The following is a 112,347-nucleotide window of genomic DNA, read 5'->3' on the forward strand; positions in this document are numbered from 1 at the left end:
GGCGACGTGTCCGGTGCCGTGGAGGCGCTGGAGGAGTCGCTCATGAAGATCGAGGTCGACGACTCGGTGAGCCTGCGCATCCTGCACCGCGGCGTCGGCGCCATCACCGAGTCGGACATCGACTTGGCGACCATCGACAACGCGATCGTGATCGGCTTCAACGTCCGCCCGGACGTCAAGGCCCGCGAGCGTGCCGCCCGCGAGGGTGTCGACGTGCGCTTCTACTCGGTGATCTACAACGCGATCGAGGACATCGAGAACTCGCTCAAGGGCATGCTCAAGCCCGAGTTCGAAGAGGTCCAGTCGGGTGTGGCCGAGATCCGCGAGGTGTTCCGCTCCTCGAAGTTCGGCAACATCGCCGGTGTCATCGTCCGGTCCGGAACGATCACGCGCAACGCCAAGGCGCGCGTCATCCGCGACGGCGTGGTGGTGGGGGACAACCTCGCCATCGAGTCGCTGCGCCGGTTCAAGGACGACGTCACCGAGGTGCGGACGGACTTCGAGGCCGGTATCGGCCTCGGCAAGTACAACGACATCCAGATCGGCGACGAGATCGAGACGACCGAGTTGCGGGAGAAGCCCCGCGGCTGATCGATGCGTGGGAGGCCCGGCGGTTCATCCGCCGGGCCTTCCGGCTTCGCAATCACGGCGGAACGAAGGAGAACAACATGGCCGATCCGGCACGCGCGAGGAAGCTCGCCGACAGAATCAAGGTCATCATCGCGAAGCGGCTCGACCGCGGCCTGCGTGATCCGCGCCTCGGGTTCGTGACGATCACGGACGTGCAGGTGACGGGCGACCTGCAGCACGCGACCGTGTTCTACACGGTGTACGGCACCGACGAGGAGCGCGAGGGCTCGGCGGCGGCGCTCAAGGCCGCCACCGGCATGCTCCGCAGCGAGGTGGGCAAGAACATCACCGCCCGGCTCACCCCGACGCTCGAGTTCCAGCTCGACGCGATCCCGGAGAACGCCGCGCACATCGAGGATCTGCTCCGTGAGGCGCAGAAGCGCGACACCGAGGTGGCCGGCCTGGCCGCCGGCGCCGCGTACGCCGGCGACGAGGACCCGTACGTCAAGCCGCGCGAGCTCGACGAAGAGGAGTGACCTCCCGCGAGGTTCACGTCGTTGCCCTCATTCCGGCGTTTTAGCGGCAACGACGTGAACCTCGCGCGGGGCTAGGGGAGGGCGTATCCGCCCTGCGCTTCGACGGCGAGACCGTCGGCGAGCAAGCCCGCCAACGCACGATCCCGCTGGGCCGCGTCGGGCCACACGGTCTCGAGCTCGTCAGCCGTGACCGGGATGTGCGACGCGCGCAGTTCGGCCATGATGCGGCCGCGCACCTGTCGGTCGCTGCCCTCGTACCTCTTCTGCACCGCTTTGCGCGGTCCGTCGTACGACGGGGAGCCCGCCGCCCGCCAGGCGCACGTCGCGGCGAGAGGACAGACGTCGCAGCGCGGCGTGCGGGCGACGCACACGATCGCCCCGAGCTCCATCATGCCCGCATTGAAGGCGGCCGCCGCCCGTCGATCGGTGGGGAGCAGGGCCTCCATCGCCGCGAGGTCCCGTCGCGCGCTCGGCGGGCCGGGCTCCGCCTGGCCGTCGACGGCGCGGGCGATCACCCGCCGGATGTTGGTGTCGACGACCGGATGCCGCTCTCCATACGCGAAGACCGCCACCGCCCGTGCGGTGTAGTCGCCGATGCCGGGGAGCGCCAGCAGCTCCGTCACATCGTCGGGCACCACGCCGCCGTGCCGTTCCGTGATCGCGACGGCGGCCGCGTGCAACCAGAGGGCGCGGCGCGGGTAGCCGAGCGACTGCCAGGCGCGGACCGCCTCTCCGGGAGGGACGGCGGCGAGGTCGGCCGGGGTCGGCCACCGCTCCAGCCACTCCTCCAGGCGCGGGATCACGCGGCTCACCGGTGTCTGCTGCAGCATGAACTCGCTCACCAACGTCCCCCACGCGGTGAAGCCGTCGCGGCGCCACGGGAGGTCGCGGCGGTTGTCGTGGTACCAGTCGACGACGGTCTCGGCGAGGGTCTCACGCATCCTTCGAGGCTACCGTGCAGCGGCGCGGCCTATGCTCGTGGCATGAGACTGCCCCCGACGCCGCGCGTGCTCCTCCTCCGGGAGGTGGCGGATGCGATCCGCGCCGCGATGCCGCTCGGCCGGGTGATCGTCGCGGTCGACGGCGGTGGCGGCACGGGGGCGTTCGCCGACGACCTGGCGGAGGTGTTCCATGAGGCGGGCGTGGAGGCGTTCCGGGCCTCCATCGCCGATTTCCATTTTCCGCGGGAGCGGCGGCTGCGCTTCGGGCCGGAGACGCCGGAGGACTACTACCGCTCGTCGTTCGACTACGTGACGCTGCGGCGGGTGCTGCTCGATCCGTTCCGGTTCGCCGGAAGCGCGGGCTTCCAGACCGCTGCATTCGACGAGGCGCGCGACGCCCCGATCGAGAGTCGCTGGGAGACCGCGGGACCGGACGCCGTGCTGATCGTCGACGGCGAGTTCCTGCTGCGGCCGGAGTTGCGGGGCGACTGGAGCGCGTCCGTGCTCCTGGTGAACGCGCCGGAGTGGGAACTCTACGAGCGGGACGCGCGCCCCCGGGAGGTCGCGGACATCCTGGTCGACGACGCCGATCCGGCGTACCCGGTGCGCGTCGGTCGCTGACCGGAGGGTGTGACGCGGCTCAGCCGCGCAGAAGCGGGTCGAGACGCTCGACGACGGCCTGCGGCGAGAAGAACCCGCCGGTCCGCTCCACCTCGTGCACCAGTGCCGTGAGCTCGGCGTTGACCGGCGCGGTGCGGCCGATCGCCGCCGCCTCCGCCACGACCGCGCCGTTGAGGTAGTCGATCTCGCTGCGCTGGCCGCGCCGGATGCTCTGCAACGTCGACCCCGGGTTGGGCGTCCTGCCCATCCTGCGTCGCATCAGGAGCGGTACGACCTGGGCGGCCCAGCGGGGTGCGCGGGCGACGAACCGCAGGATGCGGTCGTCGAGCCCCTGGATGCTGCCGTAGCGGACGCCGCGGTCGAGTCCGACGCGGGTCGCCTCCTGCAGGCTGGCGGTGACGACGGCCCGGAGCCCACGGTCGCCGAGGGTCTCCTGGACGCTGAGGCCGGTGATCGCCGCCATCGCGTTCACCTGGTTGACCATGAGCTTGGTCCACTGGCAACCGGTGAAGTTGTCCACGGCGAACGCGGGCATCGCGGCGTCGAGGATGCGCGCCGCCGCCACGGCGAACGCGGGGGGAGGGCCGTCGCCGGCTCCGAGGTAGGTGTTGGCGGTCGTCGTCACGGTGACCCGGCCCGGAGCGAGGTAGCTCGACGCGTACAGGGCGAGTGCGCCGACGCAGTCGGAGTCGGGCAGCAGCTCGACCGCCTGGCGCAGCCCGGCGAGGCCGTTCTGCACGACGACGACGGTGATCCCGCGCAGCAGGTGCGCGTTCTCCTCGATCGCGGCACGGGCATCCTGCGCCTTGGTGCAGAGGAAGACCAGCTCGGGGGTGGACTGCAGGGTCTCCGCGGCCTCCACCCGGGCGGTGTGGCTGCCCCAACCGCCGTCGAGGTGGAGGCCGTCCGCGCGGATGGCGGCCAGGTGGTCGCCGCGGGCGGTCACCTCCACGAGATGCCCGACGCGATCCAGCAGCGCCGCGACGGCGCCGCCGATCGCTCCTGCTCCGATGACCCCGATACGCACGCCGTCCAGCCTACGTCGAGAGCGACGGACCGGACGGCGGGCAGGCGATCAGGCGATCGGGCGATCAGGCGACGGGGATGGCCGTGGGCGGGTCCGCGACCGGGGAGCCGGGCGCGGGCGCGCTCGCCGCCGCGTGCTCGCTCTCTGCGGCGGCCGCCAGCCGGGCGGCGAGCCGCCGGCCGGGCAGCGCCAGCGCGATCACGGCGGCCAGGGCCAGCGCACCGGCTCCGACCCAGACGGCGGGGATGGCCGCATCCACGTAGCCGGTGGGCGTCAGGGTGCCGCCGGCCCCGGTGAAGACCGCCGTCAGCACGGCCACGCCGAGGGCGACGCCGATCTCCCGGAGAGTGGAGTTGGTGCCCGACGCCTTCGCGTGGTCGGCCGCGCGCATGTTGGCCAGGACGGCGGTGGAGCTGGGCGCGAACACGAGGCCCATGCCGATGCCGGCGAGCAGGAAGGGCGGCCAGATCTCCGCGTAGGCGACGGTGGCGGAGAGGGTCAGCGCGATCCACGCCATCGAGATGGTCAGCAGCACGAGCCCGATCACGATGGGCAGGCGGGTGCCGGTCCGCGACGAGACGAGGCCGGTCAGCGGGGCGACCACCATCGGGGCGAGCGTCCAGGGCATCGTCATCACGCCGGCCTCGAGCGGAGTGTGACCCTGCACCACCTGGAGGAACTGGATGAGGATGAACACCGCGCCGAAGATCCCGAAGCTGAAGGTCATGCCGACGAGGTTCGCCGCCGTGAAGCTGCGGTCCCGGAACAGGCGCAGCGGCAGGAGCGGAGCGGAGGTCCGCGACTCCCAGAGCACGAAGGCGACGAGCAGCACGCCGCCGCCGATCAGGGAGATCAGCACCTCGGCGCTGTCCCAGCCCGCGTCGTTGCCGCGCACGATGCCGTAGACCAGGCCGAAGACGCCGGGGGCGGCCAGCACGAGCCCGACGATGTCGGAGCGCACGCGGGCGCCGAAGCTGTTCGGGAGGGCGAGGAGCACGAGGGGGACGGCGATGACGCCCAGGGGGACGTTCAGCCAGAAGATCGCCTGCCAGTTCCAGCCTTCGACCACGGCGCCGCCGATGAGCGGGCCGAGGGCGACGCCGAGTCCGGAGATGCCGCCCCAGATGCCGATGGCGGCCGGGCGCAGGCGGGCGCTCACGCTGCCGGCGAGCAGAGTGAGGGAGAGCGGGAGGAGGGCCGCGGCACCGGCTCCCTGCACGGCGCGTGCGGCGATGAGCATCCACGGTTCGGTGGCGAGGGCCGCCGCGGCGCTGGAGAGGGTGAAGACGACGATGCCGCCGAGGAAGACGCTGCGCCGGCCGAACCGGTCGCCGAGGCCGACGGCCATGAGCATGAGGGTGGCGAAGCTGAGCGTGTACGCGTTGACGACCCACTGGAGCTCTTCGATGGAGGCGCTGAGATCGCGGGCGATGACGGGGAGGGCGCTGGTGACGACGAGGTTGTCGAGGGTCGCCATGAACATCGGCAGCGAGGCCGCCACGATGGCGAGCCACACCGGGATGCGCCGGCCGGCGAGGGTGCGGGCCGGGGCGAGGTCTGTTGCGGTCATGGGGCGGGTGTCCTGTTCTCGGATCGTGGGTCGGGATCGAGGTAGTAATCGAATGATTACTCCGGACTTTAGTAATCGACTGATAACCTGTCAAGCGTGACGGACAAGATCAGTGAGCGGATCCCCTCCGCCGAGCGTCGGGAGCAGATCCTCGGTGCCGCCGGCCGCGTGTTCGGCGAACGCGGCTACTTCGGCGCGACCACCGACCAGATCGCCAAGGCGGCCGGCATCAGCCAGCCGTACGTGGTGCGCATGTTCGGTGGCAAGGAGAACCTCTTCGTCGAGGTGCTCATGCGCGCGTCCGACATCCTGCTCGTCGCCTTCACCGAGACCATCGGGGAGTGGACGGCCCAGGGGCGCCCGGGCGGGGTCTCCGGCGACCCGTGCAAGGAGATCAGCCGTCGGCTGGGGCTCGCCTACGTCAACCTGATCGAGGACCGCGGCATCCTGCTCTCGCTGATGCAGGGGTTCGGGATGGGGCACGACCCGGTCATCGGCGCCAAGGCCCGCGAGGGCTTCCTGGCGATCTACCGCGTGCTCCGCGAGGACGCCGGTTTCGAGGCGGACGACGCCCGCTCGTTCCTGGCCGAGGGGATGCTGCTGAACACCCTTCTCGGACTCCGCCTGCCCGATGAGTACGGCGGCGACCCGTGCGCCACGGAGCTGCTCGAGAGCACCTTCCGCACCAAGCTCCAGCTCGTGCTCGACACCACCGGGGCCGACGCGTGACCGGCAGCGGTCTCCTGCTGGTCGACAAGCCCGGCGGGATGACGAGCCACGACGTCGTCTCGCGGGTGCGCCGGCTCGCCGGGACGCGCAAGGTCGGGCACGCCGGCACGCTCGACCCGATGGCCACCGGGCTGCTCATCGTCGGGGTGAACTCGTCCACGCGATTGCTGACGTACATCGTGGGCGCCGACAAGGAGTACCTCGCGACCATCCGGCTCGGCTCCACCACCATGACCGACGACGCCGAGGGGGAGGAGACCGCGCGCGCCGCGGAGGAGGCGCTCGCCGCGGTCGACGCCGACGCCATCCATTCCGGGATCGCCCGGCTCACCGGAGAGATCCAGCAGGTGCCGAGCTCGGTCAGCGCCATCAAGGTGGACGGCAAGCGCGCCTACGCCCGGGTGCGGGCGGGGGAGGAGGTCGTCCTCCCGGCGCGCGCGGTGACCGTGAGCGCGTTCGAGCTGCTCGCCGAGCGCCGCACCGCCGACGCGATCGACCTCGACGTCCGCGTCGTCTGCTCGTCGGGCACCTACATCCGCTCACTGGCCCGCGATCTCGGTGCCGGCCTCGGCGTCGGCGGGCACCTGACGGCGCTGCGTCGCACACGCATCGGCGACTACGACGTGCGCGACGCCCACGACCTCGATACGCTCGATCCGGCGGCGGCACTGCTGCCCGCGGTGGACGCGGCGGCGGCGCTGTTCGAGCGCCTCGACCTCACCGAGCAGCAGGCGATCGACCTGACGCACGGCCGTCGCATCCACATCGCCGACCGGGAAGGACCGGGCGGCGTCCCGGTCGCGGCCGTCGCCCCGACCGGTCAGCTGGTGGGGCTCGTCGAGTTCCGCGGAAAGGAAGCACGGACGCTCGTGAATTTCCCGACGGACGAGATCGCCACGGCATGATCGAGTGGTTCACCACGGCCCAGGTGATCGTCGCCTGCGCCGCCGGGCTCCTCTGCCTCGTGCTCGGCTTCGCCGGCCGCGTGCCGAACGACCTGACGATGGGGGCGGTCGCCCTGGTCGAGCTGCTGCTCATCGCCCAGCTGGTCGTCGCCGTCGTGGCGCCCGCGGTCGGGAACGCGCCGAGCGGCAGCCTGCCCGAGTTCTACATCTACCTGATCTCGGCGATCATCCTGCCGGCCGCAGGCGGCTTCTGGGCCCTCATCGAACGCAACCGCTGGAGCACCGTCATCCTGGGCGGCGTGTGCCTGGCCATCGCCGTCATGGTCTACCGGATGGGCCAGATCTGGTTCGTCCAGGGCGCCTGAGCGCGCTCGGGCCGCGAGCCGCCCGCCGGCGCGAATAGAATCGTCATCGATGTCTCCCCTCACCTCGTCCGCGAGCGAGCGCGTGCAGCGCCCGCCGTCCCGGCGCATCTCCGGCATCGGCCGGGTGCTCGTCTTCGTCTACGGCGTCCTCGCGCTGGCCGCCACCGGCCGCAGCGTCTTCCAGATCATCGACCGGTTCGAGGAGGCGCCCGTCGCCTTCACCCTCTCGGCCGTCGCCGCCGTCGTCTACATCGTCGCCACGATCGCCCTGGTCGCGCCCGGTCGCGTCTGGTACCGGGTCGCGTGGATCACGATCTCCTTCGAGCTCGTCGGCGTGCTGGTGATCGGATCGCTGAGCCTGTTCGCCCCCGCGACCCTCGGCCTGCACGACGTCGACCCGTTCGGCCGGGACGCGACCGTCTGGTCGGTCTACGGGATGGGCTATCTCTTCATCCCGCTCGTCCTCCCGGTCCTCGGCCTGATCTGGCTGCGCCGGCACCGCCCGCGGACGGACGCGTCGTGAAGGTCTTCCGCGCCGTCGAGGAGGTGCCGGACGGCTTCGGCCCGAGCGCCGTCACGATCGGCAAGTTCGACGGCGTCCACTCCGGCCATCGCGCCGTCATCGCCCGGCTGCGCGAGGTCGCGGCCGACCGCGGGCTGACCGCGGCCGTCATCACGTTCGACCGCAACCCGCTCGAGCTGATCGCGCCGGAGAAGTGCCCGGCGTCGTTGGTCAGCAACGGTCAGAAGCTCGACCTGCTCGCCGGGACGGGCATCGATGCGACGCTGATGGTCGCGTTCGACCGCGCTCTCGCCGACCTGGAGCCCGAGGAGTTCGTGCACCGCATCCTGGTGGACCGCCTGCACACCGCCGCGGTGCTCGTCGGCAGCGACTTCCGTTTCGGCCACCGCGGAGCGGGCGACGTCCCGCTGCTGCGGGAGCTGGGGGAGAAGTACGGCTTCGCCGTCGAGCTGATCGACGACGTGCGGCCGGAGCACGGCAGACGCGTGTCGTCGACGTGGATCCGCGAACTGCTCGCCGAGGGCGATGTGGCGCACGCCGCGGAACTGCTCGGGCACGTGCCGACCCTGCGCGGCGTGGTCGTGCACGGCGCCGCCCGCGGCCGCGAGCTCGGCTACCCGACAGCGAACCTGTCCCCGGAGTCGGAAGGGCTGATCCCGGCCGACGGCGTGTACGCCGGCTGGTTGACGGACGGCGGCGAGACCTACCCTGCCGCCATCTCCGTCGGCAACAACCCGACCTTCGAGGGCGTGCCGCACAAGCAGGTCGAGGCCTACGTCCTCGACCGGGAGCTCGACCTCTACGGGCACTGCGTCGAGGTGTCGTTCGTGCAGCGGATCCGCGGGATGGTCGCCTACCACGGGGTCGAGCCCCTGATCGCCCAGATCGCGGCCGACGTGGAGCAGGCGCGCGGCATCCTCTCGGCCGAATCCGCGTGAGCGACTCCGCGACCGGCGGCGTGCGACCGCTCTGGCAGGGGCGCGCCATCGCCCTCCTCGGCATCCTGCTCGTCGCGACGAACCTGCGCACGGCCGTCGCCGCCCTCTCGCCCATCTATGCCGAGATCCGCGGGGAGTTCCCGATCTCGAGCCTCGGCGTCGGACTGCTCGGGATGCTCCCGCCGATCTGCTTCGCGGTCTTCGGGCTCGTCGCCCCCTCCTTCACCCGGCGGCTGAGCCTCGAAGCCGTCATGCTGTGTGCGCTCGGCGTCATGCTCGCCGGGCACCTGCTGCGGGCGTCGGCGCCCTCGTTCGCGCTGCTGGCAGTCGGCTCCGCGCTCACGTTCGCCGGCATGGGGGTCGGCAACGTGCTTCTGCCGCCCCTGGTCAAGCGCTACTTCCCCGACCGGATCGGGCTGGTGACCTCGCTCTACGCCACGGTCATGTCGGTGAGCACGCTGCTGCCGCCGCTCATCGCCGTGCCGGTCGCCGACGCCGCCGGCTGGCACGTCTCGGTGGGGATGTGGGCGGCCGTCAGCCTGCTGGCCGTGCTCCCGTGGCTGCGCATCCTCGTGTCGCACCGGCCCGCGCATCCCGCGCACGACGTGGAGGTGGAGGGCGCTCCGCCGGCGATGGTCGGCCGGGTGTGGCACTCGCCGCTGGCCTGGGCGATGGCCGTCGTCTTCGCCGTCTCCAGCCTCAACGCGTACGCGATGTTCGCCTGGCTGCCGCAGATCCTGCACGACGTCGCCGGGACGCCGCCCGCCGAGGCGGGGGCGCTGCTCTCGGTGTATGCCGGCATGGGCATCCCCGCCGGGCTGCTCGTGCCGCTGCTGGCCTCCCGGCTGCGGAGCGTCGCCGGCCTGATCTACGCGGCCGTGGGGTTCTTCATCGCGGGCTACCTCGGGCTGATCCTCGCCCCGGGCGGCGCCACCTGGCTCTGGGTGACGTTCGCCGGGCTGGGGCCGCTGCTCTTCCCCCTGGTGCTGGTCCTCATCAACATGCGCACCCGGACGCACGCCGGCTCCGTCGCCCTGAGCGGGTTCACGCAGGGTCTGGGCTACACGCTGGGCGCCCTGGGGCCGCTCGCGGTCGGAGTGCTGCACCAGACGACGGGCGGTTGGACCGTGCCGCTGATCGTGCTCACCGCGACGGCGCTCGCCGCCGCGGCGGCCGGGGCCGTCGTCGCGCGCCCGCGCGCCCTCGAAGACCGCCGCTGAGCGTCGCCCAGACGGCGAAACCTCCACCGTCTGGACGGTCCTCGTGCGACATCGAGCCGCTTCGACGCGCCGCCTGTGGAGTGTGCGCTCAGGCGGGGAGGAGGTGGGCGCGGTGGATGAGGGCGGCCGCTCCGATGAGCGGGCCCTCCGACGACAGGGCCGAGGGGACGATGCGCACCTTGCGCACGAACGGGAAGTAGTGCTTCTCGATGACCTCGCGCATGTGGCTGAAGAGGTCGGGGGTGGAGTGCGAGAACCCGCCGCCGATCGCGACCAGCTCCAAGTCGAGCAGCGCGGTCGCGGAGGCGATGGCGTGACCGACGGCTCGGCCGGTGCGGGCGATCGCCCGTCGGGCCACCTCGTCGCCGGCGGCGTAGGCCGCGGCCAGCTCCTCGCCGGTGCTGCCGGTGAACCCGTGCTGCTGCGCCCAGGCGACGGTGTGCGGGCCGGAGGCCATGGCCTCCAGCGCATAGGGATTGCCGAAGGTGTCCTCGCCGCGGATGTCGCCGACCTCCACGTGGCCGATGTGCCCGGCGTTGCCCGTCGGCCCGGTGATGACCCGTCCGCCGACGATGAGTCCGCCGCCGATGCCGGTCGAGATGACCATGCCCATCACGTTGTCGACACCCTGCGCCGCGCCGACCCAGTGCTCCGCCATCGTGATGGCGACGCCGTCCATCTCGAGGGTGACCGGGACGTCGAGTCCGGTCGCGCGCACCTGGGAGCCGATGAAGTCGCGCATCGGGTAGTCGCGCCAGTGCGGCACGTTCAGCGGGGAGACCAGCCCGCGCACGCGCTCGATGGGGCCGGCGCAGCCGATCCCGGCTCCGACGACCTCCGCGTCGCCCGGCACCGCGGCCAGCGCGTCGCGCACGACGCCCCCGACCGAGGCCTCCAGGTCGGCGACCGTCGCGGTGCGTCCGGTGGGGCGGCGGAAGCGGGAGCCGGGCTGCAGGCGGCCGTCGGAATCGACGAGCGCGGCTTCGACCTTGGTGCCGCCGAAATCGACGGCGAGAGCGAGCGGTGTTGACACGACCCTTACCCTAGACGATCCCCATTCTGCTCATTTGAGCAACTCGTGCGCAAAGGTTGCGGACGTCCTAGGCTGGGGGCGTGGCCCTGAACGATACCGACGAGATCCTCGCCGTGAAGGCGGCAGAGCTGTACTACGAAGCGGGGAAGACGCAGGACGAGATCGGTCTCGCCCTGAACGTGAGCCGCTGGAAGGTCGGCCGGCTGCTGGTGGCGGCGCGCGAGCACGGCTTCGTGCGCATCGAGATCGTGCACCCCAGCGCCCGGCGGTTCTCCCTGGAGCGCGAACTGTGCGGCTTCTACGGCCTGGAGGACGCCGTGGTCGTCCCCGCGGCCGAGAGCGAATCCGAGACACAGGCACGTGTCGCGCAGGCGGCCGCCGACTACCTCACCACCTTCCGGCCGGTCCCGCGCACCCTCGGGGTCAGCTGGGGGCGCACCCTGCACGCCGTCGCGGCGCGACTGCGGCCGGGCTGGGCGGTGGGCGTCAACCCGGTGCAGATCAACGGCAGCGTCTCGAGCACGCGCCAGGCGACGGCGGCCGCCGACACCGCCGTGGTCATCGCCCGCAAGGCGCAGGGCACCGCCACGCTGCTGCCGAGCCCCGCCATCTTCGAGCACGCCGCCACCCGGCGTGCGATCGAGTCGGACCGTTCGGTCCAATCCGTGCTCGACCTCGCGCGCAGCGCGAACGCGTACCTGTTCAGCGCCGGCGTGGTCGACACCAGCTCCGTGCATGTCGACTCCGGCTATCTGTCGCCGGAGGACGTGACGGGTCTGGCCGAGAAGGGTGCGGTCGGCGACGTGGTCGGCCGGTTCATCACCGACACCGGCGAGGTCGCCGATCCCGAGCTGGACGGCCGCACCCTCGGCCTCTCGCTCGAGGAGCTGCGCAGTGCCCGCACCAGCATCGCCGTCATCGCAGGCGAGGCCAAGCACCAGGTGGCGCACGCCGTCGTCGCGAGCGGGCTCTGCACCACGCTCATCACGGACGAAGCCACCGCCAACGACCTCCTCGGCCGCAGTCAGCCGGGCTCGTGACCAGAACCAGAACCAGTACCAGTGAGGAATGACGTGACCATCGAAACCACCGTCCCGCCCGTGCGCACGCTCGCACCGGCGGCGCGTGCCGTCGAGGTGCTCGGCGGCGATCTGACCGAGGCGTCCCTGCGGCGCTACCTGAACGGCATCCCCGGGGTCGACGCGGTCGGGCTGGAGCAGCGCGCCGCCGGTCTGGGCACGCGCTCCATCAAGACGACGAGCAAGCGCTGGGCGCTCGACACGATCATCCGGCTGATCGACCTCACCACCCTCGAAGGGGCCGACACCCCGGGCAAGGTGCGGTCGCTGGTCGCGAAGGCGCTGACGCCCGACGCGGGCGATCCCGCCACCCCGCGTCCCGCTGCGGTCTGCGTCTACGGCGACATGGTGCCGTACGCGGTGGAGGCGCTCGGCGCCTCCCACGCGGAGGCGCCAGAGGGCGTCGCCGTGGCGGCCGTGGCCACCGCCTTCCCGAGCGGACGCGCCTCCCTCGCCGTCAAGCTCGCCGACACGGCCGACGCGGTCGCGGCCGGTGCGGACGAGATCGACATGGTCATCGACCGCGGCGCCTTCCTCTCCGGCCGCTACGGGCTCGTCTTCGACGAGATCGTCGCCGTGAAGGAGGCCTGCCGGCGCCCCGACGGCAGCTCCGCGCACCTCAAGGTCATCCTCGAGACCGGCGAGCTGAACACGTACGACAACATCCGTCGCGCCTCGTGGCTGAGCATCCTCGCCGGCGGCGACTTCATCAAGACCTCCACCGGCAAGGTGTCGCCCGCCGCCACCCTGCCGACCACGCTGCTGATGCTGGAGGTCGTCCGCGACTGGCACCGGCTCACCGGCGAAGAGATCGGCGTGAAGCCGGCCGGCGGCATCCGCTCCTCGAAGGACGCGATCAAGTACCTGGTGACGGTGGCCGAGACGGTCGGCGAGCACTGGCTCCAGCCGCACCTGTTCCGCTTCGGCGCCTCCAGCCTGCTGAACGACGTGCTGCTGCAGCGCCAGAAGCTCGAGACCGGGCACTACTCCGGCGCCGACTACGTGACGATCGACTGAGACGAAAGCAGATCAGAATGAGTTTCCTCGAATACGCTCCGGCCCCGGAGTCGCGGTCGATCCTCAGCCTCCGCGACGAGTACGGCCTCTTCATCGACGGTGAGTTCGTCGCCGGTCACGGCACGCCGTTCCAGACCATCTCCCCGGCGACGGAGGAGCGCATCGCGACCATCGCGACCGCCGACTCCTCGGATGTCGACGCGGCCGTCGCCTCCGCGCGCCGCGCCTACGAGAAGGTCTGGTCGCGGATGAGCGGCACCGACCGCGGCAAGTACCTGTTCCGCATCGCGCGCCTCGTGCAGGAGCGTGCCCGCGAGCTGGCCGTCGCCGAGAGCCTCGACAACGGCAAGCCGATCAAGGAGAGCCGGGATGTCGACGTCCCGCTCGTCGCCGCATGGTTCTTCTACTACGCGGGCTGGGCGGACAAGCTGGAGCACGCCGGGCTCGGCCCCGCGCCCCGCGCCCTCGGTGTGGCCGCGCAGGTCATCCCGTGGAACTTCCCGCTGCTGATGCTCGCCTGGAAGATCGCGCCCGCGCTGGCCGCCGGCAACACCGTCGTGCTGAAGCCCGCGGAGACCACGCCGCTGACCGCGCTGCTGTTCGCGGAGATCGTGCAGCAGGCGGGCCTGCCCGCCGGTGTCGTGAACATCGTCACCGGCGCGGGGGAGACCGGTCGCGACCTCGTCGCCCACCCCGACGTGAACAAGGTGGCCTTCACCGGCTCCACCGCCGTCGGACGCGAGATCGCCCGCTCCGTCGCCGGCACCGACAAGAAGCTCACCCTCGAACTCGGCGGCAAGGCGGCCAACATCGTCTTCGACGACGCGCCCATCGACCAGGCCATCGAGGGGATCGTCAACGGCATCTTCTTCAACCAGGGGCACGTGTGCTGCGCGGGCAGCCGCCTCCTGGTGCAGGAGAGCATCCACGACGAGGTGGTGGACCGCCTGAAGAACCGTTTGTCGACGCTGCGCCTCGGCGACCCGCTCGACAAGAACACCGACATCGGCGCGATCAACAGTGCCGAGCAGCTGCAGCGCATCCGCGAGCTGTCGGACATCGGGGAGGCCGAGGGCGCCGACCGCTGGACGGCCGACTGCGCCATCCCGGAGAACGGGTTCTGGTTCGCCCCGACGATCTTCGACAACGTGTCGACGAGCCACCGCATCGCCCGCGAGGAGGTGTTCGGCCCCGTGCTCTCGGTGCTGACCTTCCGCACCCCCGCGGAGGCGATCGCCAAGGCGAACAACACGCCCTACGGCCTCTCGGCCGGGATCTGGAGCGACAAGGGCAGCCGCATCCTCGCGGTCGCCGACAAGCTGCGCGCCGGTGTGATCTGGGCGAACACCTTCAACCGGTTCGACCCGGCCAGCCCGTTCGGTGGCTACAAGGAGTCCGGCTACGGGCGCGAGGGAGGCCGTCACGGTCTCGGCGCGTACCTCGTGCCGGGCCGCGCGCTGCCTGCCGCCGCCACCTCCTCCGCCCGTCCCACGACCCGCAAGGGAGCCACGAAATGAGCCGCCTGGCCGTGCCGAAGACCTACAAGCTCTACATCGGCGGGAAGTTCCCGCGCAGCGAGTCGGGCCGCACCTACGAGGTGCTGTCGGCGAAGGGGGCCTTCCTGGCCAACGCCGCGAAGGGGTCCCGCAAGGACGCCCGCGACGCCGTGGTGGCGGCGCGCGCCGCGGTCTCCGGCTGGGCCGGCGCCACCGCCTACAACCGCGGGCAGGTGCTCTACCGCATCGCCGAGCTGCTGGAGGGGCGACGGGCGCAGTTCGTCGACGAGATCCAGAGCGCCGAAGGCGTCTCGGCCGCCGCGGCGGGGGCGCAGGTCGACGAGGCGATCGACCGCTGGGTCTGGTACGCGGGCTGGGCGGACAAGTTCGCGCAGGTGGCGGGCAACGCCAATCCCGTCGCCGGGCCGTACTTCAACATCTCGGTGCCGGAGCCGACCGGCGTCGTCGCCGTGATCGCGCCGCAGGACTCGAGCCTGCTCGGTTTCGTCAGCGCCGTCGCCCCTGCACTGGTCGCGGGCAACACGGTCGTCGTGGTCGCCAGCGAGCGCTTCCCGCTCTCCGCGATCAGCCTGAGCGAGGTGCTCGCGACGAGCGACGTCCCCGGCGGTGTGGTCAACATCCTCACCGGTTCGCCGGCCGAGATCGCCCCCTGGCTCGCCTCGCACGCCGACGTCAACGCTCTCGACCTGGTCGGCGCGGGCGCGCTGGAGTGGGTGGACCTGCAGATCGCGGCGGCGGACACGCTCAAGCGCGTCCTCCCGCCGGAGAACGGCGTGGACGCCGCGGCCCCGTCGCTCGACCGCATCGCGTTCTTCACCGAGACGAAGACGGTCTGGCACACCAAGTCCCTCCTCTGACCTGAGCATCGGCCCCGACCCCCTCGCCTCTCCGCCCGTTCTGGGGGAGGATGGAGGGAGTCGGGGAGGATGGTACGGATGCCGCAGGAGTGGGACACGGGACGAGGCGCTCTCGCCCTGATCGGAGACAGTCTGACCCAGGGCGGTGACTGGGCCGCGCTGCTGCCCGGCGAGACCGTCTGGAACTTCGGGGTCGCCGGTGACACGACCGACGACGTGCTCGCGCGTCTGGGCGACGTCACCGACTCGGCTCCCGCGACCGTCGCGCTCCTGATCGGCACCAACGACCTCGCTTGGCGCCGCTCGGCCGAGCATGTCGTGCGCAATGTGGAGACCGCCCTCGTCACCCTGCGCAAGGAGCTCCCGGAGGCGCGGATCCTGGCGCAGTCGGTGCTGCCGCGCGGCGCCGAGTTCGCCGATCAGATCAAGGACATCAACCGCCACCTCTGGCAGTTCGCGCCGACGATCCACGCGGGCTGGCTCGACCTCTGGCCGGCCTTCGCGCTGGAGGACGGGGAGCTGAACCCGGCGTACACCGAGGACAGGCTCCACCTGAACGCGGAGGGCTACCGGGTGTGGGCCGGCGAGCTCGTTCCCGCCCTCGAACTGGTCCGCGAGCTTCCGCCCTCGACCCGGGCGATCGAGCTTCCCGATCTGGGCGGCGCGGCCTGAGTCGCAGGCCGCCGGCCCCACCCGGCTGCGGTCAGCTGGAGCGCAGCATCCGCTCGTAGAAGTCGATGCCGCGCAGCCAGGTGCGCACGTGGATGCGCTCGTCGCGGGCGTGGAGCGTCCCGCGCTCCTCCGTGCTCATCTCGAACGGGGTGAACCGGTAGACCGTGTCGCCGATGGCGGTGAAGTGCCGGCTGTCGCTCGCACCCAGCATGATGTACGGCGTCACGATCGCCCGCGGGTGCACCTCGGCGAGGGCGCTCGCGACGCGCTCCCACTCCGGTCCGTCGCTCGGCGACACGGGAGAGGGCTCGCTCGCGTCCACGGCCTCGATGCGCACCTGCGGGTCGTGGATGGCGCGGCGGAGGTGCTGGAGCGTGTCGGCGACGGTCGAGCCGACCGCGATCCGCACGTTCACGATCGCCTCCGCGGTCTCCGGGAGGGCGTTGGCGGCCAGGCTGCCGCGCAGCTGTGTCACCGCCGTCGTCGTCCGCACGATCGCACGGGTCTCGTCGCTCAACCGGCCGAAGACGGCCCGCAGCAGCGGTTGCAGGCGGCGGGCCCGGGTGAACACCGCGCGCAGAGGGCCGGACGCGTGGGCGCCCAAGGTCTCCACCATCCGCAGGTTCGTCTCGGTGAGCCGGGCGGGGAAGGGCTTGGCGTTCAGCCGGGTGATGGCGCGGGCGAGCCGGACCGTCGCCGTCATCGCCGGGGGGGTGGAGGCGTGGCCGCCGTGCTGCTCGACCGTGAGCCGCACCGAGGTGATGCCCTTCTCGCTCACGCCGACGACGGCGATCGGGCGGGCGACGCCCGGGAAGATGCGCTCGACGATCGCGCCGCCCTCGTCGAGCACCAGGGCCGGGCGGACGCCGCGCTCGCGCAGGGCGGCCACGATCGTCTGCGCGCCGGTGCCGACGGTCTCCTCGTCGTGGCCGAAGCTCAGGTAGACGTCCTCCCGGGGCGCGAAATCGGCGTCGAGCAGGCGTTCGGCGGCCTCGAGGATCGCCACGACCGCCCCTTTGTCGTCGAGCGTCCCGCGGTTCCAGAGCACCCGTCCGTCTCCGGTGCCGGTGATCTCGGCAGCGAACGGCGGGTGCTGCCAGCCCTCGTCGGTGGCGGGGACGACGTCGTAGTGGCCCATCAGGATCGTCGGCCGGCCGGTCGGGTGGGTGCCCGGCCAGCGGTAGAGCAGGGAGTGGCCGTGACGCTCGAGCTCGAGGGCGGCGTGGACGCGCGGGTAGAGGCTCGGGAGGGCGGCGATGAAGGCGTCGAACGCCGCCCAGTCGGTCAGCTCGACGTCGTTGCGCGACATCGTCGGGATGCGGAGCAGGGTGCGGAACCGGTCCAGGGCGGCGTCTTCGCGTGCCGCGACCGGTGCCTCGTCGATCGCGCTCATTCCCCGGCCGCCGTCCGGAAGGCGGCGAACGCGTCGTCGCCGAACAGGACGAAGCGCACGGTCTCCACCGACCCGACGCCGGAGGAGAGCACGGCGCGCACGGTGCTGATCGCGATGCGCGCGGCGTCGTCCATCGGCCAGCCGTAGACACCGGCGGACACTGCGGGGAACGCGACGGTCGTGGCGCCGAGCTCGCGTGCGACGCGGAGCGACGACCGGTAGGCGTTCTGCAGCAGCGGCGTGCGATCCTCGTCGTCCGTCCACACCGGTCCGACCGTGTGGATGACCCAGCGGGCGGGCAGGTGGCCCGCGGTGGTGGCGACCGCCTGCCCCGTGGGGAGGCCGTCGGGGAGGGTGGTCGCCCGCAGTTCGCGGCAGGCCTCGAGGATGGCGGGACCTCCGCGGCGGTGGATGGCGCCGTCGACGCCGCCCCCGCCCAGCAGCGTGCTGTTGGCCGCGTTGACGATCGCGTCCACGGCCTGGTCGGTGATGTCGCCGCGGACGATCTCGATCGGGTCCGTCATCTCATCCCCGGTTGTTCGAGAGCTCGTAGACCTTCAGCAGTTCCAGGATCGCGTCGTCGCGCTGGCTGCCTCCCTCTTCGAACATCTCCGAGACGTGGGTCTTGAGGTGGTTCTCGACCAGGAGCTTGTTGAGCGAGCCGAGCGACTTCTGGATGGCGAGCGACTGGGTGATGATGTCGACGCAGTAGTCCTCGTTCTCGATCATCTTCTCCAGGCCGCGCAATTGGCCTTCCAGGATGCGCGTGCGGTGGAGGGCACGCTTCTTGATGTCCGCGATCACCTGTCCAGGATACCCCGCATCCCATATACCCCTATGGGGTATGTGTTATCGTGGAGCCATGGAAACGACCTACGACATCCTCGGCATGACCTGCGCCCACTGCGCGCGGGCCGTCAGCGACGAACTCACCGCCCTCGACGGGGTCGAGACGGTGCACGTGGACGTCTCCGCCGGCACCGCCACGGTGGCGCACGCGCGAGCACTCGACGGCGACGCCGTCCGCGCCGCGGTGGAGGAGGCCGGCTACAGCCTCGGCCGTCCCGACCGGCTCCCTCTGCTGTGACGACCGCGACGTCGGAAGACGGACTCACGCGCGTCGATCTCGCGATCGAGGGGATGACCTGCGCCAGCTGCGTGGCGCGGGTCGAGAAGCGGCTCGGCCGCGTGGACGGGGTGACCGCCACGGTGAACCTCGCCACCGAGCGGGCGAGCGCCCTCGTTCCGGCCGGTGTCGACCCGGCGGTGCTGATCGCCGAGGTCGAGAAGGCCGGCTACGGTGCGCGGGTGCTCCGCGACGATGCGCGGGGGACGCCGGACGGTGCCGCGCCCGGCCGGGGGACCGGTGCGGCGGAGGGACGCGACGCGCGTCGACTCGTCCCGCGCGTGATCGTCAGCGCCGCCCTCAGCGTGCCGATCGTCCTGATCGCGATGGTCGAGCCGCTCCACTTCCCCGGCTGGGAGTGGGTGTCCCTCGTGCTCGCGGCGCCGGTGGTGCTCTGGGGCGGCTGGCCGTTCCACCGCTCCGCGGCCGTGAACCTGCGTCACGGCGCCACCACGATGGACACCCTCGTCTCGCTGGGCACGCTGGCCGCGTTCGCGTGGTCGCTCGCCGTGCTGCTGCGGGGGGCCGGTGGTCACGTCTATTTCGAGGTCGCTGCCGTCGTGACGACGTTCCTGCTGCTCGGACGCTTCGCGGAGGCCCGTTCCCGGCGGCGGGCCGGTCAGGCACTGCGCGACCTGGCGCAGGCCGCGGCGCGCGAGGTCTCGCTGCTCGACGCCTCGGGTGCCGAGCGCCGCCTCCCCGTCGCCCTGCTCTCGGCCGGCGACCGCTTCGTTGTGCGCCCGGGGGAGCGGATCGCCGCCGACGGACGTGTGATCGAGGGGTCCGCCGCCGTGGATGCGTCGGCCATGACCGGGGAGTCCGTGCCGATCGAGGTCGCCCCCGGCGACGAGGTCTCGGCGGGCACCATCGCCGCGGGCGGGATGCTCGTGGTGCTGGCCGACCGGGTCGGGGCCGACACGCGCGTCGCACGGATGGCCGCGCTCGTGGAGCAGGCGCAGCTCGGAAAGACGCGGGCCCAGCGGTCGGCCGACCGGGTCTCGGCCGTCTTCGTGCCGATCGTCATCGGTCTCGCGGTGGCGACGTTCGTCACCTGGTGGCTCGTCACGGGCGATGCGGCGGCTGCCGTGTCTCCGGCGGTCGCGGTGCTGATCGTGGCCTGCCCCTGCGCCCTCGGCCTGGCGACGCCGACCGCCCTCCTCGTGGGGACGGGCCGTGCCGCCCAGCGCGGCATCCTCATCTCGGGCCCGGAGGCGCTCGAGCGCGCCGGACGCATCGACACGGTGGTCTTCGACAAGACCGGCACGTTGACGGCCGGCCGGATGACCGTGGCCCGGTGCGTGGTCGTGCCCGGCGTGACGGAGGAGGAGGCGCTGCGGCTGGCCGCGGCCGCGGAGCGCGGGTCCGAGCATCCTCTGGGCCGCGCGATCGCAGAGGCGGCGCCGTCCGACGCGGTCGTGGCGGGCTTCCGCGCCGTCGCCGGTTTCGGCGTCGCCGCCGTCGTGGACGGCAGGGACGTCGTGGTCGCCCGGGCGGACGACGGCCTCCCGGAGCTCCTGGCCGGCGCCGTCGACGGGATCCGCGGAGAGGGGGCGACCGCCGTCGTGGTGTCCGCCGACGGCGAGCCGATCGCCGTCCTCGCCGTGAGCGACCCCCTGCGTCCGGATGCCGCCGACGCCGTGCGACGCGTTCGCGCTCTCGGCGCCGAACCGGTCGTGCTGAGCGGCGACCACGAGGCCACGGTGCGGGCGACCGTCGCCGGCCTCGGCGACGTACGAGCCGTCGGCGGAGTGACCCCGGAGGGCAAGGCCGCCGAGATCGTGCGGCTGCAGGCCTCCGGGCGCACCGTGGCGATGGTCGGCGACGGGGTGAACGACGCGGCCGCGCTGGCGACGGCGGATCTCGGCATCGCGATGGGGACGGGATCCGATGTCGCGATCGAGGCCGGCGACCTCACCCTGCTGCGTCCCGAGCCCGGTCTCGTGGCCGACGCCCTGCGGCTGTCGCGGCGGATGCTCGCGGTGATCCGGGGGAACCTCTTCTGGGCCTTCGCGTACAACGTGGCGGCGCTCCCCATCGCGGCCCTCGGGCTGCTCGACCCGATGATCGCCGGGGCGGCGATGGCGTTCTCGAGCGTGTTCGTCGTCCTCAACAGCCTGCGGCTGAGGAGATTCTGATCGCCGTGCGCGATGGGGATCATTAGCAGGGGGCGAACCGCGGAATCGGGATGTCGGGCGGCGCGTCGGGCCGGTCTCCCCTCAATGGGGGGTAGGGGAGGACATACTGGGTGGTCTATCCTCAACGCAGGGGTTGAGAATTATTCGTTTTGCAGGAAAGGCCCGACTTTGCTGAAGAACCTCAGCCCGCTGCTGTCCGGTGCGCTCTTGAGCGCTCTGGATTCGATGAACGACGGCGAGACGCTTACCCTCGTCGGCAGCGGCTACCCAGAAAATGCCATCAACACGCCCATCGTCCACCTCGAGGACGACACCACCACCGAGGACGCCGCCCAAGCGATCCTCAGTGTGTTCCCGCTCGACACCACCCACCCGTCACCGATCGCCTTCCTCGACCTGGCAGGCGAGCCGTACGACGTCCCCGACGTCGCCTTCGCCGTGAACGGCATCGCCTCCGATGCCGAACTCCGCCGCGTGCCGATGGAGCGTCTCGGTCTCGAGGACTTCCTCGAGCAAGCCGCCCGCTCCGCCGTCGTCGTGCGCGTCGGCTCCGACGCCCCGCCGTGCGCCTTCCTGTTCCGCAGGGGAGCGCTCTGACGGGCACGCCTGCCCTCAGCGGCGCCCGCACTCCGAGGAGGTCTCGTCTCGGACGCGGGTGCCGCTAGGGTGGTGGGGATGTCCACCTCCCGCACTCCGCAGCCGCCCGCCGTCAGCCGGGCGGCTCTGGCCCCCGGCATCATCGCGGCGATCGTGCTCCTGGCCGGTCTCGCCCTGATCGGCGGCGGCTGGTACCTCTACGTGCAATATGCGGTCGCCATCCTGGCGCTGATCATGTGCGTCTTCGCCGGTCAGGCCAAGCAGTGGTGGTGGCTGGTCGGACTCGTGCCGATCGCCGTGGTCTGGAACCCGGTGTGGCCGCTCACGATCGACGACACCCTGCTGCGCTCGCTGCACGTCATCGCGTCCGTGTTCCTGGTGTGCGCGGCGATCCTGATCAAGATCCCGGCCGACACTCGTCGCTGAACGGTCGCGAATCCGGTAAAATGGAGCTGCGCGGCGATCCGTCTGCCGCGCTGCCGGCGTGAACGACGCCCGGGCGGGGCCACTCGGTCCTTCGACCGGAGGTCGCGTCGGCCCTCACGCCAACGGCACCGTGTCTCGGAAATCGCGCGGCGCACCTTCATGGAGGACCATGTCTCGTTCCGGTCAGCGCACCAGCCCGTCGCGCCCTCAGCAGCGCCGGAGCCGGCACGCCAACAATGACGGGCTGATCCCGGTCCTCGCTCGCAAGGTGCGCGAGGTCGAGGCCAAGGCCGTCGACGGCAAGAAGCTCGGGCCGACGAACCGCACCAAGTTCCAGGTGATCGCGTTCCTCATGCGCGAGGAGCGGGCCCGGGCCAAGTCCGACCCCGAACTCAGCGACGCGGCGCGCGCGGAGCAGCTAAAGCGGCTCGACGGGATCGCGACCATCCTGGCCAAGACCGCCGCCCGGGACACCTCGCTGATCTCCCTGCTGGAGAGCGAGGCGCCGCCGACCGCGACCGCCCAGAAGATGCGCCGCGACTGGCTGCTGGAGTCGGGCACCGAGCTCAGCCCGGACGATCTCATCATCACCGTGGAGCGTCCCGTCGCCAAGATCGACAGCGTCATCCCGCCGGAGCTGGCCGAGAAGCAGGTCGTGCCGCAGTCGGTCAAGGCCCGTCAGCTGTCCAACCCCTTCCTCGCCCCCGACCTCTCCCGGCTCACGCCCGCGCAGCCGACGCCGCGCCGGCGGCTCGACTCCTGGGAGCTGCTCGGCCCCCTGTTCAAGTCGTTCGAGTACGGCTCGGGCGGCCAGGCGGCGAGCATGGAGCTCCCGCCGGCCCCGGCGATCGACCGCTACTCGCCTCCCGGCCTGGAGCTGATGCACCACCAGGCCCGCTTCGTGGAGAGCGTCCGCCAGGGGCACCGGACCTTCCTCCTCGCCGACGAGCCCGGTCTCGGCAAGACGGCGCAGTCGCTGCTGGCCGCGTCCGTCGCGGGCGCCTATCCGCTGCTCGCCGTCGTCCCCAACGTCGTGAAGATGAACTGGGCGCGCGAGGTCGAGCGCTGGACCCCGCAGCGCCGCGCCACGGTCATCCACGGCGACGGCGAAGGTCTGGACGCCTTCGCCGACGTCGTCATCGTGAACTACGAGGTCCTCGACCGGCACCTCTCCTGGCTGAGCACGCTCGGCTTCAAGGGCATGGTCGTCGACGAGGCGCACTTCATCAAGAACCTGCACTCGCAGCGCTCGCGGCTCGTCCTCGGGCTGGCGGAGGCGATCCGCTCCAACACACCCGACCCGCTGCTGCTCGCCCTCACCGGAACGCCCCTGATCAATGACATCGACGACTTCCGGGCGATCTGGCAGCTGCTCGGCTGGATCGACGGCAACAAGCCGACCGCCGAGCTGATGGAGAGCCTGGAGGCGACCGGCCTCACCCCGGCGGAGTTCGGCTTCTACGCCGCCGCGCGGGAGGCCGTCATCGACCTCGGCATCGTGCGCCGCCGCAAACTCGACGTCGCAGCCGACCTGCCCAGCCGCCGTGTCGTCGACCTGCCGGTCGAGCTCGACGGCGACCTCGGCCGCTCCATCCGCCAGGCGGAGAAGGAGCTCGCCGACCGCCTGGTCGCCCGCTTCCAGCGGGCCGCCGCGGCCGGTCGGCCGGACACGTTCGACGGCGACGACGAGGCGCACCGCGCCCACCTCATCCGGCTGGTCGCCCAGTCGGAGCTCGAGGAGTCGAAGTCGGCCAAGACCGGTGACAACGTCTTCACGATGGTCCGCAAGATCGGCCAGGCCAAGGCTGGCCTCGCCGCCGACTACACCGCGCAGCTCGCCCGCTCGGTCGGCAAGGTCGTCTTCTTCGCCAAGCACATCGACGTGATGGACCAGGCGGAGGAGGCGTTCGCGGCCCGCGAGCTGAAGACCATCTCCATCCGCGGCGACCAGAGTGCGCTCGCCCGGCAGAAGGAGATCGACGCCTTCAACAACGACCCGGACGTCTCGGTCGCGGTCTGCTCGCTCACCGCGGCAGGTGTGGGCCTCAACCTCCAGGCGGCGTCGAACGTCGTGCTGGCCGAGCTGTCCTGGACCGCGGCGGAGCAGACCCAGGCCATCGACCGCGTGCACCGCATCGGTCAGGAGGAGCCGGTCACCGCGTGGCGCATCATCGCCGCGCAGACCATCGACTCCAAGATCGCCGAGCTCATCGACGCCAAGCAGGGTCTCGCCGCGCGCGCGCTCGACGGCAGTGACGTCGAGGTCGGCTCGTCCGACTCGGTCCAGCTGGACGCGCTCATCCACCTCCTCACGGAGGCGCTGGGCTGACCCGCGCGACATTCGTGCCGAATGTCGCGAAACGCGTGCGCTTTCGCGACATTCGGCACGAATGCGCGAGCGGTTCAGGCGATCTCGGCGTCGTCCGGGTCGATGGTGACCGGCCGGTCGTCGTCCGGCAGGATGCGGTCGTCCGCGTCGTCATCCTCGATCGGCGCGTCGTCGGCGTCGTGCAGCACGGGTTCGGGCTCGTAGTCGCCCTCCTGTGACTCCCGGAACTCGTCCAGGTCGTCGTCGCGCCGGTCGCTCATGACACCGAGGGTACCGCCGTCGCCGTCCCCGGTCGAGGGGTTCTCAGCCCACGAGGGAGAACACGAAGAAGGCTCCCCGTTCGTCGTGGACGATGCGCGCCGCCCCCTGGAAGGCGGCGAAGTCGTCGGTTCCCGTCCCGGGGACGATGTAGCCGAACGCCGAGGGGTCGTCGGGATGCTGCAGGGCGCCGTGGTGGACCGTGAACGACCCTCTCCTCCCGTCCGCCAGCGTGCCGACCACCCGCTCGGCGGCGAGGTACCCGCGCCCGCCCTCCTCCGTTCCCGAGGAGACGAAGTGGGCGACGGACTCGCCGATCAGCCCCTCGGTGTAGCGCTTGCGCATGATGACGGCGCCCACCCAGTCGCCGTCGAGACCGGCCAAGGGTTCCGGGTCCCACCCGGTGACCTCGAATCGGGCGGTGATCGTCTCGGTGGTGTCCATGGTCCGAGACTAGGCACTCCGCGCTCCCGCGCTCTTGTGATTTCGCGACACGGCCGATGTGGACTAAACAAGGGCTATGGAGCACCAGAGCCAGATCGAGATCGAGCGCAAGTACGACGTCGTCGCCGATACCCTGCCGCCCGACCTCGTCGGTGTGGGGGCGATCGCCGTCGGTGCCGATCCCGAGACGGCCGAGCTGGTGGCGACCTACTACGACACCGCCGAGCTCCTGCTCGCCCGCAACCGGATGGCCGTCCGCGCGCGACGCGGGGGAGCGGACGAAGGCTGGCACGTCAAGCTCGCCCCGGGCGAGGAGGGCCGCGTGGAGCTGCACTGGCCGCTCGGGGACGGCGAACGCGAGCCGCAGTCGCTCCGCGACGCGGTCGGCGAGGCTCTCGGGGCTCCGCTGGGCGCCGAGCCGCTGGTCCCCATCGCCCGCATCGTGAACACCCGGGTGACGACGGTGCTGCGGGACGCCGCCGGCTTCGAGCTCGCCGAGCTCTGCGACGATCACGTCCGCGGCGAGAACCTGCGCACGGGCGGACGCGACGAGTGGCGGGAGTGGGAGGTCGAGCTGCTCAGCGGCGCTCCGGACAAGCGCTCCGGCCGAACCGCCCTGCTCGACGGCATCGAGGAACGGCTGATCGAGGCGGGGGCTCGGCCGTCGGCGAGCGGCTCCAAGCTGCAGCACGTGCTCGGACTCTGATCCCGGCTGCGGCCGCTGGGAGCGGCCGGAGGTGGACGGAGCGGTCCACCTGCATGCCATACCCCACCGACGGCGCGACGTCCAGTGCGCTTTTGTGCTGCGGCGGGAGGTCGGGCATGATTCCTAGGGGCGTTACAGAAACGGCGAGAGACGGAGCACCATGAAGATCGGCATCCTCACCAGCGGCGGCGACTGCCCCGGACTGAATGCGGTCATCCGCGGTGCGGTCCTGAAGGGCGACCGCGTGCACGGCTCCGAGTTCGCCGGCTTCCGCTACGGCTGGCGCGGCGTCGTGGACGGCGACATCATGCCGCTGGACCGGCACAGCGTGCGCGGGCTCTCCCGTCAGGGCGGGACCATCCTCGGCTCCAGCCGCACCAATCCGTTCGAGGGCGAGCACGGCGGCCCGGAGAACATCCAGCGGATGATGGACGAGAACGGCATCGACGCGATCATCGCGATCGGCGGCGAGGGCACCCTCACCGCCGCCCGCCGTCTCACCGACGCCGGGCTGAAGATCGTCGGCGTCCCGAAGACCATCGACAACGACCTCGCCGCCACGGACTACTCGTTCGGCTTCGACACCGCCGTCGAGATCGCGACCGAGGCGATCGACCGCCTGCGCACCACCGCCGAGTCGCACCAGCGCTGCATGGTGGTGGAGGTCATGGGCCGGCACGTCGGCTGGATCGCCCTGCACTCGGGCATGGCCGGCGGCGCGCACGCCATCCTCATCCCCGAGCGGCCGCAGTCGATCGAGCAGGTCGTGGAGTGGGTCGAGTCGGTGCGCGACCGCGGTCGTGCCCCGGTGCTGGTCGTCTCCGAGGGCTTCCACCTGGACACGATGGAGGAGGCCCACTCGCACAAGGGCCTGGACGCCTTCAACCGGCCGCGTCTCGGCGGCATCGGCGAGATGCTCGCCCCGATGATCGAGGAGCGCACCGGAATCGAATCGCGTGCGACGGTGCTGGGCCACATGCAGCGCGGCGGCGTCCCGAGCGCCTACGACCGCGTGCTCGCCACGCGGCTCGGCATGGCTGCGGTCGACGCGGTCTACGAGGGCCGCTGGGGCTCCATGGTGTCGCTGCGCGGAACCGACGTCGTCAACGTGTCGATCGCCGACGCGACCGGCGGCCTCAAGACGGTGCCGGACGCACGTTACGAAGAGGCCGCCCTGCTCTTCGGCTGAGCGCGCCGGCCGCGCCGGGCCGACCGGCGCGGCCCTGATCCGCGTTCCCGCTCCCGCGGCTCTATGGACGCGCAGGCGGCGGGGCTAGGCTCCCTCCTACGAGAGTGAAGGGATGCCGTATGCCCAGATTCGTCCAGTTCGAGGAGTTCGGCTCGCGCGACTTCCTGCAGATGGTGGACCGCGAACGGCCCTGGCCGGGGCCCGGTCAGCTGCTCGTGCGGGTGATGGCGGCAGGGTTGAACCCGATGGACTACAAGGCCTACCGGGACGAGCGGTCGGCCGGACGGATGGGCGTGACGCTCCCGAGCGGCATCGGTCAGGACCTCGCGGGCTACGTCGAGGAGGTCGGCGAGGGCGTGACCCGCTTCGCGGCCGGCGACGCGGTGCTGGGCACCGCGCCGTTCGCGGCGATCGCCGATTTCGCCGTGGTCGCGGAGGACGGCCAGGTGGTCGCCAAACCCGAACCGCTGACCTTCGAGGTCGCCGGCGCGCTGGGCGTCGTCGGGCGCACCGCGATGGCGAGCACCGCCTCCCTCGGCCTCGGCGAGCACGACACCGTGCTGGTCAGCGCCGCTGCGGGTGGTGTCGGCGTGCTGGCGGCCCAGCTCGCGGTGCGGGCGGGAGCGACGGTGGTCGGGACGGCGGGGGAGGAGAACCACGACTTCCTCGAGACGCTGGGCGTCATCCCGGTGGCCTACGGCGACGGCCTGGTGGAGCGGGTGCGGGACCTGCTCGACGGCGAACCGGTCACGGCGGCCCTCGACAACCACGGTGGCGGGACGATCGAGGCGGCGCTGGAGCTGGGCGTCCCGGTCGAGCGCATCAACTCGATCGCCGCGTTCGGGCCGGAGGCGCACGGCGCCCGCAACGTCGGCGGCCACGCGGCGGGCAACGACGAGCTGGCCGAGCTCGCCGGCCTGCTGGCGGAGAACGAGCTGATCCTGCCCATCGACTCCATCTATCCGATCGAGCGCACCGCGGAGGCGTACGGCCGGCTGGAGGCCGGGCACCTGCGCGGCAAGATCGTCGTCGTGACGGATTAGGGCCGGCGATGATCGACGACGACACGGCCCGGCTGCTGCGCCAGGCGGGGCTGCGCTGGCAGCCCCAGTCCGGCGACACGTTCGCCATCGACCGCCCGGGGATGACCGGTGAGCGGTTCACAGTCAGCGAGATGACGATCGAGCCGCACCACTTCGAGACCGGGACGATCCTCGGCTTCAACGGGACGACCGAGTGGGCGCTGGACTCGCTGGCGGTGGAGGACGCCCTCTGGATCCCGCGCGAGGACCAGTTGCGTGAACTGCTTGGCCGGTCGTTCCGGCACCTCGCCCGCACGCTGGACGGCTACCGGGTGACCATCGTGCTCCGCGGTGCCGACCGGCTGTTCGAGCACGACGAACCCGCGACGGCGTACGCGCAGGCGCTGCTCGCGTTGATCGGCGCCTCGGCGGACTGAGGAAGGCCGGGGGTCAGCCGTCCGCGCGGCGGGCGGCGCGCTCGGCGTCGCGAGCCTTGACGCGCGCGTTCTCGGCTCGCACGGCGGCGTGCGTCTCGCGCTCGGCGACGAGCCACGACGGCGGGTCGGCCAGCAGTGCCTTGATCTCGGCCGTGGTGAGGGCCTCGTCGACACCGCCGCGGGCGAGCCCGGAGTTCGAGACGCCGAGCTTGCGCGCGACCTCGTCGCGCGGGTGCGGACCGTCCGCGCGCAGCGTCCGCAGCCACTCCGGCGGCTCGGCGGTGAGCGCATCGAACTCGGTGCGGCTGATCTCGCGATCGCGGAACTCGGCCGGCGCGGCGGGCAGGTAGATGCCGAGCTTCTTGGCGGCGGTGGCCGCCTTCATGGTCTGGGGTCGCTTCTCGGCACTCATGGGTTCCAGGGTACCGTTCGGTACGCTCGGGGGATGACCTCCCGATTCGCCCTGACCTTCCCGCGGGGCGTCGCCGTCGGCAAATGGACGCGCGAGTTCGAGCGCCGGCACCCGGCCGTCGACCTCGTCGTCGCCCCGAGTGCCGACCCGTCGGCGGTGCTGACGGCGGGAGACGCCGACATGGCGTTCGTCCGGGACGCCGAGCCGGGCGACGCGCGGCACCTCATCCCGCTCTACGCGGAGGACGTCGTGCTGGTGATGCATCACGAGCACCTGCTGACGCTGGAGAAGAAGCTGCACCGGGCCGATCTGGTGGATGAGCCCCGGGTCGAGGGGGAGCCGTCGGAGACCGCGATGCGCCGGATCGCCGAGGGGGAGGGAATCGCCCTCTGGCCGGCATCGGTCGCCAAGTCCCTGCGCCGCAAGGACGTCGTCGCGGTGCGGCTGGAGGACGGCGACCAGAGCAGCATCGCGCTGACCTGGCCGCGCGACGGGCAGCATCCCCTCGTCGACGAGTTCATCGGGATCGTGCGCGGACGCACCGCCCACAGTTCCCGCAACCCCGAGGTCGCGGCGGAGCAGGCGGCGGCGGGGGCGGCGTCGAAGCGGACCGGTGCCAAGCAGGCCGGTGCCAAGCAGGCCGGTGGCAAGCAGACCGGTGCCAAGCAGACCGGTGCCACGCAGCGGGGCCGCGGTGGCGCCCCGGCGTCGCGTTCCGGCCGGGGCCGCAAGCGCCGCTGATCGCCGTCGCGCGCGCATCGTCGGGCAGAATGGCGGCATGGCAGCCAGTGTCGGCCGCGAGGCCCAGTCCGAGATCTACCGCGCCGGTGTGAGCGGGATCCGGCCCCGCATCCCCGTGGGCGGCGCCGCGCTGGAGCGGGCGGCGCAGCGCCGGATGTCCCGGGCGGCGTTCGCCTACGTCGCCGGCTCGGCAGGAGCCGAACGCACGGCGCGAGCGAACCTCGAGGCGTTCCGGGCGCGGCGGATCGTGCCGCGCGTGCTGCGCGACGTGGCCGAACGCGATCTCGGCATCGAGCTCTTCGGGGTGCGCCGCCCCACCCCGCTCCTGCTGGCCCCGATCGGGGTGCTGGAGCTCGCGCGGCGCGGGGGCGACGCGCTCGCGGCCCGGGCGGCGGCCTCCCTCGGTGTCCCCGCGCTGCTCTCCACCCAGGCCTCGGCGCCGATGGAGGAGGTCGCTGCCGCGATGGACGCGGTGCACCCCGGGGCGGCACGCTGGTTCCAGCTCTATTGGAGCTCGTCGCGCGAGCTCGTCGTGAGCCTCGTCGACCGCGCCGAGCGCAGCGGGTGCGAGGCCATCGTGGTCACCCTGGACACGCACCTGCTCGGCTGGCGACCGCGGGACCTCGACCTCGGCTTCCTGCCGTTCAGCCGCGGCCTCGGGATCGCGCAGTACACCAGCGACCCGGTCTTCCGGCGCCTGGTCGCCGAGCGGGTCGCGTCCGGCGGCGAGCGGGCGCGCACCCGCGTGACGCCGGCCGCAGTCGCCTCCTTCGCGAGCATCCTCCACCACCATCCCGGCGGCCTCCGCCGCAACCTGGGCTCGCCAGAGCCGCTGGCCGCCGTGGAGACGTTCCTGGACGTGTTCGCCGACCCGTCCCTGACCTGGGACGACCTCGCCTTCCTGCGCGAGCACACCCGGCTCCCGATCGTCCTGAAGGGCGTGCTGCACCCGGACGACGTACGCCGCGCGGTCGACGCCGGGGTGGATGCGGTGCAGGTGTCGAACCACGGCGGGCGGCAGCTCGACGGGGAGGTCGCCGCTCTCGACGCTCTCGCCGGCGTGGTGGCCGCCGTCGACGGGCGCCTGCCGATCCTGTTCGACAGCGGGGTGCGCGGAGGCGCCGATGCGGTGATCGCACTGGCCCTCGGGGCGCGCGCCGTCGCCGTCGGCCGTCCGTACGTCTACGCGCTGGCGCTGGCGGGGGAGGAGGGCGTCCGCGAGCTGCTGCGCAACGTCATCGCCGAGCTCGACATCACGCTCGGCCTGGCCGGTGTGCGCCGGGTCGACGACCTGGACCCGTCGATCCTCACCGGCTGACCTCCCGTCGACGGATCCTCAGCGTCAGGGGGCGGCCGGCGCCTCGCCGGCCTTGCGGGCCGCCTGAGCCAGCACCTGCGGCCCGGTCACGAGGGCGCGCTTCCACGGTGCGACGCCGTCGATCTCGACCTGGAGCGAGAAGCTGAGGATCGTCCGGATGAGCACGATGATGCCCAGCACGATCGCGTCGGTCAGGGTCGGGCTGGAGGTCACCGTCTTGACCAGGTCGGCCGCGACCAGGATCTCGAGCCCGAGCAGGATGACGCCGCCGAACGTCTCGCGCAGGGTGCGGAAAGCGACCGTGCCGCTCCGGCTGCGACGCCAGGCGAGGAGGGAGATCACCAGCGCCACCACGAAGCCGAGCGCCATCGCCACCACGCCGACGAACTCGAAGGCGACGCCGATGGCTTCGAAGAACGCGTGTCCGTCCATGCCGTCATGGTGGCACAGCGGCCGGGCCGATCAGGAGACGTGCACGGCCGGTCGGCGTTTCACGTCCTTCTCGGCCTCGCGCAGCACCTCACGCGTCACCGGGGCGACCTCGCCCACGCCGGTGATCAGGAAGCGGAACATGTTCGAGATCGGGTTGCCCTCGGTCCACTCGAAGTAGATGGTCGGCACGACGCCCGAGATGTCGCGGATCTCCAGCAGCACCGCGGCGATCGTGTTCGGGACGTTGCCGCTCTTCACCTGCAGCACCCGGTAGCCGTGCTTCACCACCCCGTGGACGACCAGGTCCTCCTCGAAGTCGGAGGAGTCGGAGGGCAGCACCTCGATGAAGATGGTCCGGGCGCGCTGCGGGATGTGGCTGAACTTGCGTTCGTCCTTGTTCTTCTCCGCGTACTCCTTCGTCGTGTCGACGTCGGGCTCGTGGGAGATGATCCGGATCTCCCCCTCCTCGGCGTCCTCCAGAACGAAGTCGAGAGCGGTGACGTCGAGCGTCACCGAGGTGGCCCGCAGCTCGAACGAGCGGCCCACGCGGGACACGATGGACACGACCAGGATGCCCAGGATGAACAGCAGCGCGATCCGCAGACCGTCGGGCCGTTCGATGACGTTGACGATGGTGGTGTAGACGAAGATCGCCGTGATGATGCCGAAGAGCACGAACCGGCGCGGCTGCTTCTTGCGCCGCGCGGAGAGCGCCACGGCGAGCGATGCGGAGGTGATCAGCACGAGGACGCCGGTCGCGTAGGCGCCGCCCTGGGCGTCGACGTTGGCCTGGAAGACCAGGGTGATCAGGAAGGCGATCGCCGTGAAGACGAGGACGAGCGGCCGCACGGCCCGTGCCCACTGGGGCGCCATCCCGTAGCGCGGCAGGTAGCGCGGCACGAGGTTGAGCAGCCCGGCCATCGCCGAGGCCCCGGCGAACCAGAGGATGAGGATCGTGCTGAGGTCGTAGACCGTCCCGAACACGTTGCCCAGGTACTCGTGGGCGAGGTAGGCGAGGGCGCGCCCGTTCGCCGAGCCGCCGGGCTGGAACTCCTTCTGCGGGATGAGCAGCGTCGTCGTGAAGCTGGAGGTGATGAGGAAGACGCTCATGATGAGCGCGGCCGTGGTCAGCAGGCGATGGGCACCGCGGATGCGGCCGACCGGGTAGGCGGGGTCGTCGTCGGGGCGGCCCTTGATCTGCGGCATGACCGCGACTCCGGTCTCGAACCCGGAGAGGCCCAGCGCGAGCTTGGGGAAGACGAGCAGCGCGACGCCCACGACCAGGAACGGGTTGCCGTTCTGGCGGAACAGCATGCCCCACCAGTCGTCGATCGCGGTGGGGTGCTGGAACACCTCGACGATGGAGGTCGCGACAACGATCACATTGAGCGCCAGGTAGATCGCCACCAGCACGACCGCGATGCCGATGGCCTCCCGGAAACCGCGGAGGAAGACCGCGCCGAGCAGCACGAGGAGCACCAGGGTGATGATCACGTTCTGCCCGTGGAACCAGTCGGGGGCGAATGGGTTCTCGATGGCGTGGGCGGTCGCGTCCGCCGCCGACAGCGTGATGGTGATCATGAAGTCGGTCGCGGCGAAGCCGAGCAGCACCAGGACGAACAGCTTCCCGGCCCACCAGGGCAGCAGGCGCTCCAGCATCGCGATCGATCCGGAGCCGCGGAAGCTCTCGCGGGCCACCCGGCGGTAGACGGGGAGCGCGCCGAGCAGCGTCAGCGCGACGAGCACGAGGGTGGCGAAGGGCGAGATCAGCCCCGCGGCGAGGGCCGCGATGGCCGGCTGGTAGCCGAGCGTGGAGAAGTAGTCCACGCCGGTGAGGCACATGACCTGCCACCACGAGTGGGTGCGCTCGGGGTTGCGCCCGTGCGGGCCCTGCTGCGTGCCGCGCTCGTCGACCAGCCCCGAGAGCAGCCAGTGCCGGAACCGGCCGGTCTTCGTGCGCGCGACCCCGGCGGCCTGCGCCTGACCGGGGACAGGGACGGGCGCCGGTGCGCCGTCCGCCGGTGTGCTCGACATCGTCGCTCCTCGTGCTGGGCCTACGCCCTCACACTAGTTCGCTCACCAGGCCGACGCGCGGTAGTCCTTGAGGAACACACCGTAGACATCCTCGCCGGCCTCGCCGCGCACGATCGGGTCGTACACGCGGGCGGCGCCGTCGACCAGGTCGAGCGGGGCGTGGAAGCCCTCCTCCGCGAGCCGCACCTTCGTGTAATGCGGGCGCTCGTCGGTGATCCAGCCGGTGTCGACGCTGGTCATCAGGATGGTGTCCGTCTCGAACAGCTCGCCGGCGCTCGTGCGGGTGAGCATATTGAGAGCGGCCTTCGCCATGTTGGTGTGCGGGTGGCCGGGGCCCTTGTAGCGGCGGCCGAACACCCCCTCCATCGCGGAGACGTTGACGATGTAGGCCCGGCCCGCCTCGACGGCGGCCATGGACGGGCGCAAGCGGTCGATGAGGATGAACGGCGCGGTGGTGTTGCAGAGCTGCACCTCCAGCAGCTCCAGCGGGTCCACGTCGCCGATGGCCTGGGTCCAGCTGTTGACGGTCTTCACGTCGGGTACGAGGCCGCCCGCGTCGATGGCGGTGCCGTCGGCGTGCTTGGCCAGCGACGACGAGCCGGGCGCCATGGCGAGCGCCGCGAGGTCGTCCGCCGTGAGCGCGCCCGGCCCGGCCAGCTGGGCCACCGTTCCAGCGATGGTGGCGCTCGACAGCAGCGGGTGTGCCGCCACCGACGCCTCCAGCGCCTGCGGGTGCGGGTCCGCCGTGTGGCCGAAGGTCTCCATCTCGGGCAGCGGCCCGTCGGGCAGCGGCTGCGACTCGGCCTCGGCCAGCAGCGAGTAGGAGCCGGGGGAGCGGCGCACGGTCTGGGCGGCGTTGTTGATGAGGATGTCGAGGGGGCCCTGCGCGGCGACCGAGTCCGCCAGCGCGATCACCTGCGACGGGTCGCGCAGGTCGATCCCGACGACGCGGAGGCGGTGCAGCCACTCGGCGGAGTCGGGCAGCTGCGAGAAGCGCCGCACGGCGTCGCGCGGGAACCGCGTGGTGATGGTCAGGTGCGCGCCGTCGCGCAGCAGCCGCAGGGCGATGTGCATGCCGATCTTGGCGCGGCCGCCCGTGAGCAGGGCGCGCTTGCCGCGCAGGTCCGTGCGGGCGTTGCGCTTGGCGTGGCTGAACGCGGCGCAGGACGGGCAGAGCTGGTGGTAGAACCAGTCCACCTCCGTGTAGTCCTGCTTGCAGATGTAGCAGGCGCGCGCCTTGAGCAGGGTGCCGGCCGTGGTGGAGGCCGTCGTGCCCGAGGTCAGCTCGCGCCCGCGGGTCTCGTCGTCGATCCGGTCGGGCGCACCGGTCGCCGTGGCGGCGACGACCGCACGGTCCGCCTCGGCGACGGCGTCGCGCAGCTCGCGCCGCCTGGCCTGCTTGACCGCCTTGAACATGTGCCCGGTCGCCTGGCGCACGGCGATGAAGTCGGGGTGCTCGCGGTCGAACTCGTGGAGGCTGCCGAGAACGCGCAGCGTGATCTCCAGCTCGGCCGGGTCGACGCCGGCGGCAGGGGAGTCGGAGGGAGGGGTCGTGGATGGCACCGCAGAATTCTACGGCAGCCCCGCTGCACAGTCCCTGGCCGGGTGGGAGCCGGAATGCTAGGGTGACGAAAAGGGGGTGCACCATGAGCGTGCCGATGCAGGAGAGCGTTCTGATGCGACAGCTGGAGCAGGCGCGACGACGCCGCTCACGGGTGGCGCTGCTGGTCGTGGGGGCGATCGTGGCCGGTGTCGGAGCGTGGCTGGCCGGGCCGTACGGAGTCGTCCTCGTCGTGGCGGGGCAACCGCTCGGATGGGCGCTCGCCGCGCTCGGTCTCGTGCTGCTGGCCGCGTGCGTCGTGGCGATCGTGGCCGCCGCCCGGTCCCGGGCCGTGCCCGCAAGCCTCCCGGGCAAGGCCAACCCCACGTTCGACGAGCCGCTACCGTCGAAGAACCCGAACGGCGGCTACTCCATGTCGGGCTCGTATCTGGGGTCCCACTAGCGGCATCCGGGGCTCCGGGAGACGCCTCCGGCATGGGAGGCTTGAGGCATCATGACGTCTCCTGCACCCGCCCGGCTCCGTGTCGACGACATCCCCGGCCACACCGGTCCGGGCACCGCGAGCGAGGACGCCGTCTACGAGACGTTCGTCGCCTGGGCGGAGGCGGGAGGGATCTCCCTCTACCCGGCCCAGGACGAGTCGGTGATCGAGATCGTCGCCGGCGCCAACCTCATCCTGAGCACGCCGACGGGCACCGGCAAGTCCCTCGTGGCCGTGGGGGCGCACTTCGCCGCGCTGGCGCGCGGGGAACGCAGCTACTACACCGCGCCGATCAAGGCCCTCGTCTCCGAGAAGTTCTTCGCACTGGTCGACATCTTCGGCGCCGAGAACGTCGGCATGATGACCGGCGACTCCGCCGTCAACGCCGACGCGCCGATCATCTGCTGCACTGCCGAGATCCTCGCCAACCTCGCATTGCGCCACGGCGAGGACACCCCGGTCGGCCAGGTCGTGATGGACGAGTTCCACTTCTACGCCGACCCGGATCGCGGCTGGGCCTGGCAGGTGCCGCTGCTGACCCTCCCGCACGCCCAGTTCGTGCTCATGTCGGCCACCCTCGGCGATGTGACGGCGCTCGCCGCGGACCTCACGCGCCGCACCGGCCGCGAGACCGCGACGGTCACCGGCGTCGAGCGCCCGGTGCCGCTGCACTACTTCTATGAGCTGTCACCCATCCACGAGACGATCGACGATCTGCTGCACACCGGGCAGGCGCCGATCTACGTGGTGCACTTCTCGCAGCTCGCCGCCCTCGAGCGCGCGCAGTCGCTCTCCAGCGCGAAGATCGCCGACCGGGAGCAGCGCGACCGCATCGCCGAGCTGATCGGCGACTTCCGCTTCACCACCGCGTTCGGCAAGACGCTCTCTCGTCTGCTGCGCCAGGGGATCGGCGTGCACCACGCAGGGATGCTGCCCAAGTACCGACGCCTGGTCGAGCAGCTCGCCCAGCGCGGACTGCTCCGCGTGATCTGCGGGACGGACACCCTCGGCGTCGGCATCAACGTCCCCATCCGCACGGTGCTGCTCACCGCGCTCACCAAGTTCGACGGCAACCGGATGCGCCAGCTGAACGCGCGCGAGTTCCATCAGATCGCCGGTCGTGCCGGGCGGGCGGGATACGACACCGCCGGGACGGTCGTGGCGCAGGCTCCCGAGCACGAGAGCGAGAACCTCAAGGCGATCGAGAAGGCGGGCGACGACCCGAAGAAGCGACGCAAGATCGTCCGAAAGAAGGCGCCGGAGGGCTTCGTCTCCTGGGGTGAGCCGTCGTTCCGCAAACTGATCGAGGCGGAGCCGGAGACCCTCACCTCGTCCATGCAGATCACCAGCGCCATGCTGATCAACGTGATCGGGCGCGGGGGAGACGTCTACGGGCACGTGCGCGCACTCGTCTTCGACAACCACGAGCCGTGGCGGCGGCAGCTCGCCCTCGCGCGCCGTGCCATCGAGCTGTACCGGTCCCTGCTCACGGCCGGTGTCATCGAGAACGTGGCCGGGGAGATCCGGCTCACCGTGGACCTCCAGCCCAACTTCGCGCTCAACCAGCCGCTGTCACCGTTCGCGCTCGCCGCGTTCGAGCTCTTCGACGCCGAGTCGCCGCAGTTCGCGCTCGACATCGTCTCCGTCGTCGAGTCGACCCTCGACGACCCCCGCCCGGTGATCTCCGCCCAGCAGTTCCAGGCCCGCGGCGAAGCCGTCGCGGCCATGAAGGCGGACGGCGTCGAGTACGACGAACGCATGGCCGCCCTCGAGGAGGTCACGCACCCGAAACCGCACGACGAGCTGCTGCACGAGGCGTTCGCGACCTACGCGTCGAGTCAGCCCTGGGTGGCGGACTTCGAGCTGCGCCCGAAGGCGGTCGTGCGCGACCTCTACGAGCGGGCGATGACCTTCGGCGAGTTCATCGCCTTCTACAAGCTCGCCCGCTCCGAAGGCGTCGTGCTGCGCTACCTGTCCGACGCCTACCGCGCGCTCGGGCAGACGGTCCCGCTCGACCTGCGCACCGAGGATCTCCGCGACATCATCGAGTGGCTCGGCGAGCTCGTCCGGCAGGTCGACTCCAGCCTCCTCGACGAGTGGGAGGAGCTGGTCCACCCCGACGCCGAGCGTCACGCCGCCGAGTCGACCGAGCTCGCCCCTCCCGCGCCGCGCAACGTCACCACCAACCGCCGCGCCTTCTTCGTGCTGGTGCGCAACGAGCTGTTCCGCCGGGTGCAGCTGGCGGCGCTCGACCGCGTCCCCGAGCTGGGGGTGCTGGAGGCGGAAGCGGCGGCGCTCGCCGAGTCCGCCGTTCCGTCGTTCGGCGAGCAGCAGTGGGATGCGGCCCTGGAGGACTACTACGCCGAGCACGACGAGATCCTCACGGATGCCGCCGCGCGCTCGGCGTCGATGATCGTCGTGGACGAATCCCCGGCCGCGGCGGAGGGCGTCTGGCGGGTGCGGCAGATCCTGTCCGACCCGGCAGGCGACCACGATTGGGCCATCAACGCCGACATCCTGCTGGAGGCGTCGGCGCGTGCCGGGGTGGCGGTCGTCCGGGTGACGGGCGTGGCGCGCCTGTAGCGATTTTGACGGCGACCCGCCGCCGTGTGAGTATCTACACGGTCGCTTGAGTGCGCGCCAGGTCACTTGCATGAACTCCCGATGAATGGTTGTGTCGGGACGGACTGTGCTCCCCACGCGAGAAAGAAACCGGTGGACCTCACCCTCATCATCGTGCTGGTCATCGCGCTGGCCCTGTTCTTCGACTTCACGAACGGTTTCCACGACACCGCGAACGCGATGGCGACGCCCATCGCGACCGGTGCCATGAAGCCGAAGGTGGCCGTGGCATTGGCCGCCATCCTCAACCTGATCGGCGCGTTCCTGTCCACCGAGGTGGCGAAGACCGTGTCGGGCGGCATCATCCGGGAGGGCTCGGGCGGGGTCCAGATCACGCCGGAGCTGATCTTCGCCGGCCTGGTCGGCGCGATCGTCTGGAACATGGTCACCTGGCTGTTCGGCCTGCCCTCCTCCTCGAGCCACGCCCTCTTCGGCGGCCTGATCGGCGCCGCCATCGTCGGGGCCGGGATCGGGGCGGTCGACTTCGTCGTCGTGCTCGACAAGGTCATCCTCCCCGCCCTCATCGCCCCGGTCACCGCCGGGGTCGTGGCCTACTCGGCCACCAAGCTGGCGTACTGGATCACGCGCCGCTACGACGGCCGGCCCGACGGTCGTGGCGGGTTCCGGTACGGCCAGATCTTCTCGTCCTCCCTCGTCGCCTTGGCGCACGGCACCAACGACGCCCAGAAGACGATGGGCGTCATCACGCTGACGCTCATCGCCGCCGGCCTGCAGACGGCGGGGTCCGGCCCCGAGCTGTGGGTCGTCATCTCCTGCGCGCTGGCCATCGCGATCGGTACCTACTCGGGCGGCTGGCGCATCATCCGCACGCTCGGCCGCGGCCTCACCGAGGTCAAGCCCGCCCAGGGGTTCGCCGCCGAGACCAGCACGGCGGCGACCATCCTCGCCTCGAGCCACCTCGGTTTCGCCCTCTCGACCACGCAGGTCGCCTCCGGCTCCGTGATCGGCTCGGGCCTCGGCCGCCGCGGATCGTCGGTGCGCTGGGGGACCGCCGGGCGCATCGCCATCGGCTGGCTGCTCACCCTGCCGTCGGCGGCCGTCGTCGGCGCCGTCGCGGCTCTGATCGCGGGGCTCGGTCCGGTGGGCATCCTCATCGACACCGTGCTCGGCGTCGGCGTCGTCGCCCTCATCTTCTGGCTGTCGCGTCGCAACCAGGTGCACAGCGCCAACGCGGTCGAGCCCGCCCCGGTGCAGGGGCAGAGCGAGGTCGCCGCCTCCGGCCGCGCCGTCAAGATCAAGAAAGTCAAGCCGCTCAAGAAGGAGCGCGCGCGCAAGGAGTCCGCATGAACGGCATCGACTGGGTCGCCTTCCTCATCGTCTTCGCGGCGGCCATCATCGGGGCGTGCGTCGTCGTGAGCCTGTACGCTCTCGGCACGCGCCTGCTCGCCGTCGCCGGCCGCGCGCTGGTCGTCGAGCCGGTGGAGTTCACCGACGCGATCACGGTGATCACTCCCGAGGAGGCCGCGAAGGCCCAGCGCAAGGCCGCCAAGGCGCGGAAGAAGAACCCGCTCACCGACGGCCAGAAGCGGCTCGCCCTCACCGGTGCCTACGCCTGCTTCGTGCTCACCGGCTGCGCCGTCCTCTACGGCCTCTACCTGATCATCCCCTTCTTCCACGCCTGACCCGCCCCCGTGCCCGTGCGCGCCACTGCGCGCCCGCGCGCTTCGCGAGGGGTGAGTCGTTGCGGGTATTTCGGGCTTTTACCCGCAACTACTCACCTTTCGCGGGATCCCGCGGGGCCGGGGGTCAGTCGGTGCCGCGGAGGCGGGCGACGGTGCGCATGAGGTGGTAGACGACGATCGCGGCGATGGTGCCGAGGGCGATGCCGTTGAAGGTGAGCTGGCCGAGGTTGAGCGTGAAGTCGGCGATGCCGACGATCAGCGCCGTGGCGGCCGTGAACTGGTTGACGGGTTTTGAGAAGTCCACCTTGTTGTCGAGCCAGATCTTCACGCCGATGATGCCGATCAGGCCGTACAGGGCGGTGGTGACACCGCCCAGCACGCCGGCCGGGATGGTGTTGATGACCGCACCGACCTTGGGGGAGAGGCCGAGCAGCACCGCGACGATGCCGGCCACCCAGTACGCGGCGGTCGAGTAGACCTTGGTCGCCGCCATGACGCCGATGTTCTCGCCGTAGGTGGTCGTACCGGAGCCGCCGAAGAAGCCGGCGATCGTGGTGGCGAGGCCGTCCGCGAAGAGGGCGCGACCGGTGAGCTTGTTGACGGCGGGGTCGGTCAGCTGGGCGACGCCCCGGATGTGGCCCACGTTCTCGGCGACGAGCACGAGGACGACGGGCAGGAAGGCCGGGAGGATGCCGAAGGTCGCCGCGGGATCCTCGAACGGGTTGGTCGGAAGCGCGAAGGCGGGCAGACCGACCCAGGGGGCCTTCGCGACGGCGGCGAAGTCGACCTCGCCCATGATCACGGCGAACACGTAGCCAACGGCCACGCCGACGAAGATCGAGAGACGGCCCAGCAGTCCCGTGAAGAGGACGGTGCACAGCAGGACGGCGAGCAGGGTGACGAGCGCGGTCCACGGCGCCTGCACGAAGTTGTTCTTCGCCGCGGGCGCCAGGTTGAACCCGATCAGGGCGACGATGGCGCCGGCCACGACGGGCGGCATGAGCGCGTCGATCCAGCCCGTCCCGGTGAGGATCACGATCCCGCCGACGAGGGCGAGCAGGAGGCCCACGGCCACGATCCCGAACAGTGCGCCGCCCATCCCGTTGCTCGCGGTGGCGGCCGTGATCGGCGCGATGAACGCGAACGAGGAGCCGAGGTAGCTCGGGAGGCGGTTGCCCGTGATGAGCAGGAACAGGATGGTTCCGACACCGGAGAACAGCAGCGTGGTGCTCGGCGGGAAGTGCGTGAGCACCGGCACGAGGAACGTCGCGCCGAACATCGCAACGACGTGCTGGGCGCCGAGCCCGATGGTGCGCGGCCAGGTGAGGCGCTCTCCGGGGAGCACGATCTCGTGGGCTCCGACGTTCTTCCCGTCCCCGTGCAGCGTCCAGGGCAGCGCCATGTGTGTCCTCCGATAGGTGGCTTGGAATTAGGCTGGTACACGGCGCGTCGCGCCCATCGGCCGTCCGACCCGGTGAACACCCGGTGAACCGCCCTACGAGATACTACGGGAGACCATCATTTCCGCTCCGACCTCCACGTCCGAGCCGACCGCCACGGGGCGGTTGGACCGATTCTTCGAGATCACCAAGCGCGGCACGACCTGGGCCACGGAGGTCCGCGGCGGTGTGCTGACGTTCGTCACGATGGCGTACATCGTGATCCTGAACCCGCTCATCCTCGGCGGGACCCCGGACGTGGCCGGGCACTCGCTGCAGGGCGCTCAGGTGGCGGCGGTTACCGCGCTGAGCGCCGGCGTGATGACGGTGCTGTTCGGCCTCGTGGCGCGCCTGCCGTTCGCGTTCGCCGCGGGGCTGGGCATCAACTCGTTCCTCGCGGTCAACGTGGTGCAGGTGCTGACCTGGCAGGAGGCCATGGGCCTCGTGGTCATCAACGGTCTGATCATCGTCCTGCTGTCCGCGACCGGTCTGCGCAAGCTGATCTTCAACGCGGTCCCCGCGCAGCTCAAGACGGCGATCACCGTCGGCATCGGTCTCTTCATCGCCTTCATCGGTTTCGTCGACAGCGGCTTCGTGCGCAGCACGAACATGTCGTCGCCGCCCGTCCAGCTCGGCGAGGCCGGATCGATCGCCACCGTCCCGACCCTGATCTTCCTGCTCGCCCTCGTCATCATGGGCGTGCTGATGGCCCGCAAGGTCAAGGGCGCCCTGCTCATCGGCATCGTCGCGGCCACCGTCGTCGCGATCATCGTGGAGGCCATCTGGCCCGTCGGCCCGTCGCTGGGCGGAAAGAACGCCGGCGGCTGGAACCTCACCGTCCCGCAGCTGCCCGGTTCGCTCGTCTCGTTGCCGAACCTCGGCCTCGTCGGCCAGGTTGACGTCTTCGGCTCCTTCGGCCGGATCGGCGCTCTGGCGGCGATCATGCTCGTCTTCACGCTCGTCTTCACCAACTTCTTCGACGCGATGGGCTCGATGACCGGTCTGGCGCGCAGCGCCGGCCTGGCCAAGGAGGACGGCACGTTCCCGCGCCTGCAGCCTGCGCTCATCGTGGAGGGCGTCGGCGCGGTCGTGGGAGGTGCGACCTCCTCGTCGTCGAACACCGTGTTCGTCGAGTCGGCGTCGGGGATCGGGGAGGGCGCGCGCACCGGGTTCGCCTCCGTGATCACCGGTGTGCTGTTCCTGCTCGCGATGTTCTTCACCCCGCTCACCCAGGTGGTGCCACTCGAAGTCGCGGCGGCCGCGCTCGTCATCGTCGGTGCGCTCATGGTGGTGCAGATCCGGCACATCGACTTCGGCGAGTTCTCCAGCGTCCTGCCGGTGTTCCTGACCATCATCGTGATGCCGCTGACCTACTCGATCGCCAACGGCATCGGGGTCGGCTTCATCAGCTGGGTGCTCGTCCGGTCGCTGTCCGGCAAGGCACGCGAGATCAGCCCGCTGCTCTGGGTGGTCGCCGCCGGCTTCCTGATCTACTTCGCGCGCGGCCCGATCGAGGCGTTCCTGCCGCACTGATCGTCGCGGACGGCGGATCCGTCTCGGGGGAACCCCCGAGACGGATCCGGGGGTTTCCCCGATACCGCCGCGGCCGGCGTCCCGGTTGACTGGACCCATGACCAGCACGAGCAGCCCCACCGCCTCCGCCGCACCGACCGTGTCCGCCGCACCGACCGCCCCCACGGTCTCCCGCACTCTCAGCGTGACCAGCTTCGTCCTGGGCCTCGCTTCGATCGTGTTCGGCTGGACCTTCGTCGCCCCGATCGCAGGGATCGTCGTGGGCATCCTCGCTCTCGGGCGCGAGCCGTTCGGCAAGACGTTCGCCGTCTGGGGCATCGTGCTCAACGCGCTGATGCTCTTCGGTGTGCTGATCGGACTGGTGCTGGCTCTCGCCGGAATCGGCCTGGGCCTGACCTTCCTGCCCTTCGCCTTCCTCTGATCGGACGCCCGCGGTGATCCGGGAGGTCGCGGCCTCCTGAGAGAATGGACGGATGGAACAGCCCCACCTCCTCGGCCCGCGCAGCTACGTCGTGCGAGGCCGGAAGACCGAAGCGCAGCAGCGTGCGATCGATGAGCTCTGGCCGATCTACGGTGTGGAGTTCGACGGCTCGCCGCTGGACCTCGACACCCTCTTCGACCGCCGCACCGCCCGCACCGTCGAGATCGGCTTCGGGAACGGGGAGAACCTCCTGATCCTGGCCGAACGGCATCCGGAGCGGGATTTCCTCGGCGTGGAGGTGCACGGCGCCGGCGTCGGGCGCGTGCTCGCCGCCATCCACGACCGCGGGCTCACCAACCTCCGGATCGTGCGCCACGACGCCGTCCAGGTGTTCCACACGGGCCTGGCCGCCGACAGCGTCGCGGAGGTGCTGATCTTCTTCCCCGACCCGTGGCCGAAGGCGCGGCACCAGCGACGCCGCATCGTCCAGCCGGCCTTCGTCTCGCTCATCCTGCGCGCGCTGGAGCCGGACGGCGTGCTGCGCCTCGCGACCGACTGGGAGCCGTACGCCGAGCACATGCTCGAGGTGCTCGACGCCGAGCCGGGTCTCGTGAACGTCGCGGGCGCCGGGCGGTTCGTCCCGCGGCCGGAGGACCGGCCGGTCACGAAGTTCGAGCGGCGCGGGGAGAAGCTGGGACACGCGATCTTCGACCTGGAGTACCGCCCCCGTCCGTAGGATGGGCGCATGACCACTGGGCTCACCGCCATCGGGCAGACCGCCATCGGGCAGACCGCCGACGCTCTGCGCGCCACCTTCGACGCCGGGGCGACCAAGCCCCTCGCCTGGAGGGTCGCGCAGCTGCGCGCGCTCCGGCGGTTGCTCACGGAACGCGCACCGGAGCTGGAGGACGCCCTGCTCGCGGACCTCGCGAAGAACCCGACGGAGTCGCAGATCGCCGAGATCGGCTTCGTCGTGGGCGAGATCGACCACATGCTGCGCAACCTGCGCCGCTGGCTGCGGCCCCGGCGGGTAGGCGTCCCTGGCGCGCTGCTGCCGGCGACGGCGTCGACCATGCTGGAGCCGGTCGGCGTCGTGCTGGTGATCGCCCCGTGGAACTACCCGGTGCAGCTGCTGCTCGCCCCGCTGGTGGGCGCGCTGGCCGCCGGCAACGCGGTCGTGCTGAAGCCGTCCGAGCTCGCACCGGCGACCTCCGCCGCGATGGCCCGGCTCGTGCCGCAGTACCTGGACACCCGCGCGGTCGCAGTGGTGGAGGGCGCGGTGGAGGAGACCACCGAGCTGCTCGCGCTGCGCTGGGATCACATCTTCTTCACCGGCAACGGCCGGGTCGGGCGCATCGTCGCCACGGCGGCCGCACAGCACCTCACGCCGGTGACCCTCGAGCTCGGCGGCAAGTCACCGGTCTACGTCGATGACTCCGTCGACATCGCCGCCGCTGCACGCCGGATCGCGTGGGGCAAGTTCATGAACGCGGGGCAGACCTGCGTGGCGCCCGACTACGTGCTGGCGACCGCGTCCGTCGCCGCAGGGCTGGCCGGCGCCCTCCGCGACGCCATCCGCGAGTTGTACGGCGACGACCCGGCGCAGAGCCCGGACTACGGCCGCATCGTCGACGACCGGCAGTTCGCCCGCCTCACCGGTCTGCTCGACGGCGCGGGGACGACGGCCGTCGGCGGTGCGCAGGATGCCGCGACTCGGTACCTGGCGCCGACCGTGCTCACCGACGTCCCGCGCGACGCCGCGGTGATGGGCGAGGAGATCTTCGGGCCGATCCTCCCGATCGTCCCGGTCGCGGATCTGGACGACGCCCTGCGCTTCATCCGCGCCGGCGACAAGCCGCTCGCGCTCTACGCGTTCACCGAGAGCTCCGCAGTGCGACGCCGCATCCTCACCGAGACCAGCTCGGGCGCCGTGGGCTTCGGGGTGCCGGCCGCCCACCTCGCCGTGGGCGGTCTGCCCTTCGGCGGGGTCGGGGAGAGCGGAGTCGGGGCGTACCACGGCGAGCGGTCGCTGCGCACCTTCAGCCACGAGAAGGCCGTGCTGCGCAAGTCCCTCGCCCCCGACACCATGAAGCTGATCTATCCGCCGTACACGGAGGGCAAGGACCGGTTCGCCCGCGGACTGCTGCGCAGACTGGGCTGAACGGGCGCTCCGTCAGGACGCTCGGCGGTGTCTCGGATTCGAGACGGTTCGTCCACCACGCGTGCAGGGGCGGGCGGTAGGTTGGAGCTGTCGGCGGCCACGAACGGCCGACACCCCCGCGCCGGGACGCCCCGGCGAGCCAACCGCACAACGAGAGGCGACGGTGCCAACCGTGAATCCCACAGCCATGATGGACGACCCCCAGACGCAGCCGGTCCCCGTGATCCCTTCCCCCGTCATCGACGCGTCGGAGAACGTCTCCGACGTCCCCGATCCGAGTGCGGTCGGCGGTCCGACGCGCACCGAGACCGATTCGCTCGGGAGTCGTGAGATCCCGGCCGACGCGTACTGGGGAGTGCACACCTCCCGCGCGCTGGAGAACTTCGCGATCGCCAAGCGGCCGATCTCCGTCTACCCCGACCTGATCGTGGCGCTCGCCGGCGTGAAGCAGGCGGCCGCGCGCGCCAACCTCGAGATCGGCGTGCTGGAGCCGCACAAGGCCGACCTGATCGACCGCGCCTGCCAGCTCATCATCGACGGCCGCTTCCACGACCAGTTCGTCGTGGGTGTGATGCAGGGCGGGGCCGGGACCTCGACCAACATGAACGCGAACGAGGTCATCGCAAATGTGGCCCTCGAGCTGGACGGCCGGCCCAAGGGCGACTACGCGGCCATCAGCCCGATCGACGACGTCAACCGCAGCCAGAGCACCAACGACACCTACCCGACGGCGATCAAGATCGGCCTGACGTTCGCGCTCGGCCACCTGCTGGACGAGCTCGCCCTGCTGCGCGACGCGTTCGCCGAGAAGGGCAAGGAGTTCCGCCACATCCTCAAGGTCGGCCGCACCCAGCTGCAGGACGCCGTGCCGATGACCCTCGGACAGGAGTTCCACGGCTTCGCCACCACCCTGACCGAGGATCACGCACGGCTCACCGAGACCAAGTGGCTGCTCGCCGAGATCAACCTCGGCGCCACCGCGATCGGCACGGGCATCACCGCCGACCCGGGGTATGCCGCCGCAGCCGTCGCCCACCTCAACGCGATCACCGGCCTCAACCTCGAGTCCGCGCCCGACCTCATCGAGTCGACCAGCGACGCCGGCGCCTTCATGTCGTTCTCCGGCTCGCTCAAGCGCAGCGCCATCAAGCTCTCGAAGATCTGCAACGACCTCCGCCTGCTCTCCTCCGGACCGCAGGCCGGCCTCGGCGAGATCAACCTGCCGCCCCGCCAGGCGGGCTCCAGCATCATGCCGGGCAAGGTCAACCCCGTGATCCCCGAAGTGGTCAACCAGGTCGCCTTCTCGGTCGCCGGCGCGGACGTGACCGTCACGATGGCGGCGGAGGGCGGCCAGCTGCAGCTGAACGCCTTCGAACCGGTCATCGCCCACTCCCTCCTGCAGAGCATCACCTGGATGACGCAGGCGTTCCACACCCTCCGGGTCAACTGCGTCGACGGCATCACCGCCAACGAGGAGCGGCTCGGTGCGATGGTCGGCTCGTCGGTCGGCGTGATCACCGCGCTGACGCCGCACATCGGCTACGCGGCGGCGGCGGCGCTCGCCAAGTCCGCCCTGCTGACCGGGCACAACGTCGCGGACCTCGTGGTGGACGCGAAGCTGATGAGCCGCGAGGAGGTCACCCGCCTGCTGTCGCCGGCCCGGCTGAGCGGCCTGGAGACGATCACCACGGCCATCCCGGTCATCGTGCCCGACACGCAGGAGGGCTGAGCGACCGACGGCGCCGTCGGGGCGCGCGCGGCGGCCCGGCTCAGGCTCCGTCGCGCGCGTCCGCCTCGCGGAACAGCGCCAGCATGTCGCGTGCGAGCTGGTGCGGTGCGGTCTCGCACGGGCTGTGCCCAGTGCGGTAGACGGCCAGACGGGCCCCCAGAGCGTCGGCGTTCTGCTCGTGCAGATGCGTCGGCCAGAGGTCGTGATCGCCCGTCGCCACGAGGACGGGGATGCCGCTCGTCGCGATGCGGGCGCGGACATCCGGCACCTGCTTCATCAGGCCGACGATGTCGTCGACGCTCGCGCGCCGGGTGAGATCGAAGCGGGATCGGACGAAAGCGAGCCGGCTGGGCGGCACCTTGTTCTTGTTGGTGACGATTCCCCAGATCATCAGGCCGGCACCCTGGCGCCCGGTGAGCACCCAGCTGAGCGGGCCGATGATGCGCACGCCGCGGAAGGCCTGGCCCGGCTCCGGGGGCGTGGTCAGCAGGGTGAGGGAGCGGAACAGCTCCGGCCGCTCGACGAGGGCGAGCTCGGCGACGATGCCCGCGAACGAGTAGCCGAGCACGTGCGCGGGGCCGCCGTCCCGCAGGAAGGCGACGAAGTCGGTCACGAGCAGGTCGTAGGTGTAGTGGCCGCCCGGAGGCGGTCCGGCGTCCGCCGACTCGTACTGCCCGGCGAGGTCGTAGCTCTGCACGTAGTACCCGGCCGCGGCCAGGATGGGCGCGAGCAGGAAGAAGTCCTCCTTCGAGCCGGTCGCACCGGGCACCAGCACGACGCGCGGGGACGCGGGGTCGCCGACGGAGACGACGGCCAGCTCACCGCTGGGCGCGGCGAATCGCGAGAAGACGGAACCGACCGGTGCGACCGACCAGTCGATGTCGGGCAGCGCAGCATCCAGCCGCGCCGCCTCGCCGCCGTCTCCGGCAACGCCGGGCCGCCGCTCTCCGATGGACATGCCCTCACGCTAGCCGACGCCGTGCCGGATTGCAGGCGATGCACGAAGGCGAGGCGTCAGGTGACCCGGCAGTAGGTCGTCAGGTAGCCGATCCCCCCGATGGAGACGGTGACGGTGGACTTGTCGCGGAGGAAGACCGGGGGAGTGCGCGAGTAGCCGGCCCCGCCGGGGCTGCCCGTCGAGATGAGGGTGCCGGGCTGGATGGTCGCCGAGTGGGAGAGGAACTCGATGATCTGGGCGACCGAGCGCACCATGTCGGCCGTCGAGGCGTCCTGCAGGATGGTGCCGTCGACATTGGTGGTCAGCCAGAGGTCCTGCGGATCCGCGATCTCGTCGGCGGTGACGACGACGGGCCCGTTGGGGGTGAAGCCGTCGAAGGACTTGCAGCGGGACCACTGCGCCTCGGAGAACTGCAGGTCGCGGGCGGTGATGTCGTTGACGACGGTGTAACCGAAGACGTAGTCGAGCGCGTCGCGGGCCGACACGTTGCGGGCGGGTCGCCCGATGATGACACCGAGCTCGGCCTCGTAGTCCACCTGCGTGGTGAGGTCCTCCGGCCAGGACGTGGTGCCGCCGTGCCCCGCCAGCGAGTTCGGCCAGAGCGAGAACACGGTGGCCGCCTTCTCGCTGCGCAGCTTCAGCTCCGAGGCGTGCGCGGCGTAGTTGGCGCCGATCGCGATGACCTGCGGGGGGCGCAGCACGGCGGAGGCGTGCCGCAGCTCGGCGACCGGCGTGAGCGGACGCCCGGTGGCGACCGCCTCGTCGACGACGGCGCGCACGCCTGCCATCGCCTCCTCGCCCTTCTCGATCAGATCCTGGAGGTCACGCGGGGCGTCCGGCATGACCTCGTCGAGGAAGAGTGCGCTCTCGGCCACGATGGCGGCCAGTCGCGGCGTCGCATCGGGGGCGGAGCTGAGGTGCGAGAATCTCACACTCTCCAACCTAACGGGGTGGAGGGGGGAGCGGTACTCGACAGGCAGGCGGTCGGCACGCCGTCGGGTCGACGCCGTGTCGAATCGTGGCACGCCGTCCGGCGGCTCATGCGACGGCGCCGGGGGCGTCCTCCGCGTGTTCCGCCCGCCAGCGGCGCCGGGCGGCCCGGCGGCGCCACGGAGACTCCTCAGGCAGATGCATCCAGAGCGTCCCGAACGCCCACGAGAGCCGGCGGCCGAAGCCGTGCCACGTGGAGAACGGCCGGGCCGAGATGCCGACCGTGAGCCGTTCGTCGTAGCGCACGACCACCCCGGGGTCCAGATGGAAGGCGAGGTCGAGGTCGTCATGGACCTCTCGCACGTCGCGGTGCACGGTCTCCCGCGCGCCCGCCCAGACCTCGCGGCGCATGGCGAAGTTGGAGCCGAAGATCGGCGGATGGCCGAGCCAGACCTCCATCGACCAGAAGTAGCCGCCGATGTAGAGGACCTGCCCGATGCCGGCCACGAAGGGGTTGCCGTCGTAGAACACGCCGGGCCCGGTGAGCACGCCGATCTCGGGGGAGTCGACGAACTCCGCCTCGATGTGCAGCAGCCAGTCGACGGGCGGCCGCGAGTCGGCGTCGATGCGGGCGATGATGTCGCCGGCGGCCGCATCGTATCCGGTGGCCGCCGCGGGGAAGATGCCCCGCAGAGGCTGTTCGAGCACCCGTGCACCGGCCGCCCGGGCGACCGCTGCCGTGTCGTCGGTGCTGCCGTTGTCCACGACGATGATCTCGTCGGCGGGTCGGAGCTGAGCGGCCAGATCGGCGAGGCTGCGGCGCAGCATCCCCGCGTCGTCCAGCGCGGGGATGACGACGGTGATCGAGGGCACTTCAGGCCTCACCCCTCCCACCTGCGCACGACCGGTTATGGTGCGATCCTACGCCCGCCAGAGGTGCATCCCGGCGTAGCTGCGCCACGGGGCCCAGCGCGCCCCCGCTGCGGCGAGGGCGCGGGCATCGCCCGGGAGGCCGAGGCGCGCCGCGCCCTGGCGCAGGGCCAGATCGCCGGTGAGCAGGATGTCGGGGCTGCCGAGCACGCGCAGGGCGATGTAGCCGGCCGTCCACGGTCCGATGCCCGGCAGGGCGAGGAGGCGGCCCTCCAGATCGTCCCGGGATTCTCCGACGTCGACCTGGAGGGAGCCGTCGGCGAGCGCGCGGGCGACGCCCACGATGGCGTCCACCCGTCTGGCCGGCCCGCGGAGGACGTCGCGGCCGTGCTCGGCGATCGCCGCCGAGGTCGGGAAGAGTCGAGTGAAGCCGTCGAGCTCGATCGGCTCCCCGAGGGCGTCGGTCAGCCGGCTGAGGGCGGTCCGCGCCGCGGGCACGGAGATCTGCTGCCCGATGAGGGCGCGGAAGACGATCTCCTCGGCGTCGACGGCGCCGGGCACACGTAGTCCGGGGGAGGTGCGGACGCTCGGTGCGAGCACGGGATCGGCGGAGAGCGCGGCGTCGATCGCGGCGGCGTCCGCGTCCAGGTCGAGCAGGCGGCGGACCCGGGCGACCAGGGGCGCCAGGTCGGCGACGTCCGTGAGAGTGGTGTCGCACTCGACGGCGGGCGCGTCGGACGTCCCCGTCAGGCTCAGGCGCACCGTGGCGGGACCGTGCGGCAGGCGCAGGGCGCGGGCGTAGGAGGTGTCGCCTCCCGTCTCCATGCCGGTCACCGCCCGAGCGGAGAGGAACGACAGCAGCGACCTCCCGTCGAACGGCGCCCGGGCGGGCAGTCGCAGGCTCAACGTCGCCCCACCCGCCGCGGACCCGGCGGTCGCGGGCGGAGCGGCGGACTGCGCGGCGGCGGCCGGACGCCGCGCCGCGGCGCGGATCCCGCCCGGCGTCGTGCGGTAGACCTCGGCGATGGTCTCGTTGAACTGGCGGATCGAGGTGAAGCCGGCGGCGAAGGCCACGTCGGTGATCGGCAGGTCGGTCCCGGTCAGCAGCAGTCGGGCGGTCTGGGCCCGGTGGGCGCGGGCCAGGGCGAGCGGGCCCGCCCCCAGCTCGGCGGTCAGCACGCGGCCCAGATGCCGCGGCGTGTAGCCGAGGCGGTGTGCCAGGCCGGGGACGCCCTCGCGCTCGACCGTCCCGTCGGAGATCAGACGCATCGCGCGGGCGGCCAGGTCGTCGCGCACGTTCCACTCCGGGGAGCCGGGGACCGCGTCGGGCAGGCAGCGCTTGCACGCGCGCAGGCCGGCCTCGTGCGCCGCCGCCGCCGTGAGGTAGAAGGTGACGTTGCCGGGCTTCGGGCTGACGGCCGGGCAGCTGGGGCGGCAGTAGATCCCGGTGGAGTGGACGCCGGTGATGAACTGGCCGTCGAAGCGGGAGTCGCGGGCGTTCATCGCTCGATAGCGCTCGGCGAAGACCGGGTCGCTCAGCGGGTCGACGGCGGGTTCGGTGGTGCGTGCCATGCGTCCAGCCTGTCACGCCCCACTGACATCGAATAGCGGAAATCGGACATTACCGGAGGGGAGGGCGGCTCGCCGTCGCTAGCCTGATCGAATGGACGTACTCGACTGGCTGACCGCGGCCCTCGGCGACGAGGCGATCGCGGCGGGCGTGCTGACCACCGACCCCGCACTGCTCGACGCCGTGCGCACCGATCGCTCCGGCTGGGTCGCCGAGGGCGCCCCGCTGGCGCTGGTGAACGCCACCCGCGTCGAGCACGTTCAGGCCGCGCTGCGTGCCGCGAGCGAGTTCCGGGTTCCTGTCGTCCCGCGCGGAGCCGGGACGGGACTCGCCGGAGGCGCCAACGGGACGGCGGGCGCGATCGTGCTGTCCGTGGCCGGGATGAACAGGATCGTGGAGATCTCGGCCGAGGACCAGCTGGCCGTGGTGGAGCCCGGCGTCGTCAACGCCGATCTCAACGACGCGCTGGAGCCGTTCGGGCTGTTCTTCGCCCCCGACCCGGCGAGCCGGGCGATCTCGACGATCGGCGGCAACATCGCGACCAACGCGGGCGGCCTGCTCTGCGCGAAGTACGGCGTCACCCGGGAGGCCGTGCTCGGTCTCGATGTCGTCCTCGCGGACGGGCGGTCGATCCGAACGGGGCACCGCACGGTGAAGGGTGTGACCGGTTACGACCTCACAGCGTTGTTCGTCGGCTCGGAGGGGACCCTCGGCGTCATCGTCGGGGCGACGGTGCGGTTGCTCCCGCTCCCGGTGGGGGAGCCGACGACACTCGCCGCGATCTTCCCCGACGTCCGCACGGCGGCGGCCGCTGCCGCCGCCGTCACCGCCGCCCGGCTGCGTCCGTCCGTCCTGGAGCTGATCGACGGCCCGGCCCTCGAACGGATCTCGGCCTACCTCGGCGAGCAGACGATCGCCGATGCGTTCGGAACGGCGGGCGGCGGCAGCTTCCTGCTGGTGCAGTTCGACGGCCCCTCGGCCGCGGCCGATGCGACCACAGCGGCGACGCTGATCGCCGAGGGTGGCGGCGCCGTCCGCGTCGCCGCCGACGTCGCGGACGGGGAGCGGCTGCTCGCCATCCGCCGGGCCTTCCATCCCGCCCTGGCCGCCGGCGGCGAGGTGCTGATCGAGGACGTCGCCGTGCCCCGCTCGCGCATGCCGGAGATGTTCGCCGCGATCGAGACCATCTCGCAGCGCCATGGCATCCCGATCCCGACCGTCGCCCACGCCGGCGACGGCAACCTCCACCCCAACTTCGTCTACGAGGGCGACGAGGTGCCGCCGGCCGTGTGGGAGGCGGCGGGAGAGCTGTTCCGCACCGCCGTCGAGCTGGGCGGCACCCTGACCGGGGAGCACGGCGTCGGGGTGCTCAAGCGTCGCTGGCTCGCCGACGAGCTCGGACCGGACTCCTACGAGCTGCAGGTGAAGCTGAAGTCGGTCTTCGACCCGCTGGGCATCCTCAACCCGGGCAAGGTCTTCGGCTAGCGGGTTCTCACAGGAGCGAGGCGGCGTCCGCGTACGCGTCGGTCTCGGCGCGCGACGGCGTATCGAAGACGAACGCCGTCCGCTCGTCCGCGGTGAACGCGCCCCAGCCGGGCGCGCCGTTGCGGATGAAGGCGACGGCGGCGCCGTGCACGTCGTCGGCCAGAGCCTGCGGCGGGGTGTCGCCGGCCAGGGCGTCCACCCGCTCGCGGGCCAGCCCGTCGAACCAGAATGGCACGTCGAGGCAGTGGGTCGCGCTGCCCGAGACACCGGACGGCCAGGCGAACCGATAGAGCCAGGTGGGGGCGCCCGCCTGGGCGCGGGCCAGGGAGATCGCCAGGGCCGGAGCGCGGAACAGGGTGTCGGTGATGAACTGCCCGATCAGGTCGGCCGTGCCCGACCCGGGATGCGCCTCCCCGTAGGCCGCGACGGTGCCGGCCGGGACGCCGAACGACGCGAGGATGCCGGCGGCGGGGATGGCCGCCAGCTGTTCGCGGAACGGGGTCAGTGCGGCCGTGAACTCCTGGTCCGTCGCGCCGAGGAGGAGGGGCTTCCCGGCGCCGTCCCCTCGGCGGAGGGCGTCGAGGACCGGAACGGGAAGCAGGTCCCCGTCGACGACCGGGCTCCAGGTGAGACCTCCCGACACGAGCCGGCCGATGCCGGCCAGCGGGTCCTCGGTCGCGCCCTCCGGTGCGGTGGCCCGCGCCTGCAGCTCCAGCACGGTCTGCTCGTCCACCTCGGCCAGCGCGGCGCGCGTCGGTGGGACCCCGGCGAGCGCGGCGACCCGGCGGCCGAGCCTCTCCGCGTCGGCGAGGGCGACGCCGCCGGCCGCCCCGGAGATGCTGATCGCGCGCTGGAACAGCTGAGCCGCGCGCGGCACGGCGAGCAGGGTGAGCACGGCTCCGCCGCCGGCGGACTGACCGGCGATCGTCACGTCGCCGGGGTCGCCGCCGAACCGCGCGATGTTGTCGCGCACCCATTCCAGCGCCAGCAGCCAGTCGAGGACGGCACGGTTGACGGGGGCGTCCTCGATCCAGCCGAAGCCGTCGAAGTCGAGGCGGTACGAGACGGAGACGGTGACGACGCCGTCGCGGTTGAACGCGGCGCCGTCGTACCACGGGCTCGCGGGCGAGCCGGCGACGAAGCCGCCGCCGTGGATGTAGACGAGCACAGGGAGCCGCGCGTCGGTGTCGCCCGGTGCGGGCGTGAACACGTTGACGTTGAGCGTGGACTCCCCGGGGATGCTGGGCTCCGGGATCGCCGTCACCTCCGCCAGGGCGACGCGCTGCGGCGTCGCGCCGTACGCGGTCGCCTCGCGCACACCCTCCCACACCCGATGCGGCACCGGCGCCGCGAAGCGCAGCTCGCCGACGGGAGGCTCGGCGAAGGGGATGCCGAGGAAGGCGGCGGATCCGCCGCGCCAGAGGCCGGCGACACGGCCGGCGGTGGTCTCGACGACGGGAGGGGGGACGTTCGACACAGGCGGGCTCCTTCGATCGCTTCGGGGTCGTGGTCAGCTTGCCACAGAAAACCGAGCAATGGTGGGGAATGCGTGATCGGAAGGATCGGACGGTGCGAACGGGCCGTTAACAGACTCGACGCCCGGTGGTGCGGCGATGCCTGCAACGCTCCCGGGACGTCGAGTTATACGACTAGGGTGCTCCTCCTCGGGCGGATCCGCAAGACCTTCCTCGATCCCGGCGGGCTGCGCGCAGAGCGAAACGGCTTTGACGCGCCGCCGCGGGACGGGTTGGATGGTGCACATGGCAGAGAACACCAACCAGAAGCCCGACGTCGACGCGCCCGAGGGCCCGGCTCCTGCGACGCTCGAGATCGTCGACATCGTCGAGGGCACCGGCGCCGAGGCCACCCCCGGCGCCAAGGTCGACGTGCACTACCTCGGCGTCGAGTACGAGACCGGCGAGGAGTTCGACTCCTCGTGGAGCCGCGGCCAGTCGATCAACTTCCCGCTCAACAACCTCATCAAGGGCTGGCAGGAGGGCATCCCGGGCATGAAGGTCGGCGGTCGCCGCAAGCTCACCGTGCCGCCGGCGCTCGCCTACGGCCCGGCCGGCGGCGGTCACCCGCTCTCGGGCAAGACCCTCATCTTCGTCATCGACCTCCTCGGCGTCAGCTGAGCCGACCCGCACGGCACGAAGCGCTCCCTCGGCACGGCCGCAGGGAGCGCTTCGTCGTTCGGTGCCCGTCGTCCGTCGGGGCGCGTCAGAGTGCCGGCGGGTGCATGTGGGTCGGGACGGCGATCCGGTTCCAGATGTTGATCGTCCCGATCGCCAGGATGAGATTCGCGAGGCCTTCCTCGCCGAACTCGGCCAGTGCCTGGTCGTAGAGCGCGTCGGGCACGCCGCCGTCATGGATCAGGGTCACGGCCTCGGTCAGCTCGAGCGCGGTCCGCTCCCGGGCGGTGAACCACGTCGACTCGCGCCACGCGGAGACGGCGAACACTTTGCGGAGGGGGTAGCCCCCGCCCTCCAGGTCGACGGAGTGCATGTCCACGCAGAAGGTGCAGCCGTTCAGCTGTGAGGCGCGCAGCTTGATGAGGTCGCCGAGGGGCGCCTCCACGTGCTCTCCGACGTAGCGGTCGAGCGCCACGACGGCGCGGTAGCCCTCGCGGGCGAGTGAGGAGATCTGGATCCGTTCTGTCATGGTCCCCACGGTAGGAGCATCATTGGATCGGTGTAAGTTCCAATTCCGACGATTGCGAACAGACCGATTCCGGGAGGTGCCGTGGACCTGCACGTGGCCCTCGACGGCCGTGGCGACCGCGCCGATCGGATCTACCGCGCGCTCCGCGATGCCGTGTTGGACGGCCGGCTGCGCCCGGGGGAGCGTGTGCCGCCGACGCGGGAGCTCGCCGCTCGGCTGGAGGTCGCCCGCGCGACCGTGACCACGGCGTACGAGCGGCTGACGGCGGAGGGGTACCTCGTCGCGCGGGTCGGCGCCGGCACGTTCGTCGCGGCGGTCGCCGGGGCCGGCGATCGGCGCCGCGTCGTCGGCGGGGCGGCGCGACCCGCTCCGGCGTGGCGTGACCGCGGGGACGCGCTGTGGAGCGAGCCGCGCCCGGTCGCCTACGACTTCGGGGTGGGGACGCCCGACCCGGCGCTCTTCCCGCTCGCGGAGTGGCGGCGCTACGTGGATGCGGAGCTGCGGGGGCGGTTGCTGCGGACGGCGCACTACGGCGATCCCGCCGGCGTCGAGCGCCTCCGCGCCGGCATCGCCCGCCATCTGGGGCTGGCGCGCTCGGTCGTCGCCGGAGCGGAGGACGTGCTGGTCACCAGTGGTGCGCAGCAGGCCTTCGACCTGATCGGCCGGGTGGTGCTGCGGCCGGGCGACACCGTGGCCGTCGAGGACCCGGGCTACCCACCCGTCCGCCAGCTGTTCGAGACGCTGGGTGCGCGCGTCGTGCCGGTCCCGGTGGACGACGACGGACTGCGGGTGGATCTGCTGCCGGACGCACGGCTCGTCTACGTCACGCCCTCGCACCAGTTCCCGCTCGGCGGGGTGCTGCCGATCGAGCGACGGGTCGCGCTGCTCGAATGGGCGGCGCGCTGCGACGCGGTGATCGTGGAGGACGACTACGACAGCGAGTACCGCTTCCGCTCGCGTCCCCTGGACCCGCTGCAGCGGCTCGACGCCGATGGGCGGGTGGTCTACGTCGGCACGTTCTCGAAGACGATGCTGGCGACGCTGCGGCTCGGCTTCCTGGTGGCTCCGCCGTCGCTCCTGCCCGCACTGCGCGACGCGAAACGGCTGACGGATTGGCACAGCGAGCCCGTCTCGCAGCACGCGATGGCGCGGTTCCTGGACACGGGAGGCTTCGCGCGGCACGTCCGGCAGGCCACACGGGTGTACGAAGCGCGGCAGCGGGTCGTCGTCGCGGAGGCGGAGCGGTTGCTGGGCGATCGGTTGACCGTGGTGCCGTCCGCAGCCGGACTGCATCTCGCGCTGCGGCCGCGGGTGCCGGGATTCGACTCGGCGCGCGTCTCGGAGCGCGCGGCGACGGCGGGGGTCGCCGTGCAGCCGCTGTCGCGCTTCTCGGCGGGGGAGCGGCGGGAGGGCCTGCTCCTCGGTTTCGGCGCGATCACCGCGCAGGACATCCCCGACGGCCTGCGGCTGCTCGCCGACGCGGTGTCGCGCGAGCAGCCGCGGCCGTGACCGGGCGGCCGAGGCCGCCGGCCGGGATCAGTGCCCTGGCGTCAGATGGCGGACCAGCCGCCGTCGGAGGCGAGCACCGCGCCGGTCACGTTGGCCGAGTCGTCGCTCAGCAGCCAGGTGATCGAGGCGGCGAGCTGCTCCGCCTGCGCGACGGGCGGGACGACGGTCTGCAGCAGCGGGCCCAGGCGCTGGCCGGCGAGGGCGGAGCGCATCGCGCCCTCGACGTTGGTGGCGACGCCGCCCGGGGCGACGGCGTTCGCACGCACGCCGTTCGGGGCGTAGAACACGCTCGTGCTCTTCGTCAGGCCGATCACGGCGTGCTTGGAGGCGGTGTAGGCCGCGCCGGCGGCCGACCCGCGCAGCCCGGCCTCGGAGGAGACGTTGACGATCGAGCCGGAGCCCGCCTCCACCATGAGCGGCAGCACGGCGCGGCTGAGCCGCATGATCGCGGTGACGTTGACCGTGAAGACGCGGTCCCAGGTGGCATCGTCGACCTCGGCGGGCGGCAGGAAGCCGTCCATGATCCCCGCGACGTTGGCGAGGGCGTCGACGCGTCCGCCGGCGGCCTCCAGCAGCTTCGCGATGGTGTCCTCGCTCGAGACGTCGCCCGCGACGGTGACGATCTCCAGTCCCGGGTTCTCCTCGACGAGGGCGGTGAGCCGCTCGGCCGAGATGTCGCTGCCGACGACGCGGGCGCCTTCGGAGGCGAGGCGCAGCGCAGTGGCCTTGCCGATACCGGAACCTGCTCCCGTGACGATGGCGGTCTTGCCGGCGAAACGGCCGGGCGTGGTGGTGCTCATGGTGTTCTCTCCTCGGGTCTTCCTCGACGGATCCTGCGGCGCTCCAACCGGGCGTCGCTCTCTTTATAGCACTCAGTGCCATAATGATTCCCATGAGTTCGCCCACAGCCGATCCCGCCCCGCGCCGTCGCGGTCGTCCCGTCGACGTCGACCCCGAGCGGGTGGCCCTGCTGGCGCTGCGGCACTTCGACGAGCACGGCTACGAGGCGACCACGATGGACGACATCGCGGAGCTCGCGGGCATCGGCCGGCGCACCCTCTTCCGCTACTTCCCGAGCAAGCCCGCGCTGGTCTGGGGCGGGATGGAGCCGGTCGTCGAGCGGCTGAACGCCGTGCTCGAGACCGCCCCCGCCGACGAGCCGGTGCGGGACGCGCTGGCCCGCGCGATCACGGCCTCCCTCGACCTCGCCCCCGACGCGCAGGAGGCGACCCGGCGCCGGCTGCGCCTGCTCGGCTCCGACCCGGCCCTCATCGCCTTCGGCCTCGCTCGGCTGACCGCCGACCAGGGGATGGTCGCCGCATTCCTCGCCCGCCGGCTCGGCGAGCCCGCGGACGGCCTGCGGGTGCAGATCCTCGCGGGCGCCCTCGGCTCGGCCAACTTCTCGGCGCTGATCTGGTGGGCGCGTCATGGCGAGGGCGACCCCGCGGCGATCGCGGTGGCCGCCCTCGACGAACTGCTGCGCGGGTTCTGACCCGAGGTCCCGTCCGGTTCGGTCAGCCGTTGGGGAGGATGACCGCGCGTCCGCGGATCTTCCCCTCGTGCAGCCGCTCGTACGCCTTCGGAGCCTCGTCGAGCGAGTACGCCTCGATCTCGACCTCCACCTGCCCGGCGCGGGCGAGGGCGAGGACCTCGATCAGTTCTGCCCGCGAACCCCAGTACGGTGTGCGCACCGCAGCGTCGTAGGCGATGCGGCCGAAGCCGACCGCGAGGGCGCCGCCGCCGATGCCGACGATGGTGACATCGCCCTCCGCCCCGACCATCGCGCCCGCGAGGTCGACGGTCGGCTGCACGCCGACGAAGTCGAAGACGGCGTCGGCGCCGCGACCCCCCGTCAGATCCCGGACGGCTGCCACTGCGTCGGGGTTCGACAGCAGCGTGTGCTGCGCGCCGACCGCGGTCGCGAGGTCGAGCTTCTCCTGGTTGACGTCCAGCGCGACCACGGTCGCCCCGCTGATCGCCCGCAGGATCTGGATGCCCACATGACCGAGGCCGCCCGTGCCGATGACCACCGCGATCGTCCCCGCTCCGAGCTTCGGCAGGGAGTTCTTGATCGCGTGGTAGGGCGTGAGGCCGGCATCGGTGAGCGAGACGTTCTTCACCGGGTCGAGTCCGTCGAGCGGGACGAGATGGCGCTCGCTGTCGACGATCATGTACTCGGCCATCGACCCCGGGGCGCCCAGCCCGGGCGGACGGATCTGCTCGGCCTCGGCGTTCAGGCAGTAGTTCTCCTTTCCCTGCGCGCACATCCGGCAGCGCCCGCAGCCCCAGGGCCCGTATACGGCGACCGCATCGCCGGGTCGGACGCCGGTGACCCCGGCGCCGACGGCCTCCACGATCCCGGCGCCCTCGTGACCGAGGGTGAGCGGGAGCCCGTAGACGTACTGCTCGGCGGGGAGGCCCATGATGAACTCGTCGGAGTGGCACACGCCGGCGGCGGTGACCTTCAGGAGCACCTGGCCGGGTGCGACCTCGGGGTCGGGGACCTCGACGACGACGGGACGGGAACCGATCTCGCGATACTGCAATGCCTTCATGGCACAGGACGCTACCCGGGGCGGACGCAACCCTCTAGGACCGGAATGCGCCGGTGCCGTTCCCGGCCGCCGTGCGCCCGATCGAGGCTCGCCACGCGGCCTCCCGGGACGGGGACACTAGAATCCGATACGGGGGGATCACCATGCAGAACCACGCCACGCGCAGAGTCCAGGCGGCGCACAGGAGCCGACGCGTGCTCGCCGCAGGGTTGGCAGTGGCGCTCGGCGCAGCGATCGTCAGCGCCGCACCGGCCGCCGCTGAGGGCAGCAACTGGTGGTATGACTACTACAGCGTGGCCGACGCGCACGCCGCCGGGTGGACCGGCAAGGGGATCACCATCGCCGTGCTGGACGACGGGATCAATCCCGAGGTGCCCGATCTGAAGGGCGCCGACCTGACGGTGGATCCGAACCCGCTGTGCACTCGGACCGACGGCAAGCCGAACACCGTGATCGGTACCGAGATGCCCAGCACGTGGCACGGCACCAACGTGACCACCTTCATCGTCGGAAACGGCACCGGCGCAGGAAAGGTGAAGGGCATCGCGCCGGACGCGAAGATCCTGTTCTACGGGGACGGGCGGGCCGAGAAGGCCGGGTGCGACGCAGGCAAGGCGAGGGAGTTCTCCGCGCAGGTGTACCAGGCGATCGACGCCGGAGCGAAGATCATCACCACATCGATGGGATGGCGGTCTCCCGGGCAGGACGGTGCCAACGCGATCGCCTACGCGCAGGCGAAGGGCGTCCTCGTCCTCGCGGCGCAGCCGAACAGCCAGATGAGCATCTACGCCTTCCCTGCCCGCCTCAACGGTGTGGTGCAGGTGAGCGCCATGAACCCGAATGGTGAGATCGAGTGGGACGAGGACCTCACGGGCGAGAAGGCGATCAACAGCGATAGCACCGTCGTGGGCCCCGGCGAGGAGTTGCTGAGCGTGGGCAACGACAAGAACGGCGATTGGGCCGAATCGGTCGAGACCCAGGGCACCTCCTTCGCCACCCCGATCACGGCCGGGGCACTGGCGGACGTGTGGCAGAAGTACCCCCGGGCGACCGCCAACCAGCTGATCCAGTCGCTCATCCACAACACCACGCTGAACGACCACGAGCTGCTCCGGGACACCGAGAGCGGCTACGGCTACGGCCCCGTCTCGCTCACCCACCTCCTCCGGATCGACCCCACGCAGTACCCCGACGAGAACCCCCTCATGGACAAATCGTTCGGGAAGCCCACCGTGGAGACCGTGGACGCGATCACGGCCAAGCTGGAGGCGGGGGAGGACGCGAAGCCGAAGCACGTCTCCTCGTTCGACGGATACGCCGACACCGGAGGCACGACGGGCGAGGCGTTGCCGCTCTTCGACGGGATCCCGCTCTGGGTGCTGATCGGTGCGGGCGTGCTGGCGCTCCTCGTCGTCGCGGGCGTCGTGTTCACCCTCGTGCTCGTCTCCCGGCGCAACAGACGCTCCGCCGGCACGACCCACGACGAGCTCGGCGGCTGAGCCACTGAGGCGGCGGCGTTTACGGTGAGCCACTGAGGCGGCGGCGCTTGGGAGCCGGCAGCTCACCGTCGATCAGCCAGGAATCCGGCCCCTCGGTGTCACGGACCTCCCGCATCCGGGGTACCGACGACCGGTGCTGGAGATCGGCCTCGCCACGGCCGCGCGCGCGGCGGTACCGTGTGCGCATGCCGACCACCGCGAGCTTCCCGCCCGGCACGCCGATCTGGGTCGACCTCCAGTCGACCGATCAGGCCGCCGCCGTCGCCTTCTATCGAGCCTTCTTCGGCTGGGACGCGCCCGACGCCACCGCCGAGTCCGGCGGCTACTCCGTCGCCACCCGGAACGGCGTCCCCGTCACAGCCATCGGCCCGCTGCCGGTCGGGGTCGAGCGCTCCGTCTGGACGGCCTACTTCGCCGTCGCCGACATCGACGCCTCCGCCGCAGCGGCGGAGGCGACCGGGGGAGTGGTGCTGCTGCCGCCCGGGGAGCTCGCGCCCGGGGTTCGGCTGGCGATCGTCGCCGATCCGCACGGTGCGGTCTTCGGACTCTGGGAGAAGGAGCGGGACTCGCCCTGGCTGCGCGACGAACCTGGCGCGGTCGACTGGCTCGAGCTCGTCGAGCACGGGGCCGAGGAGTCCTTCCCCTTCTACGAGGCCGTGCTGGGCGTCGGTGTGAGCGAGATGCGCGTCGGCGACGCACCCTACGGTCTGTTCGACGTCGGCGCCACCAGCGTGGCCGGTGCCGTCGAGGCGGCAGAGGGCACCCCGGCGCACTGGCTCGTCTACTTCAACGTCGCCGACCTCGACAAGGCGCTGGAGCGCTTCGGTGCGCTGCACGGGACGGTGCTCGAGCCTCCCGTCTCCGCCGCGGGAGTGGGTCGCTGGGCGGTCGTCGCCGACCCCTTCGGCGGCGGGTTCGCCCTGCTGGAGCCGGAGCGCGAACCGGGCTGAACGCCACGCCCCATCTGGTAGACTCCTCAGGTTGCCGTCTAACGGCCGCGGAGAAAGAGAGCCCAGGCACGAGGCCCCGGGCACCGCGCAACGAAGAGGAAGGGGATCCCGTCTATGGCACTGGATGCTGACATCAAGAAGGCGATCATCGAAGAGTACGCTACCCACCCCGGTGACACCGGTTCCCCCGAGGTTCAGGTCGCGATCCTGACCAAGCGGATCAAGGACCTCACCGAGCACCTCAAGGAGCACAAGCACGACCACCACTCGCGTCGTGGCCTGCTTCTGCTGGTCGGACAGCGTCGTCGTCTGCTGGGCTACCTGGCCGACATCGACATCAGCCGTTACCGCTCGCTCATCGAGCGTCTCGGACTGCGTCGCTAGTCACTGCAGACGTCAGCTCTCGCTGACACCGCGAACTTCTTACCGAACGGGCCGTCACCTCCGGGTGACGGCCCGTTCCGTGTTCCCGCGCTCCCGCTGTTCCCGCACTCCCGCTCCGGTCAGTGGAACTGCGGGACGATCAGCCAGATCCCGTAGAGCACGGCCGCGATGCAGATTCCGATGCAGACGACCGCCGCCGCCGTCGCCAGCGGCGGGCGATGGAACGCGATCGAGCGTGCGCCCCCGGCGGCCGTCGCGCGCTCGTCGGATCCGTCCAGCGGTGCCCCGAGCGCGAGCAGGCGCAGGGCGAGGGCGTAGAAGCACACGATCACCACGGTGGCCGCCAGGGCGACGAGGAAGACCACGACGAAGGATCCCCAGTCCACGCCGAGGAACTGACCGGCGCCGGGATCGTCCGCGGCGTGCACGAGCTGTGACCCGGTCATCATGCCTCCGTCCTCGTCGACGCCACGGTGCGGACGCCCGGGTCCGACTGGTCCACGTCGTTGACGTTCTCGCGGGTCACCGGGTTGCGCCGTGCGAGCACGTAGAGTCCGAGCCCGCAGGCCAGCGCCACGACCGCGACGGCGACTAGGCCGAGCACGCTCGTCGAAGCGACCCAGGCGGCCAGCCCGCCGACCAGAGCCGCCGCAGGCAGGGTCACGACCCAGGCGGTGGCGATCCGTCCGACGATGCCCCAGTGCACCGACGCGAGCTTCTTGCCGAGTCCGCTGCCGACGACGGCGCCCGACGTCACCTGCGTCGTCGAGAGCGCGAAACCCAGGTGCGACGACACCAGGATGGTCGCCGCCGCGCTCGTCTCGGCCGCGAACCCCTGCGGCGACTTCACGTCCGTGATGCGCTTGCCGACCGTGCGCATGATCCGCCACCCGCCGAGGTAGGTGCCGAGCGCGATCGCCAGTCCGCACGCCAGGATCACCCACAGTTCGGGCGCCGAGCCGGCCTTCTGATATCCGGCGGCGATGAACGTCAGTGTGATCACGCCCATCGTCTTCTGCGCGTCGTTCGTGCCGTGCGCGAGCGAGACGAGGGAGGCCGAGACCGTCTGACCGTGTCGGAAGCCGGCCTCCGCCCCGTGCGCCCGGGCGTTGGCGGTGATGCGGTACGCCGCGAACGTGGCGACCAGCGCGACGAGCCCGGCGACGGCGGGGGAGAGCAGGGCCGGGATGACGACCTTCGTCAGCAGCACGCCCCAGTTGACCGCGGTGAAGCCGCCGCCGATGATCGCCGCCCCGATGAGCCCACCGAACAGCGCGTGGGTGGAGCTGGACGGGAGCCCGAAGTACCACGTCGCCAGGTTCCACAGCACGGCGCCGACGAGGCCCGCGAAGATCAGGGTGGGGGTGATCTCCAGTCCGGAGCCGCCCTCCTGGATGATGCCGCCCGAGATCGTCTTCGCCACCTCGGTGGAGAGGAACGCGCCCACGAGGTTCAGCACGGCGGAGATCGCGACCGCGACCCGGGGCCGCAGAGCACCCGTGGCCACCGAGGTCGCCATCGCATTGGCCGTGTCGTGGAAGCCGTTCGTGAAATCGAACACGAGCGCGACCACGACGACCAAGACGACGGTGATGAGCACGTCCATGCGCGTCCGCCTTCCGTCCGCTTTCGGTTGTCGCCTCCTGACTACGCCCGAACCCGGCGGCGCGTGTGAACGGCGGATGAACTCTGACGGAGGCACCGCGTGCGTATCCTGGCGTCATGCACGAACTCCCCGCGGCCACGGTCGGACTGCGGAGCATCGCCGACGGGCTCGCCGCCGCGCACGGGATCGATGTGGCCGGTGTCGAGCAGCTCGACGCCGGGGTCGGGAGGGTCCGACGGCGCGACGGCGCCGACTGGGTCGTCCGGGTCTTCCCGGCTTCGCGTCCGGTCGAAGCGGTGCGGGGCGATGCCGGGGTGCTGGCCTGGCTGGCGGCGCACGACTTCCCCGCGGAGAGATCGGCGTCGGCGGTGCCCGTCGCGGTCGTCGAGGGACATCCGGTGCTGGTGACGGAGTACGTGGCTCCCGTCGCACGTGCCGACCGGCGGGCGACGATCAGGGCGGCAGGGGGCCTGCGCGCGCTCGGAGGGATGCTCGGCCGGCTGCACCGCCTCCCGCTCGACCAGGACGCACCGGCGCGGGCGGGCGGGGCGTGGCACCACGCGGCGGAGGGGCCGCCGCGTGCGGAGCTCGATGTGGCGCTGGGCTGGCTGACGGACACGGCGGCCGATGCGGACCCCTCCGATCGCGAGCCGCTCGCCGACCTCATCGCGGCGCTGGCCGACCTCGACGACGGTGCGGGGCTCCCCGAAGCGCTGGTGCATCCGGATCCCGTGCTCGCCAATGTCGTCGCCACACCGGCTCCCGGGATGGTGCTGGTCGACTGGACGGGCGCCGGCGTCGGCCCGCGACTCTGGCCGCTCGCCTTCCTGCTCTGGGCGGAGGGCGCCAAGGACCCGAGGCGCGCCGAGCTCGTCGCCGCAGGCTATCGCCACGCGCTCGGGCGCGGCGGCGGACTCGAACACGCGGAACTCGACCGGCTCGCGGGGATGCTCCCCGCCCGGCACGCGGTGTTCTCGGCGCTGAACGTCGCCCAGGGACGGCTCCGGCCCGCCGTCGCCCTGCGCGCGGTGCGCGCGGAGCAGACCGGCGCGCTGGAGCTCGCCGCGCGTGTGCGCCGGGTGCTCGGGGCGCCGTGGCCGCGCGCGACGGACGACGACCTCCGCCGGGCGCCTCCCGGTTGCTAGTGTCGTGGCCGTGGCACTCGCATTCCTGCCGTACACCGTCGTCGGCCTCCTCCATCTCGTCGCGATCGCCGTCGGCGCGGACGCCGTCGTCACGGTGACGAAACCGCTGCTGATGCCCGCCCTGCTCGTGGCACTGCTGCTCGCGCTCCCCGCGCCCGCCCGGCGCAGTGAGGTCGCCCTCTGGACCGGCCTCGGCATCCTGTTCGGCTGGCTGGGCGACGTGTTCCTGATGGACGCCGGCCTCGGCTTCGTGATCGGGCTCGGCTTCTTCCTGCTCGGACACGCCGCCTACATCGTGCTGTTCGCCCGCCGGCTGCTCCTGCGGCGCCCGCGTCGGTGGTCGATCGTCTACGCCGCGTGGTTCGTCGCGCTGCTCGTGGTCCTGGCGCCGCACGCCGGCGCACTGCTCGTACCGCTCGCCCTCTACGGGCTGACGCTCGCAGTGCTCGGGGCGACAGCGTCGGGATGCTCGCCGTGGATCGCGACGGGCGCGGCCTGTTTCGTGGTCTCCGACAGCATCCTGGGACTCGATCGGTTCCTCCCCGGCTTCGCCCTGCCCGGCGTCGACCTGGTCATCATGACCACGTACCTGGTGGCGCAGGGGCTGATCTGCTGGGGTGCGGTGCGCGCCGTCCGGGTACGCGTGCTGGCGCCCGCCGCGGCCTGAGCCGGTCACCCGTCGGTCACGCGTTGGGAGCGACCCCCGCCTTCCTGGCCGCGATCGTACGGTCGACGAGCGTCGCCGCCACCAGGGCAGCGGCCACGACGGCGATCCCGATGGTCACCCCCACGAGCCCCAGTACCGGCGACGCGAGAGGGAGCAGCAGGACGAGCAGGATCGCCGCCGCCGTCTTCAGCGGACGGATCACCACCTCGGCCACGAGGGGTGCGTGCAGCACGTAGAGCATCAGCAGGAACACCGCGACGGGGATGGCGACCGCGTACTCCACCGCCGTGTCCGATCCGCCGTGGTGCTCGGCGCCGGACTGCACCGCGACCTCGAGCCCCGCGCCGAGCGCCGCGAGCGAAGCGAAGACGACATAGTGCCCGTAGCCCCAGAAGAACGACAGATTGCGCCGGTTCGCCAGCCCCTCGGCCGCCGGCTCCAGGAAGTACAGCCACCAGAGCGCGAACAGCAGCACCAGTCCGGCGGCGGCGATCCAGACGAGGGCCGCGGAGAAGCCGTGCGCGGCCAGGGCGTTCTGCACGCCGATGGCGCTGGCCGACACCGACTCGCCCAGCACGATGATGGTGAACAGCCCGTAGCGCTCCGCGATGTGGTGGGGATGCCAGGAGGTCATCCCCGGCCGCTCCGCCCACAGCGGGACCGACAGCTCCAGGGCAGCGCCGACCAGGAACAGCCACGGGCGCGAGTCGACGGGCAGGAAGCCGAAGGCGACCCAGAACAGTTGCACCACGGCGATGCCGGACGCGTACCGGATCGCCGTCGACCGCCCCTCCGGATGCTCGATCGCTGCGCGGATCCACTGGCCGACGAGGGCGAGCCGCATGATCAGGTATCCGATGATGATCGCCGTGAAGTCCGCGTCGTCGAACGCCGCAGGAACCCCGGCGGCCAGCACGAGCACGCCGCCCATCTGCACCAGAGTCATCACCCGGTAGGGCACGTCGTCCGTGTCGTACGCCGAGGCGAACCAGGTGAAGTTCATCCACGCCCACCAGATGGCGAAGAACACCATGAGGTAGGGGCCGAGCTTCGCGAGCGCCTCGCCCGCCTCGTCCGCATGGGCGAGCTGGGAGGCGACCTGGGCGATGGCGACGACGAAGGTGAGGTCGAAGAGCAGTTCGAGCGGGCTGGAGACGCGGTGCCGCTCGTCGGAGGAGCGACCGGACATCGGGATGCGGAACGCGATGCTCATGTGCGCAAGCATAGGAGGATGGCCCGCCGCGTCCTCGCCCTCGTCACCGCCGTCTACCTGCTCGCGGTCGCGTGGATCACGCTGAACCCGTTCCCGCCGGACCCGCACCGCAACGGCCTGCTCACCACCCTGCTCGCCCTCTTCGCGGAGACGCCCGTGCTCAGCTGGGTGGACTACGACGTGGTCGAGTTCACCGCGAACATCCTGATGTTCGTGCCGATGGGCGCGCTGCTGACGCTGCTGCTCGGCCGGGAGCGCTGGTGGCTGGCGCTCGCGCTCGGCGTGATGGCGACGCTGACGATCGAGTTCGTGCAGCTCTTCCTCCCGGCACGCTTCAGCGACGCCCGCGACCTGCTGGCGAACACGCTGGGGACGCTCATCGGGATCGCGATCGTGCTCGTGGTCACGGCCGCGGCGGCGGCGCGGGGGCGACGCACCGCCGCGACCGGATCGTAGCGGGAGGGCGCCGCCGTCGCGCCGGGACGCGCGCGCCCTCCCGCGGTCCGGGTGGCCTCGTTGGTCCTTCCGTCGTCAGACCAGACCGAACGCCGACAGCTCCGCATCGGTGAGCATCCGGGAGCGGATGAGGAACCGCTTGCCCTCCGGAGCCTCCGCGGAGAAGCCGCTGCCGCGGCCGTCGACCAGGTCGATGGTGAGGTGGGTGTACTTCCAGTACTCGTACTGCGACGCCGACATGTAGACGCGCACCGGATCGATGCCGTCCACGTCGAGACTGCCGAGGAGGACGTCGGAGGCGCCCACCCGGAACATCCCGACCGGGAAGCACATCGGCGACGACCCGTCGCAGCAGCCTCCGGACTGGTGGAACATGAGCGGACCGTGGAGCGCCGCCAGCCGCCGCAGCATGTCCGCTGCGGCGGCGGTGACGTCCACCCTGGTCTCCTGCGGGTCGGACACGGTCGGCTCCTAGAAGAAGCCCATCGGGCCGTCGGCGTACGAGACGAGGAGGTTCTTCGTCTGCTGGTAGTGGTCGAGCATCATGCGGTGGTTCTCCCGCCCGATGCCGGACTGCTTGTAGCCGCCGAACGCCGCGTGCGCCGGGTACTGGTGGTAGGTGTTCGACCAGACCCGGCCGGCCTCGATGGCGCGGCCCGCCCGGTAGAGCTGGGCGCCGTTGCGGCTCCAGACGCCCGCACCGAGGCCGTAGAGCGTGTCGTTGGCCTGGGCGATCGCGTCGTCGAAGTCGCTGAAGCTGGTCAGCGCCAGCACCGGCCCGAAGATCTCCTCCTGGAAGATGCGCATCGAGTTGGCGCCCTCGAAGACGGTCGGCTGCACGTAGTAGCCGCCCGCCAGGTCCCCGCCGAGGTCGGCGCGCTCGCCGCCGATGAGCAGCTTCGCGCCCTCCTGCTTGCCGATGTCCATGTAGGACAGGATCTTCTCCAGCTGGTCGTTGGAGGCCTGTGCCCCGATCATCGTCGACACGTCGAGCGGGTTGCCCTGTGTGATGCGCTTCACCCGCTCGAGGCCGTCGGCGACGAACCCGTCGTAGATCGAGCGCTGAACGAGGGCGCGCGACGGGCAGGTGCAGACTTCGCCCTGGTTCAGGGCGAAGAACGAGAAGCCCTCGAGCGCCTTGTCATAGAAGGAGTCCCGCTCGGCCGCGACGTCTTCGAAGAAGAGGTTCGGGCTCTTGCCGCCGAGCTCGAGCGTGACCGGGATGAGGTTCTCGCTCGCATACTGCATGATCAAGCGTCCCGTCGTGGTCTCGCCGGTGAACGCCACCTTGCGGATGCGCGGGTGCGAGGCGAGCGGCGCGCCGGCCTCGAAGCCGAAGCCGTTGACGATGTTGAGCACGCCGTCGGGCAGCAGGTCGCGCACCAGGTCGAGCCAGACGTGAATGGATGCCGGGGTCTGCTCCGCCGGCTTCAGCACGACGCAGTTGCCGGCCGCGAGCGCCGGGGCCAGCTTCCAGGTCGCCATCAGGATGGGGAAGTTCCAGGGGATGATCTGACCGACCACCCCGAGCGGCTCGTGGAAGTGGTACGCGATCGTGTCGTGGTCGATCTCGCTGATACCGCCCTCCTGCGCCCGGATCGCTCCCGCGAAGTAGCGGAAGTGGTCGATCGCGAGCGGGATGTCGGCGGCGAGGGTCTCGCGCACCGGCTTGCCGTTCTCCCAGGTCTCGGCGACGGCGAGCAGCTCGAGGTTGGCCTCCATCCGGTCGGCGATCCGGGTGAGGAGGAGGGCGCGCTCGGCGACCGACGTCGTGCTCCAGGCGGGGAAGGCGGCCCAGGCGGCCTCCACCGCGCGGTCGACGTCCGCGGCGGTTCCGCGGGCGATCTCGGTGAACGGGCGGCCGGTCACCGGGGTGATGTCCTCGAAGTACTGGCCGCCGGCGGGGGCGACGTAGCGGCCGCCGATGTAGTGGTCGTAGCGAGTCGCGTAGCTCACCACCGAGCCCTCCGTGCCGGGCTGGGCGTACACGCTCGGCTTCTCGCTCGCGGCGGCCTGCGCCTCCTGGGCGGCGGTCTGTTCCGGGCTCAACGTCATCGCAGTCTCCTTCGACTCGCGCGGCACGCGCCCACCGCGCGCCGTCGGCCCCGACGCTACGCACCGAGAGGTTGCATCCCGTTGCGAGGCCGCCGGACATTCGTCACGAATGGGGGCTTTGCGCTCGCCAATCACGACATTCGGCACGAATGTCGTGCGAGGGTCAGGACTCGAGGGAGAGGAGGCGGGCGACGACCTGGGCGCGGCGCGGGGAGTGCGGGGGCAGCGCGCGCAGGGCGGCGCGCCAGATCTCGTCGTCGGCGGAGCCGCGCTCGGTCTCGCCCCAGGCGATCAGCAGCTCGGCGGAGCCCGACTCGAGCAGGGCCTCCCGCAGCCGGGCGACCACGTCGTCCCGCAGCTCGTCGAGCCCGGGAGCGGCCGAGCCGGGCAGCGGTCCGCCGCCGTACGCGGCGACCGCCGCGCGATGAGCGCCGCGCCGCTGCAGGTCGACGACCCCGCCCAGGTCGGTATCCAGCGGGGCCGCCAGCCGGTACGGCCGCGCCAGCGGCCCCAACTCGGGTGCGATGCCCGCGAGCGCTCGCCGCAATCGCACGATCTCGGCGCGGAGGGTCACCGTGCTTCGCGGGTCGCCGTACACCAGCTCGGCGAGGCGCTCGGCCGAGAGCCCGTCGCGGTGCCAGGCCAGCAGGGTCAGGAGCTCGCTGTGTCGGCTGCTCAGCGTCCCGCTGCGTCCGCTCGTGCCGGTCAGCTCTCCGGTGTCCCGGCCCAGCACCCGGAGCGACGGGATGGCCGGGCGCGGCCGCTCGCGGCGGCCACGGCCTCCCGCGCTCGCCTCCTGCAGCCGGGCGATCAGCAGCTCGCGCTCCACGGCCGCCACCGTCGCCTCCAGCATCGGCAGGACGTGCGGCGCCGCCACCTGGTCGCCGCCGGTGACGTCCAGCACACCGATGATCTCGCCGGTCTCGGGGTCGTGCACGGGGACGGCCGTGCAGCTCCAGGGCTTCACGTCGAACGAGAAGTGCTCCGATCCGCGGATCTGCACCCCGCCACCGATGGCGAGCGCGGTCCCCGGAGCCGAGGTGCCGACGTCGCCCTCGGCCCACGCCGCTCCGGGGACGAACAGCATCCCCTCGGCCTGCCGGCGCAGCGAGGGGTCGCCCTCCACCCAGAGCAGGCGGCCGCGGGCGTCGCCGACGGCGACCACGACGCGACTGTCCGGCTCCGCGTCGCGGACGAGCAGCTGGCGGATGACGGGGAGCGCCGCGGCGATCGGGTGCGCCCGCCGCGCATCCTCGAGTCCCGGTCCGTCGAGCACCAGCGGGGCGCTCACCCGTTCCGGGTCCAGCCGCGCCTGCTCGGCACGTCGCCACGATGCGCCGACCAGCGCGCGCACGCTGCGTGAGACTCCCTCGTCCATGCGCAGATCGTACGCCGGGTACCGTGGTGCGCGTGCAGACGATCGTCAAGGAACGCCGGGAGGCACCCGACCGGTTCTTCGAGGCGGAGGCTGCGGGTCTCGCCTGGCTCGCGGACGCCGAGAGCGTGGGCGGCGCGCGCGTCGTCCGGGTCTCGGGAGTGTCCCCGGGGCGGATCGAGCTGGAACGCGTCGCCGAGACGCGCCCGTCGACCGCGTCCGCACGGGTGTTCGGTGCCGCGCTCGCCGCGACCCACGCCGCCGGAGCCGACGCGTTCGGAGCGCCGCCGACGGGGTGGGACGGCCCGCTCTACATCGGCCGGCGCCCGTTGCCGATCGCGCGCGAGACCAGCTGGGGCTGTTTCTACGCGCGCGACCGCATCCGTCCCTTCCTCGACATCGCGGTGGAGGCCGGCACGGTGCCGGTGACACAGCTCTCGGTCGTGCGCGCAGCCGTCGAACGCGTCGAATCCGGGGAGTTCGATGACGACGAGCCGCCTGCGCGCCTCCACGGCGACCTGTGGAACGGCAACGTGCTCTGGGCGGCCGACGGGGCCGTGCTCATCGATCCGGCCGCACACGGCGGCCACCGCGAGACCGATCTCGCGATGCTCGCGCTCTTCGGCGCGCCCTTCCTCGACGAGATCGCGGCGGGCTACGAGGCCGCCCGCCCGCTGCGCACCGGCTGGCGCGAGCGCGTCCCGCTGCACCAGCTGCACCCGCTCGCCGTGCACGCCGCCGGGCACGGCCCCGCCTACGGCGCGGCGCTCGCCGACGCCGCGCGGGCGACGCTCGCACTCTGATGCGCGCCCTCCGGTGTCGGAAGGGCCGCGACTGATAGGATGCTGGTGGTCGGCCGTGCGCCGACCACCGGAGCAGGCCGGCAGGAGCTGGTCCTCGGTGGTGGTATCCGGATGCGTCCGCGCTCAGAGCGTCTCGCGCAACCGTGTATTTCTACTGATGGCCAGACGGGCTCAGCCCACGCATTCGCCTGGGATGCCGCGTACACGCACAACTGTGTCGAACTGCCTGCTCGCTCCTTGGAGAGTCGCGCCCACACGGGGCCGCGACGTTAAACAAAGGAGAAAGACCTCTTGGAAGGTCCCGAAATCACATTCGCCGAAGCCGTGCTCGACAACGGCCGCTTCGGCACCCGCACCGTCCGGTTCGAGACCGGACGCCTCGCCCAGCAGGCGCAGGGCGCCGTGGCCGCGTACCTCGACGAGGAGACGATGCTGCTGAGCGCGACGAGCGCCAGCAAGCACCCGAAGGACAACTTCGACTTCTTCCCGCTGACCGTCGACGTGGAGGAGCGCTCCTACGCCGCCGGCAAGATCCCCGGCTCGTTCTTCCGTCGTGAGGGCCGCCCCTCGACCGAGGCGATCCTCGTCTGCCGTCTGATCGACCGCCCGCTGCGCCCCTCGTTCGTCGAGGGCCTCCGCAACGAGGTCCAGATCGTCATCACCGTCCTGAGCATCGCCCCGGACGAGTTCTACGACGCGCTCGCGATCAACGCGGCCAGCGCCTCGACCCAGATCTCCGGTCTGCCGTTCTCCGGCCCGATCGCGGGTGTGCGCCTGGCGCTCATCCCCGGCAACGGCCAGCACGCCGACCAGTGGATCGCCTTCCCGAAGGCCTCGCAGCTCGAGGAGGCCGTCTTCGACCTCACCGTCGCGGGCCGCGTCCTCACCAACGCGGACGGCTCCGAGGGCGACGTCGCGATCATGATGGTCGAGGCGGAGGCCACCGAGCACAGCTGGAACCTCATCCAGGGCGGCGCCGTCAAGCCGAACGAAGAGGTCGTCGCACAGGGCCTGGAGGCGGCGAAGCCGTTCATCCGCCAGCTCGTCGGCGCCCAGAACGTCATCGCGCAGCAGTCCGCGAAGGCGATCGCCGACTACCCGGTGTTCCTGCCCTACTCGAAGGCGACCTACGACAACGTCGCCGGCCTCGCCTACGACGAGCTGGTGAACGTCTACCAGATCGCCGACAAGATCGAGCGCCAGAACGCCGACGACGCCCTCAAGGAGCGCGTCAAGGCGGCCCTCACCGAGAAAGTGGAGGCCGGCACCGTCGACGCCGAGGCCCTCACCCAGTTCTCGGCGGCCTACAAGTCCGTCTCGAAGGTGGTCATGCGCGGCCGTGTGCTGCGCGAGGGCATCCGCATCGACGGCCGTGGTCTGACCGACATCCGTCCGCTCGACGCCGAGGTGCAGGTCATCCCGCGCGTCCACGGCTCGGCGATCTTCCAGCGCGGCGAGACCCAGATCCTGGGCGTCACCACGCTGAACATGCTCAAGATGGAGCAGCAGATCGACTCGCTGTCGCCGGTCACGAAGAAGCGCTACCTGCACCACTACAACTTCCCGCCCTACTCGACCGGTGAGACCGGCCGCGTGGGCTCGCCGAAGCGTCGCGAGATCGGGCACGGCTTCCTCGCCGAGCGCGCCCTCGTGCCGGTGCTGCCGAGCCGCGACGAGTTCCCCTACGCGATCCGCCAGGTGTCCGAGGCTCTCGGCTCCAACGGCTCGACGTCGATGGGCTCCGTCTGCGCCTCCACCCTGTCGCTGCTGAACGCCGGTGTGCCGCTGCGCGCCCCGGTCGCCGGCATCGCCATGGGCCTGATCTCCGACGTCGTCGACGGTGAGACCCGCTACGCGGCGCTCACCGACATCCTGGGCGCCGAGGACGCGCTGGGCGACATGGACTTCAAGGTCGCCGGCACGAGCGAGTTCGTCACGGCGATCCAGCTCGACACCAAGCTCGACGGCATCCCCTCGGAGGTCCTCGCGGGTGCGCTGACCCAGGCGAAGGATGCTCGTACGACCATCCTGAGCGTGCTCAACGCCGCCATCGACGCTCCGGACGAGATGGCCCCGACCGCGCCGCGCGTGATCTCGGTCCAGATCCCCGTCGACAAGATCGGCGAGCTGATCGGCCCGAAGGGCAAGACGATCAACGCCATCCAGGACGAGACCGGCGCCGACATCTCCATCGAGGAGGACGGCACCGTCTACATCGGCGCCGTCGATGGACCGTCGGCCGAGGCCGCCCGCGCGCAGGTCAACGCGATCGCGAACCCGACCAACCCGGAGATCGGCGAGCAGTTCCTCGGAACCGTCGTCAAGATCGCCGCGTTCGGTGCGTTCGTCTCGCTCCTGCCGGGCAAGGACGGCCTGCTGCACATCTCCGAGGTGCGCAAGCTCGCCGGTGGCAAGCGCGTCGAGAACGTCGAGGACGTGCTCGGCGTCGGCCAGAAGATCCTGGTGGAGATCACCAAGATCGACGACCGCGGCAAGCTCTCGCTCGCCCCGGTGATCGCCGACGAGGCCGACACGCACGGCCGCGACGCCGCTTCCGAGGGCCCCTCGGAGCCGGCGGAGGGCTGATCCCGCCCGCTGATCCAGCACACGAAGGCCGCGTCGACCCCTGGTCGACGCGGCCTTCGCGCGTCCCCGGCCACCAGCCGTCCCTTCCGGACTTCTGCACGCAACACGCCGTGCGCGAGCGCGCACACGTCCGGAAGCGATGGCTCAGCGGGTGAGGAGGGGGCGCAGCCGGTAGGGGATGAGCTCGCCCATGTCGAGCGAGGTCTCGGCGCGGACCACGCCCGTCGTCGACTGAATGGCGCCGGTGATCCGGAACAGATCCTCCGCGTCCCGGCTCACCACCCGCAGCAGCAGGTCGGAGGCGCCGGAGAGCCCGTGCGCCTCCACGATCTCGGGGATGCCGGAGAGGTGCTCGACGATGGCGGCGAGCAGCTGCTGCTGCACGTGCACCGTCACGTAGGCCGCCAGTGGATAGCCCGCCGCCCGGGCGTCGATGCGTCGCTCGAACGAGAGGAACGCGCCGTTGCGCTCCAGCTCGGCGACGCGCGCCTGCACGGTGTTGCGGCTGAGACCGAGCCGGTCGGCGAGGGAGACGTTGGTCGACCGCGGCTCGTCGGCGAGGGCGACGAGGATGCGGCGGTCGGTGCTGTCGAACGTGCGCATAGTGTGAAAGCTAGCACCGCGAGGCGCCCGGGGATAGTGCAGGGTGCACGGTCGACACGCCGCTGGTTGTGCGTCGTGATCGCGCAGCGTAGCCTTCCGAATAATTCCGGCAAAGGGGCCGGAGGCCGGAGCGGCCCGTCACGAGCGAGCCGCCCCGGGCATGAGAGTGAAGGTTGCGTGAACCGTGACGATCGACAATCAGCCTGGTGTGCACCTCGGCCGCGACGGCGGCCTCGACGACGTGCGGCTCCCCGCGGGAGCGGACACCGTCCAACTCCTGACGCCGACGGGGGAGCGGCTGAGCGACGACCGGTTCGACGGCTGGGTCGCCGACGTCGGACCCGACCAACTGCTCGATCTCTACGAGGACATGGTCGTCATCCGGCGGATCGACGCCGAGGCGACGGCGCTGCAGCGCCAGGGCGAGCTCGGGCTGTGGCCGCCGCTGCTCGGCCAGGAGGCCTCCCAGATCGGTTCGGGTCGTGCCCTGCGCTCCGACGACTTCGTCTTCTCGAGCTACCGCGAGCACGGCGTCGCCTACTGCCGGGGCGCCGGCCTGGTCGACCTGCTGCGCGTCTGGCGCGGCACCACGCAGAGCGGCTGGAACCCCTATGACATCAACATGGCCACGCCGCAGGTGATCATCGGGGCGCAGACCCTGCACGCGACCGGATACGCTCTCGGCATCCAGGCCGACGGCACCGACGCCGTCGCGGTCGCGTACTTCGGCGACGGCGCGACGAGCGAGGGCGACGTGAACGAGGCCCTGATCTTCGCCGCGACCTACGCCGCCCCGGTCGTGTTCTTCTGCCAGAACAACCAGTACGCGATCTCGGAGCCGGTGTCGCTGCAGGCGCAGCGGCCCATCTCCGAGCGTGCGCCCGGGTTCGGCGTGCCGAGCATCCGGGTCGACGGCAACGACGTGCTCGCCGTGCTCGCCGCCTCCCGCGCCGCCCTCGACCGGGCCCGTTCGGGTGGCGGCCCGACCTTCATCGAGGCGGTCACCTACCGGATGGGGCCGCACACGACGGCGGACGACCCGACCCGCTACCGCGACCCGGCCGAGCTGGACGAGTGGCGCGGCCGCGACCCGATCTCCCGGGTGGAGGCGCACCTCGACGCCCACGGCCGGCTCGACGAGGAGCGGCTCGCGGCCATCCACGAGAAGGCCGACCGGGTGGCGGCCGAGATGCGCGCCGGCTGCCTGGCCCTGACGGACCCGGACCCGCTCACCGTCTTCGACAACGTCTACGCGGAGCCGCACACCGGTCTGGCCCGGCAGCGCGACCACTACTCGCGCTACCTGCGCACGTTCGTCGGCGGTGACGGACGGTGACCGCCCTCACGATGGCGAAGGCCATCAACGCCGGCCTGCGCAAGGCCCTCGCCGACGACCCGCACGTCGTGCTGATGGGAGAGGACATCGGCACGCTCGGCGGGGTGTTCCGGGTCACGGACGGGCTGCAGACCGAGTTCGGCCCGCGCCGGGTGATGGACTCCCCGCTGGCGGAATCGGGCATCCTGGGCACCGCGGTCGGGATGGCCTACCGCGGCTATCGCCCGGTCGTGGAGATCCAGTTCGACGGGTTCATCTATCCCGCGTTCGATCAGATCGTCAGCCAGGTGGCGCGTATGCACTACCGCACCGACGGCGCCGTGCGGATGCCGATCACGATCCGGGTGCCGTTCGCCGGCGGGATCGGCGCGGCCGAGCACCACTCCGATTCCCCCGAGGCCTATTTCGCCCACGCGGCAGGGCTGCGCGTGGTGAGCCCGTCCGACCCGCAGGACGCGTACACACTCATCCAGCAGGCCATCGCCTCGGACGACCCGGTGCTCTACTTCGAGCCCAAGCGCCGCTACCACGCGAAGGGCGAGGTGGCGGTGGACGCCGCTCTGGCCGATGCACGGCCGATGGGCACGGCGCGGGTGGTGGAGAGCGGGGGCGACGTCACCCTGGTCACGTACGGCGGCCTGGTCCAGCTCGCGCGGGATGCGGCCGTGGCCGCGGGCGACGACGGTGTCTCCGTCGAGGTGATCGATCTGCGCTCGCTCTCCCCGCTCGACCTGGACACGGTGATCGCGTCGGTCCGCAAGACGGGCCGCCTCGTCGTGACGCACGAGGCCGCGCTCTCCGGCGGGCTCGGCGCCGAGATCTCCGCGTCGATCACGGAACGCTGCTTCTACCAGCTCGAGCACGCGCCGGTGCGCGTCACCGGGCACGACATCCCGTACCCGGCGGCGCGGTTGGAGGGGGCGCATCTGCCCGATCTGGATCGCATCCTGGACGGCATCGACCGCGTCATGGACCGGCCGAACTCGCTGACGGGAGTGGAGGACTGATGGCGGTCAAGGACTTCGCCCTGCCGGATCTCGGCGAGGGCCTCACCGAGTCGGAGCTGGTGAGCTGGAAGGTCGCCGTCGGGGACAGTGTGCACCTCAACCAGATCATCGCCGAGGTGGAGACGGCCAAGGCGCTCGTGGAACTGCCCGCGCCGTATGCCGGCCGCGTCTCGCGGCTCTACGTCGAACCGGGGGTGACGGTCGCCGTGGGGGAGCCTCTCGTCGCCTTCGAGGTCGCGGGCGCGGAGCCCGAGCCGCCGGCTGCACCCGACGAGGCCGACGACCGCTCCGACAGGCCGGAGCCGACACTGGTCGGCTACGGCGCCCGTCCGGACGTGACGACCCGGCCCGCGCGCCGTGCGCGACCAGGTTTGGCGGCGGCGACGTCGGAGCCGGTCCGGGAGGCCGCCTCCGTGCGGGAACCGGCCGCCGCCTCCGCTCCCGCCGCCTCCGCTCCCACCGCTCTGGCGGAGCGCCCTCGGGCCACCCCGCCCGTGCGCAAGCTGGCCCGCGAGCGCGGCATCGACCTCAGCGTCGTGACGGGGACCGGCACCCGCGGGCTGATCACCCGCCAGGACCTCGACGCCCTGACATCGGGAGGTCCGCTGCCGACGGGCGCACCGCCGCGCCTCCCGGTGTCCGCGACCCCGGCTGCTCCGTCCGCCCCCGGCCGCGGCGAGATACGCATCCCGATCCGCGGGGTCCGCAAGGCGACGGCGGAGGCGATGGTGCGCAGTGCGTTCTCGGCCCCGCAGGCGACGGTCTTCCTCACGGTCGACGTCACCGCGACGTCCGAGCTCGTCGAGCGGCTGCGGGCGCGCACCCCGGAGGGCCGGGCGCGTCCTGGCCTCCTCGCCGTGGTGGCCAAGGCCCTGTGCCTGGCGATCCGGCGCACCCCGGAGGTGAACGCCCGGTGGGACGACGCCGCTCAGGAGATCGTCCAGTCCGGAGCCGTCCAGCTCGGCATCGCCGCGGCGACACCGCGGGGACTGCTCGTGCCGGTCGTGCGGGACGCGGATCTGCTGCCGCTCGCGGACCTCGCCGAGGCGATCCGCTCCCTCGCGGAGACCGCGCGCGCGGGACGGACCGCTCCCGCCGATCTCTCGGGCGGCAGCATCACCATCACGAACGTCGGCGTGTTCGGTGTCGATGCGGGCACACCCATCGTGACGCCGGGGGAGGCCGCCATCCTGGCGCTGGGCGCGGTGCGTCGTCAGCCGTGGGAGTACGATGGCGGCATCGCGCTGCGCGACGTGCTCACCGTGGCGCTGTCGTTCGACCATCGGATCGTGGACGGACAGCAGGCGTCGATGCTGCTCGCCGACGTCGGCCGGATCCTGAACGATCCGGGGTCGGTGCTCGACTTCGTCTGAGCGGCGCCGAGGCCGCGCCGGCTACGCGTGCAGCGCGGCGTTCAGCTCCACGCCCGAGCCGGCGCGGCGGAGCACCTCGACGGCACCGGAGACGGAGTTGCGCCGGAAGAGCAGCCCGGGCACGCCGGAGAGTTCGACGGCCTTCACGGTCTGCGGGCGTCCGTCGGCGGTGGGCGGCGCGTCCACGACGACCACCTTCGTGCCCGCGGTGACGTAGAGGCCGGCCTCGACGACCGAATCGTCGCCGATGGAGATCCCGATGCCCGAGTTGGCTCCGAGCAGCGCGCGCTCGCCGATCGCGACGCGCTGCGTGCCGCCGCCGGAGAGCGTGCCCATGATGGAGGCGCCGCCGCCGATGTCGGAGCCGTCGCCAACGACGACGCCCTGGGAGATGCGGCCCTCCACCATGGAGGAGCCGAGCGTGCCCGCGTTGAAGTTGACGAAGCCTTCGTGCATCACGGTGGTGCCGGGAGACAGGTGGGCGCCGAGCCGGACGCGCGACGCATCGGCGATGCGGACCCGGTCGGGCGTGACGTAGTCGAGCAGGCGGGGGAACTTGTCGATGCCCGTGACGTGGATCCCCGCGCGCTGCAGGGCCGGACGCAGACGGTCGAAGTCGGCCGGGAGCACCGGGCCGGCGTTCGTCCAGGTGACGATCGGGAGGTGCCCGAAGATGCCGTCCAGGTCGAGGGTGTTCGGTGCGACGAGCAGGTGCGAGAGCAGGTGCAGTCGCAGGTAGGCGTCCGGGGTGGAGGCCGGTGCGGCGTCGAGGTCGATCTCGACCGTGACGGTGTCGATCCGCACGTTGCGGCGGGCGTCCTCGCCGGCGAGGGCCTCCAGCTCGGCGGGCGCGATCCAGGGCTCGCGCCCCGCCGGGATGCGGCCGAGCTGCGGCGACGGGAACCACGTGTCGAGCACGGTGCCGTCGCCGGCGACGGTGGCGAGCCCGTAGCCCCAGGCGGTGCGGGAGGTGGCGGGCGCGGCGGACTCGTCAGCAATCTCGGAAGGCATGGCTCTAGATTAGTAGGGTGCCTCTCGACCTCACCGCCACCTCCACCGACCTCACCCGCCAGATCTGCGACATCGAGTCGGTGTCCGGAAACGAGAAGGAGCTCGCCGACGCGATCGAGCAGGCGCTCTCCGGTCTCGCCCACCTCGAGGTGATCCGCGACGGCGACACCATCGTCGCCCGCACGAACCTCGGCCGCGAGCGTCGCGCCCTGATCGCGGGGCACATCGATACCGTCCCGCTGAACGGCAACCTCCCGACGCGGTTCGAGACCGAGGGTGGCATCACCTACCTGTGGGGGCGCGGCACCGTCGACATGAAGGCCGGCACGGCCGTGCAGCTCAAGCTCGCCGCCGAGCTCACCGACCCCGCGATCGACGTGACCTGGATGTGGTACGACCACGAGGAGGTCAACGCCGAGCTCAACGGTCTCAACCGGCTCTCGCGCAACCGGCCCGACCTCTTCGTCGGCGACTTCGCGATCCTCGGCGAACCGAGCAACGGCGTCGTCGAGGGAGGCTGCAACGGCAACCTGCGCGTCGAGGTCCGCACCTACGGCCTGCGCTCCCACTCGGCGCGCGGCTGGGTCGGCGACAACGCCATCCACAAGGCCGCGCCGATCCTCGACATCTTGGCCGGGTATCAGGCGCGGGAGGTGGAGGTCGACGGGCTCGTCTACCGGGAGGGCCTGAACGCGGTCGGCATCTCCGGCGGCATCGCGGGCAACATCATCCCCGACGAGTGCATGGTGCACATCAACTACCGGTTCGCGCCGTCCCGCAGCTCGCAGGAGGCGATCGACCACATGCACGAGCTGTTCGGCGACTACGAGATCACCGTGGTCGATCGCGCCGACGGGGCCCGGCCCGGCCTGGACGCCCCGCTCGCGCAGGAGTTCGTCGCGGCCGTGGGCGGTGTCGCCAAGCCGAAGTACGGATGGACGGACGTCGCACGGTTCAGCGCTCTCGGCATCCCCGCGGTCAACTACGGCCCGGGCGATCCGCTGAAGGCCCATGCGGACGACGAGCGCGTCGACGTGGAGCAGATCGCCGCCGTGGAGGCGGGTCTCCGTGCCTGGCTCACCGGTTCCGGCGCCCGCTGAGCCGGCCGCCGCGGTGACCACCGCGGCGCAGCCTGCGCAGTGGTGGACCCTCTGGTGGGTGCGCGTGCTCGCGATCTTCGTCGCGAGCCGCATCGTCACCAGCGTCATCCTGCTGATCTTCGCCGCGAACCAGGGGCAGAACCCCTGGACCGGCCCCAAGCCCGACTACTTCTCCTACGCCACCATCTGGGACGGCCTCTGGTACAACATCGTCGCGGTGTCGGGCTACCCGTCGACGCTGCCGACCGACGGGGTGCACGTCACCGAGAACGCCTGGGCGTTCATGCCGGTGTACCCGGGTGTCGTCGACGCGGTCATGTTCGTCACCCGGCTCTCCTGGGCGCCCGCCGCGGTGCTCGTGTCGGTGGCCTGCGCTGCGGGCTCCGCGCTGGTCCTGCACCGGCTGCTGCGGCGGGTCGGTCTCTCCGAATCGACGACCCTGTTCGCGATCGTGCTGTTCTGCGTCGCGCCGGTGTCGCCCCTGTTCCAGCTCGCCTACGCCGAATCGCTCTACCTGCTGCTGCTGGCGGTCGCGCTGCTCCTCCTCATCGAGCGGCGGTACGCCTGGTTGTTCCCGGTGACGCTGGTCATGGCGTTCACCCGCCCGAGCGGGCTCGCGTTCGCGCTCGCCCTCGGCCTCCACGTGATCTACCGCTGGGTTCGTCGTGGCACCGACCCGTTCCCGGTGCTCGAGCGCATCCTCAGCGTGTCCTTGACGGTGTTCAGCGGGCTCGCGGGCCTCGCCTGGCCCCTGATCGCCGGGCTCGCCACCGGGTCGTGGACGGCCTACACCGACACCGAGCTGGCCTGGCGGGCGGCGTACATCGGCTACGTCCACCTCGTTCCGTTCGCCCCGTGGTTCCAGGGCGCCGAGTGGTGGACGACGGTCATGCTCGGACTGCCCGGCTGGATCGGCATCCTCGCGCTCGTCGTCATCGTCGCGCTCTACGTCGTGCTACTGTTCTCTCCCACGGTCCGCCGGCTCGGCCCCGACCTGCTGTTCTGGGTGATCGGGTACTCCGTGTACCTCTTCGCGGTCTTCTTCCCGCAGTCGAGCACGTTCCGCCTGCTGATGCCGCTGTTCCCGCTGCTCGGTGCGATCGCCCTGCCGCGCGGCCGGATCTACCGGGTCGGGATGGTCGTCCTCTTCCTCGTGTTGCAGGTCGGCTGGATCGCGATCTGCTGGGGCGTCGCGGGTGCGGATTGGTCGCCGCCGTGATCTCTGCGACCTTCGGCGTACGCTCTCGATTTCCACAGGTCGCCGCCGATGTCGGATAATAGGGGGACATCCACGAAAGGGGAGCTGCATGGCGGCCATGAAGCCGAGGACCGGGGACGGGCCAATGGAGGCTGTGAAGGAGGGACGGCTCATCATCGTGCGTGTGCCGCTCGAAGGTGGGGGACGACTGGTCGTCTCTGTCAACGACGCGGAAGCCAAAGAACTCCACGACGCTCTGGCGAGCGTCGTGAGTGCCTCCTAGACCAGAACACGACGAACGGACCCCGAGCTCTCGGGGTCCGTTCTGCGTTTCCGGGCCGTGAGCACGCCCTCGTCGTCGCGCGGTCGGCGCAGCGTCGGGGCTGGGGGGCTAGAGAGCGAGCTTGGTCAGCTGCAGCAGACCGTCGCCGGCGGGCGACAGGGCGCTGATCACGGCGCCCGAACGTGCCGTCTCGGTGATGAGGGTGCGGAAGCCGGTGGCGACGTCGTCGCGGGCCGCCGGATCGGCCACCCGTCCGCGCCAGAGCGCCCGCGCGACGAGCACGGTGCCGCCCGGCCGCACCAGTCGCAGACCGTGTTCCACGTACTCGATGACCGACTGCGGGTCCGCGTCGATGAAGACGATGTCGTAGGAGTTCTCGTTCATCCGGGGGAGGACGTCCAGCGCCCGGCCGGTGATGAGCCGGACCCGGTTGGACGCGACGCCGGCCTCGGAGAAGAAGGAGCGTGCGTGCTGCTGGTGCTCGAGCTCCTGGTCGATCGAGGTCAGCTGGGCGTTCGTGCCGCCGGTCAGCAGCCAGAGGCCGGAGACGCCGACCCCGGTCCCGATCTCGACGATGTTCTCCGCGGCGGTGGCGGCCACCACGACCGCCGCCTGCGCGCCGGTGCTGGGCGCGATCGGCTCGACCCCCAGTTCCAGCGACTGCTGCCGCGCTCGGACGATCACGTCGCTCTCGACGATCATGTCGTCGGCGAATCTCCAGTTCGAGTCCTTGTCTGACACAGTGCTCCTTGCCTCCGGTCCAGGATACGGCCCGGGAACCCAGCATCCGCGCAAGCCCGGCGCGATACTCTTGATGCGTGTTCGGACTGACCTTTGACAAGCTGCTCATCGTGGCGGTGATCGCAGCGTTCGTCATCGGTCCGGAACGTCTGCCGCTGTACGCCGGGAAACTCGGCCAGTTCGTGCGGTCGCTGCGCGATTTCGCGAACGGGGCGAAGTCGCGCATGCGCGAGGAGATGGGCCCCGAGTTCGACGAGGTCGACTGGAAGAAGCTCGATCCGCGGCAGTACGACCCGCGCCGGATCATCCGCGAGGCGCTGCTCGAGGACGCCCCGGCACCCGCCAGCGCCATCAAACCCGCCAGTCCGATGGCGGCCGCCCAGCGTGCACTGCCCGCCGGTGCCCTGCCTCCCTTCGACGCCGAGTCGACCTAGCCGGCGTCACCGGTCAGGGCGGCCGGAGTCCAGGCCGGCCAGTCCGGGTCTCCGAGGGGGATGCCGTGCTCGTAGGCACCGACGCGGCGGAACGGACGCTGTGCGGTGCTGTTGTCGAAGAACTCCGAGCGATCGGCGATCGTCCGCGCCTGGGCGATGAGGGACCACAACCGTGCGTAGCGATCGCGGATCTTCTCTTCGGGGACGGCGTGGCCCCCTCACGCACGCGCTCGGCGACGCGACGGACGCTGACCTCGACCGGGACGAGCATCACATGCAGGTGGACCAGATACCCGCGGGCGATCGCGTCGCCGACGAGATCGAGCTTGCTCGGGTGGCTGAAGACCGTCTCGGTGATGAAGGATCTGCCGGCGACCATGAGGTGCGTCCGCTCTTCGGCCGCGGCGCGCGAGGCATCGTAGGCGTGCGCCGCCTGTGCGCGAGGCCACCGCTCAGCGGCGATGACGTCCGCGTTCACGAACGGGAGGTGCGTCACCGGCCCGAGCAGCCGCTCGACAAAGGTCGACTTGCCGGATCCGTTCGGTCCGGCGAGCAGGTGGAGGACAGGCACGGGTCAGCCGCTCGCGCCGCCGCCTCGCGGGACGATGCCGCCGTGTTCGTCCGCGTCTGTCCAGGCTCGTCCCGCTCGCGTGAACTCGGCCGCCAGGTCCAACTGCGCCTGTCGGCTGGTCAGCTCCTCGTCCCAGATCGCGCGCACCACGGCCTGGCCCCGTTCGCCGAGGTCGTCGTAGGCGGCATCGCCGGAGAGGACGCGCTGGATATCGCGCTGGCTCGTGCCCGGCGACGCCTCGAGCTCTCGCCCGATGCGCGCCCAGTGGGCGATCTGCTGCGCCGCGCTGCGACTCGCGACCGCACCCACCGCTCGCGCGGCGTCGAAGACGTCGCCATCGATCCTCATCGGTATCGTGTGCCCCATGGGCACAGTGTAGCAATCTGCTACACCCGATTCCCGGTGTTCCACGGATCGTGACGCGTCTGTCGCGGCCCGGCGGGCGCGCATCCAATACGATTCGGTCATGATCGCAACGGAGCAGACGCTCACCCGGCCGACGGTCGCCCGCTACGCCATCGGATCGCTCGGCACCGGAGGCTTCGCCACGCTCCCCGGTCTTGTCCTCGTCTACTACCTGACCGACAGCCTCGGCGTCGCCGCCCTGGTCGCGGGAGTCGTGGTCACGGTCGCGAAGGTGTGGGACGTGATCATCGACCCGGTCATCGGCGCGCGCAGCGACCGGATGCTCGCCGTGCGAGGATCCCGCCGCCCGATGATGGTGCTCGGCGCCGTCACGCTCCCCGTCTTCTTCCTGCTGACCTTCGCCGTGCCGGAGGGGACTCCGGAGGCGATGGCGGCGACCTGGGTCCTGATCGCGTTCGTGCTCACGGCCACGTCGTTCAGCCTCTTCCAGGTGCCGTACATCGCGCTCCCCGCGGAGCTCGCCAGCGGGTACGACGCGCGCACGCGGCTGCTGACCTGGCGGGTGGTGGTGCTGACCTTCGCCATCCTGCTCTTCGGCGCGGGAGGTCCGGCGCTGCGGTCGCTCGGCGGCTATCCGGTGATGGCGCTGATCGCGGGCGTGGCGATCGGCGGAGGGATGCTGATCTCGGCGTTCGTAGCGCCGCGCCAGGCCCCGGCGACGGTCGCCCCGCCGCGTGAGCCGGTGCTCACGACGCTCCGGACCAACTACGCGGCCGGCGTGCGTGTGCTGCGCGACAGCCAGCCGTTCCGCGCCCTGCTGCTCACCTTCCTGCTCCAGGGCCTCGCCACCGGGCTCATGCTCGCCGGGGCCAACTACGTCGCCACCTGGGTGCTGCACTCCGAGGACGCCGTCACCTTCCTCTTCCTGGCGCTCATCGGCCCCGCCCTGATCGTGACCCCGCTGTGGGGCGTCGTCGCCCGCCGGGTCGGCAAGGAGCGTGGCTTCGTCGCCGCGAGCGTCCTGTTCGGACTGGCGGCGCTGTCCATGGTGCTGCTGATCTGGGCGCCAGGGGACTGGGTGTACCTGCCGGTCGCGGTCGCGGGAGCCGCCTACGCCGGGATGCAGTCGCTCCCGATGGCGATGCTGCCCGACGTGATCTCGCACGACGCGCGCCGCAACGGCCCGGGGCGCGCCGGGACCTTCGGCGGGATGTGGACCGCGGGGGAGACGACGGGGATGGCGCTCGGTGCGACGGTGCTCACCGTCGTGCTCACCGTCACCGGCTATGTCGTGCGCTCGGCCGATCCCACCGTCGTGGTGGCCGGGGCGACCCAGCCCGCCGCCGCCGTGGCGGGCATCGTGCTCGCCTTCAGTGCCGTGCCCGCGGCGCTCCTCGCCCTCAGCCTGATCCCGCTCCGCCGCTACCGGCTCCGGAAGGAAGACATCGATGGTCTCGTTTGACGCCCGGGCGGTCCTCGCCCGACTCGCCGCCCTGCGCTCGGCCGACGCCCCCACCCATGGCGGTCAGGTGCTCAGCTATGTCTACGACTCGGGCGTCGCCGAGATCGACGAACTGGCTGCCGAGGCCATGCGGCTGGTGCAGCCGGTCAACGGCCTCGACCCGACCACCTTCACGTCGGTCGCCGTGATGGAGCGCGAGGTCGTCGGCTTCGCCCGCGAGCTGCTGCACGGGGGAGACGACGTCGTCGGCTCGGTCACCTCCGGCGGAACCGAGTCGTGCCTGCTGGCCGTGAAGACCGCCCGGGACGCCTGGCGCGCGGCGGGAGGGGAGGGACGCGGCCGTCTGCTCGCCCCCGTCACGGTCCACGCCGCCTTCCAGAAGGCCGCGGAGTACTTCGACCTGGTGCTCGACCTCGTGCCGGTGGACCCTGCTTCGGGCCGGATCGACCCGGTGCGCCTGCTCGACAGGCTGGGGCCGGACGTCGCGCTCGTCGTGGTGTCGGCGCCGTCCTACCCCTACGGCACCCTCGACCCCGTGGAGGCGGTCGCGGCGGCGTGCGACGAGGCGGGCGTGGCCCTGCACGTCGACGGCTGCATCGGGGGCTGGATCCTGCCGTTCTGGCGGGACGCCACCGGAGCCGCCCTGCCGCTCTGGGACTTCCGGGTGCCGGGGGTCACGAGCATCTCGGCCGACCTGCACAAGTTCGGCTACGCCCCCAAGGGCGCCAGCGTGCTGCTCCAGCGCGGGCGCGACCGGCAGCGCCTGCAGTACTTCGCGACGACCGGATGGCCGGGCTACCCGGTGGTGAATCCGACGCTCCTCGGATCCAAGTCGGCCGCGGCGCTCGCGGCCTCGTGGGCGATCATCCAGGCGCTGGGCGCGCGCGGGCTGGCCGAGCTGGCCGAATCCTGCCGGCGATCGACGGCCGCCCTCGCCGATCTGGTCGGCGACATCGACGGCCTGCGCGTGTTCGGCGAGCCGACCGGCCCGCTGATCGCCGTCACGAGCGACGGCGCCGTCCCTGCGGAGCGCCGGGTCGACCCGCACCACTGGGCGGACCGCGCCCGGCTGCGCGGCTGGCACCTGCAGCTCCAGCCCGGTCTCACGCAGGACGACGGCACCCACCTGCCGCACACCACACACCTCACGATCACGCCGGTCACTGGCAGCCGCCTGGACGAGCTGGAGGCCGCGCTGCGCGGCGCGGCGGACGAAGTGCGCGGCGTTCCGCCGGTCGACCCCGCCGCGGTGCTCGGCGCGCTGCCCCCCGGACTGGCCGACGGGCCGCTCGACTCCGACGCGGCGGCGGCGGTCCTCCGGGCCGTCGGGATCGGCGGGAGCGGCGACGGTCGTCTCCCGGACGAGCAGGCCCCGCTGCTGGCGTTGATCGAGGCCCTGCCGAGGCCGCTGACCGAGCGCCTGCTGGTGGAGCTGCTCGCCCGGATCGTGGAGCCGGTCTAGCCTCCCGTCGCGTCAGGGGAGCGCGACGCCGACCGCGATCGCGAACAGCACGAAGGAGAGGACGGCCGCACTCGAGCGCAGCACGTCGATCCGCTCCCAGCGCACGACGACCGCGCGCCAGTCGGCGGGCGGCCGGGCGGGATCCCACTCGTTCACGCCGATGTTGATCGGGACGGTGCCGAGGAACGACGCGAGCACGAAGGCCAGCAGTGCCGCGGCCCCCGCGATGCGCCAGGCCAGCCCATCGGAGGCTCCGGCGACGATGAGCAGAGCGATCGACGCGAGAACGGTCGGCACCATCAGAACAGGCACCGCGACCTTCAGCCGCTTCACCAGGGCGATCCGCGCCCGCACGTGGGCGTCGTCCGGGAGGGAGCGCAGCGCCGGCTGCACGCCCCAGCGCACGATGGCCTCCTCGCCGGCCAGCAGTCCGACGAGGACGAGCTGTGCGATGGTCAACACGGTCATACGATCAGCTCCTCGGAGAGAGCCCGAGCTTGCGGCCGGCGAGGCCGCGCGCGCGGGTGGCGAGACGTTCGGCCACGCCCCGGATCGCGGCCGCGGCGGGGTCGCCGGGGTCGGTCACGACGATCGGGGCGCCCGCGTCGCCGCCGGCACGCAGCGGGATGCTGAGCGGCACGGAGGCGAGCAGGGGCACCGCGTCGTCCTGCCCGGCGGACAGCCGGCGCGCGACCTCCGCGCCCCCTCCGCTGCCGAAGAGATCCAGGATGCTGCCGTCCGGCTGCACGAGGCCGGCCATGTTCTCGATCACGCCGACCACCTTCTGGCCGGTCTGCCGGGCGACCACGCCGCTGCGCTCCGCCACGTCGGCCGCGGCCGGCTGCGGGGTGGTCACCACGAGCACCTCGGCCTGGGGGAGCAGCTGGCCGACCGAGATGGCGACGTCGCCCGTGCCGGGCGGCAGGTCGAGGAGCAGGACATCGAGATCGCCGAAGAACACGTCGCCGAGGAACTGCTGGATGGTGCGGTGCAGCATCGGACCGCGCCAGGCCACCGCAGCCGAGGCGGAGTCGACGAACATGCCGATCGACACGACCTTCACGCCGTGGGCGACGGGCGGGAGGATCATGTCGTCGACCCGGGTCGGGCGGGGAGCGACGCCGTTCTCGTCCGTCATCCCGAGGATCCCGGGGATCGAGAAGCCGTGCACGTCGGCGTCGACGATGCCGACGCGGAGGCCGCGCTCGGCGAGGGCGACGCCGAGGTTGGCCGTCACGGTCGATTTGCCGACCCCGCCCTTGCCGCTGGTGACGGCGTAGACGCGGGTCAGGGAGTCCGGTCCGAACTGGGCGGTCCGTGCGGCCCTGCCGCCGCGCAGGCGCTCGGTCAGGGCGCGACGTTCGGCCGGCGTCATCACGGAGACGTCGACGGTCACCCCGGTCACGCCGGGGACGCTCGCCGTCGCGGCGCGCACGTCCCGCTCGATGGCATCGGCGGCGGGGCAGCCGACGATCGTCAGCTTGATGCCGACCCTCGCATGCCCGTCGGGGGCGACCTCCACCCCTCCCACCATGTCGAGCTCGGTGATCGGCTTGCGGATCTCGGGGTCGAGCACGGCGCCCAGCGCACGCCCGACGGCGTCCGCCAGATCAGGCACGGGTCGTCTCGCCCTCTCCCGCGTCGCGCTCCTCGAGGTCCTCGAGCAGTGCGCGCAGCTCGGCGCGGATGAAGTCCTTGGTCGCCATGTCCTTCACGGCCAGCCGCAGCGCGACCACCTCACGGGCGAGGTACTCGGTGTCGGCGAGGTTGCGCTCCGCGCGCTGCCGGTCCTGCTCGATCTGCACCCGGTCACGGTCGTCTTGCCGGTTCTGGGCGAGCAGGATGAGCGGGGCCGCGTACGACGCCTGCAGCGACAGCACCAGCGTGAGCGCGATGAAGCCCAGCGCGGCCGAGTCGAATCGCCACGCGTTCGGCAGGAGCGTGTTCCACAGCATCCACGCGACGACGAACACGGTGAGCCCGAGGATGAACCAGGGCGTCCCCATGGCGCGGGCGATCCACTCGGTGAACCGGCCGAACCGGTCGTTCTGGTCCATGCGCCCGCGCGCGGAGGAGCCGAGCACCGGGGTGCGCAACCCCTTGGGAGCGTCGAGACGGGAGTCCTGCCTACCTCGTGGCATTCCCACCCCTCCTTCCGTTCACGACGGGGATGCTGCCGGTCTCATCGGCCGCTGCGGGACGTTTCACCGGTTCGTCCTCGTCCTGGCGCCGCCAATCGTCCGGGAGGAGGTAGTCGAGCACGTCGTCGATCGTCACCACGCCGACCAGCCGGTGCTTGTCGTCGACCACGGGGACCGAGACGAGGTTGTAGCTGGCCAGGATGCGCGAGACCTCCGCCGCCGAGGTGTCGCCGGTCACCGGCTCCAGGCTCGGATCGAGCAGGGTGCCGAGACGCACGTGCGGCGGGTAGCGGAGCATGCGCTGGAAGTGCACGATCCCGAGGAAACGCCCGGTCGGCGGCTCGTACGGCGGCAGCGTGACGCAGACCGCGGCACCGAGTGCCGGGGCGAGCTCGTGGCGGCGGATCAGAGCGAGCCCTTCGGCGACCGTGGCATCGGCGGAGACGATGATCGGTTCCGTGGTCATCAGGCCGCCCGCCGTGTCGGGGGCGTACGTCAGCAGCATGCGGACGTCCTCCGCCTCCTCGGGCTCCATCAGCTCCAGGAGGTGCTCGCCGCGCTCGTCAGAGAGCTGGGCGATGAGGTCGGCCGCGTCGTCCGGCTCCATCTGGTCGAGCACGTCGGCGGCCCGGAGATCGTCGAGCTTGGTGAGGATCTGCACCTGCTCGCTCTCGGGCATCTCCTCGAGCACGTCGGCGAGGCGGTCGTCCGGGAGCTCCTCGGCGACCTCGAGCATCCGCTGCTGCGGCAGATCGAGCAGGGTGTTCGCCAGATCGGCCGGCTTCAGCTCCGAGTACGCGGCGATGAGCTGCTCGGCGGACTGCGCCTCGCCCTGCCGCGCGCGCTCGGTCACCTCGTTCCACGAGACGAACGTGGTCGGCCCCTTGCCGAACGGCGACGAGCCCGACTTGGGACGGCGCACGAAGAGCTGCCCGACCGCCCACTCGCCGGTGGCGGACTCCTCGATGGCGACGTCCTCGATGGTCGCCTGGCCACTGCCGTCGGCGAAGTCGACCTTGCGGCCGAGCAGCTCCGCGATCACCCGGACCTCCCCGCCGCGCTGCTCGAACCGCCGCACGTTGATGAGGCCGGTCGTGATGATCTGCCCGGGGGAGATGCTCGTCACGCGCCCGATGGACACGAACACCCGGCGCTTGCCCGGGATCTCCACCACCAGGCCGACGACGGTCGGCGGATCCGATTTGCGATAGACCACCAGCACGTCGCGCACGCGCCCGACCCGGTCGCCGACCGGGTCGAACACACTGGTCCCGGCGAGCCGGGCGACGAAGATCCTGGTGGCACTCACGTGTATAAACCTAAGCCCTTCCCGCCGACCGGGCCGTGAGAATGGGACAATGGGGCGATGACCACCCCCAGCCCGCTCGGCGGCCGCAACCGGATGCTCTTCCCGACCCTCCCGCGCGGCGAGGTCGTGGCGACCTTCGACACGTATCCCGCCGCCCAGGAGGCCGTCGACGTGCTCGCGCGCGCGGACTTCCCCGTCGACAAGGTGTCGATCGTCGGAAGCGACCTCAAGAGCGTCGAGCGCGTGACCGGCAAGCTGACCTGGGGGCGCGTCGCGGTCGCCGGTGCGGCATCCGGGGCGTGGCTCGGCATCTTCTTCGGCCTGCTGCTGGTCATCTTCTCTCCGACGGTCAGCTTCGCCTTCGTGATCGCCGCCGTGCTGATCGGTGCCGGGTTCGGGATGCTGTTCGGCATCGTCTCGTACGCGATCAACCGGCGCCGCAAGGACTACACCTCGGTGATGCAGGTCATCGCCACCAGCTACTCGGTCCTCGTCGACGGCGACCTGGGCAACCGGGCGCGCAATCTGCTCCAGGGCGGTGCGGCCGAGCAGCCGCGCGCGGCCTTCCCGCACCCGAGCGACCCGCCGGCGGCCCCGCACCCCAGCGACCCGCCGCGCGCCTGGCAGCCTCCGGCGCCGCAGCCTCCCGCGGAGCCGCCGGCGGCACAGCCGCCCGCGCCTCCCGCGGACGCACCCGAGGGACCGGCCGCTCCGGAGCCTCCGCGCGCCTGATCGCACTGGCGGGGCGGGCATCCGCGGGCGCATGATGGAGACGGCATCGCCGTCGACGTCGATGAGGACCGCATGGAAGCCGAGAACCCGAGTACCAGCCCGCTGCGCGACTCCCTCGCGCCCGTCGACGGCGCCGCGGCTACCTTCGACACGCTCGCCGCGCTGGCCGACGACCTGGCCGGCCATTTCGCCCTGGAGCCGTTGCTGGAGCGCATCCTCCGGCATACGCTCGAACTCCTGGGCTGCGACAGCGGGTCCATCTGCACCGTCGACGAAGCGGCCGGGACCTACCGCAAGGACGCCGATCTGGGCGTCGGATGCCGGTCCGGCGCGACGTTCCCGCTCGGCGAGGGGGTGACCGGCGAGGTCGTGCGAGCCCGTGCCACCGTGGTCTTCGACGAGTACGCCCAGGTGCGCGGCGGCCACATCGAGGGACCGGACCGCGACCTCCTGCACGCGACCATCGGTGTGCCGATCCGCTGGAACGGGGCGATCGTCGGCGCCCTGGTCGTGTTCAGCCGCGACCCGTACCGGCGATTCAGCGGATCCGACGTCCACCTGATCGAGAGCTTCGCCGCGCACGCGGGAATCGCCATCACGAACGCGCGCCTGCACGCCGTCGCGGCCGAACGTGCCCAGGAGGCCGCCATCGCCACCGAACGCGAGCGGGTGGTGCGGGACGTGCACGACACCGTCGGGCGCGGACTGGCCGACATCCTGCTGCGGCTCGACGAGGCGGAGCGGCGGATGCGCACGGGCGGGGATCCGCGGGATGCCCTCGCGCAGGCCCGTCGCGCGGCGCGTTCGGCGCTGAGCGAGACGCAGCGCACCGTCCTCGGACTGGGACCCGAGCAGTTGGACGGCCGCTCGCTCGGCGAAGCGATCGGGCTCGAGCTGGCCTGGGCGGAATCCGCGGCCGGGGTTCGGACCCGACTGGTGGTGGTGGGGGAGCACGGCCCGCTGGCGCCCGAGACGGTGCGCCAGCTCTTCCGGATCGTGCAGGAGTCGCTCACCAACGTGGTCGAGCACGCCTCGGCCCAGCAGGTGCGCGTCGGCATCGTCTACGGGGAGCGGGAGGTGACCGCCCTGATCGAGGACGACGGCCGCGGCTTCGACGTCGCCGGGCTCGCGAAAGCGCCCAGCCGCCCGCTGCGCGGCCTCGGACTGCAGGGCCTCGCCGCCCGTGCCGAGCACCTCGGTGGCAGCATCCACATCGAGTCGACACCCCGGTGGGGAACCAGGGTGCGGGCCGAACTGCCGGTGCTCCCTCCCGCCCGCGACCACGAGCACGCGCGGTGGCGGGTGCTGGTGGTGCACGCCAACCCGCTGATCCGCTCGGGACTGGTCCGCTCGCTCGCGCTGGCGGAACCGGACATCCAGGTCGTGGGCGAGGTCGGCGATGCGCAGGCGGCCGTCGAAGCGTTCGACCTGCTGCGCCCCAGTGTGGTGCTGGCAGACCTCGACCTGCCCCATGTCGACGGCGTGCAGCTGACCTCCCATCTGCGCGCCGCCGACGACGAGGTGCGGGTCGTGCTGCTGATCGGCTCCGTGGCGGACGACCGGCTGCTCGGCGGAACCCGCGTCGGCGCCGCCGGGTTCGTGGAGGCGACGGCCGATCCGGCGGCGATCGCCCGCGCGGTCGTGGCGGCGGCGCGGGGCGACCTCCTCCTCAGCCCCGAGTTCCTCAGCCGATTCGCCGTGTCTCTGACCGGGGGCGACGAACCGCTGACGGCCCGCGAGCGCGAGGTGCGGGCGCTGGTGGAGCAGGGGATGCCCGACAAGCTGATCGCCGCATCGCTCCACATCTCGGTCAAGACCGTCGAGAAGCACGTCGGGGCTCTGCTGCGCAAGACCGGGGCGGCGAATCGCACGGTGCTCGCCGCACGGCGCTGATCCGGGACCGCCGGGAGCGCATGCGGGGAATCCCTACCCACGGGATGGGGGAACTCCCCGTGTCGGCGGCCGGATGCGCTGCCTAGCCTGAGGGCGGAACGAGGAGGATCCCATGCCTGTCGTGTCGCTGAAGGAGATCGTCGACCGGGCGTTCGCGGAGCGCTACGGCGTGCCGGCCATCAACATCGTGAACGACCTGACGCTGGAGGCGGTCCTCGCCGGCGCGGTCGACGCGCGCTCCCCGGTCATCGTTCAGACCTCGGTCAAGACGGTCAAGTCCATCGGCTCCGACGTGCTGTTCGCGATGTGGGAGGCGATGACGGCGGGCATCGAGGTTCCGGTGACCCTGCACCTCGACCACTGCCCCGAGCGCGCCGTCATCACCGAGTGCCTCGACCGCGGGTGGAACTCCGTGCTGTTCGACGCCTCCACGCTCACCGTCGAGGAGAACCAGCGGCAGACCGTCGAGGTCGTCGCCGAGGCCCGCCGGCACGGTGCCCACGTCGAGGGGGAGATCGAGGCGATCAAGGGGGTGGAGGACGGCATCGGCGCCGACACCGAGCCGCAGCGGCAGACCCTCGAGACCGCCGTCGCCTTCATCGAGGAGACCGGGGTCGACGTGTTCGCCCCCTCGATCGGCAACGCGCACGGCGTCTACTCCGCGACCCCGGCGCTCGACTTCCAGCGGGTGACCGACCTGGTCGGGCGCACCGGCGTGCCGATCGCCCTGCACGGCGGCAGCGGGATGACGGACGAGCAGTTCCGCGACCTGATCGCGCGCGGCTGTGCCAAGGTCAACATCTCGACAGCCCTCAAGATCGAGTTCATGCGGTCGAGCCTCGCGTTCTTGAAGGGGGCGGAGGAGGCCGACAGGTGGGACCCGCCGTCGCTCTTCCGCGACGTCCGCGGGCACATCGTCGACCTGACCACGGGACTGGCGGCGACCTTCGGCAGCGCCGGACGGGCATGGTGACGGCGTGCCCGCGCTGATCTTCGACTGCGATGGCGTCCTCGCCGACACGGAGCGCAACGGCCATCTGCCCGCGTTCAACCAGACCTTCGCCGAATTCGAGGTCCCGGTGCGGTGGAGCGACGACGACTACCGCGAGAAAGTCCTCATCGGCGGCGGCAAGGAACGGATGGCGAGCATCCTCACCCCCGGCTTCGTCGCCGCGAACGGGCTGCCCGCCGATGAGGACGGCCGGCGCGATCTGCTGGCGCAGTGGCATGGGCGCAAGACGGCGATCTACACGGAGCTGGTGGCATCGGGGGCGCTGCCCGGGCGGCCCGGCATCCGTCGGATCGTGGAGGCGGCACGGGAGGCGGGATGGACGCTCGCCGTCGCCTCCACCTCGGCCGAGCCGTCGGTGCGCGCCGTGCTGGAGCACGCGGTCGGCCCGGACCTGGCCGCGGGCTTCTCGGTGTTCGCGGGCGACGTCGTCCCGCGCAAGAAGCCGGCACCGGACATCTACCTCCTGGCGCTGGAGCGGTTGGGGATCGGCCGTGACGATGCGGTCGTGATCGAGGACAGCGGCAACGGGGTGCGCGCGGCGGTCGACGCCGGTCTGCGCGTCGTCGTGACGGTCAGCGCGTACACCGTGGACGAGGACTTCACGGGGGCATCGCTCGTCGTCGACTCCCTCGGCGATCCGGGTGAGCCTGCTCGGGTGATCGCCGCTCCCGCAGGGGTCCGCCCCGGTCCGCTGGTGACCCTGGACGACGTCGCCGCCGTGCTCGAACGGCCCCGGCCCTAGGCGGCCCGTCTCCCCATCCGGCCCATCGAAAGGAGCCACCATGACCCAGAGTTCCGACGACACGGAGTTCGTGGTCCGCACGATCGCGCAGACCGCGGTCGACAACGAGCGCGAGTTCGGCGAGCTCGACTCGGTGGTGGGCGACGGGGACTTCGGGTTCTCGCTGGCCCGCGGTTTCGAGATCGTGCTGGCCGATTGGGACTCGTACGACCGTGCCGACATCGGCACCTTCCTGCAGAAGGTCGCCGTCGCGATCACGAGTCGCATCGGCGGCACATCCGGACCGATCTGGGGCACCGCGTTCCTGCGGGCCGCGACCCTCGCCAAAGGCAAGGACACGGTGACGGGGGCCGACGCGGTCGCCATGCTGCGTGCCGCGATCGAGGGGATCAAAGCCCGTGGCAACGCCGACGTCGGCGACAAGACGCTCCTGGACGCCCTCGTGCCGATGACCGACGCGATCGAGGCCCGGCTCGCCGCGGGCGACGCCGACGACGCGGTCGTCGCCGCCGCAGCGGTGGCGGCCCGCACCGCTGCGGACGCGACCGTCACGATGCAGGCCAAGCGCGGTCGTGCCGCATACACGGGCGAGCGCAGCATCGGCTCGCCCGACCCGGGCGCCGTCGCGGTCGCCGTCATCGTCGAGCGGATCGCGACGGCGTGGCCGGAGCGTCCGCGCGAATCCTGAACCCACCCGAACACCCGAACACCCGAAGAGCCGAACTGGAGAACACCATGAAGAAGTTCGTCAACGACCCGCTGAAGTACGTGCCCGACATGCTGAAGGGCATCGCCCTCGCCAACCCCGACACGCTCCGCTACGTGCCGGAGTACAACCTGATCATGCGCGCCGACGCGCCGAACGACGACAAGGTGTCGATCGTCCAGGGCTCGGGCTCCGGACACGAGCCGGCCCACGTGCTCACCGTCGGCAAGGGGATGCTGGATGGCGCCTGCCCCGGTGACGTGTTCGCCGCCCCGCCGATGGACTACGTCTACGAGACGACGAAGCTCCTCGCCTCGCCGAAGGGCGTGCTCCTGCTGGTGAACAACTACACCGGCGACCGGATGGCGTTCGACATGGCACAGGAGATGAGCCTCGCCGACGGCGTGAAGGTCCGGACGCTGTTCATCGACGATGACGTGTCGGTGCAGGACTCGACCTACACCGTCGGGCGGCGCGGCGTGGCCGGCAACTTCTTCGTCATGAAGGCCGTCGGGGCGGCGTCCGAGGCCGGGGCCGACCTGGACGAGGTCGTCCGGATCGGTGAGAAGGTCAACGCGGTGACCCGGACGATGGGTCTGGCGCTCACCGCCTGCACTCCGCCCGCGAAGGGGTCTCCGCTGTTCGAACTGGGCGACGACGAGATCGAGATCGGCGTGGGCATCCACGGCGAGCCCGGCCGGCGCCGCGCGAAGATCGAGCCCTCGGACGCGCTGGTGGACGAGCTGCTCGAACCGGTGGTCGCGGATCTGCCGTTCGAGCGCGGCGACCGCGTGGCCCTCATGGTCAACGGGCTGGGCGGCACCCCGATCAGCGAGCTCTACATCGCGTACGGACACGCGCACGAGTCGCTGGCCGCCCAGGGCATCACGGTGGGGCGCAGCTACGTGGGCGAGTACTGCACGTCCCTCGACATGGCGGGCGCGTCGATCACCCTGGTGCGGCTCGACGACGAGATCGAGGGACTGCTCGCGGCGCCCGCCGAGATCGGCCTGCGGATCTTCTGATCCGTCGGCGGGATGCCCGGACGGGCCGGCTCAGCGCGTGCTGAGCCGGCCCATCCACGCCTCGACCTCGTCCGCCGTGCGCGGGATGGCCAGCGAGAGGTTCTCGGCGCCGTCGGCGGTGACCAGGATGTTGTCCTCGATCCGGACGCCGATCCCGCGGAACCGCTCCGGCACCGTCAGGTCGTCGGGCTGGAAGTACAGCCCCGGCTCGATGGTGAAGGTCATGCCCGGCTCGAGCACGCCGTCCAGGTAGAGCTCGCGGCGGGCCTGGGCGCAGTCGTGGACGTCGAGGCCCAGGTGATGACTGGTCCCGTGCACCATGTAGCGGCGGTGCTGCTGGTTCTCCGGCAGCAGGGCCTCGTCAGCGCTGACCGGGAGCAGACCCCATTCGGCGGTCCGGCGGGCGATGACGGCCATCGCGGTGGCGTGGATCTCGCGGAAGCGGATGCCGGGGCGCACGATCGCGAAGGCCGCGTCGGCGGCCTCGCGCACCGTCTCGTACACGAGCCGCTGGGTCTCGGTGAAGGTGCCGCCGACGGGCAGCGTGCGGGTGATGTCCGCGGTGTAGTAGCTGTCCATCTCGACGCCCGCGTCGAGCAGGATGACGTCTCCGGGGACGACGGGGCCGTCGTTGCGGGTCCAGTGCAGGATGCACGCGTGCGGTCCGCTGGCCGCGATCGTGTCGTACCCGACCGCGTTGCCGTCGGCGCGGGCACGGCCGTTGAAGACGCCCTCCACGAGGCGCTCGCCCCGCGGGTGCGCCACGATGCGGGGGAGGTCGGCGATCACGTCGTCGAAGCCGCGGGCCGTCGCCGCGATCGCGGCGCGCAGCTCGGCGACCTCATAGTCGTCCTTGATCAGCCGCAGCTCGGAGAGCTCGCGTGCCAGCCGGTCGTCCTCCGCGTGGCTCTCCGGGTCGGCGTCCTCCGACAGGAGCAGCCGCGCGGTGTCGACCCGGTCGGTGAGCTCGGGGTCGGCCTCGCGCAGTACCACGGTGCCGGCGTCGACCGCGTCCAGGACGTCGGCCACCTCGGCGATGCCGCGGGTCGCGACCGCGAGATCGCTGGCGACCTGCGCGAGCGACGGCCGGGGCCCGATCCAGAACTCGCCGATCTCGGGGTTGGCGTAGAACTCGTCGGAGTCGCGACCGGCGCGCTCGCGGAAGTAGAGCGTGGCCTCGTGTCCCGACTCCGTCGGCTCCAGCACCAGCACGCTGCCGGGCTCGGCGTCGGAGCCCCAGCCCGTCAGGTGAGCGAAGGCGGAGTGGGCGCGGAAGGCGTAGTCCGTGTCGTTGGAGCGCTGCTTCAGCCGGCCGGCGGGCACGACGACGCGCTGTCCGCGGAACAGCTCCGACACCCGCTCCCGGCGCGCAGCGGCGAATGCGGCCTGCTCGCGCGCGCCCGGCAGCACCTCGGGGCGCTCCGCCCAGCCGCTGCCGATGTACTCCTTGAACGCGGCGGAGCCCGGAGTGGTCGAGCGGTTCGCGGTGGCGCGCGGTGCCTCGGCGGGCGCGGCGGTGGACGGGGTCGGCGACTGTGAGGACATGACGACCATTGTCCCACTCCTAGGATGGACTGCATGGCTGATGAGCGACGGTTCCGTAGTCCCGTCGACCTCCATACGCATTCGAGCGTGTCGGACGGGACGGAGACACCGGCGGAGCTGGTGCGCGCCGCCGCGGCCACCGGACTCGGGACCGTCGCCCTCACCGACCACGATTCCACCGCCGGCTGGGCGGAGGCCGCCGTCGCCGGCGCCGAGGTGGGGGTGACCGTGATCCCCGGCATGGAGCTCAGCACGCGGATCGAGTTCGCGAGCGTGCACATGCTCGGCTACCTCTTCGACCCGGCGAATCCCGCCCTGGTGGCCGAGACGCAGCGCATCCGCGAGGGGCGGATGCGGCGCGCGGAGGACATGGTCCGCCGCATCGCCGAGGACTACGACATCACCTGGGCCGACGTCATGGCGCAGGCCACCGAGGGGGCGACGGTCGGCCGCCCGCATATCGCCGACGCCCTGGTCGCCCGCGGCCTCGCTGCCGACCGCAGCGCGGCCTTCGCCGGGATCCTGCACTGGCGCAGCGGGTACTTCCAGCCGCACTACGCCCCCGAACCGCTGACCGGGGTGCGGTTGATCCGCGAGGCGGGCGGCATCCCGGTGCTCGCCCACCCGGCGACGGGAGGCCGCGGCCGGGTGATCCCCGAGGACCGGCTGCGCCGACTGGTCGACGCCGGCCTGTTCGGCTTCGAGATCGATCACCGCGAGAACACCGAGGACGGCAAGGAGAGGTTGCGCGAGCTGGCCGCGCGCTACGGTCTCGCCATCACGGGGTCGAGCGACTACCACGGGGCGGGCAAGCCGAACCGTCTGGGGGAGAACACCACCGATCCGGCCGTGGTCGATCGGATGATCGAAGAAGCGACAGGCGCGGCGCCTTTCTACGCTCCGTGACGAGGTGCGCTTAGCCTGGACCGCGGGGGACGGAAGGCGAGGTGCTCGGGTGAGACGGATGTGGACGTCCTCTGCGGCGGCGGTGGCGCTCATCGGCGCGCTCGTGCTGGCGGGAGGGGCGGCGCCGGCGGCGGCCGATCCCAGCTACCCGTCGTGGGACGACGTGCAGACCGCGAAGGCGAACGCCGCGAACGCCCAGGCGGAGGTCGACCGCATCAACGGGCTGCTCGCGACGCTGCAGACCGCCGCGAACGCCGCGGGCGACCTCGCGGTGAAGCGCGCCGGGGAGTACGGCGCGGCGGAGGCCGCGCTCCGGACGGCGACCGCCAAGGCCGACGACCTCCAGGCGCAGGCCACCGCCGCCACCGCGCAGGCCGCGACCCTGCGGACGCAGAGCGGCACGCTGGCGTCGCAGCTGGCCAGGGCAGGGGCGTCCGATGTCACCCTGCGGCTGTTCCTCGATTCGAGCGCCCGCCATCAGGACACCCTGCTGTACGAGCTCGGGGCGATGTCGAAGCTGACGTCCCGGTCCACGGCGCTCCTGGCGGAGGCCGACCAGCAGAAGAACGTCGCGGCCGCGCTGAGCGCGCAGGCGGCGGACGCCGAGAAGGTGCGCACCCGGCTCGACGCCGATGCGAAATCGGCGTACCAGGCGGCGCAGCAGGCCGAGGCGGCGGCGAAGGCACAGCTCGCCGATCAGCAGTCGCACGCGAACACGCTGTACGCACAGCTCGCTTCGCTCCAGAACACCGAGGCCGCGACGGAGAAGGACTATGCCGCGGGACAGGCGGCGGCCGCCGCGGCCGCCGCCGCGGCCAATCCGGGCGGCGGCTCGGACGGCTTCGCTCCGCCTCCCGGCATGGTCGTGGACCCGGCCGGCGCGCAGGCCTACGCGTCGAGCCGGCTGGGCGCCTACGGGTGGGGCCAGGACCAGATGGGCTGCCTGATCAAGCTCTGGAACCACGAGTCCGGCTGGCGGGCGGACGCGTACAACACCTCCAGCGGGGCCTACGGCATCCCGCAGGCCTGGCCGGCGAGCAAGATGTCGTCGGCGGGCGGCGACTGGCTGACCAACCAGGACACGCAGGTGAACTGGGGTCTCGACTACATCGACCGCGCCTATGGTTCGCCCTGTGCCGCCTGGAACTTCGAGATGAGCCACGACCCGAACTGGTACTGAGCCACGCGGGAGCCGCCGCCGGCGTTCGACGCCCGGTGACCCGGTCGCATAGCCTGGTGCGCGTGGGACGGAACGGAACGGTGAGGCGGAAGTGACGGGTGTGGCCGCGTGCAGCGGCCGCGATCGTCCTGCTCGCGAGCCTCACGACCGCCGGTGTCGCAGCACCGGCCGCGGCCCAGACGGCCTATCCCACCTGGGACGAGGTCGTCGCGGCGGGGGCGAACACCTCGGCGGCGCGGGCACAGGTGGAACGCATCAACGACCTCCTGGCGGGTCTGCGGAGCGCCGCCGACGCGGCCGCGGACGCCGCGATCGCCCGAGCCGGGGAGTTCGGGGCGGCGCAGGAGGCCGTGCGGACGGCGAGCACGAAGGCCGATGACCTCGCCGGTCGCGCGGGCGAAGCCGCCGACCGTGCGGATGTGCTGCGCCGGCAGAGCGGCAGCCTCGCCGCCCAGCTCCGTCGCGGCGGCGGATCCGACGTGCCCGTCCGGCTCTTCCTCAGCGACAGCGCCGCAACGGCGGACGGCCTGCTCTATCAGCTCGGCGCCGTGTCGCGGCTGGCCGAGCGATCGAGCGCACTCCTCGATCAGGCGCGCACCCAGCGCAACCTCGCCTCGTCGCTGAGCGCCCAGGCCGAGGCGGCACGGGTCGAACGGCGGAGGCTCGAGGCCGACGCGCAGAGGGCGTACGAGGCGGCGACCGTCGCCGCGGCCGCCGCGGACACGGCGGTGGCCGAGCAGCAGGAGCGCGCCGACACGATGTACGCGCAGCTCGCTGCGCTCAAGGACACCGAGGCCTCGCTCGAGAAGCAGTACGCCGAGGGCGAGGCGGCCCGCAAGGCGGCCGAGCAGCCGGCGGGCCCGCCTCCCGCGTCGGGTGGGTCGGCCGGACCGGGCGGGTCGGGCGGAGGAGCAGGCGGCACTGCGCCGCCGCCCGGGATCGTGGTGGACCCGGCCGCCGCCCAGTCGTACGCGGCGCAGCGGCTGGGCGCCTACGGCTGGGGGAGCGATCAGCTGAGCTGCCTGCTCAAGCTCTGGACCAAGGAGTCCGGCTGGCGCGCCGACGCCTACAACCGATCGAGCGGAGCCTACGGCATCCCGCAGGCGCTGCCCGGGAGCAAGATGGCGACCGCCGGCCCCGACTGGATGACCAACGCAGGAACCCAGATCGAGTGGGGCCTGCGCTACATCTCTGGCCGGTACGGCAGCCCGTGCGCCGCGTGGTCGTTCCACCTCGGCCACAACTGGTACTGACGACGAGAGGCGGCCTCCGGATGGGGAGGCCGCCTCTGGGTCGTTCCGCGCGGTCGCGGTTTCCGCGTCAGTTGGCGGGGGGAGCGGTGGGAGCGCTGGACGATCCGCCGCGAGAGCGGCGGCGTCGGCGCCGCGGGGCACTGTTGCCGTCGCGGTGCTGCACCCCGCCGCCGTCGTGGGTGCCGGTGGCGACGTTCTGCTCGCCGCCCTCGGTGGTCGCGGTGGCCGTCGCACCGGTCGATTCGTCGGTGGAGGCGGCCGGCTGCGCCGAGCCCTCTCCGCCACGGGTGCGGCGACGGTTGCGGCTGCCGCCGGAGCGCTCGCCGTCGCGGGCGCCGCCGCCGGAGCGCGACCCCTCGGAGCGGGCACCCTCGGAGCGTGAGCCGCCGGAGCGGCCGCCCTCGGCCTTGACGACAGGGGTGCTCTTCAGCCGCCCCTTGGAGCCGGCGGGGATGTTGAGGTCCTCGTACAGGTGAGGGCTCGATGAGTAGGTCTCGACGGGCTCCGGCTGCCCCATCTCGAGCGCCCGGTTGATCAGCGCCCACTTGTGCAGGTCGTCCCAGTCGACGAAGGTCACCGCGATGCCGGTCTTGCCCGCGCGGCCGGTGCGGCCGGCGCGGTGCAGGTAGGTGTCGTGGTCGTCGGGCACGGTGTGGTTGATCACGTGGGTCACGTCGTTGACGTCGATGCCGCGGGCGGCCACGTCGGTGGCGATCAGGATGTCCTTCTTGCCGGCCTTGAACGCGGCCATCGCGCGCTCGCGCTGCTCCTGGTTCAGGTCGCCGTGCACGGCGGCGGCGTTGAAGCCGCGGTCGTTGAGCTCCTCGACCAGCTTCGCCGCAGCGCGCTTGGTGCGGGTGAAGACGACGGTCTTGCCGCGGCCTTCGGACTGCAGGATGCGGCCGATGACCTCGTCCTTGTCCAGCGAGTGCGCGCGGTAGACCACGTGCTTGATGTTGGCCTGCGTCAGACCCTCGTCGGGATCGGTCGCGCGGATGTGCACCGGGCGGGTCATGAAGCGGCGCGCGAGGGCGACGATCGGGCCCGGCATCGTCGCCGAGAAGAGCATCGTGTGGCGCGTCGCGGGGACCTGCTGGAAGATCTTCTCGATGTCGGCGAGGAAGCCGAGGTCGAGCATCTTGTCGGCCTCGTCGAGCACGACCTCCTGCACCTGCTTGAGGTCGAGGAGCCGCTGACCGGCGAGATCCAGGAGACGGCCGGGGGTGCCGACGACGATCTGGGCGCCGGCCTTGAGCTGCTCGACCTGACCCTCGTAGGCCTTGCCGCCGTAGATGCTGACGACGGACGTGGAGCGGTTGGAGGTGGCGAGCTCGAGGTCTTCGGCGACCTGCACGCACAGCTCACGGGTCGGGACCACGACGAGCACCTTCACACCGGGAGCCGGGTCCAGGCCGATGCGCTGGATGATCGGGAGGCCGAAGCCGAAGGTCTTGCCGGTGCCGGTCTTCGCCTGGCCGATGATGTCCTGGCCGCTGAGCGCGAGGGGGATGGTCTGCGCCTGGATCGGGAAGGGCTCGACGATGCCCTTCGATGCGAGGGCGTCCACCATGTCCTGGTCGATGTTGAGTTCGGAGAAAGTCAAAAGGAATGCCTGTCGTTCGATACGTAAGGTCTACGCCCTGTTCCTGTCGCAGGCGTAGGGCCGTCGATCCGATGCCGGCGGCAACAGAAGCCTACTGGACGACCCCGATACACTGCTGTACGTGTCAACCTGGTTCACGCGCCGACGCCCCGTGGTCGAGCTGCCCCGTCTCGCTCCCCGCGCCGATCGTGCACCGGCCGTGCGCGTCGACCTGCACGAGGTGATGCCCGATCTCCTGCCCTACCTCGGCCAGGCGGCCTATCTGCAGCTGGAGCAGTTCCAGACGCTGTCGGCCGTCGCCGCGGGCACCGGCTCGCTCCGGGCGAAGGAGCCCGTGGCGGTCGCCGCCGGGCACGCGCTCTCGAAGCACCAGGGGATCGTGGCGGAGATCCGGCGTCGCGGCGACGACCCGGCGGAGGTCATGAAGCCGTTCGCCGACGAGATCGAGGGCTTCAGCGCTCTGATCGCCGGTGCGGACTGGCGCGAGACGCTGCTCTCCTCCCTGGTGACGGGTGGCCTGCTCGACGACTTCTTCATCCGGCTGGCCGCGGGTCTGCCGGGGGACATCGGTCCGCGGGTCGCGCATCTGCTCGGCTCCGACTCCGGGCAGGAGGGCGTGCTGGAGGTGCTGCGGGAACAGATCGAGGCCGATCCGCAGCTCGCCTCGCGGCTGGCGATGTGGGGCCGCCGTCTGGTGGGGGACACTCTGCTGGTCGCCCGGTCCGCACTGCACCTCTCGGGCAACCGCGCCCGGGACGACGAGCGCATCGAGCCCATCTTCACCGAGCTGATCGCCGCCCACACACGCCGTATGGACGCGCTCGGCCTGACGGCCTGACGGCCCGACCACCCGATCGCGCCGCGGTCCGAATCGCCGGGCACGGCTCCGCGGAGGTCAGCGCGCGACGGCGCCCTTCGACAGGGTGTGCAGCAGCTTCTCGTCGTGACCGGCGCGCACCCGGCCGATCACCAGGTCGACGACCGCGACGATGACGGCGGTGCCGCCCAGCGAGATCCACCAGATCCAGCCGCCGTCCCACTTCAGGCCCGCCCAGGTCAGTCCGACCCAGAGCACGCTGGAGGCGATCACACCGATCGCCGGGATCAGGACGGCGCCGTGCGTGTGACGACCGGGGAGCAGGTAGCGGGCGCCGAGACCGAGCAGGGCGCCGCCGAGCGCGACGAAGAGGAGTTCCACGAGACGGGAATCTAGCCGACGAATCCGATGCGGCGCGACTCCTCGGCGCCGATCTCGACATAGCCGATGCCGGCCGTCGGAACGAGGTAGACGCGTCCCTTGTCGTCGGTGAGGCGGAGCAGCCCGGTGCCGCCGGCGATGGCGGCCTCGACCTGCTCGGCGATCTCGTCGGGCGACTGCGCCGACTCGAATCCCAGTTCTCGGGGGGCGTTGACGATTCCGATACGGATCTCCACGACAGTGCCTTTCAGGAGTTCTGGGCCATCTTCGAAACCGACCGCCCGATGTGAGTTCAGACTACGGCACACGGCTCGCGGCGCCGGGTCACGTTCTCTGTCGGCGGACGCCGATACCGTGAAGGACATGACGACCCGAGGCTTCCGTCCGCGCGCCGACCGGCGCAGCGAGACCGGCGACCTCGTCCTCGACCGGACGCAGGCCGCCGTGCTCGACCTCGCGGACGGCGCGTCCGCGGCGGTGCTGGGCGCGCCGGGGACCGGCAAGACCACCGTGCTCGTCGAGGCGCTCGCGGAGCGCGTCCTCGGGCGCGGCTACGCGACCGACGAGGTGCTCGTGATCAGCGCCTCCCGCGCGGCCGCCACGGCGTTGCGCGATCGCATCGCCCTGCGGGTGGGGGTGCCGACCAACGGCCCGCTCGCCCGCACCGCGACCTCCCTCGCGTTCCAGCTGGTGGGCGCCCGCGCCCGGCGGGCGGGCGAGGATGCCCCTCGGCTGCTCACCGGCGGCGAGCAGGACCAGATCATCGCCGAACTGCTCGCGGGTCATGTGGAGGACGGCACGGGTCCGCGGTGGCCGGAGCCGCTCGTGGAGGAGGTGCGCGCGCTCCGCGGGTTCCGCACCGAACTGCGCGAGCTCATGGCCCGGTGCGCTGAGCACGGGATCACCCCGCCGCGGCTCTCCGAGCTGGGAGTCGTCTCCGGTCACGACGAATGGCGGGCCGCCGCGCAGTTCCTCGCCGAGTATCAGGCGGTCGTCGACAGCTACCGGGGCGGCTTCGTCGACTCGGCGGAGCTGATCGCCTCCGCGGTCGCCGTCGTGCGCGACGGGAGCGCGCTCGACCGGGTGCGTGCCGTGTTCGTCGACGATCTGCAGGAGGCCACGGTGGCGACCCTCGCCCTCCTGGCCGCGCTGGCCGCGCGCGGCGTGGCGATCGTGGCGTTCGGCGACCCGGACGTCGCGTCGACCACGTTCCGCGGGGCGGAGACGAGCGCCCTCGGTCAGCTGGGTTCCCGGCTCGGCGTGCCGGTCGAGCGGTTCGTCCTCGGCACCGCCCACCGACACAGTCCCGGCCTGCGCGACCTCACCGTCCGGGTCACCGAGCGCATCGGCACGGCGGCGGCCGGAGTGCAGCGCCTGGCCTCCGCAGGACGGGCGGCGCCCGCGGCGGACGGCCGCACCGGGGGCGCTCCGACCGTTCCGGCACGCGCCGTCGCCGACGAGGCGGACGAGCCGGCCGAGGTGCTGCGCATCCTGGCGTCCTCTGCACCGGCCGAAGCCGCGCGGCTGGCCCGCCGGTTGCGCGAACGTCACCTGCTCGACGGCGTCTCATGGGACGAGATGGCGGTGGTCGTGCGCTCCGGAGCGCACGTGCCCGGCCTCGCCCGTGCCCTCGCGGTCGCCGAGGTGCCGACCAAGACGAGCGTCGCCGGTCGTGCCCTGCGCGACGACTACGCCGCGCGGCAGCTGATCACCGTCGCAGGCGTCGAGCTCGCCGCCGTGGAGCTGACCCCCGCGGTCGCCACCGAGCTGCTCCTGGGTCCCTTCGGCGGACTGGACGCCGTCAGCCTGCGACGGCTGCGTCTGGCTCTCCGGCAGGAGGAGCTCGCTGGCGAGGGGAACCGGCCCGGCGACGACCTCCTGGTGGAGGCGCTGGCCGACCCGGCGCACCTCGCCACCATCGACTCCTCGCCCGCCCGGCGTGCGGGGCGGCTCGCCGAGACCCTGCGCGGCGGCCGGGAGAAGGCCGGGGCGGGCGCGACCATCGAAGAGCTGCTCTGGCACGCCTGGGAGCGCAGTGGGCTCGCGAGCCGCTGGTTGGAGCAGTCCGAGCGCAGCGGGATCGTCGCCGACGAGGCCAACCGTCATCTGGACGGCGTCGTGGCGTTGTTCACCGCGGCCCGGAGGTTCGTGGAGCGCTATCCGGAGCGCCCGGCAGCGGACTTCGTGGTCGAGCTCCTCGGAGCGGAGGTGCCGGAGGACACCCTCGCGGCCCAGACCGCGGGGCCGGCCGTGCTGGTCTGCACCCCCAGCGCGACGGTCGGCCGGGAGTTCGAGGTGGTCGCGGTCTCCGGTCTCCAGGAGAGCGTGTGGCCCAACCTGCGACTCCGCGGCTCCCTGCTGCACCCGCACGAGCTGGCCGACGCGCTCGACGGGCGTGAGACGGCCACGGAGGACCAGCGCGCCCAGGTGCTCGGCGACGAGCTGCGGATGTTCGCGCTCGCCGTCTCCCGTGCGCGCGGCCAGGTGATCCTCACGGCGACGGCGAACGACGACGAGCAGCCGTCCCCGTTCCTGCGGCTGCCGGGCGAGCTCGCGGTGGACGACCGGGAGGAGGGCGCGCACCCGCTCTCCTTGCGCGGGATGGTCGGCCGGCTGCGACGCCGGCTCGCGACCACGGGGTCCGCCGACGCCGCCGAGGCGCTCGCCCGGCTCGCCGACGCCGACGTGGAGGGCGCCGACCCCGGGAGCTGGTACGGCCTCGTCGAGCCCTCCACCGTCGACCCGCTGGTCGACCTGGAGGACGAGGAGGCCGTGGTGCGCGTCTCGCCGTCGCGCCTGGAGACCTTCGAGAAATCGCCGCTGGCCTGGTTCGTCGATGCGATGGCTTCCTCGCCCAGCGGCCTCGCGGCGGGGATCGGGACCATCGTGCACGCGGTGATGGAGGAGGCGAGCACCGGCGACGACCGCGACCTGAGCGTGGAGCGGCTGTGGGGCGGCATCGAGCGCCGCTGGAGCGAGTTGGCCTTCGAGTCCCCCTGGCTCGAGGAGAAGGAGCGGCGACGCACCCGGACCCTGGCCCAGGGCGTGTCGGAGTACCTGCGCGACTTCGAAGGGGCGGGCGGGGCGCTCCTCGGGTCGGAGGGCGAGTTCGAACTGCGCATCGGTCGCGCCCTGGTGCGCGGCACGATCGACCGGGTGGAGCGCACGGCCGACGGAACGGTCGTGATTGTGGATCTGAAGACCGGCAACCGCACACCGAGCGCGGCCGAAGCCGTCGAGCACGCGCAGCTGGGGGCGTATCAGCTCGCCCTGGAGCACGGTGCCATCGAGGTCGCCGACGGGATGCCCTCCGGCGGTGCGAAGCTGCTCTTCGTCGCGAAGGGGGTGCGCGGCAAGGGATACCGCGAGGTGTCGCAGGACCGCGTGGACCCGGACGGGCTGGAACGGCTCACACAGCGCGTAGCGGAGGCGGCGTCGGGGATGGCCGCCGCGACGTTCGCCGGGGTCGTCGACCTCGGGGAGCGCGACCCGCACGCGAAGTACGAGTACCGCATCCACCTGGTGCCGGCGGTGAGCGCCTGATGCGGGGCACGGGCACGACGGAGGGACGGCCGTGAACGACGAGAACGTGCTGGAGTGGGCGGCCGCGGACGCCGACCTGGACCTGGTCGAGCAGGCGCTCACGCTCGACGACCCCACGACGGAACCGGAGTACGGGCCTCCCGCGCCGCGTCCGGTCAGCGCCGTCGAGATCGCGCGGGCCCTCGGGCAGCCCGAACCGACCCTTCAGCAGCAGGCCGTGATCGAGGCACCGGTGCGTCCGGCGATCGTGGTGGCCGGTGCGGGGAGCGGCAAGACGGAGACGATGGCCAACCGGGTGGTCTGGCTCATCGCCAACGGCCACGCGCGTGTCCCGGAGATCCTCGGTCTCACCTTCACCCGCAAGGCCGCCGGCGAGCTCGCCGCCCGGATCCGCACCCGGATCGAGCAGCTGGCCGATTCGGGGCTCACCGACCTCGTGTTCGACCCGTTCGAGTCGCCCGAGGTGGCGACGTACAACGCGTTCGCGAACGCGATCTTCCGCGAGAACGCTCTGCTGATCGGGCGGGAGCCGGAGTCGGCCGTGCTCAGCGAGGCCTCCGCGTGGCAGCTCGCGCGGCGCCTCGTCGTCGGCAGCACCGACGATCGGCTGGTCGACCTCGAGCGGGGCGTCGACGCGGTCACCAGCGCGGTGCTGTCGCTCAGCCGTGCCCTCAGCGAGAACGTCACCGACGCCGCTGACGTGGAGCGCATGGTCGAGGGCTTCTCGCGGATCGCCGACCTGCCGACCGGGAACGGTCGCGTCAAGGACGTCTACGCCTCCGTGCGGTCTGCCGTCGCCGCCGTCGGGTCGCTGCCGCCGCTGCTGACGCTCGCCGAGGCCTTCGCCGAGGAGAAGCGGCGACGCGGCTTCGTCGAGTACTCCGACCAGGTGGCGCTCGCGCTCCGCATCTCCGAACGGCTCCCGGCCGTCGTCGACGACTACCGCGGGCGGTTCCGGGTGGTTCTCCTGGACGAGTACCAGGACACCTCCGTCGTCCAGACGCGGCTGCTGTCGACGCTGTTCCGCGGTCAGGCCGTGATGGCGGTGGGCGACCCGCACCAGTCGATCTACGGGTGGCGTGGTGCGAGCGCGGCGAATCTCGGCCGGTTCTCGGTCGACTTCACCGGCGCCCGTCCGGAGGCTGAGCAGGGCGGGGCCGACGAGTACGCGCTGAGCACGAGCTGGCGCAATCCCACCCGGGTGCTGGACGCGGCGAACGCCCTCGTCGCCCCGCTCTCGGCGGCGTCCCCGGTGCACGTCGAGGTGCTGCGACCGCGCCCCGGCGCGGTGGCGGGCGAGCTGACCGCCGCGTTCGCCCAGACGGTCGGCGACGAGGCGGAGGCCGTGGCCGCCTGGCTGGGGGAGCGGATCGCCGAGCGGGACGAGAGCGGCGTCCCACCGAGCGCGGCGCTGCTCTGCCGGTCGCTCAAGAAGATCGACGTGTTCACCGCGGCGCTCGCCCGGCGCGGCGTCCCCTACCACGTGCTCGGCCTCGGCGGCCTGCTGGAGCAGCCGGTCATCGCCGACCTGGTGAGCGCTTTGCGCGTCATGCACGACCCGACGGCCGGCTCCGAGCTCATCCGGCTGCTCACCGGGGCGCGCTGGCGCGTCGGACCGAAGGACATCGCGGGGCTGCGCCGGGTCGCCTCCTGGCTGTCGACGCGCGACCACCGGTTCCAGGAGCTCGACCCCGAGGTTCGGGAGCGGTTGCGGCGATCCGTCGCGGGGGAGGAGTCGGCCTCCCTCGTCGACGCTCTCGACTTCGTGGTCGAGGCGGCGGAGGGGCACAGCAAGCTGGAGGACATCAGTGCGACCGGGCTGGAGCGGATGCGCGACGCGGGTCGCCTGCTCGACCGGTTGCGCTCCCGCGTCGGCCTGGACCTGCTGGACCTGGTCACGCTGGTGCAGCAGGAGCTGCTGCTCGACATCGAAGTCGCCGCGAACGAGTCGGCACAGCTCGGGCAGGCGAGCCTGGATGCGTTCGCCGAACAGGTCTCCTCGTATCTGGCCGCCGACGATCGGGCGACGCTCGGGTCCTTCCTGGCCTGGCTCGCCGAAGCGGAGCAGCGCGACAACCTGGCCCCGCGCAGCGAGGACCCGGAACCCGGAACGGTCCAGATCCTGACCATCCACGGCTCGAAGGGACTCGAGTGGGATGTGGTGGCGGTCCCGCGTCTGGTCGAGGGCGAGTTGCCGGGACCCCCGCAGAGCCGCAAGGGCTGGCTCGCCTTCGGGCAGCTGCCCAACGAGTTCCGCGGGGATTCCGCCGAACTCCCCGTGCTCGCGTGGCGGAATGCCGAGGACCAGAAGCAGATCGACGCGTCCATCGACCTCTTCGAGGCGGACAACCTGCGTCGGCACCTGGAGGAGCAGCGCCGGCTCGTCTACGTGGCCGTCACCCGTGCCCGGGAGCGGCTGCTCCTCACCGGCTCGTATTGGTCGACCCAGACGCGTCCCCGCGGGCCGGGCGCCTACCTGCTCGAACTGCAGGCGGCGGGACTGCTCGCCGCCGACGCCTTCCCGGACTGCGACGAGCCCGACGAGAACCCGCTCGCGCTCACCGCGCAGACCGTCGCCTGGCCGCTCGACCCGCTCGGGACGCGGCGCGAGCGGGTGCGGGCGGCCGCGGCCGCGGTGCGCTCGCGACGTGAGCGCGGCGCCACGTCCGGCGGCGCGTACGCCCGCGACCTCGACCTGCTGCTCGCCGAGCGGGCACGCCGGGCGGAGGACGCCGGACTGGTGGAGCTGCCGACACGCATCCCCGCCTCGCGTTTCAAGGACTACGTCAGCGACCCCGGTACGGTGGCGGCGACGCTCCGGCGGCCGATGCCCGAGCGCCCTTACCGGCAGACCAGACTCGGCACGCTCTTCCACCGCTGGGTGGAGGAGCGGTTCGGGACACCGGTCGGCGGTGCGGACGAACTCGACGCAGCCGCCACGGAGCTCGACGATCCCGCGGGCGAGGTGCTCGAGGCCGATCGGCTCGCCGAGCTCCAGGCGACCTTCGCCGCGAGCGAGTGGGCGGGTCGCCGCCCCGAGGAGGTCGAGCTCGAGATCCACGTCACCCTCGCCGGCCAGGTCGTCGTGTGCAAGCTCGATGCGATCTACCGGAGCGACGACGGCGTGCACCGGTACCAGATCGTCGACTGGAAGACGGGCAAGGCGCCGCGGGACGCCGAGGATCTGGAGCGCAAGCAGCTGCAGCTCGCGCTGTACCGCCTCGCGTTCGCCCGCTACTCCGGGGTCGACCCGGCGCTGATCGACGCGGTCTTCTACTTCGTCGCCGACGACGAGATGGTGCGTCCGGCGCGACTCTACGACGAGGAGGAGCTGCGGTCGCTCTGGTCCTCGGCCACCGGCTTCATCCCGCCCGAGCGTCCGTAACCGTCGGGGCGGTCGCCCGGCGTGCGGTCGAGCATCGCCTCGACGTCGCCGATCGCCAGGATCGGGCCGGTGGCGTTCGAGAGCGGGTTGACCGCATTGCTGTGCACCCGGTCGACCAGACCGTCGAGCATGCCGACGGCGTCGTCGATGATGTCCTGGTCGCGGACCTCGCGGCCGTGCAGCAGCCAGCGGGCGACCTCCAGCTCGGCGTAGAGCATCGCGCGCTGGGTGAACTGACGGTCGGTCGCCACCTGGCGGGCGGACGCGTAGGCGGTGAGGGCCCCGTCGGTCGCCTCCGCGTTCATCGCGAGGAGCCAGTGCAGGTCCCGGGCGGGGTCGCCGACCCGCAGCGCCGACCAGCCGAGCACCGCCGTCACCGTATCGCCGTCCACCAGGAACGAGTCCGCGGTGAGGGCGCCGTTGATCACAGTGGGCTGGAACTGCCAGAGCGAATGATCGGCGGTGGCGTCGCGCCAGCGATCGCGGAGCGCGGTCGGGAGCAGCCCGGTGGCGGCCGCCGATTCGATCAGCGAGGTGGCCGTGCCCAGACTGTCGGCGGCCGACAGCACCGGCAGGCCGGACTCGCCGACGAAGCTCGTCGGCAGCGTGTGGATGGCCGCGATGGCGTGCCCGATGGAGCCGGCCAGGCCATCGCCCGGGGGGACCTCGTCCACTGAGATGTGCTCGCCGGGGAGGAAGTCGTAGACGATGGCGCGCGTCGACCCCACCGGCGCCTGGCCGAGGAACTGGGGCACATCGAACGGCAGCCGGCTGCGGATCCCCGCGGTGAGCGCGCGCAGCGCGACGAGGTCGGCGCTCTGCTCGGACTCGGCCGACTGCGACAGCGGCACGCGGACGATGCAGACGCGGCCGTCCCGCTCGTCGAGCAGCGCGGCATCGAACTCCTCGGCGCCGCCGCGGGAGTAGCTGCGGGCAGCGGAGATGGCGAGGTCGGGCACGGCCGAGGCGGCCAGCGCGGCTAGAGTGAGGTGGGATCTGGCCATGCTCCCTAGGCTAAATGGACATCCGCGCGTGCGCTCTGATCGCCACGCCTTGAAAGGGTCACTCGATGTCGTCCGCACTCCCTCCCGCCTCGTTGCACGACCTGCCGCTGTCCCGTCACGCGGTGGACCGCGATCACGCCGCGCGCTCGCGCCCGGCCCTGTTCGACGAGCTCTGGACCGAGCCGGGCACGCGGGTCCTCGCGCTCTGGAAGGGGCGCGCACTGCTGACGCCGGAGA

General features: G+C 71.8%; 110 protein-coding genes and 1 pseudogene (2 of these 111 running past the window's edge). 68 read left to right on the top strand and 43 right to left on the bottom strand.

The genetic code is table 11. The annotated features are described in order from the left end of the window. On the top strand, positions 1 to 591 hold the end of the coding sequence (infB, locus tag U870_RS0108895; protein ID WP_025157051.1) for a translation initiation factor IF-2. Its footprint begins 2,214 nt before the window's first position; only the last 591 of its 2,805 coding nucleotides appear in the window; its start codon lies off the left edge, out of view; it ends in the stop codon at positions 589 to 591. Positions 592 to 668: 77 nt separating this feature from the next. Further along, positions 669 to 1,106 (top strand): 30S ribosome-binding factor RbfA, encoded by a 438-nt coding sequence (rbfA, locus tag U870_RS0108900; RefSeq protein ID WP_025157052.1) that lies wholly within the window; start codon positions 669 to 671, stop codon positions 1,104 to 1,106. A gap of 71 nt (positions 1,107 to 1,177) precedes the next feature. On the opposite strand, the gene U870_RS0108905 is transcribed toward rbfA, so the two are convergent. Continuing rightward, positions 1,178 to 2,047: an A/G-specific adenine glycosylase gene (locus U870_RS0108905; protein ID WP_025157053.1), complete on the bottom strand. Its 870-nt coding sequence runs from the start codon at positions 2,045 to 2,047 to the stop codon at positions 1,178 to 1,180. A 42-nt stretch (positions 2,048 to 2,089) separates the two neighbouring features. On the opposite strand from U870_RS0108905, the gene U870_RS0108910 reads away from it, so the two are divergent. Continuing rightward, entirely contained in the window at positions 2,090 to 2,668 is a 579-nt protein-coding gene (locus tag U870_RS0108910; RefSeq protein ID WP_025157054.1) for a hypothetical protein, read from the top strand. Positions 2,669 to 2,687: 19 nt separating this feature from the next. Here the strand turns inward: U870_RS0108910 and U870_RS0108915 are convergent, their stop codons facing one another. Both U870_RS0108915 and U870_RS0108920 read right to left on the bottom strand, forming a co-directional pair. Further along, entirely contained in the window at positions 2,688 to 3,695 is a 1,008-nt protein-coding gene (locus tag U870_RS0108915; RefSeq protein WP_025157055.1) for a ketopantoate reductase family protein, read from the bottom strand. A 64-nt stretch (positions 3,696 to 3,759) separates the two neighbouring features. After that, a complete protein-coding gene (locus tag U870_RS0108920; protein ID WP_025157056.1) occupies positions 3,760 to 5,265 on the bottom strand; it encodes a DHA2 family efflux MFS transporter permease subunit in 1,506 nt (501 codons plus the stop codon). Between the two features lie 96 nt (positions 5,266 to 5,361). On the opposite strand from U870_RS0108920, the gene U870_RS0108925 reads away from it, so the two are divergent. Genes U870_RS0108925 through U870_RS0108950 form a run of 6 tightly spaced genes read left to right on the top strand, consistent with a single transcriptional unit; the run spans position 5,362 to position 9,945 of the window. After that, a complete protein-coding gene (locus tag U870_RS0108925) occupies positions 5,362 to 5,994 on the top strand; it encodes a TetR/AcrR family transcriptional regulator (protein ID WP_025157057.1) in 633 nt (210 codons plus the stop codon). Beyond that, a complete protein-coding gene (truB, locus tag U870_RS0108930; protein WP_025157058.1) occupies positions 5,991 to 6,899 on the top strand; it encodes a tRNA pseudouridine(55) synthase TruB in 909 nt (302 codons plus the stop codon). Before U870_RS0108925 ends, truB begins: the two co-directional genes overlap by 4 nt. Then, positions 6,896 to 7,264, top strand: coding sequence for a hypothetical protein (locus tag U870_RS0108935; protein ID WP_025157059.1), 369 nt, complete (start codon positions 6,896 to 6,898; stop codon positions 7,262 to 7,264). The genes truB and U870_RS0108935 overlap by 4 nt, the downstream gene beginning before the upstream one ends. Before the next feature lie 49 nt (positions 7,265 to 7,313). Further along, positions 7,314 to 7,787, top strand: coding sequence for a hypothetical protein (locus tag U870_RS0108940; protein WP_025157060.1), 474 nt, complete (start codon positions 7,314 to 7,316; stop codon positions 7,785 to 7,787). Then, positions 7,784 to 8,725 carry a bifunctional riboflavin kinase/FAD synthetase gene (locus U870_RS0108945; RefSeq protein WP_025157061.1) on the top strand — a complete coding sequence of 314 codons (942 nt, stop codon included), beginning with the start codon at positions 7,784 to 7,786 and terminating at the stop codon, positions 8,723 to 8,725. The genes U870_RS0108940 and U870_RS0108945 overlap by 4 nt, the downstream gene beginning before the upstream one ends. After that, positions 8,722 to 9,945 (top strand): CynX/NimT family MFS transporter, encoded by a 1,224-nt coding sequence (locus tag U870_RS0108950; RefSeq protein WP_025157062.1) that lies wholly within the window; start codon positions 8,722 to 8,724, stop codon positions 9,943 to 9,945. Before U870_RS0108945 ends, U870_RS0108950 begins: the two co-directional genes overlap by 4 nt. An 88-nt stretch (positions 9,946 to 10,033) precedes the next feature. Here the strand turns inward: U870_RS0108950 and U870_RS0108955 are convergent, their stop codons facing one another. Then, positions 10,034 to 10,978, bottom strand: a complete 945-nt coding sequence (locus U870_RS0108955; protein WP_025157063.1) for an ROK family protein — start codon at positions 10,976 to 10,978, stop codon at positions 10,034 to 10,036. Between the two features lie 80 nt (positions 10,979 to 11,058). Between U870_RS0108955 and U870_RS0108960 the strand changes: the two genes are divergently transcribed. From U870_RS0108960 to U870_RS0108980, 5 genes are all read left to right on the top strand, one after another. Continuing rightward, a complete protein-coding gene (locus U870_RS0108960) occupies positions 11,059 to 12,018 on the top strand; it encodes a sugar-binding transcriptional regulator (RefSeq protein WP_025157064.1) in 960 nt (319 codons plus the stop codon). 33 nt (positions 12,019 to 12,051) lie between these two features. Beyond that, positions 12,052 to 13,074 carry a deoxyribose-phosphate aldolase gene (gene deoC / locus U870_RS0108965; protein ID WP_025157065.1) on the top strand — a complete coding sequence of 341 codons (1,023 nt, stop codon included), beginning with the start codon at positions 12,052 to 12,054 and terminating at the stop codon, positions 13,072 to 13,074. A gap of 17 nt (positions 13,075 to 13,091) precedes the next feature. Continuing rightward, entirely contained in the window at positions 13,092 to 14,591 is a 1,500-nt protein-coding gene (locus U870_RS0108970; protein ID WP_025157066.1) for an aldehyde dehydrogenase family protein, read from the top strand. Then, positions 14,588 to 15,448 carry an aldehyde dehydrogenase family protein gene (locus U870_RS0108975; protein WP_025157067.1) on the top strand — a complete coding sequence of 287 codons (861 nt, stop codon included), beginning with the start codon at positions 14,588 to 14,590 and terminating at the stop codon, positions 15,446 to 15,448. Before U870_RS0108970 ends, U870_RS0108975 begins: the two co-directional genes overlap by 4 nt. Before the next feature lie 78 nt (positions 15,449 to 15,526). Further along, a complete protein-coding gene (locus U870_RS0108980; RefSeq protein WP_025157068.1) occupies positions 15,527 to 16,120 on the top strand; it encodes an SGNH/GDSL hydrolase family protein in 594 nt (197 codons plus the stop codon). A gap of 31 nt (positions 16,121 to 16,151) precedes the next feature. Here U870_RS0108980 and U870_RS0108985 read toward each other — a convergent pair whose 3' ends face one another. Genes U870_RS0108985 through U870_RS0108995 form a run of 3 tightly spaced genes read right to left on the bottom strand, consistent with a single transcriptional unit; the run spans position 16,152 to position 18,317 of the window. Then, entirely contained in the window at positions 16,152 to 17,513 is a 1,362-nt protein-coding gene (locus U870_RS0108985) for a M20/M25/M40 family metallo-hydrolase (protein WP_025157069.1), read from the bottom strand. Next, positions 17,510 to 18,037 (bottom strand): O-acetyl-ADP-ribose deacetylase, encoded by a 528-nt coding sequence (locus tag U870_RS0108990; RefSeq protein WP_025157070.1) that lies wholly within the window; start codon positions 18,035 to 18,037, stop codon positions 17,510 to 17,512. The genes U870_RS0108985 and U870_RS0108990 overlap by 4 nt, the downstream gene beginning before the upstream one ends. A 1-nt stretch (position 18,038) precedes the next feature. After that, positions 18,039 to 18,317, bottom strand: a complete 279-nt coding sequence (locus U870_RS0108995) for a metal-sensitive transcriptional regulator (RefSeq protein WP_025157071.1) — start codon at positions 18,315 to 18,317, stop codon at positions 18,039 to 18,041. 58 nt (positions 18,318 to 18,375) lie between these two features. Between U870_RS0108995 and U870_RS0109000 the strand changes: the two genes are divergently transcribed. The 5 genes from U870_RS0109000 (at position 18,376) to U870_RS0109020 (ending at position 24,126) form a co-directional block, all read left to right on the top strand. Then, on the top strand, positions 18,376 to 18,600 hold the full coding sequence (locus U870_RS0109000) for a heavy-metal-associated domain-containing protein (protein WP_025157072.1): 225 nt from the start codon (positions 18,376 to 18,378) through the stop codon (positions 18,598 to 18,600). Between the two features lie 53 nt (positions 18,601 to 18,653). Next, positions 18,654 to 20,774 (top strand): heavy metal translocating P-type ATPase, encoded by a 2,121-nt coding sequence (locus tag U870_RS0109005; protein ID WP_081815265.1) that lies wholly within the window; start codon positions 18,654 to 18,656, stop codon positions 20,772 to 20,774. Between the two features lie 168 nt (positions 20,775 to 20,942). Beyond that, positions 20,943 to 21,371 (top strand): RbsD/FucU domain-containing protein, encoded by a 429-nt coding sequence (locus U870_RS0109010; RefSeq protein ID WP_025157074.1) that lies wholly within the window; start codon positions 20,943 to 20,945, stop codon positions 21,369 to 21,371. Between the two features lie 78 nt (positions 21,372 to 21,449). Next, complete coding sequence (locus U870_RS0109015) at positions 21,450 to 21,797, top strand: DUF6804 family protein (protein WP_025157075.1); 348 nt, start codon at positions 21,450 to 21,452, stop codon at positions 21,795 to 21,797. A 169-nt stretch (positions 21,798 to 21,966) separates the two neighbouring features. After that, complete coding sequence (locus U870_RS0109020; protein ID WP_025157076.1) at positions 21,967 to 24,126, top strand: DEAD/DEAH box helicase; 2,160 nt, start codon at positions 21,967 to 21,969, stop codon at positions 24,124 to 24,126. 74 nt (positions 24,127 to 24,200) lie between these two features. Here U870_RS0109020 and U870_RS0109025 read toward each other — a convergent pair whose 3' ends face one another. Both U870_RS0109025 and U870_RS0109030 read right to left on the bottom strand, forming a co-directional pair. Continuing rightward, positions 24,201 to 24,386, bottom strand: a complete 186-nt coding sequence (locus U870_RS0109025; RefSeq protein ID WP_025157077.1) for a hypothetical protein — start codon at positions 24,384 to 24,386, stop codon at positions 24,201 to 24,203. A 43-nt stretch (positions 24,387 to 24,429) separates the two neighbouring features. After that, positions 24,430 to 24,828 (bottom strand): DUF3224 domain-containing protein, encoded by a 399-nt coding sequence (locus U870_RS0109030; RefSeq protein WP_025157078.1) that lies wholly within the window; start codon positions 24,826 to 24,828, stop codon positions 24,430 to 24,432. Between the two features lie 76 nt (positions 24,829 to 24,904). On the opposite strand from U870_RS0109030, the gene U870_RS0109035 reads away from it, so the two are divergent. The 4 genes from U870_RS0109035 to U870_RS0109050 all read left to right on the top strand — a co-directional run bounded on the left by U870_RS0109035 (position 24,905) and on the right by U870_RS0109050 (position 28,182). Next, the gene (locus tag U870_RS0109035) at positions 24,905 to 25,534 is read left to right on the top strand and encodes a CYTH domain-containing protein (RefSeq protein ID WP_025157079.1); all 630 of its coding nucleotides are present in this window, start codon (positions 24,905 to 24,907) and stop codon (positions 25,532 to 25,534) included. Positions 25,535 to 25,694: 160 nt separating this feature from the next. Continuing rightward, positions 25,695 to 26,723 carry a 6-phosphofructokinase gene (locus U870_RS0109040; protein ID WP_025157080.1) on the top strand — a complete coding sequence of 343 codons (1,029 nt, stop codon included), beginning with the start codon at positions 25,695 to 25,697 and terminating at the stop codon, positions 26,721 to 26,723. A gap of 119 nt (positions 26,724 to 26,842) precedes the next feature. Next, positions 26,843 to 27,766, top strand: a complete 924-nt coding sequence (locus U870_RS0109045; protein WP_025157081.1) for an NADP-dependent oxidoreductase — start codon at positions 26,843 to 26,845, stop codon at positions 27,764 to 27,766. 8 nt (positions 27,767 to 27,774) lie between these two features. Next, positions 27,775 to 28,182, top strand: a complete 408-nt coding sequence (locus U870_RS0109050; RefSeq protein WP_025157082.1) for a hypothetical protein — start codon at positions 27,775 to 27,777, stop codon at positions 28,180 to 28,182. Between the two features lie 13 nt (positions 28,183 to 28,195). On the opposite strand, the gene U870_RS0109055 is transcribed toward U870_RS0109050, so the two are convergent. Further along, a complete protein-coding gene (locus U870_RS0109055) occupies positions 28,196 to 28,594 on the bottom strand; it encodes a DUF5997 family protein (protein WP_025157083.1) in 399 nt (132 codons plus the stop codon). A gap of 33 nt (positions 28,595 to 28,627) precedes the next feature. Here U870_RS0109055 and U870_RS0109060 point away from each other — a divergent pair, with 33 nt between their 5' ends. After that, positions 28,628 to 29,335 (top strand): LysR substrate-binding domain-containing protein, encoded by a 708-nt coding sequence (locus U870_RS0109060; protein WP_025157084.1) that lies wholly within the window; start codon positions 28,628 to 28,630, stop codon positions 29,333 to 29,335. Between the two features lie 37 nt (positions 29,336 to 29,372). Further along, complete coding sequence (locus tag U870_RS0109065) at positions 29,373 to 30,653, top strand: alpha-hydroxy-acid oxidizing protein (RefSeq protein WP_025157085.1); 1,281 nt, start codon at positions 29,373 to 29,375, stop codon at positions 30,651 to 30,653. A 24-nt stretch (positions 30,654 to 30,677) separates the two neighbouring features. Here U870_RS0109065 and U870_RS0109070 read toward each other — a convergent pair whose 3' ends face one another. From U870_RS0109070 to U870_RS0109080, 3 genes are read right to left on the bottom strand one after another with little or no spacing between them, the layout of a single operon-like run. Then, positions 30,678 to 31,085 (bottom strand): DUF1622 domain-containing protein, encoded by a 408-nt coding sequence (locus U870_RS0109070; protein ID WP_025157086.1) that lies wholly within the window; start codon positions 31,083 to 31,085, stop codon positions 30,678 to 30,680. A 30-nt stretch (positions 31,086 to 31,115) separates the two neighbouring features. Further along, on the bottom strand, positions 31,116 to 33,119 hold the full coding sequence (locus U870_RS0109075) for an amino acid transporter (RefSeq protein WP_025157087.1): 2,004 nt from the start codon (positions 33,117 to 33,119) through the stop codon (positions 31,116 to 31,118). Between the two features lie 42 nt (positions 33,120 to 33,161). Next, the gene (locus tag U870_RS0109080; RefSeq protein ID WP_029947415.1) at positions 33,162 to 34,682 is read right to left on the bottom strand and encodes an SDR family NAD(P)-dependent oxidoreductase; all 1,521 of its coding nucleotides are present in this window, start codon (positions 34,680 to 34,682) and stop codon (positions 33,162 to 33,164) included. Between the two features lie 83 nt (positions 34,683 to 34,765). Here U870_RS0109080 and U870_RS0109085 point away from each other — a divergent pair, with 83 nt between their 5' ends. From U870_RS0109085 to U870_RS0109100, 4 genes are all read left to right on the top strand, one after another. Continuing rightward, on the top strand, positions 34,766 to 35,122 hold the full coding sequence (locus U870_RS0109085) for a hypothetical protein (protein WP_025157088.1): 357 nt from the start codon (positions 34,766 to 34,768) through the stop codon (positions 35,120 to 35,122). Between the two features lie 51 nt (positions 35,123 to 35,173). Further along, on the top strand, positions 35,174 to 37,744 hold the full coding sequence (locus U870_RS0109090) for a DEAD/DEAH box helicase (RefSeq protein ID WP_025157089.1): 2,571 nt from the start codon (positions 35,174 to 35,176) through the stop codon (positions 37,742 to 37,744). A 132-nt stretch (positions 37,745 to 37,876) separates the two neighbouring features. After that, positions 37,877 to 39,091, top strand: coding sequence for an inorganic phosphate transporter (locus U870_RS0109095; RefSeq protein ID WP_025157090.1), 1,215 nt, complete (start codon positions 37,877 to 37,879; stop codon positions 39,089 to 39,091). Continuing rightward, positions 39,088 to 39,426 carry a hypothetical protein gene (locus U870_RS0109100; protein ID WP_025157091.1) on the top strand — a complete coding sequence of 113 codons (339 nt, stop codon included), beginning with the start codon at positions 39,088 to 39,090 and terminating at the stop codon, positions 39,424 to 39,426. The genes U870_RS0109095 and U870_RS0109100 overlap by 4 nt, the downstream gene beginning before the upstream one ends. A gap of 124 nt (positions 39,427 to 39,550) precedes the next feature. Here U870_RS0109100 and U870_RS0109105 read toward each other — a convergent pair whose 3' ends face one another. Then, the gene (locus U870_RS0109105; RefSeq protein ID WP_025157092.1) at positions 39,551 to 40,828 is read right to left on the bottom strand and encodes a uracil-xanthine permease family protein; all 1,278 of its coding nucleotides are present in this window, start codon (positions 40,826 to 40,828) and stop codon (positions 39,551 to 39,553) included. Positions 40,829 to 40,943: 115 nt separating this feature from the next. On the opposite strand from U870_RS0109105, the gene U870_RS0109110 reads away from it, so the two are divergent. The 5 genes from U870_RS0109110 (at position 40,944) to U870_RS0109130 (ending at position 46,709) form a co-directional block, all read left to right on the top strand. Beyond that, complete coding sequence (locus U870_RS0109110; protein WP_025157093.1) at positions 40,944 to 42,398, top strand: NCS2 family permease; 1,455 nt, start codon at positions 40,944 to 40,946, stop codon at positions 42,396 to 42,398. 97 nt (positions 42,399 to 42,495) lie between these two features. Then, positions 42,496 to 42,819 carry a hypothetical protein gene (locus U870_RS0109115; protein WP_025157094.1) on the top strand — a complete coding sequence of 108 codons (324 nt, stop codon included), beginning with the start codon at positions 42,496 to 42,498 and terminating at the stop codon, positions 42,817 to 42,819. Positions 42,820 to 42,871: 52 nt separating this feature from the next. Then, positions 42,872 to 43,555 carry a tRNA (guanosine(46)-N7)-methyltransferase TrmB gene (gene trmB, locus U870_RS0109120; RefSeq protein WP_025157095.1) on the top strand — a complete coding sequence of 228 codons (684 nt, stop codon included), beginning with the start codon at positions 42,872 to 42,874 and terminating at the stop codon, positions 43,553 to 43,555. A gap of 9 nt (positions 43,556 to 43,564) precedes the next feature. Beyond that, entirely contained in the window at positions 43,565 to 44,980 is a 1,416-nt protein-coding gene (locus U870_RS0109125; RefSeq protein ID WP_025157096.1) for an aldehyde dehydrogenase family protein, read from the top strand. Positions 44,981 to 45,170: 190 nt separating this feature from the next. Next, a complete protein-coding gene (locus tag U870_RS0109130; RefSeq protein ID WP_025157097.1) occupies positions 45,171 to 46,709 on the top strand; it encodes an aspartate ammonia-lyase in 1,539 nt (512 codons plus the stop codon). A 40-nt stretch (positions 46,710 to 46,749) separates the two neighbouring features. Here U870_RS0109130 and U870_RS0109135 read toward each other — a convergent pair whose 3' ends face one another. The 4 genes from U870_RS0109135 to U870_RS0109150 form a co-directional block, all read right to left on the bottom strand. Beyond that, complete coding sequence (locus U870_RS0109135) at positions 46,750 to 47,667, bottom strand: alpha/beta fold hydrolase (RefSeq protein ID WP_025157098.1); 918 nt, start codon at positions 47,665 to 47,667, stop codon at positions 46,750 to 46,752. Positions 47,668 to 47,723: 56 nt separating this feature from the next. After that, positions 47,724 to 48,599, bottom strand: coding sequence for a fumarylacetoacetate hydrolase family protein (locus tag U870_RS0109140; protein WP_025157099.1), 876 nt, complete (start codon positions 48,597 to 48,599; stop codon positions 47,724 to 47,726). A 106-nt stretch (positions 48,600 to 48,705) separates the two neighbouring features. Next, positions 48,706 to 49,470 (bottom strand): glycosyltransferase family 2 protein, encoded by a 765-nt coding sequence (locus tag U870_RS0109145; protein ID WP_025157100.1) that lies wholly within the window; start codon positions 49,468 to 49,470, stop codon positions 48,706 to 48,708. A gap of 48 nt (positions 49,471 to 49,518) precedes the next feature. After that, positions 49,519 to 51,039 carry a DNA-3-methyladenine glycosylase 2 family protein gene (locus U870_RS0109150; protein ID WP_025157101.1) on the bottom strand — a complete coding sequence of 507 codons (1,521 nt, stop codon included), beginning with the start codon at positions 51,037 to 51,039 and terminating at the stop codon, positions 49,519 to 49,521. A gap of 91 nt (positions 51,040 to 51,130) precedes the next feature. Between U870_RS0109150 and U870_RS0109155 the strand changes: the two genes are divergently transcribed. After that, positions 51,131 to 52,522, top strand: a complete 1,392-nt coding sequence (locus tag U870_RS0109155) for an FAD-binding oxidoreductase (protein WP_025157102.1) — start codon at positions 51,131 to 51,133, stop codon at positions 52,520 to 52,522. 7 nt (positions 52,523 to 52,529) lie between these two features. On the opposite strand, the gene U870_RS0109160 is transcribed toward U870_RS0109155, so the two are convergent. After that, on the bottom strand, positions 52,530 to 53,999 hold the full coding sequence (locus tag U870_RS0109160) for a carboxylesterase/lipase family protein (protein WP_025157103.1): 1,470 nt from the start codon (positions 53,997 to 53,999) through the stop codon (positions 52,530 to 52,532). 283 nt (positions 54,000 to 54,282) lie between these two features. On the opposite strand from U870_RS0109160, the gene U870_RS0109165 reads away from it, so the two are divergent. Beyond that, complete coding sequence (locus U870_RS0109165; protein WP_025157104.1) at positions 54,283 to 54,657, top strand: FKBP-type peptidyl-prolyl cis-trans isomerase; 375 nt, start codon at positions 54,283 to 54,285, stop codon at positions 54,655 to 54,657. Between the two features lie 85 nt (positions 54,658 to 54,742). On the opposite strand, the gene U870_RS0109170 is transcribed toward U870_RS0109165, so the two are convergent. Next, positions 54,743 to 55,183, bottom strand: a complete 441-nt coding sequence (locus tag U870_RS0109170) for a carboxymuconolactone decarboxylase family protein (protein ID WP_025157105.1) — start codon at positions 55,181 to 55,183, stop codon at positions 54,743 to 54,745. A gap of 81 nt (positions 55,184 to 55,264) precedes the next feature. On the opposite strand from U870_RS0109170, the gene U870_RS0109175 reads away from it, so the two are divergent. Next, a complete protein-coding gene (locus U870_RS0109175) occupies positions 55,265 to 56,692 on the top strand; it encodes a PLP-dependent aminotransferase family protein (protein ID WP_025157106.1) in 1,428 nt (475 codons plus the stop codon). 41 nt (positions 56,693 to 56,733) lie between these two features. Here U870_RS0109175 and U870_RS0109180 read toward each other — a convergent pair whose 3' ends face one another. Beyond that, complete coding sequence (locus U870_RS0109180; RefSeq protein WP_025157107.1) at positions 56,734 to 57,492, bottom strand: SDR family NAD(P)-dependent oxidoreductase; 759 nt, start codon at positions 57,490 to 57,492, stop codon at positions 56,734 to 56,736. A 92-nt stretch (positions 57,493 to 57,584) separates the two neighbouring features. Between U870_RS0109180 and U870_RS22480 the strand changes: the two genes are divergently transcribed. Continuing rightward, on the top strand, positions 57,585 to 58,184 hold the full coding sequence (locus U870_RS22480) for a TetR family transcriptional regulator (RefSeq protein WP_025157108.1): 600 nt from the start codon (positions 57,585 to 57,587) through the stop codon (positions 58,182 to 58,184). A gap of 22 nt (positions 58,185 to 58,206) precedes the next feature. On the opposite strand, the gene U870_RS0109190 is transcribed toward U870_RS22480, so the two are convergent. Next, positions 58,207 to 59,247 (bottom strand): NAD(P)-dependent alcohol dehydrogenase, encoded by a 1,041-nt coding sequence (locus U870_RS0109190; RefSeq protein ID WP_025157109.1) that lies wholly within the window; start codon positions 59,245 to 59,247, stop codon positions 58,207 to 58,209. 194 nt (positions 59,248 to 59,441) lie between these two features. On the opposite strand from U870_RS0109190, the gene U870_RS0109195 reads away from it, so the two are divergent. The 3 genes from U870_RS0109195 to rpsO all read left to right on the top strand — a co-directional run bounded on the left by U870_RS0109195 (position 59,442) and on the right by rpsO (position 62,080). After that, positions 59,442 to 60,746, top strand: a complete 1,305-nt coding sequence (locus U870_RS0109195) for a S8 family peptidase (RefSeq protein ID WP_162819117.1) — start codon at positions 59,442 to 59,444, stop codon at positions 60,744 to 60,746. A 185-nt stretch (positions 60,747 to 60,931) separates the two neighbouring features. Continuing rightward, positions 60,932 to 61,696 (top strand): VOC family protein, encoded by a 765-nt coding sequence (locus U870_RS0109200; protein ID WP_025157111.1) that lies wholly within the window; start codon positions 60,932 to 60,934, stop codon positions 61,694 to 61,696. A 114-nt stretch (positions 61,697 to 61,810) separates the two neighbouring features. Further along, positions 61,811 to 62,080, top strand: a complete 270-nt coding sequence (rpsO, locus tag U870_RS0109205; RefSeq protein ID WP_025157112.1) for a 30S ribosomal protein S15 — start codon at positions 61,811 to 61,813, stop codon at positions 62,078 to 62,080. Between the two features lie 119 nt (positions 62,081 to 62,199). Here the strand turns inward: rpsO and U870_RS0109210 are convergent, their stop codons facing one another. Continuing rightward, positions 62,200 to 62,526, bottom strand: a complete 327-nt coding sequence (locus U870_RS0109210) for a hypothetical protein (protein WP_025157113.1) — start codon at positions 62,524 to 62,526, stop codon at positions 62,200 to 62,202. Then, positions 62,526 to 63,686: an inorganic phosphate transporter gene (locus tag U870_RS0109215; RefSeq protein WP_025157114.1), complete on the bottom strand. Its 1,161-nt coding sequence runs from the start codon at positions 63,684 to 63,686 to the stop codon at positions 62,526 to 62,528. Before U870_RS0109215 ends, U870_RS0109210 begins: the two co-directional genes overlap by 1 nt. Positions 63,687 to 63,802: 116 nt before the next feature. On the opposite strand from U870_RS0109215, the gene U870_RS23095 reads away from it, so the two are divergent. Together U870_RS23095 and U870_RS0109225 are read left to right on the top strand one after the other, a co-directional pair. Continuing rightward, entirely contained in the window at positions 63,803 to 64,831 is a 1,029-nt protein-coding gene (locus U870_RS23095) for a phosphotransferase enzyme family protein (protein ID WP_025157115.1), read from the top strand. A 10-nt stretch (positions 64,832 to 64,841) separates the two neighbouring features. Further along, positions 64,842 to 65,498, top strand: a complete 657-nt coding sequence (locus U870_RS0109225; RefSeq protein ID WP_162819118.1) for a lysoplasmalogenase — start codon at positions 64,842 to 64,844, stop codon at positions 65,496 to 65,498. 16 nt (positions 65,499 to 65,514) lie between these two features. Here the strand turns inward: U870_RS0109225 and U870_RS0109230 are convergent, their stop codons facing one another. Beyond that, positions 65,515 to 66,711: a low temperature requirement protein A gene (locus U870_RS0109230; protein ID WP_025157117.1), complete on the bottom strand. Its 1,197-nt coding sequence runs from the start codon at positions 66,709 to 66,711 to the stop codon at positions 65,515 to 65,517. A gap of 18 nt (positions 66,712 to 66,729) precedes the next feature. Between U870_RS0109230 and U870_RS0109235 the strand changes: the two genes are divergently transcribed. After that, entirely contained in the window at positions 66,730 to 67,167 is a 438-nt protein-coding gene (locus U870_RS0109235) for a VanZ family protein (RefSeq protein ID WP_025157118.1), read from the top strand. Positions 67,168 to 67,242: 75 nt separating this feature from the next. Here U870_RS0109235 and U870_RS0109240 read toward each other — a convergent pair whose 3' ends face one another. The 3 genes from U870_RS0109240 to U870_RS0109250 all read right to left on the bottom strand — a co-directional run bounded on the left by U870_RS0109240 (position 67,243) and on the right by U870_RS0109250 (position 70,600). Continuing rightward, entirely contained in the window at positions 67,243 to 67,578 is a 336-nt protein-coding gene (locus U870_RS0109240; RefSeq protein WP_205288754.1) for a DUF779 domain-containing protein, read from the bottom strand. A gap of 60 nt (positions 67,579 to 67,638) precedes the next feature. Further along, positions 67,639 to 69,222, bottom strand: a complete 1,584-nt coding sequence (gene exaC, locus U870_RS0109245) for an acetaldehyde dehydrogenase ExaC (protein ID WP_025157120.1) — start codon at positions 69,220 to 69,222, stop codon at positions 67,639 to 67,641. Between the two features lie 163 nt (positions 69,223 to 69,385). Next, the gene (locus U870_RS0109250) at positions 69,386 to 70,600 is read right to left on the bottom strand and encodes a GAF domain-containing protein (RefSeq protein WP_025157121.1); all 1,215 of its coding nucleotides are present in this window, start codon (positions 70,598 to 70,600) and stop codon (positions 69,386 to 69,388) included. Between the two features lie 41 nt (positions 70,601 to 70,641). Here U870_RS0109250 and U870_RS0109255 point away from each other — a divergent pair, with 41 nt between their 5' ends. After that, on the top strand, positions 70,642 to 71,400 hold the full coding sequence (locus U870_RS0109255; protein WP_025157122.1) for a fructosamine kinase family protein: 759 nt from the start codon (positions 70,642 to 70,644) through the stop codon (positions 71,398 to 71,400). A 291-nt stretch (positions 71,401 to 71,691) separates the two neighbouring features. Then, positions 71,692 to 73,986 carry a polyribonucleotide nucleotidyltransferase gene (locus U870_RS0109260; protein ID WP_025157123.1) on the top strand — a complete coding sequence of 765 codons (2,295 nt, stop codon included), beginning with the start codon at positions 71,692 to 71,694 and terminating at the stop codon, positions 73,984 to 73,986. A 144-nt stretch (positions 73,987 to 74,130) separates the two neighbouring features. On the opposite strand, the gene U870_RS0109265 is transcribed toward U870_RS0109260, so the two are convergent. After that, the gene (locus U870_RS0109265; RefSeq protein WP_029947426.1) at positions 74,131 to 74,589 is read right to left on the bottom strand and encodes an Lrp/AsnC family transcriptional regulator; all 459 of its coding nucleotides are present in this window, start codon (positions 74,587 to 74,589) and stop codon (positions 74,131 to 74,133) included. Between the two features lie 208 nt (positions 74,590 to 74,797). On the opposite strand from U870_RS0109265, the gene pdhA reads away from it, so the two are divergent. From pdhA to U870_RS0109280, 3 genes are read left to right on the top strand one after another with little or no spacing between them, the layout of a single operon-like run. Continuing rightward, entirely contained in the window at positions 74,798 to 75,925 is a 1,128-nt protein-coding gene (pdhA, locus tag U870_RS0109270) for a pyruvate dehydrogenase (acetyl-transferring) E1 component subunit alpha (RefSeq protein ID WP_052357676.1), read from the top strand. Further along, positions 75,922 to 76,932, top strand: a complete 1,011-nt coding sequence (locus U870_RS0109275) for an alpha-ketoacid dehydrogenase subunit beta (RefSeq protein ID WP_025157125.1) — start codon at positions 75,922 to 75,924, stop codon at positions 76,930 to 76,932. The genes pdhA and U870_RS0109275 overlap by 4 nt, the downstream gene beginning before the upstream one ends. Continuing rightward, on the top strand, positions 76,932 to 78,305 hold the full coding sequence (locus tag U870_RS0109280; RefSeq protein WP_025157126.1) for a dihydrolipoamide acetyltransferase family protein: 1,374 nt from the start codon (positions 76,932 to 76,934) through the stop codon (positions 78,303 to 78,305). Before U870_RS0109275 ends, U870_RS0109280 begins: the two co-directional genes overlap by 1 nt. Before the next feature lie 21 nt (positions 78,306 to 78,326). On the opposite strand, the gene dapD is transcribed toward U870_RS0109280, so the two are convergent. Beyond that, positions 78,327 to 79,316: a 2,3,4,5-tetrahydropyridine-2,6-dicarboxylate N-succinyltransferase gene (dapD, locus tag U870_RS0109285; RefSeq protein ID WP_025157127.1), complete on the bottom strand. Its 990-nt coding sequence runs from the start codon at positions 79,314 to 79,316 to the stop codon at positions 78,327 to 78,329. Between the two features lie 17 nt (positions 79,317 to 79,333). Between dapD and dapE the strand changes: the two genes are divergently transcribed. The 3 genes from dapE to U870_RS23665 all read left to right on the top strand — a co-directional run bounded on the left by dapE (position 79,334) and on the right by U870_RS23665 (position 81,897). Beyond that, positions 79,334 to 80,416, top strand: a complete 1,083-nt coding sequence (gene dapE / locus U870_RS0109290) for a succinyl-diaminopimelate desuccinylase (RefSeq protein ID WP_025157128.1) — start codon at positions 79,334 to 79,336, stop codon at positions 80,414 to 80,416. Then, positions 80,385 to 81,635: a hypothetical protein gene (locus U870_RS0109295; protein ID WP_025157129.1), complete on the top strand. Its 1,251-nt coding sequence runs from the start codon at positions 80,385 to 80,387 to the stop codon at positions 81,633 to 81,635. Before dapE ends, U870_RS0109295 begins: the two co-directional genes overlap by 32 nt. Positions 81,636 to 81,723: 88 nt before the next feature. Continuing rightward, positions 81,724 to 81,897 carry a DUF3117 domain-containing protein gene (locus tag U870_RS23665; RefSeq protein ID WP_021764147.1) on the top strand — a complete coding sequence of 58 codons (174 nt, stop codon included), beginning with the start codon at positions 81,724 to 81,726 and terminating at the stop codon, positions 81,895 to 81,897. Between the two features lie 108 nt (positions 81,898 to 82,005). Here U870_RS23665 and U870_RS0109305 read toward each other — a convergent pair whose 3' ends face one another. Then, positions 82,006 to 82,638 carry an O-methyltransferase gene (locus U870_RS0109305; protein WP_025157130.1) on the bottom strand — a complete coding sequence of 211 codons (633 nt, stop codon included), beginning with the start codon at positions 82,636 to 82,638 and terminating at the stop codon, positions 82,006 to 82,008. A 77-nt stretch (positions 82,639 to 82,715) separates the two neighbouring features. On the opposite strand from U870_RS0109305, the gene U870_RS0109310 reads away from it, so the two are divergent. Beyond that, a complete protein-coding gene (locus tag U870_RS0109310; protein WP_025157131.1) occupies positions 82,716 to 83,072 on the top strand; it encodes a twin-arginine translocase TatA/TatE family subunit in 357 nt (118 codons plus the stop codon). Here U870_RS0109310 and U870_RS24830 read toward each other — a convergent pair. The 3 genes and pseudogenes from U870_RS24830 to U870_RS0109320 form a co-directional block, all read right to left on the bottom strand. Continuing rightward, on the bottom strand, positions 83,069 to 83,242 hold the full coding sequence (locus U870_RS24830; protein ID WP_240183688.1) for a hypothetical protein: 174 nt from the start codon (positions 83,240 to 83,242) through the stop codon (positions 83,069 to 83,071). The two genes, U870_RS0109310 and U870_RS24830, sit on opposite strands and share 4 nt — an antisense overlap. Positions 83,243 to 83,310: 68 nt before the next feature. Continuing rightward, positions 83,311 to 83,643, bottom strand: a pseudogene (locus U870_RS24835) (zeta toxin family protein); the annotation flags it as partial. 3 nt (positions 83,644 to 83,646) lie between these two features. Further along, positions 83,647 to 84,009 carry a TA system antitoxin ParD family protein gene (locus tag U870_RS0109320; RefSeq protein WP_025157132.1) on the bottom strand — a complete coding sequence of 121 codons (363 nt, stop codon included), beginning with the start codon at positions 84,007 to 84,009 and terminating at the stop codon, positions 83,647 to 83,649. Between the two features lie 100 nt (positions 84,010 to 84,109). Here U870_RS0109320 and U870_RS0109325 point away from each other — a divergent pair, with 100 nt between their 5' ends. After that, positions 84,110 to 85,471 carry an MFS transporter gene (locus U870_RS0109325; RefSeq protein ID WP_025157133.1) on the top strand — a complete coding sequence of 454 codons (1,362 nt, stop codon included), beginning with the start codon at positions 84,110 to 84,112 and terminating at the stop codon, positions 85,469 to 85,471. Next, entirely contained in the window at positions 85,458 to 86,933 is a 1,476-nt protein-coding gene (locus U870_RS0109330; RefSeq protein WP_025157134.1) for a pyridoxal phosphate-dependent decarboxylase family protein, read from the top strand. The genes U870_RS0109325 and U870_RS0109330 overlap by 14 nt, the downstream gene beginning before the upstream one ends. A 12-nt stretch (positions 86,934 to 86,945) precedes the next feature. Here the strand turns inward: U870_RS0109330 and U870_RS0109335 are convergent, their stop codons facing one another. The 4 genes from U870_RS0109335 to U870_RS0109350 are packed head-to-tail and all read right to left on the bottom strand — an operon-like array spanning position 86,946 to position 90,383. Then, positions 86,946 to 87,401: an anthrone oxygenase family protein gene (locus U870_RS0109335; protein ID WP_025157135.1), complete on the bottom strand. Its 456-nt coding sequence runs from the start codon at positions 87,399 to 87,401 to the stop codon at positions 86,946 to 86,948. A 4-nt stretch (positions 87,402 to 87,405) separates the two neighbouring features. Continuing rightward, positions 87,406 to 88,551 (bottom strand): Mrp/NBP35 family ATP-binding protein, encoded by a 1,146-nt coding sequence (locus tag U870_RS0109340; protein WP_025157136.1) that lies wholly within the window; start codon positions 88,549 to 88,551, stop codon positions 87,406 to 87,408. Beyond that, positions 88,544 to 89,074 (bottom strand): DUF1003 domain-containing protein, encoded by a 531-nt coding sequence (locus tag U870_RS0109345; RefSeq protein WP_025157137.1) that lies wholly within the window; start codon positions 89,072 to 89,074, stop codon positions 88,544 to 88,546. Before U870_RS0109345 ends, U870_RS0109340 begins: the two co-directional genes overlap by 8 nt. Further along, positions 89,061 to 90,383, bottom strand: coding sequence for a magnesium transporter MgtE N-terminal domain-containing protein (locus U870_RS0109350; RefSeq protein WP_025157138.1), 1,323 nt, complete (start codon positions 90,381 to 90,383; stop codon positions 89,061 to 89,063). Before U870_RS0109350 ends, U870_RS0109345 begins: the two co-directional genes overlap by 14 nt. A 57-nt stretch (positions 90,384 to 90,440) precedes the next feature. Between U870_RS0109350 and U870_RS0109355 the strand changes: the two genes are divergently transcribed. The 6 genes from U870_RS0109355 (at position 90,441) to dhaK (ending at position 96,493) form a co-directional block, all read left to right on the top strand. Continuing rightward, entirely contained in the window at positions 90,441 to 91,115 is a 675-nt protein-coding gene (locus U870_RS0109355; RefSeq protein WP_025157139.1) for a general stress protein, read from the top strand. Between the two features lie 72 nt (positions 91,116 to 91,187). Beyond that, a complete protein-coding gene (locus tag U870_RS0109360; protein WP_025157140.1) occupies positions 91,188 to 93,008 on the top strand; it encodes a GAF domain-containing protein in 1,821 nt (606 codons plus the stop codon). Between the two features lie 112 nt (positions 93,009 to 93,120). Then, complete coding sequence (locus U870_RS0109365; protein ID WP_025157141.1) at positions 93,121 to 93,981, top strand: class II fructose-bisphosphate aldolase; 861 nt, start codon at positions 93,121 to 93,123, stop codon at positions 93,979 to 93,981. 4 nt (positions 93,982 to 93,985) lie between these two features. Further along, positions 93,986 to 94,762 carry an HAD-IA family hydrolase gene (locus U870_RS0109370; protein WP_025157142.1) on the top strand — a complete coding sequence of 259 codons (777 nt, stop codon included), beginning with the start codon at positions 93,986 to 93,988 and terminating at the stop codon, positions 94,760 to 94,762. Positions 94,763 to 94,802: 40 nt separating this feature from the next. Then, the gene (gene dhaL, locus U870_RS0109375) at positions 94,803 to 95,450 is read left to right on the top strand and encodes a dihydroxyacetone kinase subunit DhaL (RefSeq protein ID WP_025157143.1); all 648 of its coding nucleotides are present in this window, start codon (positions 94,803 to 94,805) and stop codon (positions 95,448 to 95,450) included. Positions 95,451 to 95,497: 47 nt separating this feature from the next. Then, on the top strand, positions 95,498 to 96,493 hold the full coding sequence (dhaK, locus tag U870_RS0109380; RefSeq protein WP_025157144.1) for a dihydroxyacetone kinase subunit DhaK: 996 nt from the start codon (positions 95,498 to 95,500) through the stop codon (positions 96,491 to 96,493). A 30-nt stretch (positions 96,494 to 96,523) separates the two neighbouring features. Here the strand turns inward: dhaK and U870_RS0109385 are convergent, their stop codons facing one another. Continuing rightward, positions 96,524 to 98,038 (bottom strand): aminopeptidase P family protein, encoded by a 1,515-nt coding sequence (locus U870_RS0109385; protein ID WP_029947428.1) that lies wholly within the window; start codon positions 98,036 to 98,038, stop codon positions 96,524 to 96,526. A 33-nt stretch (positions 98,039 to 98,071) separates the two neighbouring features. Here U870_RS0109385 and U870_RS0109390 point away from each other — a divergent pair, with 33 nt between their 5' ends. The 3 genes from U870_RS0109390 (at position 98,072) to U870_RS0109400 (ending at position 101,377) form a co-directional block, all read left to right on the top strand. Continuing rightward, positions 98,072 to 98,944 (top strand): PHP domain-containing protein, encoded by an 873-nt coding sequence (locus tag U870_RS0109390; protein WP_025157146.1) that lies wholly within the window; start codon positions 98,072 to 98,074, stop codon positions 98,942 to 98,944. A 58-nt stretch (positions 98,945 to 99,002) separates the two neighbouring features. Beyond that, positions 99,003 to 100,124, top strand: a complete 1,122-nt coding sequence (locus U870_RS0109395; RefSeq protein WP_240183667.1) for a hypothetical protein — start codon at positions 99,003 to 99,005, stop codon at positions 100,122 to 100,124. Between the two features lie 98 nt (positions 100,125 to 100,222). Continuing rightward, a complete protein-coding gene (locus U870_RS0109400; protein ID WP_025157148.1) occupies positions 100,223 to 101,377 on the top strand; it encodes a coiled-coil domain-containing protein in 1,155 nt (384 codons plus the stop codon). A gap of 67 nt (positions 101,378 to 101,444) precedes the next feature. Here U870_RS0109400 and U870_RS0109405 read toward each other — a convergent pair whose 3' ends face one another. Then, positions 101,445 to 102,980, bottom strand: a complete 1,536-nt coding sequence (locus U870_RS0109405; protein WP_025157149.1) for a DEAD/DEAH box helicase — start codon at positions 102,978 to 102,980, stop codon at positions 101,445 to 101,447. Positions 102,981 to 103,101: 121 nt separating this feature from the next. On the opposite strand from U870_RS0109405, the gene U870_RS0109410 reads away from it, so the two are divergent. Next, positions 103,102 to 103,818 carry a ferritin-like fold-containing protein gene (locus tag U870_RS0109410; RefSeq protein WP_025157150.1) on the top strand — a complete coding sequence of 239 codons (717 nt, stop codon included), beginning with the start codon at positions 103,102 to 103,104 and terminating at the stop codon, positions 103,816 to 103,818. 57 nt (positions 103,819 to 103,875) lie between these two features. Here U870_RS0109410 and U870_RS0109415 read toward each other — a convergent pair whose 3' ends face one another. Together U870_RS0109415 and U870_RS0109420 are read right to left on the bottom strand one after the other, a co-directional pair. After that, complete coding sequence (locus tag U870_RS0109415; protein ID WP_025157151.1) at positions 103,876 to 104,178, bottom strand: hypothetical protein; 303 nt, start codon at positions 104,176 to 104,178, stop codon at positions 103,876 to 103,878. Between the two features lie 11 nt (positions 104,179 to 104,189). Further along, a complete protein-coding gene (locus tag U870_RS0109420) occupies positions 104,190 to 104,414 on the bottom strand; it encodes a DUF3107 domain-containing protein (RefSeq protein WP_025157152.1) in 225 nt (74 codons plus the stop codon). Positions 104,415 to 104,541: 127 nt separating this feature from the next. On the opposite strand from U870_RS0109420, the gene U870_RS0109425 reads away from it, so the two are divergent. After that, positions 104,542 to 107,721, top strand: coding sequence for a UrvD/REP family ATP-dependent DNA helicase (locus U870_RS0109425; RefSeq protein ID WP_025157153.1), 3,180 nt, complete (start codon positions 104,542 to 104,544; stop codon positions 107,719 to 107,721). 31 nt (positions 107,722 to 107,752) lie between these two features. Beyond that, a complete protein-coding gene (locus tag U870_RS0109430; RefSeq protein WP_025157154.1) occupies positions 107,753 to 111,106 on the top strand; it encodes an ATP-dependent helicase in 3,354 nt (1,117 codons plus the stop codon). On the opposite strand, the gene U870_RS0109435 is transcribed toward U870_RS0109430, so the two are convergent. Continuing rightward, entirely contained in the window at positions 111,037 to 112,110 is a 1,074-nt protein-coding gene (locus U870_RS0109435; RefSeq protein WP_025157155.1) for a phosphotransferase, read from the bottom strand. The genes U870_RS0109430 and U870_RS0109435 overlap by 70 nt on opposite strands. Positions 112,111 to 112,175: 65 nt before the next feature. On the opposite strand from U870_RS0109435, the gene nudC reads away from it, so the two are divergent. Next, positions 112,176 to 112,347, top strand: partial view of an NAD(+) diphosphatase gene (gene nudC, locus U870_RS0109440; protein WP_025157156.1) — the beginning only. The gene runs 848 nt beyond the window's last position; only the first 172 of its 1,020 coding nucleotides appear in the window; the start codon lies at positions 112,176 to 112,178; its stop codon lies beyond the right edge, outside the window.

It is taken from the genome of Leifsonia aquatica H1aii (genome assembly GCF_000633535.1).
Classification (GTDB): Bacteria; Actinomycetota; Actinomycetes; order Actinomycetales; family Microbacteriaceae; genus Leifsonia; species Leifsonia aquatica_A.

Coding starts and splice junctions, on each gene's coding strand:
- rbfA (WP_025157052.1), top strand. CDS start 669: ATGGCCGATCCGGCACGCGCGAGGAAGCTCGCCGACAGAATCAAGGTC.
- U870_RS0108905 (WP_025157053.1), bottom strand. CDS start 2,047: ATGCGTGAGACCCTCGCCGAGACCGTCGTCGACTGGTACCACGACAAC.
- U870_RS0108910 (WP_025157054.1), top strand. CDS start 2,090: ATGAGACTGCCCCCGACGCCGCGCGTGCTCCTCCTCCGGGAGGTGGCG.
- U870_RS0108920 (WP_025157056.1), bottom strand. CDS start 5,265: ATGACCGCAACAGACCTCGCCCCGGCCCGCACCCTCGCCGGCCGGCGC.
- U870_RS0108935 (WP_025157059.1), top strand. CDS start 6,896: ATGATCGAGTGGTTCACCACGGCCCAGGTGATCGTCGCCTGCGCCGCC.
- U870_RS0108940 (WP_025157060.1), top strand. CDS start 7,314: ATGTCTCCCCTCACCTCGTCCGCGAGCGAGCGCGTGCAGCGCCCGCCG.
- U870_RS0108970 (WP_025157066.1), top strand. CDS start 13,092: ATGAGTTTCCTCGAATACGCTCCGGCCCCGGAGTCGCGGTCGATCCTC.
- U870_RS0108975 (WP_025157067.1), top strand. CDS start 14,588: ATGAGCCGCCTGGCCGTGCCGAAGACCTACAAGCTCTACATCGGCGGG.
- U870_RS0108980 (WP_025157068.1), top strand. CDS start 15,527: ATGCCGCAGGAGTGGGACACGGGACGAGGCGCTCTCGCCCTGATCGGA.
- U870_RS0108985 (WP_025157069.1), bottom strand. CDS start 17,513: ATGAGCGCGATCGACGAGGCACCGGTCGCGGCACGCGAAGACGCCGCC.
- U870_RS0108990 (WP_025157070.1), bottom strand. CDS start 18,037: ATGACGGACCCGATCGAGATCGTCCGCGGCGACATCACCGACCAGGCC.
- U870_RS0109000 (WP_025157072.1), top strand. CDS start 18,376: ATGGAAACGACCTACGACATCCTCGGCATGACCTGCGCCCACTGCGCG.
- U870_RS0109005 (WP_081815265.1), top strand. CDS start 18,654: ATGACCTGCGCCAGCTGCGTGGCGCGGGTCGAGAAGCGGCTCGGCCGC.
- U870_RS0109015 (WP_025157075.1), top strand. CDS start 21,450: ATGTCCACCTCCCGCACTCCGCAGCCGCCCGCCGTCAGCCGGGCGGCT.
- U870_RS0109020 (WP_025157076.1), top strand. CDS start 21,967: ATGTCTCGTTCCGGTCAGCGCACCAGCCCGTCGCGCCCTCAGCAGCGC.
- U870_RS0109025 (WP_025157077.1), bottom strand. CDS start 24,386: ATGAGCGACCGGCGCGACGACGACCTGGACGAGTTCCGGGAGTCACAG.
- U870_RS0109030 (WP_025157078.1), bottom strand. CDS start 24,828: ATGGACACCACCGAGACGATCACCGCCCGATTCGAGGTCACCGGGTGG.
- U870_RS0109035 (WP_025157079.1), top strand. CDS start 24,905: ATGGAGCACCAGAGCCAGATCGAGATCGAGCGCAAGTACGACGTCGTC.
- U870_RS0109040 (WP_025157080.1), top strand. CDS start 25,695: ATGAAGATCGGCATCCTCACCAGCGGCGGCGACTGCCCCGGACTGAAT.
- U870_RS0109045 (WP_025157081.1), top strand. CDS start 26,843: ATGCCCAGATTCGTCCAGTTCGAGGAGTTCGGCTCGCGCGACTTCCTG.
- U870_RS0109050 (WP_025157082.1), top strand. CDS start 27,775: ATGATCGACGACGACACGGCCCGGCTGCTGCGCCAGGCGGGGCTGCGC.
- U870_RS0109055 (WP_025157083.1), bottom strand. CDS start 28,594: ATGAGTGCCGAGAAGCGACCCCAGACCATGAAGGCGGCCACCGCCGCC.
- U870_RS0109060 (WP_025157084.1), top strand. CDS start 28,628: ATGACCTCCCGATTCGCCCTGACCTTCCCGCGGGGCGTCGCCGTCGGC.
- U870_RS0109065 (WP_025157085.1), top strand. CDS start 29,373: ATGGCAGCCAGTGTCGGCCGCGAGGCCCAGTCCGAGATCTACCGCGCC.
- U870_RS0109070 (WP_025157086.1), bottom strand. CDS start 31,085: ATGGACGGACACGCGTTCTTCGAAGCCATCGGCGTCGCCTTCGAGTTC.
- U870_RS0109075 (WP_025157087.1), bottom strand. CDS start 33,119: ATGTCGAGCACACCGGCGGACGGCGCACCGGCGCCCGTCCCTGTCCCC.
- U870_RS0109085 (WP_025157088.1), top strand. CDS start 34,766: ATGAGCGTGCCGATGCAGGAGAGCGTTCTGATGCGACAGCTGGAGCAG.
- U870_RS0109090 (WP_025157089.1), top strand. CDS start 35,174: ATGACGTCTCCTGCACCCGCCCGGCTCCGTGTCGACGACATCCCCGGC.
- U870_RS0109100 (WP_025157091.1), top strand. CDS start 39,088: ATGAACGGCATCGACTGGGTCGCCTTCCTCATCGTCTTCGCGGCGGCC.
- U870_RS0109105 (WP_025157092.1), bottom strand. CDS start 40,828: ATGGCGCTGCCCTGGACGCTGCACGGGGACGGGAAGAACGTCGGAGCC.
- U870_RS0109115 (WP_025157094.1), top strand. CDS start 42,496: ATGACCAGCACGAGCAGCCCCACCGCCTCCGCCGCACCGACCGTGTCC.
- trmB (WP_025157095.1), top strand. CDS start 42,872: ATGGAACAGCCCCACCTCCTCGGCCCGCGCAGCTACGTCGTGCGAGGC.
- U870_RS0109125 (WP_025157096.1), top strand. CDS start 43,565: ATGACCACTGGGCTCACCGCCATCGGGCAGACCGCCATCGGGCAGACC.
- U870_RS0109130 (WP_025157097.1), top strand. CDS start 45,171: ATGGACGACCCCCAGACGCAGCCGGTCCCCGTGATCCCTTCCCCCGTC.
- U870_RS0109135 (WP_025157098.1), bottom strand. CDS start 47,667: ATGTCCATCGGAGAGCGGCGGCCCGGCGTTGCCGGAGACGGCGGCGAG.
- U870_RS0109150 (WP_025157101.1), bottom strand. CDS start 51,039: ATGGCACGCACCACCGAACCCGCCGTCGACCCGCTGAGCGACCCGGTC.
- U870_RS0109155 (WP_025157102.1), top strand. CDS start 51,131: ATGGACGTACTCGACTGGCTGACCGCGGCCCTCGGCGACGAGGCGATC.
- U870_RS0109165 (WP_025157104.1), top strand. CDS start 54,283: ATGGCAGAGAACACCAACCAGAAGCCCGACGTCGACGCGCCCGAGGGC.
- U870_RS0109170 (WP_025157105.1), bottom strand. CDS start 55,183: ATGACAGAACGGATCCAGATCTCCTCACTCGCCCGCGAGGGCTACCGC.
- U870_RS0109180 (WP_025157107.1), bottom strand. CDS start 57,492: ATGAGCACCACCACGCCCGGCCGTTTCGCCGGCAAGACCGCCATCGTC.
- U870_RS22480 (WP_025157108.1), top strand. CDS start 57,585: ATGAGTTCGCCCACAGCCGATCCCGCCCCGCGCCGTCGCGGTCGTCCC.
- U870_RS0109190 (WP_025157109.1), bottom strand. CDS start 59,247: ATGAAGGCATTGCAGTATCGCGAGATCGGTTCCCGTCCCGTCGTCGTC.
- U870_RS0109200 (WP_025157111.1), top strand. CDS start 60,932: ATGCCGACCACCGCGAGCTTCCCGCCCGGCACGCCGATCTGGGTCGAC.
- rpsO (WP_025157112.1), top strand. CDS start 61,811: ATGGCACTGGATGCTGACATCAAGAAGGCGATCATCGAAGAGTACGCT.
- U870_RS0109210 (WP_025157113.1), bottom strand. CDS start 62,526: ATGACCGGGTCACAGCTCGTGCACGCCGCGGACGATCCCGGCGCCGGT.
- U870_RS0109215 (WP_025157114.1), bottom strand. CDS start 63,686: ATGGACGTGCTCATCACCGTCGTCTTGGTCGTCGTGGTCGCGCTCGTG.
- U870_RS23095 (WP_025157115.1), top strand. CDS start 63,803: ATGCACGAACTCCCCGCGGCCACGGTCGGACTGCGGAGCATCGCCGAC.
- U870_RS0109230 (WP_025157117.1), bottom strand. CDS start 66,711: ATGAGCATCGCGTTCCGCATCCCGATGTCCGGTCGCTCCTCCGACGAG.
- U870_RS0109235 (WP_025157118.1), top strand. CDS start 66,730: ATGGCCCGCCGCGTCCTCGCCCTCGTCACCGCCGTCTACCTGCTCGCG.
- U870_RS0109240 (WP_205288754.1), bottom strand. CDS start 67,578: ATGCTGCGGCGGCTGGCGGCGCTCCACGGTCCGCTCATGTTCCACCAG.
- exaC (WP_025157120.1), bottom strand. CDS start 69,222: ATGACGTTGAGCCCGGAACAGACCGCCGCCCAGGAGGCGCAGGCCGCC.
- U870_RS0109250 (WP_025157121.1), bottom strand. CDS start 70,600: ATGGACGAGGGAGTCTCACGCAGCGTGCGCGCGCTGGTCGGCGCATCG.
- U870_RS0109265 (WP_029947426.1), bottom strand. CDS start 74,589: ATGCGCACGTTCGACAGCACCGACCGCCGCATCCTCGTCGCCCTCGCC.
- U870_RS0109280 (WP_025157126.1), top strand. CDS start 76,932: ATGGCGGTCAAGGACTTCGCCCTGCCGGATCTCGGCGAGGGCCTCACC.
- dapD (WP_025157127.1), bottom strand. CDS start 79,316: ATGCCTTCCGAGATTGCTGACGAGTCCGCCGCGCCCGCCACCTCCCGC.
- U870_RS23665 (WP_021764147.1), top strand. CDS start 81,724: ATGGCGGCCATGAAGCCGAGGACCGGGGACGGGCCAATGGAGGCTGTG.
- U870_RS0109320 (WP_025157132.1), bottom strand. CDS start 84,009: ATGGGGCACACGATACCGATGAGGATCGATGGCGACGTCTTCGACGCC.
- U870_RS0109325 (WP_025157133.1), top strand. CDS start 84,110: ATGATCGCAACGGAGCAGACGCTCACCCGGCCGACGGTCGCCCGCTAC.
- U870_RS0109330 (WP_025157134.1), top strand. CDS start 85,458: ATGGTCTCGTTTGACGCCCGGGCGGTCCTCGCCCGACTCGCCGCCCTG.
- U870_RS0109335 (WP_025157135.1), bottom strand. CDS start 87,401: ATGACCGTGTTGACCATCGCACAGCTCGTCCTCGTCGGACTGCTGGCC.
- U870_RS0109345 (WP_025157137.1), bottom strand. CDS start 89,074: ATGCCACGAGGTAGGCAGGACTCCCGTCTCGACGCTCCCAAGGGGTTG.
- U870_RS0109355 (WP_025157139.1), top strand. CDS start 90,441: ATGACCACCCCCAGCCCGCTCGGCGGCCGCAACCGGATGCTCTTCCCG.
- U870_RS0109360 (WP_025157140.1), top strand. CDS start 91,188: ATGGAAGCCGAGAACCCGAGTACCAGCCCGCTGCGCGACTCCCTCGCG.
- U870_RS0109365 (WP_025157141.1), top strand. CDS start 93,121: ATGCCTGTCGTGTCGCTGAAGGAGATCGTCGACCGGGCGTTCGCGGAG.
- dhaL (WP_025157143.1), top strand. CDS start 94,803: ATGACCCAGAGTTCCGACGACACGGAGTTCGTGGTCCGCACGATCGCG.
- dhaK (WP_025157144.1), top strand. CDS start 95,498: ATGAAGAAGTTCGTCAACGACCCGCTGAAGTACGTGCCCGACATGCTG.
- U870_RS0109385 (WP_029947428.1), bottom strand. CDS start 98,038: ATGTCCTCACAGTCGCCGACCCCGTCCACCGCCGCGCCCGCCGAGGCA.
- U870_RS0109390 (WP_025157146.1), top strand. CDS start 98,072: ATGGCTGATGAGCGACGGTTCCGTAGTCCCGTCGACCTCCATACGCAT.
- U870_RS0109395 (WP_240183667.1), top strand. CDS start 99,003: ATGTGGACGTCCTCTGCGGCGGCGGTGGCGCTCATCGGCGCGCTCGTG.
- U870_RS0109425 (WP_025157153.1), top strand. CDS start 104,542: ATGACGACCCGAGGCTTCCGTCCGCGCGCCGACCGGCGCAGCGAGACC.
- U870_RS0109435 (WP_025157155.1), bottom strand. CDS start 112,110: ATGGCCAGATCCCACCTCACTCTAGCCGCGCTGGCCGCCTCGGCCGTG.